We start from the raw sequence: 113,207 nt of genomic DNA, 5'->3' as shown, positions 1-113,207 counted from the left end.
GCCCGACGTGCAGTTCGACCTGAAGACCCTCCAGCCGATCTTCAGCCCGGTCCCGGAGTGCGCCGGGCCGGCGCTCGACCCGGCGTACAACGACCTCCCGGTCGGCAACGGCCCGTTCAAGATGGCCGGCCCCTGGGAGCACGGGGTGGCGATCCGGCTGGAGCGCAATGACCTGTGGGCGGGGCCCGCGCCCGAGGTGCGCGAGGTGCACATCGACATCCTCGACGCGGTGACCGGCCTGGACGACGAGTACGAGCGCTTCCTGGCCGGCGTCTACGACTACGCCAGGATCCCCCCGGCGCGCACCGCCGAGGCGGCCGCCCTGGACGGCTTCATCGAGCAGGAGGGCGCAGGCCTCTTCTACCTGATCCCGTTCTGCCACCAGGCGCCGATGGACTCGCTGGACGCCCGCCGGGCCCTGTCCGCGGCCATCGACCGCCAGGGGCTGATCGACACGTACTTCCAGGGGCGGCGCAGCGCGGCCCACTCCCTGCTGTCCCCCTGGTTCGGCAAGGCCCACACCTCGCCGGCGGCCACCGCGCACATGAACGGGGCCGCGGGCGACCCGGACGACCCGGACAGCGGCTGGACGGCGTACGACCCGGAGCGGGCCCGTGCGGCGGCCCTGCGGGCGGGCCTGGGACCCGGCAGCCGCGTCGAGTTCGCGTACAACACCGGTGCCGGGCACGACGACTGGGTCAAGGCCCTGGCCCATGGCCTCGAGGAGGTCCTGGGCTGGCGCGTCGAGCTGCTGCGCACCGACGCCCGGGGGCTGGTGGACCACCGCACCTCGATCGCGGCGGCCGGGTTCTGCCGGGCCGGCTGGGCCTGCGACTACCCGACCCCCGACAACATGCTCTTCCCGCTGCTGCACTCCTCGTGCACGGCGCCCGACGCCGAGGGCACGGCCCACGGCGACAACGAAGGCCGGTACGTGAACCCGGAGTTCGACGCGCTCGTGGCGCGCGCCCGGGCCTCGACGGACCCGGCCGAGCGCGCCGACGCCTGGCGCCGCGCGGACGGTACGGCGATGGCGGACCTGGCGCTGATCCCGCTCTGGTACCGGACCGACCAGCGGGTCCACGCCTGCGGCCGGATCACCGGCCTGCGCATCGACTTCGACGGAAACCCCACCCTCACCACTGTCAAGGCAAGGAAGACCACCCGATGAGTGCGAGCACGACTCCCGTCTACGACATCCTCGGCATCGGCTTCGGCCCGGCGAACCTGGCCCTTGCCATCGCCCTGGAGGAGCGCGAGTCGCCCCTGACGGCCCGCTTCCTGGAGGCCCGCCCGAGCCCCGAGTGGCAGCCCGGGATGCTGCTGGACGGTTCCGACATCCAGAACCACCCGAGCCGCGACCTGGTGACCCTGCGCAACCCGCGCAGCCGCTACACCTTCCTGAACTACCTGCACGAGCAGGGCCGGCTGCTGCGCCACCTCAACCTCCCCTCGGAGTTCCCGCTCCGCAAGGAGTACGCGGGCTACATCCGCTGGGCCGCCGGCTTCTTCTCGCACCTGGTCGACTGCAACCAGCGGGCCGCCGGCGTCGAGATCGTCGAGGAGTCCGGCGAGCGCGTCTACGAGGTCACCACCATGTCGGGCAGCCGCTACCTGGGCCGCACGCTGGTGATGGGCCCGGGCCGCACCCCGTACGTCCCGGCCCCGTACGACTCGCTGCGCACCCCGCGGATCTTCCACCTGACCCAGTACCTGCCGAAGCTGGCGGAGCTGACCGGCGAGGGCCGCGCCCCGGAGTCGGTGGCCGTCATCGGCGGCAGCCAGAGCGCCGTCGAGCTCGCCCTCGACCTGCACCGCCGCTTCCCCCGCACCAAGGTCACCACGTACACGCGCTCGCACTCGCTGCGGCTGAAGGACACCAGCCCGTTCAGCGAGGAGGGCTACTTCCCCGAGTTCACCGACTACTACTTCCGCGCGTCCCGGGAGGGCAAGAAGGCCCTCGACGCCTACATGCACGGCACGAACTACTCCTCCGCCGACGGCGACGTGCTGCGCGAGCTCTACATGACCATCTACGAGCAGGAACTGGACGGCGACCAGAAGGTGTTCGTCCGCGGAAACCACGAGGCCGTGGGCGTGGCCCCGGAGACCGGGGACCGGATCGCCCTGGACTTCGCCGAGCGCACCACCGGCGAGCGGATCAGCGAGACCGTGGACTTCGCGGTCCTCGCCACCGGCTTCCGCAACATGGGTCCCGGCCCGCACGAGGAGCTGTGCCCGCCGCTGATGGCCCCGCTCGCGAAGCTCTTCGCCACCGAGCCGGACGGGCGCCTGCAGGTGTCCGCCGACTACGCGCTCGAACCCGTCGCCGACGGGACCCCGCCGCTCTTCCTGAACGGCCTGTGCGAGTCCAGCCACGGCATCGGCGACGCGGGCTCCTTCAGCCTCCTGTCGCTGCGCGCCGCGACCCTCACCGACGCCCTGACCGCCCGCCTGACCGCCGCCGCCACCGCCACCGACCGCAGCGCCGTACTCGCCGCCGCCTGACCGGAAAGGTCCACGTTTCCCATGACCGCCACGATCGACACCCCGGTCTCGGCCCCGCGCGTCTACAGCGCCCCCGTGATCACCGGCCCGCTGCCCGGCCCGCGCAGCGCCGAGCTGCTGGACCGCCAGGCCGGCCGGGAGTCCAACTCCCGCTCCTACCCGCGCAAACTGCCGATGGCGATCCGCCGCGGCAAGGGCTCCTACGTGGAGGACCTCGACGGGAACGTCTTCCTCGACTTCCTCAGCGGCGCCGGGGTGCTGTCCCTGGGCCACAACCACCCCGAGCCGCTCGCCGCCGCGCACCGCCAGCTCGACGAGTTCGTGCACGGCCTGGACTTCCCCACCCCGGTCAAGGACGAGTTCACCGACCTGACCATCGGGATGCTGCCGGAGCCGATGCGGGAGCGCACCCGGATCCACTTCTGCGGGCCGACCGGCGCCAACGCCGTCGACGCCGCCCTCAAGCTGTGCAAGACGGCCACCGGCCGCGAGGAGATCATCACCTTCCAGGGCGGGTTCCACGGGGCGACCCTGGCCGCGCTGAGCGTCACCGGCCTCGTCGAGCAGAAGGAGCCGGTCCGCGGCCGGATGCCGGGCGTGCACTTCTTCCCGTACTCCAACTGCCACAACTGCCCGCTCGGCCTCAAGCGGGACAGCTGCCAGGTCAACTGCGCCGCGTTCCTCGAGAAGGCGCTGACCGACGTCAACGGCGGAATCACCCTGCCCGCCGCCGTGATCATGGAGCTGGTGCAGGGCGAGGGCGGGGTCATCCCGGCCGAGGTCGAGTTCGTCCAGCGGATCCGCGAGGTCACCCGGCGCCTGGGCATCCCGCTCATCGTCGACGAGGTGCAGAGCGGCTGCGGCCGCACCGGCACCTGGTTCGCCTTCGAGCAGTACGGCATCGAGCCCGACGTCGTATGCGCCTCCAAGGCCCTGTCCGGCATGGGCCTGCCGGCCTCCGTGATCCTCTACGACGAGAAGCTGGACGTCTGGAAGCCCGGCGCCCACTCCGGCACCTTCCGCGGCAACCAGCCCGCGTTCGCCGCCGGCGTCGCCACCATGAAGGTCGTACAGCGCGAGCGCGTCCTGGAGAACGTCCGGGCCCGCGCCGACCAGCTGATGGTCCACCTCCAGGGGCTGCGCGAGCTCACCCCGTACGTGGCCGACGTGCGCGGCCTCGGCCTGATGACCGGGGTCGAGCTGACCGACCCGCAGAGCGGGCTGCCCGCCGACCGGCTCGCCAAGCGGGTGCAGTGGGAGGCCGTCAGCCGCGGCCTGATCATCGAGCTCGGCGGCCGCGACGACTGCGTCGTGCGCATGCTGCCGCCGCTGAACTGCTCGGCCCGGGAGATCGACCAGGCCGGCCGGATCATCCGCGAGTCCCTGACCGCCGCCCTGGCCGCGCTCGGCCTGCCGACGGGCGGTGCCCGGTGACGACGCCCGACACCTCCGTCCAGGACCTGGTGGTGGCGGGGTTCGGCCCCTCCGGGATCGCACTCGCCGCCGCCGTCGAGGACCACGACGACGCCACCGGCGCGGCCCCGCTGGCCGCCCGCTACCTGGAGAAGGCCGCCGACTCCGCGTGGCAGCCCAACCTGGTGCTGCCCGGCACCGACATCCAGCACCACTTCCTGCGCGACTTCGCCACTCCGCGAGACGCCCGCTCCCGCTTCACCTTCTCCCACTACCTCCAGCAGAGCGGCCGTTTCTACCCGTTCACGCTGATGGGCGGATACGTCAGCCGCCTGGAGTGGTCGGACTACGTGCAGTGGGCCGCCGGCCAGGTCCGCGGCGCCGTCGACTACCACCGCGAGGTGCTGAGCGTCGAGCCCGTCACCGGCGCCGACGGCCGCGTCCGCACCGCCCGAGTCCTGTCGCGCGACACCCGCGACGGCTCCCTGCACAGCGTGGAGGGCCGTAACATCGCGCTGGCCACCGGCCACGAGGCGTACGTACCGCAGCTGCTGCGCCCGCACCTGGGCGAGCGCGTCTTCCACGCCTCGAAGCTGCTGCCGGCCCTGGCCGCCCTCGGCGACCGGCCGCTGCGCAGCATCGCGGTCATCGGAGCCGGGCAGACCGCGGGCGAGATCGTCCTGCACCTGGCCGCACAGCACCCGGACGCCGAGATCCACTCGGTGGTCCGCCACGCGGGCTTCCGGATGTACGAGCTCGGCCACTTCAGCAACGAGGTGTACTTCCCCGACGAGACCGACTACTTCTACGGTCTCGAAGGGGAGCAGCGCGAACGCGCCCTGGAGCAGGCCCGGGCCACCAACTACGCCGCCGTGGACCCCGACGTCTCCACCGCCCTCTACCAGGCGGTCTACCAGGACCGGTTCACCGGCCGGCAGCGCCTGCACATGCACAAGCGCACCGAGGTCACCGCCGTCGACGAGGCCCCGGACGGGCGGGTGCTGCTGCGCACCGCAGAGGTGTTCACCGGCGGGAGCGGGCTGATCGAGGCCGACGCGGTGATCGTCTGCACCGGCTACCGCGAGGCCGCCCTCCCCCGCCAGCTCGCCGCGTTCGTCCCCCACCTGCGCCTCGACGCGCAGGGCCGCCCCGAGGTCACCCGCGCCTACCGGGCCCGTACCACCGACGACTGCGAGGTCGGGATCTACCTCGACGGGCTCACCGAGTGGCGGCACGGCATCGGCAGCGCCACCTCCTTCAGCCAGATGGCCGCCAAGGCCGACACCATCCACCGCGACCTGCGCGCCCGCCTGCGCCAGCCCGTCGCCGCCTGATTGGACCCGTACGCGATGCACATCTTCACCGCCCACGAGGACGACATGGTCTTCGAGGAGCCGTACAACGTCAGCGGCCGGCGGATCTTCCCCTGGCCGGAGGCCGTCGAGGAGCCCAACTGGGGCGGCGCCTGGGTCGACGTGGCGCCCGGCGCCACCTCCACCCCGCACGACCACGACGAGAACGAGATGTTCTTCATCGTCGAGGGCAGTGGAGTGATGCGGATCGGCGCGGAGACCCGCCGGGTCCGCGCCGGCGAGACCGTGTTCATCACCCCGTTCCAGGACCACGACCTGACCAACGACGGCGACGTCCGGCTGCGCTTCGTCACCGTCTGGTGGGGCGGCTCGGACGCCGTGGCCCGGGACCGCGCCAAGTGGGCCGCCGAGTTCGGCATCACGGACCCGGGCGCCGGTACGGGCGCGGGTGCGGCGGACCGGACGGTGGGGGCATGAGTCCCATCGTCCACGCGCACGCCGACGCCATCGTCGTCGGCGGCGGGGTGATCGGCGCGGCCATCGCGCACCAGCTCGCCCTCGCCGGCATCGGCCGGATCGTCCTGTGCGACCAGGGCCGGGTCAACGCCCAGGGCGCCACCTCCCGCTCCGGCGGACTGCTGCGGCTGCACCACACGGCCGTCGCCGACACCCGGCTCGCCGCCCGCAGCCTCCCCGTCTTCGAGCAGTGGTCGGACGTCATCGGCGGCGACTGCGGCTACCGCCGCACCGGATTCGTCATGATCGTCGGAGAGAACCACGCCGACGACCTGCGCTACAACGCCGCCGCCGCGGGCGAGGCCGCCGGATACCGCCGGGTCGAGGTCATCGACGCCGCCGAACTGAAGGAGATCTACCCCGGCCTGCGGACCGACGACGTGGCCCTCGCCGCTTACGAGCCCGAGGGCGGCTACGCCGATCCGATGGCCGCCTCCGCGGCGCTGCTCACCGCCGCGTACCGGCTCGGGGTCTCCCCCTCCGAGGGCATCCGGGCCAGGAAGGTGCTGGAGACCGCGGGCACCGTCACCGGCGTCCTCACCTCCATCGGCCGCATCGACGCCCCGCTCGTCGTCCTCGCCGGCGGCGCCTGGGGCTCCGCCCCCGCCGAGCACCTCGGCATCCACATCCCCGTCACCGCGCGCCGGATCGGGCTGGCCCAGGCCGAGCTGCCGGGTGCCGGCCGGCGCGGGTCGGCGTCCTCCGTACCGACCTGCATCGACGACACCACCGGCAGCTACTTCCGGCCCGACGGCCTCGACCGCTTCTACTTCGGCGTCCCCAGCAAGCCCGACACCGAACTGGGCCGCGACGTCGAGCCGCTGACCGAGGCCGAGCTGGAGGCCGCGATCGCCGCCATCGCGAACCGGGTCCCGGCCGCCGCCACCGCCCCCCTCGCGGGCACCCGCTCCGGCCTCGACGGCTACACCCCCGACAAGCGCCCGGTCGTGGGCGCGGCCGGCCCCGACGGCCTCTACCTGGCCCTCGGCTTCAGCGGCGGCGGCTTCAAGCTGGCGCCCGCCGTGGCCGAGCTCGCCGCCAAGGAGATCGTCGAAGGCGGGGCCGTCCCCGGCAAGGCCGTGCAGGAACTGCTGAAGCCGTACCGTCCGCAGCGCTTCCTCGCGGGCCGCCCGATCCGTCCGGAGGCGCCGTATGACCACATGTGAGACGGGCCTGGAGGAGGAGGTGCGGCGCCCGCTGCGGGAGGTGCTGCGCGAGGACGTGCAGACCGTCCTCGCCAAGGACCCGGCCGCCACGTCCCGCGCCGAGGTGCTGCTCTACCCGCACATCCACGCCCTGTGGACCTACCGGGTCGCGCACTGGCTGTGGGGCCGCGGCCACCGCGTGTCCGCCCGCGCCCTGTCCCTGCTGGCCCGCGCCGTCTCCGGCATCGAGATCCACCCCGGGGCGCGTATCGGCCGCCGGTTCTTCGTCGACCACGGCACCGCCGTCGTCATCGGCGAGACCGTCCGGATCGGCGACGACGTGATGCTCTACCACCAGGTCACGCTCGGCTCGGTGGGCTGGTGGAAGGACCTGCGCCGCCCCTCCGGGTCCCGCCGCCACCCCGTCGTCGGCGACCGCGTCGTCATCGGCACCGGGGCCAGCGTCCTCGGCCCGGTGACCATCGGCGCCGATTCCCGCATCGGCGCGCACTCGGTCGTCCTCGACGACCTGCCGCCGCGCAGCCGGGTCGTCGCCGCCGCCTCCGCCGCGCTGCCGCCGCTCGACACCGCGGCCCCCCTCGACTCCTCCGCCCTGATCGTCCCCGAAGGAACCCACGCATCATGACCTCCTACGTCGTCACCAGTGCCCCGCCGAACCCGAACGGCGACCTCCACCTCGGCCACCTCTCCGGCCCCTTCCTCGGCGCCGACGTCCTGACGCGCCACCTGCGCCAGCGCGGCCACGACGTCCGCTACGTGGGCTACTCCGACGAGCACTCCTGCTACGTACCGCGCCGGGCCGCCGAGATCGGCTCCACGGCGTACCCGACCGCGAAGCTGTTCGGCGACCGCATGGAGGAGACCCTGTCGCTGGGGGCCATGCACCACGACTGGTTCACCCGCCCGCTCACCGACTCCGCCCACACCGAGTTCGTCCAGCGCTTCTTCCTCGAACTGTGGGAGTCCGGCGCCCTCGAGGTACAGGAGCTGCCCGTCTTCCACTGCGCGCCCTGCGACCGGTACCTGTACGAGGCCGAGGTGCGCGGCGAGTGCCAGTTCTGCGCCGAGCCCTCCGACGGCGTGTACTGCGAAGCCTGCGGGCTGCCGCAGGACCCGGCCGGGCTCGCCGCCCCCCGCTGCACCGCCTGCTGGAACGCCCCCGAGACGAAGACCATGCGCCGCATCGTCTTCCCGCTGGAGCACTACCGCGAGCGCCTCCAGGCGTACTACGCCGACGCGCAGGCCAAGGCCGAGTGGCGGCCCCGGCTGATCTCGTACCTGGACGGCCTGTTCGAGCGGGCCCTGCCCGACACCGCGATCAGCCGCGAGGCGGACTACGGCATCCCGGTCCCGCTGCCCGGCTGGGAGGGCCACATCCTCGACACCTGGTTCAGCGGCATCTGGGGCTACGCGGCCGGCACCGCGCGGGTCGCCGAGGCGAACGGAGACCGCTCCGAGTGGGAGCGGCTGTGGACCGACCCCGAGACCCGGATCGTCAACTTCATCGGCTTCGACTGCTCCTTCTCGCACGCCGTCCTGTGGCCGGCGCTGCTGCTCGCCCAGGGTGAACTGACCCTGCCCGCACAGGTGGTCATCAACGAGTTCTACCGGCTGGAGGGCGACAAGTTCTCCACCAGCCGCGGCCACGCCATCTGGGGCGGCGAGTTCCTGCGCCGGGTCAACGCGGACGCCCTGCGCTTCCACCTGTGCCTGACCGGGCCGGAGCGGGCGCAGAACAACTTCTCCATGAAGGAGTTCGCCGACACCCTCAGCACCGTCCTCGCCGGCGGCCTGGAGCGGTGGACCGACACCGTACTGGACCTGCTCGGCCAGGACTTCGACTCCGTCGTACCGGCCGCCGGGCCCGCGGACGGCCCGCTGGCCGCCGAACGCGCCGCGCTGCCGCAGCGGATCGCCGACGCCCTCGGCGCCGAGGCCTTCTCCCCGCAGCGCGCCGCCGACACCCTGGCCACCGTGATCGAGCGGGCCGATGCCGACCTGCGGGAACTCGCCCTGCTGCGGGCCGCCGGGCCCCGCGAGGGGTACGCCGGCCGGCTCGCCGCGCACCTGGAGCTGCTGGCGGCGGTCGCGGTCACCGCGGCGCCGCTGATGCCGGGCTGGTCCGCCTTCCTCGCCGGGCACCTGGGCCTGCCGGTGGACCTCGGCACGCGGATGCCCGTCTGGACCGGCGTGGAGGGACGGCTCCTGGCGGAGGGTACGACGCTGCCGACCGCCACCCCGCTGTTCTTCCACGAGTTGTCGTGACCCCGGGTCAGGCGCCGGCTGCGGCTCCGGGGGCCGGCGGCGGCTGGACCGCCGGCTCGGCGCAGGCGCTGGGTGCGGTCCTCGGGGCCGGAGCCCTGCTGCTCCCGGCGGCCCTCGCCCCGCAGCCCGGCCCCTGGACCGGGGTCGCGGTGGCGGGGGTGCTGGCCGGCTGGTGCCTGCTGGTCGCCGCCGCCGGCGGTACGGCGGACTCCGGGCCCGTGGCCTTCGTACGGGACCGGCTCGGCCCGGGACCGGCCCGGGCGGCCACCGCGCTCTACTTCGGCGGCTTCGCCACCGGGCAGGCGGGAGTGGCGCTGGGGGCCGCCGAGTTCGCGCTCGGCGACTCCGGGTGGCGGGCGTACGCGGTCGCCGCCGGGGTGCTGTGCAGCGCGGCCGCGTACGCGTGGTCCGCCCCGCGGGGGCTGTCCCCGGCGGGGCGGCGGCTGCGGCTGGCCGCGGTGCTGGCGCTGGCCGTCGCCTGGCGGGCGCTCGGCGGGCCGCTGCCCGGACCGGGGACCGGGGACCGGGCGGGCTGGGCCGCGCTCCTGGTGGCCGTGCCCCTGCTGTTCGGCTGGGTCGGCCTCGAAGGGGCGGTCCCCGCCGCGGCGCGGCGGCGGGCGCTGGGCGGAACCCTGCTCGGGATCGCGCTGGCGGCCGCGCTGTACTCCGTACTCCTGGGTCCGCCGCCGGCCGCTTCGGCGCCGCCCCCGGCCGCGGTGGCCGCCCTGGGGCTCGGCTCCGCCGCGCTCTGCTGGACGTACTGCCGTACCAACCTCCTGGCCACCGCCGCCCGTTGGACCGAGCTCACCGGCCGGACCCGGCGCGGCGGCGTGGTGGCCGCGGCTCTGGTCGCCCTCGGCGTCCTCGTCCTCGGCGGGGCCGCCCGCTGGGACCTGCCCGTCCTGCTCATCGGCCCCGGTGCAGCCACCGCGGCCCTCTACACCCTCATCGCCGTGGCGGCCGTACGCCGCCCCCGTCCTCAGGAGCCCATCGATCATGACCACGACCACTCGGCAGCCGGCTCGGACCGTGACCGCGTCCTCGAAGGTGCTGCGCGTCCCGCCGGCTGATCCGGCGACCGCCGCGGCCCACTTCCACCGCCGGTTCACCTTCGAGGCCGACGTCGCCGACGTGCACGCGGACGTGGAGTCCGCCGCCGGGGGCTTCGTCCTCGTCGACAGCCGCAGCGCCGAGGCCTGGGCGCAGGGTCACATCCCCGGCGCCGTGCACCTGCCCACGGACGAGATCCCGGCCCGGGCCGCCGAGCTGGTGCCGCCGGGCAGTGTCGTCGTCACGTACTGCTGGGGCCCCGGCTGCAACGGCGCGACGCGGGCGGCGTACGCCTTCGCCGGAGCCGGGTACCGGGTCAAGGAGATGCTGGGCGGCTTCGAGTACTGGTCGCGGGAGGGCTTCCCGGTCGAGGACTCCGCCGGCATCCGCCAGTCGCCGCCGGACCCGCTGACGGCCCCCGTCGCGGCAGGCGCGGCCTGCGGCTGCTGAGCGGGGAGGGCCCGCTTACAACAGGCCCTCTTCGACGGCCCGCTGCCCGAGCTGGAAACGGCTCTGCGCGTCCAGCTTCTCCATCAGCTCGGAGATGAGCCGCCGCTCGCTGCGCAGGGAGATGCCCAGCCGGCGCGCGGCGGCCTCGTCGGTGTAGCCCTGGGCCAGCAGGCGCAGCAGCTCGCGCGGCTGCGAGCCGGGGTCGTCGAGGCTGCGCCGGGGCGGCTCGCCGAACGGGGTGGCCGTCTCCCACACCGAGTCGAACAGCGCGCAGAAGGCGGCGACCGCGCCCGGCTCCCGCAGCAGCACCGCGCCCAGCGCACTGTCCGCCGGATCGATCGGCATCAGCGCGAACTCCCGGTCGGTGATGACCATCCGCATCGGCAGCGAGGGTACGGTCCGCACCTCGCCGCCCCGCTCGGTCAGCCAGCGCGCGTGCTCGAGGCTGCCGGCGTCGTTGCGGATGGCGTCCTGGTAGATGGTCCGGATCTTCACGCCGCGGGCGATGAGGTCCTCGGTCAGCGGCTCGCTGGCCTTGAACTGCTCGGCGGGCACCGGCCCACCGGGATGGAAGCTGATCGACTCGCGGCGGGTCCGGGCCGACATCTCGCTCAGCTTGGCCCGGACCGCTTCGACGCCGAGGAACCGCTCGGCCTCGTGCGCGGGCTGGGCCGGGTGCAGTTCGGCGTACTGCGACAGCAGCGCACTGGCCGCGGCCTGGCTCTCGGCGAGAGCGCGGTGGCGCTGGGCGATCTCCGCCTGCTGGTGCGCGAGCAGCGAATCGAGCGCGGCCTTCGGGTTCACCGCCCGCAGCCGCCCGTCGGTCCGCCAGGACGGCGCGAGGAGGGAGAGGCGGGTCAGCTCCTCCAGGTCCGCGCGTACGTCGTCCTCGGACCGCGCGAGTTCCGCGGCGACATCGGCGACGGCGATATCCGGCCGTCGGAGGATGAGGCGGTAGAGCGCGTCTGAACGCTCTGTCAGCCCAAGAGAAACCAACAAAGGGAGCCCCCCAGCTCGCGGTTCGGAGCGGCATCACAGCTGTGGACCGACAACGCTGGCGGTACGCGGCCCTCCGAGGGCCGATCTTGCATCCCGGATTGTCCCCACCAGCCAGCGGCCGCACAAACACCGTCCATCACGCGGACACGGCGGGCGGGTGTCCGGAGGCCGCCCGGACCGGAAAACCGGCCGGCTGGCACGGATATGTCAGAGCGCTTTGTGCCAGCGGAAACGCGCGACACGGCCCTGCCCGGCTCGGCACGATGGCGGCACGCCGGAACGAGAGATCCGGCCAACCACCCCTGACCCCACCGGCTCGATAAGAGGCTTCCCCATCATGCGTCGCAAGCTCGTCACCCTCATCACCGTCACCGCCGCCGCCCTGATCGCCGTGATCGGCACGAGCACCGCCGGCCAGGCCCGCGAACTCGCCCCCGCAACCGCGGCAGGCACCCCCGCCCCGGCCCTCCCCCTGGCCGCCCCGCTCGAGCCGGGCTGGTCGTAGAACCCGAACCGCCCCGCCCGGCGCGCGGCTTGCGCCGGGCCTTCCGGTTGTGCTCCGAGTCGCCTGATGTTCTATGTTGCACAGGCAAAACTCGGGGGAGGCGACGGGCGGCGAATGGCACGGGACTACGACAGTCAGCTGTTGGAGTCTGTGGCGGTACGACGCCACAGACTGCGTGACGCCCTGCTGTTCGGCGCACAGAGGGTGCGGCGGACGGCGGACGAGCGGCTCGGGAAGGTGTTCGCGGGCATCGCCATCGCGGCCGTACTGTGCGCGGGTTGCGTCGGGTGGTCCTTCATCCAGGCCACGCTGGCGAAGCAGAAGGCTGAGCAGCAGAAGCAGCAACAGCAGCAACAGGGACTTTTCCAACCGTCCACGGTGCCGTCCAAGTCGCCCGGCACGGGCAAGGAATCCGGCCCGGCCAAGTCACCCGGTCCCTCCACACCGCCCGGCCCGTCCACGTCGGCCGACCCTTCGAAGGGGCCGAAGTCGAAGGCTCCGCAGGCCTCGAAGTCGCCCAAGCCGGCCAAGTCGACGTCGCCGAGCGCGCCGACCACACCGTAGGGACCCGGACTTGAACCGACGAGTCCGGAACGCCGCGATGATAGGTTCCTGCAAGTGGTGAGCACAGCAAAGACTTCCCGGGCGCAACTGAGCCGGGTGACCCTGGTCGGGGAGCGGCGCCGGGCCGACATGGTCCTGCCCTCCGACACGCCGATCGGGCAGCTGCTCCCGGACATCCTGCAGCTGCTCGACGACCGCGCCGCCGCGCGGCCCCTGACGCGTCAGCTGATGACCTCGGACGGCTCCGCGCTTCCCCAGGACAGCACGCTGGCCGCGGCCGGGATAGCCGACGGCGCCGTACTGCGGCTCGTCAGGACCCACTCCGCGCCGCCCGCCCCCGTCGTCCACGACGTCACCGACCTGGTGGCCGACGACCTCGACCTGCAGGCCTGGCGCTGGCGTCCGGCCGCCCGCAGGGGCAGCGCGGGCGTCGCGACCGTCGTCTTCGCGGTGACCGCCGCGCTGCTCGCCCGGCGCGAGTTCGCACTCGGCACCCTGGCCGGCGCCCTGCTGGTGGTGACGCTCGTACTGCTGGCGGCCGGTGCGCTCATGGCCCGGGTCGGGCAGGGCAACCGCGGCCTGGCCACCGCGCTGCTGCTCGCCTCCGGCAGCCTCGGCATCCTCACCGCGTGGACCGCCGCCGACGCTTACCACTGGTCGGGGATCGTGCGGCTCGCGGCCGTTGCCGGCGCGCTGGTCGTGACACTCGTCCTGCTCGGCTACTGCTCCCCGCTCGGCCGCGGCGGTCTCATCGGGGCCGGGGCCGTCGCCGTGATCACCGCCGGCTGGGAAGTCGCCGCCGTGCTCCAGGACGAGCCGACCCGGCTCGGCGCCCTCATGGCCCTCGTCTCGGTGGTCCTTCTCGGCCTGCTGCCACGGCTCGCCCTGATGGCATCCGGGCTCACCGCGCTGGACGACCGCCGCTCCGGCGGAGCCTCGGTCAGCCGGCATGACGTGGGCAACGCGCTCGCCGCCACGCACCGCGGGCTCGCGCTGGCGACGATCACCACCGCGCTGTCCGCGGCGGCCGCGGGCTGGCTGCTGACGACGGCCGCGAACCCGACCGTGTGGACCGTGGCCCTGCCGTCGCTCGTCGCCGTCGTCCTCCTGTCGAGGGCCCGGGCCTTCCCGCTGGTCGCCGAGGTCGTCGCGCTGCTCGCCGCTTCGGCCGTGCTCCTGGTACGCCTCGTCGTGCTGTGGATCGGGCACGACGGCGGCGCCGGGGCGCTGGCCGTGCTGTGCGTGGCCGCGCTGCTGCCGCTGGCCGCGCTCGCGGTGCAGCCCCCCGAGCATGTCCAGGTACGGCTGCGGCGCATGGCCGACCTCGTCGAATCCGTTGGCATGGTGGGACTGTTCCCGCTGGCCATCGGGGTGTTCGGCGTCTACGGGCAGTTGCTCGACAAGTTCTGAGTCAACGCGCAGGCGCTCCGGGCGGGGCAGCAGGTCGTCAGTAGTAGAGGGGCAGGGGCAGAGGGACATGCCGAACGGAGACAACTGGCAGGGCGATGTCCTGCGCGACCTCAGGGGTGGCGCCGAGCCGCCCGCGCGGGACGCAGCCGTACCCGCCGGCCGGGCTCCGGGTCAGGGCTTCCCGCCGCCCGGCGGCGAGGTCCCGGTGCCCGCGCCGCCGCCCGGCGGCGAGGTCCCGGTGCCCGCCGCAGGCCCCGGCGGACCGCCGCAGGGCGCAGCCGTACCCACCGGGCCGGCGGCAGGCTCCGCCCCCGGTCATCCGTACCAGGGCCAGGTACCGCCGCAGCAGTCCGGCGGCGGGCAGCGCGCGCGGCATCCGCAGGCCGCCGTACGGTCGACCCCCGACGCCCGGCCGGCGGTCGACCGGAGCCTGGCCGCTGTGGGTCGTAAGCCCCGCAGCGGTGAGCCGTTCGCCGCCCGCGCCGGCCGCGCACTGTGGCGAATCGTTTCCTCATCCGCGTCCCGCGAGGTCGCCGAGGCCACCCGGACCGCGGAATTGCTCCAGCAGCCCGTGACGACCGGCCGCCAGATCGCCGTCACCTCCATCCGGGGCGGCGCCGGCAAGTCGACCGTCGCGGCCCTGCTCGGCACCACGTACGCGCACTACCGCCAGGACCCCGTCCTCTTCGTCGAGGCCGACCCGGCCCTCGGCTCGCTGCCCGTCCGGCTCGGCGCCGAAGGCCTGCGCTGGACCACCGGTGACGTCGCGGACATCGTCGCACCGCAGATGTCGCTGCTCGACGTAACCGGCTACCTCGTCCAGCTCCACGACAACGCCTGGCTGCTGCCCGGCAGCCGGGGCCAGATCGGCGCCATGCTCGACACCCGCGCGTACGAGCGGGCCATGGTCGCGCTGCGCCGCTACTTCGGTGTGACGGTCGTCGACTGCGAGACGCTGCCCGCCGAGGTCGCCCGGGTCGCGCTTTCCGCCGCCCAGGCCCGTGTGCTGGCCACTCCCGCCACCCTCGCCGGTGTGGCCAGCACCCACGCGGTCCTCCAGTGGATGCAGAGCCTGCCCGCGCACGTGATCGGAGGCACGGTCGTCGTCCTCACCGAGCAGGCACCGAACCCGGGAATCGACCTCGACGAGGCGGTGCGCACGCTCCGGTCCACCGGGACGAGCGTCCACGTCCTGCCGTACGACCGCCATCTGGCGGACGGCGGCACCATCCGGCCCGACCTGCTCGCCCACGCGACGAGGACGGCCGCCACCCGGATCGCCGCGGACGTCTTCCAGCTCTCCCAGAAGCGCCACTGATGAGTACCCGACTGATCCACCGGCCGGCCAGAACCGTCAGGCCCCCCGCCGCCCCCGAGGCACGCCTCATCGAGGCCCCGCCCAACCTCCCCGAGGGCAAGGCGGGCAACATCGCGATGTCCCTGCTGCCGGTGGCCGGCGTGATGTCGTCCGTCGTGATGATGACCGTCGTCCGCAACAGCCAGTTCGCCGCACTGGGCGCGCTGATCCTCGTCGTCACCGTCGTCGGTTCCCTCGGGCTCGTCCTCTCACAGCGCGGCAAGGCCCAGCGCACCCGTCGTGTCCAGCGGGAGGCCTACCTCGCCTACCTGGAGGACCTGCGCGAGGAGCTCGCCGCCGAGGAGCGCGAGCGGGCCCAGCACGCGGACGTGCTCAACCCGCCTCCGTACGCGCTCTACGACATCGTCCGCGACCCGGCCCGGCTGTGGGAGCGGCGCCGCGTCGATGCCGATTTCCTTCGGGTGCGCGTCGGCACCGGCGAAATGCCCGTACGGGACCTCAAGATCGGCCAGCAGGGCTCCTCGGTGCTGACCCCGCCGGACCGCTTCATGCTCAACGAGGCGTCGTCCCTGACCGCCCGCTTCCGTACCGGCACCGAACTCCCGCTCACCGTGCCGCTCGACCGCATCGGCAACATCAGCGTCGTCGGCCCCCGCGAGGACTGCCTGCGGGTCGCCCGCGCCCTGCTCGTGCAGACCGCCGCCATGCACGCGCCCGACGACGTGGCCATCGCTCTCGCCGTGCCGGGCGAGCGGCTCGCCGACTGGGAGTGGGCGAAGTGGATGCCGCACCTGCTCGACACCGAGCAGCTCGACGGCCCCGTCGCCGCCCGGCGCATCGCCCCGTCCCCGGAGCAGCTCGCCCACCGGCTCGGCCCCGAACTGCGCCGCCGCGCCTCCTACGCGGCCGAGGTGCGCCGCGGCCTGTCCGGCAAGGACGCCCTGACCATGACGTCACGCCTGCTCGTCGTCGCCGACGGGCACGGCGAGGACGCCGTCGAACTGCCCCGCCCCGACGATGCGGTCGGCCTGCGCGAGATGGGCGTCACCGTCCTGCACCTCCTCGAGCAGCGGATCCAGGAGCCCGGCCACGTCGGCGTACGGATCACCGTCGACGGCGCGCAGGTCCTCATCGAGGACCTGCGCGAGGCCGAGCCGGTCAGCGCCCACGGCACCGTCGACGAGGCCGGCATCCCCTTCGCCGAGGGCCTGGCCCGGATGCTCGCCCCGCTGCGGCTGTCCGCCGAGTCCCTCATCGACGCCCCGCTCTCCGGACCGGTCGACTTCGCGGACCTGCTCGGCATCGACGACGTGGCCCGGCTCGACCTGCAGAGCCTGTGGGCGCCGCGCGGCGAACGTGCGTACCTGCGCGTCCCGATCGGCATCAGCGACTCCCGCGAGCCGGTCCTGCTCGACCTGAAGGAGTCCTCCGAGCTCGGAATGGGCCCGCACGGCCTGTGCGTCGGCGCCACCGGCTCCGGCAAGTCGGAGCTCCTGCGCACCCTCGTACTCGCCCTGGTGGCGACGCATCCGCCGGAGGACCTGGCCCTCGTCCTCGTCGACTACAAGGGCGGTGCGACCTTCGCCCCGTTCGCGGACCTGCCGCACGTCGCCGGTGTCATCACCAACCTGGAGAACCAGGCCGGTCTCGTCGAACGCGTCCACGCCTCCCTCGCGGGCGAGGTCAAGCGCCGCCAGCAGGTCCTCAAGGACGCGGGCAACGTCGCCGACATCGGTGACTACGCGGCGCTGCGCGCCGACCGGCGGCCCGATCTGGAGCCGCTGCCTCATCTGTTCGTCGTCATCGACGAGTTCGGCGAGCTCCTCACCGCCAAGCCCGACTTCATCGACCTGTTCCTGTCGATCGGGCGGATCGGCCGCTCCATCGGCGTGCACCTGCTGCTGTCCAGCCAGCGCATCGAGGGCGGCAAGCTCAAGGGCCTGGACACCTACCTCTCCTACCGGCTGGGTCTGCGCACCTTCTCCGCCGACGAGTCCCGTACCGTCCTGGACACCTCGGACGCCTTCCACCTGCCGCCGCTTCCCGGCTTCGGCTTCCTCAAGGTCGACACCAGCCACTACGAGCGCTTCAAGGCGAGCTACGTCTCCGGCGCCTACCGCGGCCCGGTCCAGCGCACCGAGGACGAGGACAGCGGACCGCTCGCCCTGGAGTACGAAGCCTTCAACACCCTGTCCACACCGGACGGCCAGACCCCTCAGGAGAGCGCCGCACGCCGCCGCGAGACCGGGCCGACCGAGCTGGGCGTCATCGTCGGGCAGCTGGAGCACGCCGCGCCGCCGGTCCGCCGGATCTGGCTGCCGCCGCTGCCCGATGCGATCCCGCTCGACGCCGTCGCCGGCCCGCTCGACGTCGGACCGCGCGGAATGCAGCTGGCCAAGCGGCGCGGCCGGCTGATGGTGCCGCTGGGCCTGCTCGACGACCCGACGAAGCAATGGCAGGGCGAGTGGTACCTCGACCTCACCGTGGCGGGCGGCCACGCCGCCGTCATCGGCGGACCGCAGTCGGGCAAGACGACCCTGCTGCGCACCCTGGTCCTCTCGCTGGCCCTGACCCACACACCGCAGGAAGTCGGCGTCTACGGTCTCGACCTGGTCGGCGGCGGCCTGCAGGCCCTGGCCGGGCTGCCGCACGTCGGCGGCATCGCGGGCCGTGCGGACCGCGAGCGCGCCGCCCGCACCGTGGAAGAGGTGCGGAACATGCTCGCCGCCCGCGAGGAGCTGTTCCGCGACCACGGCATCGACTCCGTCGAGCAGCTGCGCACCCTGCACGCGGCGGGCAGGCTGCCCCAGCTGGCGTCCGCCGAGATCGTCCTCGTGATCGACGGCTTCGGCGCGCTGCGCGACGACTTCGAGGAACTCGACGACGCCGTCGTCGACATCCTCAAGCGCGGCAGCGGATACGGCATCCACGTCGTCGCGGCCATGCTCCGCTGGAACGACGTCCGCATCGCCACCCAGTCGAACTTCGGCACCCGGGTCGAGCTGCGCCTCAACGACCCCGGCGAATCCAGCATCGAACGAAAGCTCGCCGAGACCCTGTCGGCCGACGAGCCGGGCCGTGTCCTGACCGACGGCAGGCTCTTCGCGCAGGTCGCCCTGCCCCGTACGGACGGGCTGGCCGACACCTCCGAGCTCGGCTCGGTCCTGGAGCGCACCGCCCGAACGGTGCGCGCCACCTGGAGCGGGGAGACCGCCCAGCCGGTCCGGGTACTGCCGCACGTCCTGGAGCCGCACCTGCTGCCCGGGCCGGTCGCCGAGCCCCGGCGGGTGCCGATCGGCCTGGACCAGACGGCTCTGGCCCCCGTCATGCTCGACCTGTTCGCCCACGACCAGCACCTCCTGGTCATGGGCGACAGCGAGTGCGGCAAGACGAACCTGCTGAAGACGATCGCCGGCGGCCTCGTCGAGAGGTACGGCGAGGACGAGCTGGTCTTCGCGATCATGGATCCAAGGCGCAGCCTGCGCGGTGTGGTGCCCGAGGAGTTCAACGGCGGCTACGCCTACAACACCAAGATGTGCGCCGGACTGGCCGCGGGCATCGCCACCGAGCTGGAACGGCGGCTGCCCGACGACAGCACCTCGCTGGAGGACCTGGAGCCCGGAAGCTGGGGAGGCGGCCCGCGGATCGTGGTCCTCGTCGACGACTACGACGTGCTCACCACGGCCGGGCAGTCGCCGCTCGCCGCGTTCGTTCCGTACATCCCGTCGGCGGTCGACATCGGCCTGCACTTCGTCCTGACCCGCCGCGTCGCCGGCGCCTCGCGCGGCATGTACGAGCCCCTGGTGCAGGGCCTGCGCGAGTCGGGGGCCTCGGCGGTGGTGATGGCGGGGGACCGCGGCGAGGGCCAGCTGTTCCCCGGTGTGTACGCCGCCCAGCAGCCGGCCGGGCGTGGCGTGCTGATCCGCAGGGGCCAGTCGAACCGCCTGATCCAGACCGTGCACACCCCCGAATGACGACACCGTGAAGGACCGTACGACCACATGACCAAGGACGTCATAGCCCTCACCCAGCGGATGCCCGAGGCCTGGGCCGTGATCGTGGGCCTGCTCTCCGGGGGGCCCGACAAGCTGGTGAACGCGACGGGCGAAGGGGCGGTCGTACAGCTCTGCGACGAGCAGGGCCGCCCGCTCGTCTCGGTCGAGGCGCCGCTGCTGGTCCAGGTCGCCGGCGAGGCCGAGCGGCTGCTCGGGGCCACCGCGCCACCGGTCCCCTTCTGGTGGACCGAGGCCCGTGCCACCACCGGTGTCCCCGAGGCCGAACGGCTCGCGGGTACCTTCGCGGCCCGTCTCGCATTGCTGTCCGGCGGGACCGCCTGGCCGCCGGAGGCCACGCGCTCGCTGGGTGTGGTGGAGACGGACGGGGTCAGCGTCGCGCCCACCCCCGCCGCGGCGCAGCCCGCCGTCGACGTGCTGACCGACAAGGTCGCCGTCGTCATCATGGACCGCCCGGTCGTCGCCATGACGGCCTGGCTCTCCGACGCCTTCCGGGCCGCCGCCGCGGCCGAGCGCGGGCTGCAGATCGTCACCCCGCCCGGTACGAGGCTCTCCCCGGCGGTGCTCGGCGCCATGCCGGGCTGGCCCTCGCGGTGGATCGTCCAGGACGAGCGGGACGGCTATTACGACGGCCTGTCCGGCGCGGTGCTGCGGTGGCAGGAAGGCATGTTCGCCACGGTGGTGCCCGCGGACGCCACCGAGGAAGACCCGCGCACCCCTGTGGCGGCCTCGTACCGGCAGGCCGTGAACACGGGCGAGCGGCAGCTGGCCATCACCTTCCGTACGGTCCACCCAGCGGACGACCGGCTGGTCCTCGGCGGCGCCCTGGAGACGGTGTGGCGCGAACTGACCGGCGAGCCGCCGGCCGGATGGGGGACCGCAGAACCCGCCAACCTCCCCTGGTCGCCGGGCCGTCTGACCGATGTGGCCTTCGCGCGGGCCCCCGAGCCGACGTGGTTCGTGGTGGTCGGCGGTCCGGAGCGCCCCGGTCTGGCCACCGTGCGGATCAGCCGTACGAAGGCGGGGGTCGAGGAGACCGTGACGCTGGCCTTCGGCTACGGCGCGGACGAGGAGCCGCCGCTGGACCGCATACAGGGGACGGCCGAGGCGCTCGTCACCCGCCACCGCCTCCAGTCGATGCTCGTACAACTCCGCAGGGCGGAACGCGGCCTGACGGTTCCTCCGCGTTTCGAGGGGCCGGGAGTGCCGCTGGCGTTCGTGCTCGGCGCGGAGGAGGTACGGGCCATGCCGGACGACCGCGCGCGGAGGACGCCGCTGTCCGAGCCGCCCGTAGCACTGGGGCCGAAGGCCCGTCCCGCGTACTACTACCCGCTGCCCGGGGACCCGTCGGACCTGTCGGGATGGGCCGACTTCGAGCGACTGATGCGGCACTTGAAGGGCGCGTGAGGGAGCCGGCCGATGTCATGTGTTCGTCACAGCTTGCCGGTTGCGCGTTGCACGAGCGACGCAACTCGATAGAAACAGGCATACTTTTGGTCGTTCTAGTGTGCGGGGGAGCGAGATGAAGTTCGACATGGGGGCGCAGGTTCTGACGAGCCTGATGTCCAAGTCGCGTAATTCGAGTACGGACCTGGGGACGCTGATCCAGCAGCTGATCAACGCAGCGCAGCCGCTCGAAGGCAAGTTCAACGGCCAGGGCAAGGTCGCCTTCGACTCGTTCAAGGAGCGGGCGGACGCCATCACCAAGGAACTGAACGCCTCGCTGTCCGCCATCCTCGGCGGTCAGTCGGGGATGGAGCGGGCCTTCGCGTCGGGCGACCAGGAGCACGGCGAGAACGCGAAGACACAGATGGCATCAGCAAACTTCGACGCCGCGCGCTTCCGAGGCCGCTGACGCGTACTGCAGGGCCAGTTCAGGATTTTCGATCTCACGGGGAGCGTGATGATGATGGCCAGTGGCCAGGACCGCCGTTCGTACGACTTGGGTGCGTCGACCGAGGCGCAGGGCAACATCAAGGTCGTGATCGACCAGCTGGAGCAGGTCATCACCGCGCGTGACGCGCAGGTGGCCGCAGCCATGACGAACTTCGAGGCGGACGGCGTCTCGGACGAGTACCACGGCAAGGAACTGCGCTGGAAGAACGCCTCTGAAGAGGTGAAGAACATCATCCGTCTGCTGCAGTCGACGATGGCGAAGAACGACGGCACGGCGCGGCAGACGCTGTCGCGCGCCAAGACCGCAGTCAACAACATCGGCTGAACAGACGGCGGATCGGGCGGCTGAGCTGAACAGCCGCCGACGTAGGACATCGGGGCGCACGGGGGACGCTGATGACCGGGTGGGACATCAAGCCGCAAGGCGTACAAGGACAGTTGACGACGGTCGGCGGTAACGCCGGTGAGCTGGAGACGGCGTTGAACGCCCTGATCTCCGCCATGGCGCAGGCGGCCCAGGCCGCGGGGACCGCCGTGCCCGGCTCGGCGTCGGGAATGACTCCGCGGGGTCCCCTGGCCCCCGGCGCGGCTCCGGCCCCCGGCCAGGCCTTCATGGCGTCGACCAAGGCCACGGGCCCCGTGGCAGCCGCTCTGGGTCTGTACATGCAGGAGCGCCAGGCGGAACTGACGTCGATGGTGAACCGGATCGAGGCCTGCATGCTGGGCGCGGCCACGGCGACGAACGAGTACCTCGAAGGAGACCTGGAGCACGCCAAGGCGGCCCAGGACGCCGCCAGGGCCGTCAACCTGCAGGCTCTGCGCGAACAGCCGGGAGGCGCGAAGTGAGCGGGCATGCGCCGGTCGACCCGGCGGAGGTGCCCGTCTTCACGGGCGACCTGGGAGAGCTGGACAAGCAGGTGAAAGCGATCTCGTCGGGCGGGGCCACGGTCTCGACCAAGGCGAGCGACGTCCACACCAGCTTCGGCGGACTCCAGGCCTTCTACCAGGCACCTGAGGCGGACCAGCTCTTCGCGACGACCAAGCCCGTCCAGGACCTGGGGCTGAAGCTCAGCTCGGACATGTGCACGATCGCGGGGGCGCTGGGCACCTACGCGCGTGAGGCCGAGCCGTTGGTGAACCGGCTGAAGACGCTGAAGATAGAAGCAGAATCGTTTCGCTCGAAGGTGGCGGACGACGAGAAGTGGTTCGAGGACGGCGATCTGACCGACCAGAACCTCGAACGCCGCAACGCGATCGCCGCGGTATGGGCCCAGTTCCACGAGGTGGAGCGGACCGCCTACGGCAAGATCGCCGCTCTCGTCGGCAAGCCGGGACTGAAGAAGGACGACGGCTCCCACGGCGAGGGCATGTACGGCTACGACGCCGAAGCCCTCAAGCAGTCCAAGTCCCTACCGTGGGGCGACGCGGTGGAGGAGTCCGTTCCGGCCTGGCAGATCTGGGAGCACGTCTGGGACTTCGGCACGGGCTTCGTCGTCGACGGCATAGGCGGCACCCTCGCGGGACTCGGCGGCCTGGTCGGCCTCGACGGCTGGGACACGTTCAAGGCCTCGTGGACGGGACTGGCCAAACTCAGCACCGCTACGGCGATCACCTCGATCCCGGGTGTGGGTCCCCTCTTCTTCGCCGTCCCGGACGACAAGATGCCCTCGTGGCTGCGTGAATCCCGTACGGCGATGAAGGAGACCGGCAAGGCGCTGCTGGCCTGGGACCAGTGGGGCTCGAACCCCTCCCGCGCGGCGGGTGCGGTCACCTTCAACGTGGTCACCACGATCTGCACGGGCGGCAGCGGCGGTGCGGTGTCCGGCGCGGGCAAGGCGGGCGCGGTCGCCAAGGCCCTGTCGTTCGCGAGCAAGGCGGGCAGGGCCGTCGACCCGATGACCTACGTCTTCAAGGGCGCGAGCGCCGGCGTGTCGAAAATCGGCGACGTCATGGCCGGCCTGAGGGGCACGGGCAAGTTCGAAACCCCGAAGATCAACGTGGACGGCGCCACAGCCCTGCCGGAAGGCGCGGTCCACCTCCCGGACGGCTCGATCCACCTCCCGGCCGGCTCCGCCGTCCCCGACGGCGCGATCAAGCTCCCGGACGGCAACATCAAGCTCCCCGAGGGCACCACCGCCCTCCCACCGGGCACGGTCAAGCTCCCGGTCGACGGCCCGCCCCAGTACATGGACCCGAAGTACAACATCTACAACCACAAGGGCGAGATCATCCAGCACGCGGAAGACGCCCCGAAGGGCAAGCCTGCCGCGGGCGCGGACGTCCCGCGCGCCGACGCCCCGAAGGTGGACTCCCCGGCGACCGCCAAGATCCCGGAACGCGAGCTGGCCGGCGCCGTCGCCGGCCGCGGCGGCAACGGCATCCGCCTGGGCAGCGACCCCTCGCACCCCCTGCACATCCCGGACCACGCTCCGACGGGCCACCCGGACCTGACCCCGGGCGACCACATACCCACGAACCACTTGGACAACACCCCGCAGGCAGGCCACGGCGACGGCCCCACCACGGGCGGCGGCCACACCACGGGCGGCGGCCACACGGACGGCCAAGGAGGCACGGGCCACACCGACGGCGCCTCTGGTACAGGCGGTGGCCACCACGAACCCCCGTCCGCGGGTGGCGGCCACGGTGACACCACTTCCGGCGGCCACGGTGACGGCAGCGGACCCGGTCACGGAGACGGCCCGGGTGGGCCCCCGGACAACCCGATCCTCCCCGGAGGATCCGAGCCCAGGCCGGACGGCGCCCGCTACATCGAGGAGCCCAAGGTCGGGCACGTTGCAGCGGCACGGTTCTACGACCAGGTGCGGGCCAACCCGGAATCTCTGGACATCCAGAGCATCTCGGAGCACACCGGCATCAGTACGCAGGTCCTCGATCGGGTCCGGACCCATTTCTTCCTCACCGAACAAGTGGTGACCGAGGCGCCGGGTGTCACGCGGCGCGGCTATTTCACGCCTCGAAGTGACATCGCCAAAATCTGGGAGGCGGCTGCTCAGAACAGCATGACCCCCGCCGAGGCTCTGAAATTTGAGCGCTATATCGGCCATGAATTCACGGAGAGTCATTTCCTCGAGGCTGGCCTGCCGTATCTGCGCGACGCGGAACACCTCTGGGAGTATTACCGCAACGAGGACGAGTCTGGGTACTATCACAGCTGGCCCGAAAGCTACCTCGACGCCGGTGCGCACGAACTCGCTCTGAACGAGAACCGAGGCGGGTTCCCCCAGTGGCGCGGGCTGGGGCTCGACCTTCCTGAGGTCGAGCTGGCGCCCGGCCTGTCCAACATCGACGAGGTGACGGCAGCCCTCCTGCAGGAGTTGCGATCGAAGGGAATTGCGAAGTGACCGACCGGGCATCGTCCGCCATGCTGGAGCGCCTGCGCGCGGTGGAATGGACGGGTGACTGGGACGACGCCGTCGCCCACGTCATGTCTCGTCGTGTGTTGATGCGTGAGTATCTCCGGCGGGCGGGCATGTGGGCGCAGGCGTACTCGGCCGAGAGCGCGTGGCCCTTCTTTGACGCCGCCGACTACGTGGATCCGGACTTCACGCTTTCCCCGGAAATCGCAAAGGAGCTCCAGGAATTCCTGGGGCAGATGACCGGAGACGACTCCATCAAGCGCACCTGCGCGGGCGCGGTCCGCATGGCCGGGCTCAGTGCGCAGAATCCGTCGGCCGGCGGGGACCTGCCCGAACTCTACGAGCCCCTCGTCCTGTTCTACGAGCGGGGCGGCGAATTCCTCCGTGACAACGCCGGTTTCCTCGACCTGACCGGTGTCCTGCTACGTCCCGGAACTCTCCGGGGCCACCTGGGCACCCCGCACCTGAGCTCCCTCGAGGGCGCGATGCTCGACGCGTTGGACGCGGCGGGGCGCATCACGTATTACATGGCTGCCGACCGGCGGGGCCCGCTACTGCGGCAGCGCGTCGTACGTGGTGACCAGAGCAACGAGGCGTTCAGCCGGGACAGCCTGCACTGGGCGCCGACGGGCGCTCTTCCCGCGGCCGCGGAGAAGGCCGCGGATTTCGGCCTGATCTGGCTGGATGAGATGGAGGCTGCGGACTTCATCGCGACGGCCCTGGCCACACCTGGCCTGTAGTGCGCCGCCCATGTGGCTCGAGAAGCGGTTTACGGGATATCCGTCGGTTTCAGGTGTGACCGAGGCAAGCGAGCCAGATCTCCAGGGGTGGATCGAGGAGGGGCGCCGGAACATCGTTGAGGTGGCGGACATGCTCGGGGTGGCGCCCGAGATTTACACCCGTGACCCGCTGAGTCTCGTCCTCGCCCTCCAGGACTATGTCTTCCGGGCCCCGCTGGGTGACTTCGAGCAGTCGGACTGGATCACGCTGCACAGTGAACTGCTGTCCTACGTCGCCGATTACCTGATTCAGAAGCACGGAGCGCAGTGGAATGTTGCGCACGACGCCGGCGCGCCCCGTGGATACCCCGCTACGTGATCGAGGTGACGGGGCGGGACGGTGTCACTCGCTGGATCGACCCCGCCGACGTCGTGAGGAAGGAATTCTCAAGCCTCCCGATCGAGATCACCCGGATGCCTGCCCATGCGGAACTCACTCTGCGTTTGGCGTGGCAGGCCGACTCCGGCGAATAACGCATACGACGCGCGCGAACGAGCGAACCGTGAAGTGCCTGACCAACCGCGAGATGCGCACGCTTCCGATCGAGGCCGAGTGCGGCCATCAGCCGGACGCCCTGCCGGACGATGATCTACGTCTTCAAGGGCGCAGGCACCGGTGTGTCGAAGATCGGCGACGTGATGGCCGGCCTGAGGGGCACCTCTCGAAACTTCCATCGCACAGGTTCTCGGGGCCAGCACAGAGGGAAGGTTCAGCGGCTACTATCGCGACCCTACCGATCCCAATACGTTCAAGTCGGTTGATTTCACTAGCGATACAATCAAGCCGGCATACAAGCTTCATGACGGGAAATGGGAACTGCACACCATGTTCGCCAACCCCGTACCCGGCCGGCACCCCTAGAGAGTATCCAATGGACAAGAAGTCTGTGGGATTCCTCAATACGTACCTCGATACCGAGCAGGCATACGACACGAGCGGCTACCTGCGACCTACCCTGATGGCATTCAACGAGTCGTACGTGCAGGTGATCCGTGACGGTTTCAATAAAATTCTCCAGGATCCTGATTTTGGCCCAGCGGAATACGAACACCTGACGAACATTGAATTCCCGGATAGCGATTCCCTCCGTCAATATCTCAGGGACATGTATTCGTACCTGTTCGAAGATGCTCCCACCCAGCCCGCGCCGCCGGAATAGAAGAGGGTCTTGACGCTCCAGCGGGTGGGCGAGATCCCGACGTTTCTTGATGCGCGTAGCGCATCCAGGCAGCGATCGACGGCATCAGGGCGGTTGTTGAGGGGAACGGCTGGGGGAACGACACCCAATGCCGCCAAGCGATAAGGAAGTTCGAGGCCATGCTGATGCGCGCGCCGAGAGAGTGCGGCTCGTGGTTCTGGGACCTGGACGACGTGGTGGAGCCCGGTCTGGAGTCCGCGCTCAGGACCGCGGGGCGCATGGGTGCGGTGCTCCAGAAGCACGCTCTGCTGGAGCCGGACACGCTTGAGTGGAACTGGTTCCAGGTCGGAAAGGGCGGCCTCGGTATCCATAGCCGCCTGGACCTCGTCAGGCGTTCGCTCGACGATCCGGCACTGCCCGATGACCTCCGCGCCTGTCGGCCGACCGGTCATCCGCAGGCGCAGATGGGCGGAATCCTGATACTGGGATCCGGCGCGTGGTTCGACGCGAGCGGAACGCGCCACAAGGAGTACCGTCTGGTCGAACTCATGGTGTCACCCGACGAGATCGGTCCTTGGGCCGAACTGTCCGTGTACCACGACGTATGGGGTCTGTGTGATTTCCGGGGCGAGCCACACCCGGCCATCCATGCCGGCAACGCGCCGCGGCTCGCGTCAGCCCTGCAGGAGCTCGATCAAGTGCTCGGAGTCGAGGCGGAGCCCGGCGAGCCGACGTACTACGGTCGAGCAGAGGGTCACGGGCTGAAGGCTCCCGACGTCATCGACGGACGGGGACCTGACCTCACCGATGCGGTATTCGGGTAGATACCCCGGCTGCGATCAAGGCCCCGGAAGGCGATCTGACCAGTGTCGGCGACCCCGAGGCGGCCGCGACTTGACCCCGGTCGGCTCGGACATCTCCGGCCCGCTCCGCGCCGCCGACCACACCCCGCTGGGCCGCCCGGACCTGACCCGGGCGGCCGAGCGGGCGACCACACACCCACGAACAACCTGGACAGCACCCCGCACGCAGGCCACGGCGATGGCCCCACCACGGGCGGCGGCCGTGGCACTACCGGTGGCGGGAGCCACCAGCCCGGGCACGCCGGTGACAGCGGCTCCGAGAGCACCACTCCGGCGGCTCCGGGGCGGGTCCTGGTGGCTTTTCGACTCGATCACCGGTGATGCGAAGACGATTTACCCGCTCATGCCGAAGTAGGCAAGAAGGAGAACAGGGCAGTGATCCGCACCAAGTACTACGTCGAGAACACCTTCGGGGTGCCGGGCTTCTCCGGGCCTGACGAGCTGATGTTCCTGGGAGAGTGGGTGACGGCCGACATCCAGCTCTCGCCGCTGTCCGTCCTGGAGGCGATCGACCTGGTGGCCGAGGCCAAGGCCGACCCTGGCTTCGCGCCGGAGGATCTGGACGGGAACGCGCACACCGTCACCATCAGCCCGCAGGGCGTCAGGGTGGAGAACTATTTCGTCGAGCACGTTCAGGGTGAATACACCCTCGACGACGCGTTCCGCGTGCTGGTCGACTTCTGGGACTACTGCTGCCTGGCGAATCCCCAAAAGGCCGACTCGCGCCGCCACGAGTACGCCGACGAGCACGGTCGCGACCCGCTGGCCGGAATCCGCGACTTCCTCGGGGCGTGAACGCCACCGCTGTGCCGCCCGCGCCGGTCGCGACCGCGGGTGGCACAGCGGTGACGCAGGAGCTCCTGGGTGGGCGAGTTCACCACGCTCTGCGTTTGGCCTCGTACGTCGCCCCCGGAGAATGACGCCAACGACGCGCGCCTGCACCTCGGTTCGCGCTGCACCGTCGACTCACCGGCGGCGAAGCCGGAGACCTGGGAAACCGTGGTCGACACCGTCCGGCCGGGTCGGCCGTGTGCGCCACCGTGTGCGCGGACGAGGGAGCCATGGCGTGCCCATCGGCGGGTACGGCAGCCGACTACCCGCCCACCGTCTTCGTCACCCGCAACTGGTGCGGCGAGTTCCCCGCGTACGGCGCACATGACCACCTGGCCGTACAGGTGGGCCCCGTGGCGGCCGGGGCGGGCCGGGGCGGGCCGGACCCGGCAGGCGGGCTGTGGGCGTCCGTGAGTGCGGCCCTCGGACGGGCTGGAGCCTGGCCGGGGTGTGACGGGGCAGCGGGTGCGGTCATGGGCGGGAGGTCAAACGACTGAGCGCCCCGCCCGGCCGAAACCGGAGGGGCGCTCAGTGGCAGGTCAGAGGGTGTTCCCCCTGGCCTCGGAGCGGTAGGCCATGTCGGACTCGAACCGACAACCAACGGATTAAAAGTCCGCTGCTCTGCCAATTGAGCTAATGGCCCTCACGTGCTCACCCCAGAGCATAGCCGCAGACCAACGGTCAGCCGATCGAGTATCGGCTGACCGGGCCCGGCGCGGCTCACAAAACGCAGAACAGGGCCCCCACGACGGTGTCGTGGGGGCCCTGTCAGGCCGTCAGCTCAGAGCCGGGGGCCGATGTCAGCCGTTGCGCTTCCAGCGGGGCTTGTCGTCGCGGCGGCCGCCGAAGGAGCCGGTCGAGCCGGAGCCGGAGGGGCGGTGGTCGTCGCGACGGAAGCCGCCGGACGGACGGTCGCTGCCGCCGGAGCGGAAGCCACCGGAGGGACGGTCGTCGCGGCGGAAGCCGCCACGGTCGCCACCACGGTCGTCACGGTTGAAACCACCGGACGGGCGGTCGTCGCGGCGGAAGCCGCCGGACGGACGGTCGCTGCCGCCGGAGCGGAAGCCACCGGAGGGACGGTCGTCGCGGCGGAAGCCGCCACGGTCACCGCCACGGTCGTCACGGTTGAAACCACCGGACGGGCGGTCGTCGCGGCGGAAGCCGCCACCACGGTTGTCGTCACGACGGTCGCCACCGGAGCGGAAGCCACCGGACGGACGGTCGTCGCGGCGGAAGCCGCCACGGTCGCCACCACGGTCGTCACGGTTGAAACCACCCGACGGACGGTCGTCGCGGCGGAAGCCGCCACCACGGTTGTCGTCACGACGGTCGCCACCGGAGCGGAAGCCACCGGAGGGACGGTCGTCGCGGCGGAAGCCGCCACGGTCACCGCCGCGGTCGCCACCACGGTCGTCACGACGGTTGTCGCGGCGCTCGTAGTTGCCGCGGTCGTCGCGGGCCTGGAAGGCCGGGCGCTCCTCGGCGGCCGGCGTGGCCGCGACGGCGGCCGCGACCTCGGCCTCGGCGGCCTCGGCCACCTCGGCGACAGCGGCCTCCGGGTCCTCGCCGCGCTCACGCGCGGAGCGGGCGACCAGGCGGTCGGCCTCCTCGCGCAGCTCGCCGGCACGGCGCGTCAGGCGCTCGAGCTGCTTGGTGAGGTCGGCGACCTCGCGCTCGGCCTGCTTGGCGGCGTTGTTCGCAGAGTCGGCCTGGACCTCGGTCAGCGAACGCGCACCGGTGATCTCGGCGACCTCCGGGTCGAACGCGCCGGCGCCCTGGACGATGTGGCGCGAGGCGTCGACGCCCGCGTCCTCCATCAGGCGGAAGATCTGGCGGCGCTGGTGCGGAAGCGCCAGCGAGACCACGACACCGGACTTGCCGGCACGGGCGGTACGGCCCGAGCGGTGCAGGTAGTCCTTGTGGTCGCCCGCCGGGTCCACGTTCAGGACCAGGTCGATGCCGTCGACGTGGATACCGCGGGCGGCGACGTCGGTCGCGACGAGCGCGTTGACGTAGCCGTCCTTGAAGTCCGCGAGGACGCGGGTACGGGCACCCTGCGTCATGCCGCCGTGCAGCGCGTCGGCCTTCACACCGGCCTCGACGAGCTGCTCGGCGATGCGGTCGGCGCCCAGCTGGGTGCGGACGAAGATGATGGTGCGGCCCTTGCGGGCGGCGATGGCGGCCGTGACCGGCGCCTTGTCCTTCGGCTTCACGACGAGGACGTGGTGCGTCATGGTCGTGACGTTGCCCTGCGCGCTGTCGACCTCGTGCGTGACGGGGTTGGACAGGTAGCGCTTGACCAGGGTGCCGATCTCGTTCTCCATGGTGGCGGAGAAGAGCATGCGCTGGCCGCCGCCGGGGATCTGGTCGAGCAGCTCGGTGACCTCGGGCAGGAAGCCCAGGTCGGCCATCTGGTCGGCCTCGTCGAGGACGGCCACCTCGACGTTCTCCAGGGAGCAGGCGCCGCGGTTGATGATGTCGCGCAGACGGCCCGGGGTGGCGACCAGGACGTCGACACCGCGCTCGAGGGCGTAGATCTGGTTGCCCATGGAGGTACCGCCGCAGACGACCTTCATCTTCAGGCCGAGCACGTCGCCGTACGGCTGGAGGGCGTCCGCGACCTGCATCGCGAGCTCACGCGTCGGCGTGAGGATGATCGCGCGGGGCTTCTTCTTCTCGGTGTGGCCACCGGCCAGGCGGGCCAGGGTGGGCAGACCGAAGGAGAGGGTCTTGCCGGAGCCGGTGCGGCCGCGGCCGAGGATGTCCTTGCCGGCCAGGGCGTCCGGGATGGTCGCGGCCTGGATCGGGAAGGGAGAGGTGACACCGTTCTGCGCGAGCTTGCGCACGACGCCCTCGGGCAGACCGAGGTCGCCGAAGGTGATCGTGGGCTCGGCGTCGGCGTCGTCCGCCTCGGCGTCGATGGACTGGTCGGTCGTCACGTCGGCCTCGAGGGCCTCGATGATCTCGTCCGCCTCAGCGGCCTCGATCGCCTCGGTGACCACAAGGGCCTCGACGGCGTCGACGATCTCGTTCGAGTCGTTCTCGGGCATGACGGCACGGTCAGAACTGGAAATGGACATGCGAAATGCGAAACCTTCCGGAGTCTCGGCACGCGCCCAAACTCCGTGAATCGCAAATCGACCGCCTCAATGCGGTCAGCCACGGCTAGGGAGAGTACGCGCCACACGGCGCTCTTCGGATTCGGCGCCGGGCAATGGGATCAAACGATCTATAACCATACGCACCCTCCCCCGGGTCTGGCAAATCGTTCCGGCCCGATCCCCCCTGACCTGCGACGATCCCGCCGATCCGGGAAGCCGGCACCCGCCCGCGACCGCCCCCGGGACCGCCCCACGGCTACGCGGAGGGCGAGGCGCTGGGCTCCGGCGCGGGCGGCGTCGGGGCGGGCGGAGTGGGCGAAGTCACGGGCGGCTCCGGGCTCGGCGAGTGGACGGGAGGTGTGACCTGCGTCCCACCGGAACCATTGCTTCCGGATCCGCCCGAGGTGGGCTGCTGCGGACCCTGGCCGCCGGCGCCCCCGCCCGGACCCGCCGACGGCGACGGGGCTCCGGGCCGGCCGGCGGGCGCACCCGGGCTGGGGGAGGCCCCGGTGGCTCCGGACGCCTTGCCGTCCTCGGCCGCCTTGCCCTCCTCGCCCGCCGCGCCGGGTTTCGAGCCGCGGCCGCTGCCGTGGACCCCCGACCCCTTGCCGGAAATGGAACCCCGGGCCGCCTCTGCGGCCGCCTTGCGGTCCGCCGAGGAGGAGGGCCCGGGCTTCGCGCCGTCCTCGCCGACGCTCATGCAGCCCGCCGTGGCCGCGACCGCGAGCGCGGAGACGGCCAGTCGGAGGGAAGCGGACAACTGGCGCACGGGGCACCTCCTGGGGGTCCCCCGGCAGTGGCCGGGGGAGGGCGGTCAGGGTCCGCGGTGAGCGGGTCAATGTGCCCAACTCCCTTTGCCCCGTAAGAGACACGCCCTTGGGGACACCGCCTGTCCGCAATCCGCCGCCCCGCCGGCGCGCACCGGCGGATCCGGCCACGTCCGGCACGTCCGGCACATCCGGCACGTCCGGCACGTCCGGCACGTCCGGCACGTCCGGCACGTCCGGCACATCCGACGCGTCCCGCACGCCCGCCGCGGTCAGGACCGGCCGGCTCAGGCGAACAACTGCCGTGCCACCTGCGACCCCAGCGTCACCGCGCCCAGCCCCGCCAGCACCGAGGCCGCCACGTTCGCCGCCGCCAGGAACCGCCAGCCGCGCTCGTACAGCCTCAGCGTCTCGTACGAGAACGTCGAGTACGTGCTCAGCGCCCCGCACAGCCCGGTCCCCAGCAGCAGGTTCAGCCGCGCCGAGGCCGCACCGGCCAGCGCCGCCCCCGTCAGCAGCCCGAGCACCAGGCAGGCGGCCGTGTTCACCACGAACGTCCCCCACGGGAACACCGAGTCGTGCCGCGCCTGCACCGCACGGTCCGTCAGATAGCGCAGCGGAGCCCCTACGACCGCACCCGCCACCACCAGCAGCCAGTTCACGCCCGCCCCCGCAGCGCGAGGCGGGCCGCGAAACGGGTCGCCGAGGCCGCCGCCCACACCGCGCCCAGCGCCGCGACCACCGTGAGCCCGGCGTACGCCAGTGCGGTCCCGGGCTCCCCCTCCTCCAGCAGCCGCGAGAAGTCCACCGCGTACGTGGAGAAGGTGGTGAACCCGCCGAGCACGCCGACCCCCAAGAACGGCCGGACCAGCGGATGCAGCGCCGACCGGCCGCCCTCGCTGATCAGCACCATCAGCACCCCGATCAGCGCGCAGCCGATCGCGTTGGTCCAGAACGTCGCCCACGGGAAACCCCCCGGCCCGGCCGGCCACAGCAGCGCCGTCCCGTACCGCGCCGAGGACCCGAGCGCGCCGCCCGCGGCGATCGCGGCGAGCACCGGGCCGGGCCGTTCGGCGCGCTGCCCCGGCACATGGAGGTCGACGTCCGGGTCGATCGCCTCGGCGGGGCCGCCGCCGCCCTGCTGCGGGCCGGTCACCCGTAGCCCAGCGCGTGCAGCCGCTCGTCGTCGATCCCGAAGTGATGGGCGATCTCGTGCACCACGGTGACCTCCGTCTCCGCGATCACGCTCTCCCGGTCCTCGCACATCCGCAACGTGGGGTTCCGGTAGATCGTGATCCGGTCCGGGAGCACCCCGGCGTACCACTCGCCGCGGTCCGTCAGCGGGGTCCCCTCGTACAGCCCGAGCAGCTCGGGATCATCCGCCGGCGGTTCGTCCTCGACGAACACCGCCACGTTGTCCATCAGCCGCGTCAGCTCCGGCGGGATGCGGTCCAGCGCCTCTGCGACGAGCTCTTCGAACTCCTCGCGCGTCATCTCCAGCACCGGGCCATTGTCCCTCCCGCGGGGGCGCCTCCCGCCTGCGGGGAGAAACCGTTTTGGCGATAGCTCCCCGGATCCCATATGCTTCTCACGTCCCCGACGCGCTGGAAAGCGCCCAGGCGGGCCTTTAGCCCTCATCGTCTAGTGGCCCAGGACGCCGCCCTTTCAAGGCGGTAGCACGGGTTCGAATCCCGTTGGGGGTACGCATTACCGTGTGCAAGACTTGGTCTCGCACACTGCAAGGTCCTGTGGAGCAGTTGGTTAGCTCGCCACCCTGTCAAGGTGGAGGTCGCGGGTTCAAGTCCCGTCAGGATCGCTGAGGCCGGAAACGGTCTCGTGGCTGGGTAGCTCAGTTGGTACGAGCGATCGCCTGAAAAGCGATAGGTCGCCGGTTCGACCCCGGCCCCAGCCACCACAAGAAGGCCCCGTCCACCGGACGGGGCCTTCTGCGTTACTCCGCCCCGCTCTCGGGGCCGGTACGACGACGCCACTGCGTCACGCCGACCGCCGCCGCGCCCGCCGCCACCAGCCCGAGCAGCGCCCAGTCCGGGACCCCGTCCGCAAGCGAACGGACCCGCTGCTCCACCGCGTACGAGTCGTCCACGTCGAGCAGCCCCGGCAGCGCGCTCGCCCCGTCGTACGCGAGGAACAGCGCGCCGAGGGCGATGAAGAACAGCCCGGACAGCAGCGAGGTGGTGTGCAGTTCGAAGCGGCCCACCCGGACGGCGCGCCCGCGCAGCCAGCGCCGCCGGCCCAGGTCGAAGCGCTCCCAGAGCAGCGCCAGCAGGAACAGCGGTACGGCCATCCCCAACGCGTACACCGCCAGCAGCAGGCCTCCGTAGACCGGGCTGCCGCTGACCGCCGCCACCGTCAGGACGCTGCCCAGGATCGGGCCGGCGCAGAACCCGGCCAGCCCGTAGACCGCACCCAGCGCGTATACCGACAGGGCGGTGGTCGGCCGGATCCGCCCGGACAGCTCCGAGATCCGCTTCGAGGCGAAGCCCAGGCCGAGGATCTGCGCGAGCCCGAGCGCGATGATCAGCCAGCCGCCGGCCAGGACCAGCCCGTCGCGGTTGCTGTGGAAGAACCGCCCGGCGTACGAGCCGGCCGCGCCCAGCGGTACGAGGGTGCTCGCGAGGCCCGCGTAGAAGATCCCGGTCCGCGCCAGCAGCCGCGAGGCGGAGTCGATCGAGTACGCGAAGAAGGCGGGCAGCAGCAGCGCGCTGCACGGGCTGAGCAGCGCGAGCAGCCCGCCCAGCAGCGCGGCCAGGTACCCGATGTCGCCGACGCCGGTCACTGCGCGGCCCGGCCGTCGGCCGGAGCCTCGGCCTGGGGCTCGGCCTGGGGCTCGGCCTGGGGCTCGGCCTGAGCCTTGGCCTGCGCCTTGGCCTTGGCGATCGCCGCGGCGAAGGCGTCGAGCGGCTGGGCGCCCGCGATCGGCTGCCCGTTGACCAGGAAGGACGGGGTGGAGCTGACGCCGATGCGGTAGCCCTCCTCCTGGTCCTTCTGCAGGGCGGCCGCGGCGGCCTCGCCGGTCATGTCCCGCTGGAAGCGCTCCAGGTCCGGGACCCCGGCCTCGCGGGCCAGCTCCAGCAGCCGCGCCTGGCCGAAGCCCTTCGCCTTGGCGCCGTCTGCGTACGCGGCCGCATGGAACTGCGCGAACCGGTCCTGCTGCCCGGCGGCCCACGCGGCCTTGGCGGCGGCCTCGGAGTCGGCGCCGAAGATCGGGAAGTTGCGCCACTCGATGCGCAGGGTGCCGTCCTCGACGTACTTCTTCACCAGTGCGGGTTCGGTGTCGCGGGCGAACTTGCCGCAGTAGCCGCACTTGAAGTCGGAGTACTCGATCAGCACGACGGGGGCGTCGGCCCGGCCGGCGGCGAGCTTGTCCCCCGACTCGCGGCGGGCGAGCTTCGCCAGCTCGGCGTGGGCGTCGGAGCCCTGGGGCGCAGCCGCCGAGGAGGAGGTCCGGGCCGGGGCATCCTCGGGCGCGGTCGCCTGCCAGGACACGAGCCCGAGGGTGACCGCGGCGAGCGCGACCCCGGCGGAGATCAGCAGCGGCTTGCGGGCGGAAGCGGAGGAGGAAGAGGAAGGAGAAGGGGACATGCGGGTGCTCCAGAGCAGCGGATGGTGGATCGGACCGGCGGGAGGGCCGGTCCTCTACACCCGCATCACGGACAGCTCCACCGGACCCGGCGCCGGCTGGTCCGGCCCCCGTACGAGCACCCGCACCGGCGGCGCCCGGTCCGCCCAGGCCTGTTCCACCGCGGGCCGCCCCACCGGCGCGTGCGCATGCTCACCGGCGCCCCGCGGCGGTACACCCGGGGCCTGCCCGTGGTCCCGGGTCCCGGGATCGCATGAGGGCCCCCGGCCGGCGGAGGCCACGGCGTACGCCGCCGCATGCTCCGGCACAGCCGCCGAAGCGGACACCGCGCCCGGAACCGGAGCAGAACCCGGACCCGGGCCCGGAACCGGAACCGGAAGCGCCGCAGCGGGCACCGCACACGCCACCAGCACCGCGATCACGGCAGCGAGCAGCCACCGCACACCACGGACGCGGGACATGGCGGGCCTCTCATTCGGTCGGCAGGTCGGTTCAGGCGATCTCGTCCCGAAATGGTACGGGGAGGGGGCACAAATGCGTTCGCCACCCGGCACCTGCGGGTGAGATCCTCGATCAGGTATGTCTACTTCCTTCGCCGCCCTGCAGACGCTTCTCGGTGAGATCTCCCTCCGTGACGCGCACCGCCTCGGCCGCCGCCTCGAAGGCGCCCGCCGCATCCGCAAGCCCGAGGCCAAGCAGGCCGTGCTCGACGAGATCGCCGCGGAGGCCGAGAAGGCCGCCGCGCGACTGGCCGGCCGTGCCTCGCGGATGCCGGAGGTCACGTATCCCGAGAACCTGCCCGTCAGCCAGAAGAAGGACGAGATCGCCGAGGCGATACGCGACCACCAGGTCGTGATCGTCGCCGGTGAGACCGGTTCCGGCAAGACCACGCAGATCCCCAAGATCTGCATGGAGCTGGGCCGCGGCGTCCGGGGCATGATCGGGCACACCCAGCCCCGCCGGATCGCCGCCCGCACCGTCGCGGAGCGCATCGCCGAGGAGCTGAAGTCCGAGATCGGACAGACGGTCGGCTGGAAGGTCCGCTTCACCGACCAGGTGGACCAGGACGCGACCTTCGTGAAGCTGATGACGGACGGCATCCTGCTCGCCGAGATCCAGACGGACCGCGAGCTGCGCGCCTACGACACGATCATCATCGACGAGGCGCACGAACGGTCCCTCAACATCGACTTCCTGCTGGGCTACCTCTCCCAGCTGCTGCCGAAGCGCCCCGACCTCAAGGTCGTGATCACTTCGGCGACCATCGACCCGGAGCGCTTCTCCCGGCACTTCGGCGAGGCCCCGATCGTCGAGGTCAGCGGCCGTACGTACCCGGTCGAGGTGCGCTACCGGCCGCTCCTCGAAGAGGACAGCGAAGACAGCGACCGCGACCAGATCACCGCGATCTGCGAGGCCGTCGACGAGCTCCAGTCCGAGGGCCCCGGCGACATCCTGGTCTTCCTCTCCGGCGAGCGCGAGATCCGCGACACGGCGGACGCGCTGAACAAGCGGAACCTCCGCTTCACCGAGGTCCTCCCCCTCTACGCCCGCCTCTCGCACGCCGAGCAGCACCGTGTCTTCCAGCAGCACACGGGCCGCAGGATCGTCCTGGCCACCAACGTCGCCGAGACCTCCCTCACCGTCCCCGGCATCAAGTACGTGATCGACCCGGGCAACGCCCGGATCTCCCGCTACAGCCACCGCACCAAGGTCCAGCGCCTGCCCATCGAGCGGATCTCCCAGGCCAGCGCCAACCAGCGCAAGGGCCGCTGCGGCCGTACCAGCGACGGCATCTGCATCCGGCTCTACTCCGAGGGCGACTTCAACGCCCGTCCCGAGTTCACGGACGCCGAGATCCTGCGCACGAACCTGGCCTCCGTCATCCTCCAGATGACCGCGGCCGGCCTCGGCGAGATCGAGAAGTTCCCCTTCATCGACCCGCCGGACCACCGCAACATCCGCGACGGCGTCCAGCTGCTCCAGGAGCTCGGCGCCCTGGACCCGTCCGAGAAGGATCCGTCGAGGCGGCTCACGCAGATGGGCCGCCAGCTCTCCCAGCTGCCCGTGGACCCGCGGCTGGCCCGCATGGTCGTCGAGGCCGACAAGAACAACTGCGTCCGCGAGGTCATGGTCATCGCGGCGGCCCTGTCCATCCAGGACCCGCGCGAGCGGCCCTCGGACAAGCAGACGCAGGCCGACCAGAACCACGCCCGCTTCAAGGACGAGACGAGCGACTTCCTCTCGTTCCTGAACATGTGGCGCTACCTCCGCGAGCAGCAGAAGGAGCGCGGCTCGTCCTCGTTCCGCCGGATGTGCAAGCAGGAGTACCTGAACTTCCTGCGGATCCGCGAGTGGCAGGACATCTACTCGCAGCTGCGTACGGTCGCCAAGGGCATGGGCATCCACGTCAACGAGGCCGACGCCCCCGAGACGAGCGTGCACATCTCGCTGCTGGCCGGCCTGCTCTCGCACATCGGCCTCAAGGACACCGACAAGAACGAGTACCTGGGCGCCCGCTCCGCCAAGTTCGCGATCTTCCCGGGCTCGGCGCTCTTCAAGAAGCAGCCGAAGTTCCTCATGTCGGCCGAGCTGGTGGAGACCTCGCGGCTGTGGGCCCGGGTCAACGCCAAGGTGGAGCCCGAGTGGGTCGAGCCGCTGGCCCAGCACCTGATCAAGCGCACCTACAGCGAGCCGCACTGGGAGAAGGACCAGGCGGCCGTCATGGCGTACGAGAAGGTGACGCTGTACGGCGTGCCGATCGTCGCCCAGCGGAAGATCAACTACGGCCGGATCGACGCGGAGGTCTCGCGCGAGCTGTTCATCCGCAACGCGCTGGTCGAGGGCGACTGGCGGACCCACCACAAGTTCTACGCCGACAACCGCAAGCTCCTCACCGAGGTCGAGGAGCTCGAGAACCGGGCGCGGCGCCGCGACATCGTGGTCGACGACGAGACCCTCTTCGACTTCTACGACCAGCGGATCCCCGAGCACGTGGTCTCCGGGGCGCACTTCGACTCCTGGTGGAAGCACAAGCGGCGCGAGGAGCCCGAATTCCTCGACTTCGAGCGCGAGATGCTGCTCACGGAGAAGGCGGCCGGGGTCACCAAGGCCGACTATCCGGACTCCTGGCGGCAGGGGCAGCTCAAGTTCCGGGTGACCTACCAGTTCGAGCCCGGCGCGGACGCGGACGGCGTCACCGTCCACATCCCGCTCCAGGTGCTGAACCAGGTCACCGGCGAGGGCTTCGACTGGCAGATCCCGGGCCTGCGGGCCGAGGTCGTCACCGAGCTGATCCGGTCCCTCCCGAAGCCGATCCGCCGGCACTACGTGCCCGCGCCGAACTTCGCGACCCGCTTCCTGGACACGGCCGTACCCCTGCAGGAGCCGCTGCCGGTCACCCTGGCGCGCGAGCTCCAGCGGATGGTCGGGGTCCCGGTCTCCGCCGAGGACTTCGACCTCTCCCGGATCCCGGACCACCTGAAGATCACCTTCCGGATCGTCGACGAGCGCCGCAAGAACCTCGCCGAGGACAAGGACCTGGAGGCCCTGCGGCTGAAGCTCAAGCCGAAGGCCCGCCAGGCCCTCTCCAAGGCCGCCGCGGCCACCGCCGAGCGGGCGGGCGGGGAGTCGGTGGAGCGCACCGGTCTGACCGACTGGACGATCGGCACGCTGACCAAGGTCTTCGAGACCCGGCGGGCCGGCCAGCCGGTGAAGGCGTACCCGGCGCTCGTGGACGAGGGCACGAGCGTGTCCGTACGGCTCTTCGACACGGAGGCCGAGCAGCAGCAGGCGATGTGGCTGGGCACCCGGCGCCTCATCCTGCTGAACATCCCGGTGAACCCGGCGAAGTTCGCCTCGGACCACCTGACCAACCAGCAGAAGCTGGCCCTGTCCCGCAATCCGCACGGTTCCATCCAGGCGCTGTTCGACGACTGTGCGACCGCCGCGACCGACAAGCTGATCGCCGACCACGGCGGTCCGGCCTGGGACGAGGCGGGCTTCCGCGCACTCTACGAGGCCGTACGCGCCGACCTGGTGGACACGACCGTGCGGACGGTGGGCCAGGTGCAGCAGGTGCTGGCCGCCTGGCAGGCCTGTGAGCGCCGTCTGAAGGCAGTGAACAGCCTGGCCCTGGTGGCGAACGTGCAGGACGTCAAGACGCAGCTGGCGGCCCTCGTGCCGGCGGGCTTCGTGACGCTCACCGGCCTGCGGCGGCTTGCGGACCTGATGCGCTACCTGGTGGCGGTGGACCGGCGGCTCCAGCAGATGCCGACGGGCGCCCAGCGCGACACCACGCGCATGGAGAAGGTCCACGAGATGCAGGACGAGTATGCGTGGCTGCTGGAGCAGCTGCCGAAGGGCCGGCCGGTGCCCTCCGCGGTCACCGACATCCGCTGGATGATCGAGGAACTCCGGGTCAGCTACTTCGCGCACGCGCTCGGGACGGCGTACCCGGTCTCCGACAAGCGGATCGTGAAGGCGGTGGACGCGGCCGCCCCGGGCCCCGCCCGCTGACCGGGTTCGACTGCACCCCCTGAGCTGGGGTACAGTCTGATTCGCAGCCGCCCAGCGGCCGCAAATCAAGGACCTGTGGAGCAGTTGGTTAGCTCGCCACCCTGTCAAGGTGGAGGTCGCGGGTTCAAGTCCCGTCAGGTTCGCAACAACAGCAGGGCCCGTATCCCCAGGGATACGGGCCCTGCTGCGTTGTCCGCATCCTCCGGCCCGAACCTCCGGCCCCACCCGCCGCCCCTCCGCGCTCCCTTGAGGGCCCCCAGCGGCCGTCCAGGGGCCTGTCGGAGGCTCCTGGGGAGTTCACCCCGGACCCGCCGGGGCATCCGCCGCGAAAATCCCCCATTCGCATGAGGCGCTCTGCGGCGCACGTCCCCTTACGGGTGCATTGCGGGTTGTACAAGAGTTACAGCCTGTGACGGGAGTCACCACATGAGTTTTTGGGACTTGTACATTTATCGCACCCATACGCGTGCTCGATTTAATATGTGCAATGGCACCTACTCCGCCGGCGCCCCGCACCAGTCCGATCCCACCTGTCCCCGGGCATAAAAAAGATCGCGCTGGACCCGGCGGAGTCCAGCGCGATCGAACGCCTGGAACCTGTTGGGGCAGGTCCGAGCGTTTGAAGCCATGTGGGTTTCATCGGATTGGGGGACCCGATTCAAGCCCGGTAAAGCAGGGGTGCTTGCGCGACCTCAGGCCTCGCTGCGCTGCTGCGGAATTCCCGCGAGCAGTGCGCGAACCTCGGCCTCGCGGTATCGGCGGTGTCCACCCAGGGTGCGGATGGACGTGAGCTTGCCAGCCTTGGCCCAGCGGGTGACCGTCTTCGGGTCCACGCGGAACATCGTGGCAACCTCAGCCGGGGTCAGCAGCGGCTCGGCATCAGGGGTGCGAGCGGTCATGAGCGGCCTCCTCGGGAGAACCGAACCATCTCGGTTCTTTCCTCTAAATTCTGCACCTTGGCCCGCGTTGCCCGAAATGGACATACGCGGGCCGAGTCGGTTATAGGACGAACGGCTTGTCCTCGGCACTACAACTACACCATCCGTCCAGCCTCGACGGCCAAACCGATGGAATTGCCCTCCGAGGTGTTCATCAGCGGCGGAAGCCGATGGACCGTCCCATAACGGACAGTCACCCCACTGTGACGATCAGTCACAGAGCGATCAGGAGTCGTCAGGACCCCCCGTAGAGTGCAATGCCGAGCATTCCGCCCTTAGTTGGGCGGAAGGAACCCTCCCCGGACTCCTTGTCCTATTTTGGCACGAGGGTAGGGGAAGGGCGCAAGGGTGTAGTTAGTGCGGTCCGTCACGCTTGGGCCAATGGCCCGTATCGGGACGTAGGTCCTGGCACTAAGACCTGAATGTGGTGATCAAGCCTCCGATCAGCCACTTGTGGCTGATCGACCGATACGCACGGTACGCGAAGTCCTCGCCGCAGCCGTCCACCCCGCCTCCGGTCAGTTCGCGAACAGTCTCTCCCGGACCTCCCGCCAGCGCTCCGCGAGCTCCTCGTACGCCTCCGCCGCCCCGGCCTCGTCCCCGGCCCGCAGCGCCGCGATGCCCACCGCCACGTCCCGGGCCGAGCGGTCGGTGCGCAGCCGGTCCGCCGGCAGCGCGTGCACCAGGCCCCCGTAGTCCAGCTCGACCATCGAGCGCGGGTGGAACTCCTCCAGCCAGCTGCCGACCTCCACCAGCCCGTCCGCGAGCCCCCCGTACCCGTCGGCCTCCCGCAGCGTCCGCAGCCCCCGCGCGAGCCGCCGCCGGGCCTGCACCATCGGCGTCCGGTAGCGCATCCGCTCGCCCGGCAGGTACTCCCGCTCGTCGTCGGCCACCAGCACGAACCAGCGCAGTGGCACGTGCCACACCGCGGTGCGGATCCACGGGCGCGCATCCGGATTCCGCTCGCGCCAGCGCTCGTACTCCTCGGCCGCCCGCCGCCTCGCCACCGGCGGGAGCGCCGCGTCCAGCACGGGGAGCGGGAACTGCTCGACCAGCTCCTGGAGCGCCAGCCAGCCGCGCAGTCTGGTCCGCCACGGGCAGACCAGCAGCACCCCGTCCACCTCCGCCGTGAACGCGTCCGCGCTCTCGTGCGCCGGCACCCCGACCACCGGGACCCGGACCAAGTCGGAGAGGGAGCGGCGCAGTTCGTCCTGGGCGGTCGGGACCACCCCGCGCCGGGCGTACGAGGCCCAGTGCGTGCGCTCCGGCTCCGCGAAAGCCGCCAGGGGCTCGTAGACGCGCAGGTAGGAGGCGTACGGGACGGTCGGCGCCGAGCGCGCCGAGGGCAGCCTGGGGTCGGGGGTTTCGCTCACGCTCTCGTACTCCCCCGCACCGGCGGGCGATACTCCGCCGGGCGTCCGCCGGACCTCCAGGGGCCGCCGCCCATACTCCGGGAGTGTCCCGATCTCCGGACAGGTCGACTGCACACGCCCTGCAGGTCTTACGCTGCTCCCAGCGCGCCCTCCCCCACCCGCAGGGCGGGCGTCATTCCGCCGCATCTCTTCCATGGGAGTCACCACCGTGACCGAAATGACCGACGGCGTCCTGCACACCCTGTTCCGTTCGGAACAGGGCGGCCACGAGCAAGTCGTGCTGTGCCAGGACCGAGCCTCCGGCCTGAAGGCCGTCATCGCGATCCACTCCACCGCTCTGGGCCCCGCCCTCGGCGGTACTCGCTTCCACGCGTACGCCTCCGACGAGGAGGCCGTCATGGACGCGCTGAACCTCTCGCGCGGCATGTCCTACAAGAACGCCATGGCCGGTCTCGACCTCGGCGGCGGCAAGGCCGTGATCATCGGGGACCCGGACGTGCTGAAGTCCGAGGAACTGCTGCTGGCCTACGGCCGGTTCGTGGAGTCCCTCGGCGGCCGCTACGTGACGGCCTGCGACGTCGGCACGTACGTGGCGGACATGGACATCGTCGCCCGCGAGACCCGCTGGGCGACCGGCCGCTCCCCCGAGAACGGCGGCGCCGGAGACTCCTCGGTCCTCACCGCTTTCGGTGTCTTCCAGGGCATGCGGGCCAGCGCCCAGCACCTGTGGGGCGACCCGACGCTGCGCGGCCGCAAGGTCGCCGTGGCCGGCGTCGGCAAGGTCGGCCACTACCTGGTCGAGCACCTCCTGGAGGACGGCGCCGAGGTCGTGATCACGGACGTCCGCGAGGAGTCGGTGCGCCGGATCCTCGACAAGCACCCGCAGGTCACCGCCGTGGCGGACACCAACGCCCTGATCCGCACCGAGGGCCTGGACATCTACGCCCCCTGCGCACTCGGCGGGGCGCTGAACGACGAGTCGGTACCGGCCCTGACCGCCAAGGTCGTGTGCGGCGCCGCGAACAACCAGCTCGCCCACCCGGGCGTGGAGAAGGACCTCGCGGACCGCGGGATCCTCTACGCGCCCGACTACGTGGTGAACGCGGGCGGGGTCATCCAGGTCGCCGACGAGCTGCACGGCTTCGACTTCGACCGCTGCAAGGCCAAGGCCTCGAAGATCTTCGACACCACCCTGGCCATATTTGCTCGCGCGAAGGCGGACGGGATCCCGCCGGCCGCGGCGGCCGACCGGATCGCCGAGCAGCGGATGGCGGACGCCCGCGCCGCGAAGGGCTCGGCCCCGGCCCTGTAGGAACCCTGCGTGCGCCCGCCGGGGTTGCGGCGAGACGGAACTCACTGCACTTCGGCGGGTCGCCCGCCAAGAAAGGGTTAAAATCGCAGCTGACCAGCGAGGACGGGGCGCCTCATTGGTCCTGCACCGGGGCACGTCATGCGGGCGGCGTACCGTATGGCCGCGGAAGCAGGTACCGTTAAACCCCTACGGACGGTCTCTCCACGGAGAGCCCGCTCCGAACCATGAACGCGTGTCAGACTCTGGGGCCGTCGAGCCCCGTCACCGAGGGGGTCGAGCCATGGGGCGCGGCCGGGCCAAGGCCAAGCAGACAAAGGTCGCCCGCCAGCTGAAGTACAACAGCGGCGGGACTGACCTCTCGCGTCTGGCCAATGAGCTGGGCGCATCGCCGACGGAACCGCTGCTGCCTGTCAGCGAGCCGGTCGAAGTCGATGACGATCTGGACGACGACGACCCGTACGCCAAGTACGCGGATCTGTACAACAGCGATGATGACGACGACGAGGACGAAGAGTCCGGTCCGTCGGCACAGCGCCGCGGCGCTTGACGCTCTCCCGCGTCTCTTTTGCGTCTGCACCACGCAGGTGGCGGCCAGTCAGTGACTGACCCCGGCTGAGCAACACAAGAACCCGGTCCAGGGCCTCGCCCCGGACCGGGTTTCGGTGTTGTCCCTGCTCTAGCTCGCGTAAGCGCCGGTCAGGGTCGCACCCTCGGTGTGCGCACCGCGCTCCAGGATCTCTCCCGCGACCCAGGCGCCCACGCCCCGGTCGGCCAGCGCGGTCAGCGCCACGTCCACCGACTCCTGCGGGACCACAGCCATCATGCCGACGCCCATGTTCAGGGTCTTCTCCAGCTCCAGCTGCTCGACCTGACCGGCCTTGCCGACCAGGTCGAAGATCGCGCCCGGGGCCCAGGTCGAACGGTCGACCGTGGCGTGCAGGTGGTCCGGGATGACCCGGGCCAGGTTCGCCGCGAGGCCGCCGCCGGTGATGTGCGAGTACGCGTGGACCTCGGCCGTACGGGTGAGGGCCATGCAGTCCAGCGAGTAGATCTTGGTCGGCTCCAGGAGCTCCTCGCCGAGGGTCCGGCCGAGCTCCTCGACGTGCTGCTCGAGGGACATCTTGGCGCGGTCGAAGAGGACGTGCCGGACCAGCGAGTACCCGTTCGAGTGAAGGCCGGAGGACTCCATCGCGATGACGGCGTCACCCGTACGGATGCGATCCGCGCCGAGCAGGCGGTCGTACTCGACGACACCGGTGCCGGCGCCCGCCACGTCGAAGTCGTCCGGGCCCAGCAGACCCGGGTGCTCGGCGGTCTCGCCGCCCACCAGGGCGCAGCCGGCGAGGACGCAGCCCTCGGCGATGCCCTTGACGATCGCCGCGACACGCTCCGGGTGGACCTTGCCCACGCAGATGTAGTCGGTCATGAAGAGCGGCTCGGCACCGCAGACGACGATGTCGTCCATGACCATCGCGACGAGGTCGTGGCCGATGGTGTCGTACACGCCCAGCTGGCGGGCGATGTCCACCTTCGTGCCGACCCCGTCGGTCGCGGAGGCCAGCAGCGGGCGCTCGTAGCGCTTGAGGGCGGAGGCGTCGAAGAGGCCGGCGAACCCGCCGAGGCCGCCGAGGACCTCGGGGCGCTGCGTCTTCTTCACCCACTCCTTCATCAGCTCGACGGCGCGGTCTCCCGCTTCGATGTCCACGCCTGCGGCTGCGTAGCTGGCACCGGTGGTCTTCTCTGTCATGACAGGGAGAGCTTTCGTGTCGTTACTGCTTGTGGTGCCGGGCCCTGGGAGAAGCTTCAAAGGCAGGGCCCGGCGCAGGTGGAGCAGGGGTTGCGGGTCGCGGCGCTACGGGCGCCGGAGCGCGTCGGCGGCGTCGGTGCCGCCCGCGAGCTCGGACTCCAGGAGCTGCTTGCCCAGGAGCTGCGGGTCGGGCAGCTCCATGGGGTACTCGCCGTCGAAGCAGGCCCGGCAGAGGTTGGGCTTCTGGATGGTCGTCGCCTCGATCATCGCGTCGAGCGAGATGTACGAGAGCGAGTCCGCGCCCAGCGACGTGGCGATCTCGTCGACCGTCATGCCGTTGGCGATCAGCTCGGCCCGGGTGGCGAAGTCGATGCCGAAGAAGCACGGCCACTTCACCGGCGGCGAGGAGATCCGGATGTGGACCTCGGCCGCGCCGGCCTCGCGGAGCATCTTGACCAGGGCGCGCTGCGTGTTGCCGCGGACGATCGAGTCGTCCACGACCACCAGGCGCTTGCCCCGGATGACTTCCTTGAGGGGGTTGAGCTTGAGGCGGATGCCCAGCTGGCGGATCGTCTGCGAGGGCTGGATGAAGGTCCGGCCCACGTAGGCGTTCTTGACCAGGCCGGAGCCGTACGGGATCCCGCTGGCCTCGGCGTATCCGACGGCGGCGGGCGTGCCGGATTCCGGCGTCGCTATGACCAGGTCGGCATCCACCGGGGCTTCCTTGGCCAGGCGCCGGCCCATCTCGACACGCGAGAGGTAGACGTTCCGGCCGGCGATGTCGGTGTCCGGGCGCGCCAGGTAGACGTACTCGAAGACACAGCCCTTGGGCTTTGCTTCCGCGAAGCGGGAGGTGCGCAGGCCGTTCTCGTCGATCGCGATGAGCTCGCCCGGCTCGACCTCGCGGACGAAGCTGGCGCCGCAGATGTCGAGGGCGGCGGTCTCACTGGCGACCACCCAGCCGCGCTCCAGGCGGCCGAGGACCAGCGGGCGGATGCCCTGCGGGTCACGGGCGGTGTAGAGGGTTCCCTCGTCCATGAACACCAGCGAGAACGCACCCTTGACCTTCGGGAGGACCTTGGTGGCCGACTCCTCGATCGTCAGGGGCTTGCCGTCGTCGTCCGTCTGGCCTGCCAGCAGGGCGGTGACCAGGTCGGTGTCATTGGTGGCCGCCACCTGGGTGGCACGGCCGTCCTGACGGGGGAGGTCGGCGACCATCTCGGCGAGCTCGGCGGTGTTCACCAGGTTGCCGTTGTGACCCAGGGCAATGGAGCCGTGGGCGGTCGCGCGGAAAGTGGGCTGCGCGTTCTCCCAGACGGAGGCTCCGGTGGTCGAGTAGCGGGCGTGACCGACCGCGATATGACCCTGGAGCGAGCCGAGAGAGGTTTCGTCGAAGACCTGGGAAACGAGGCCCATGTCCTTGAAGACGAGGATCTGGGAACCGTTGCTCACAGCGATTCCCGCGGACTCTTGTCCACGGTGCTGCAACGCATACAGTCCGAAGTAGGTGAGCTTGGCGACCTCTTCACCCGGAGCCCAGACACCGAAGACGCCGCAAGCGTCCTGGGGGCCCTTTTCGCCGGGGAGCAGGTCGTGGTTGAGTCGTCCATCACCACGAGGCACGCTTCCGAGTGTAGGCGAGATCGACCACTGGTCCGAATTGGGGACGCCCGGGAAATCTCACAGCACAGAGGGTGACCGGACGGCTCCGTCTCGGCATTCGGATCACCTTGTTGACATCTACGAGCGCATTCGTACAGGCTCTCGGCCCATGCAGCCTCCCGGTGACCGTTCCGTCACCCTCGTCGAGCGCCGCCACGTAGACCTGGTCCGTGTCGCGAGCGCCATCTGTCGCTGTTCCGCGTAGCCGCAACTCTCCTTTCCCTTTTTCTTTTTCCGCTCCGGCCGGCCCTGCCCCGCCGTGCTGCGCGCCGTCCCGCGCGCCCGCCGGGCCGGGTGGCCGAGCCATGCCTTGGAGTACTTGTGCCTTCGTACGACAACAACCTGTCCCGGCGTGCCTTCGGCAGCGCCGTCGGCGTGACCGCGGCCGCGGCGGCCGTGGGGCTGGGCGCCGCCCCGGCCCAGGCGGCCCAGGAGACCCCCGGGCCGCAGGAGCGGGAGTTCCGCGCCGCCCGCGGCCGGCACTCCCGGCGGCCCAACATCCTGTTCGTCCTGGGCGACGACCTCGGCTGGGCCGACCTGTCCTCGTACGGCTCCCCGCACATCAAGACCCCGAACCTGGACCGGCTGGCACGCCAGGGCGTCCGCTTCACCGATGCCTACTCCGGCTCCGCCACCTGCTCACCGACGCGGTTCAGCCTGTACACGGGCCGCTACCCGGGCCGGGTGGAGGGCGGACTCGCCGAGCCCATCGCCGACAAGAGCGCCGGCCTGGAGCCCACCCACCCGACGCTGGCCTCGCTGCTGCGCGACGCGGGTTACGCGACCGCGCTGATCGGCAAATGGCACTGCGGCTACCTGCCCGACCACAGTCCGACCAAGTCGGGCTGGGACGAGTTCTTCGGCAACTTCGGCGGGGCCCTGGAGTACTACTCCAAGCTGGGCCTCGGCGGCGAGTACGACCTCTACGAAGGCGACGCCACCTACAAGGACCTGCGCTACTACACGCGGATCATCACCGAGCGGGCCGCCGAGTACGTCTCCCGCGACCACGGCGGCAAGCCGTGGCTGCTCAACCTCAACTTCACCACCCCGCACTGGCCGTGGATCGCCGACGGGGACACCGAGGCGAGCGCCGAGGTCGAGCGCCGGATCAAGGCGGGCGACGCCCGGGCGCTGTGGCACCAGGACGGCGGCTCCGTCGAGAAGCACCGGCAGATGGTCGAGGACCTCGACCGCTCGATCGGCGAGGTGCTGAAGGCGCTCGAGCGCCTTCAGGGCAGGCGAACGACACCCTGATCGTCTTCTCCAGCGACAACGGCGGCGAGCGGTTCTCGTACAACTGGCCGCTCTCCGGCAACAAGGCCTCCCTCCAGGAGGGCGGGATCCGGGTGCCGAACATCGTGCGCTGGCCGGCCCGGATCGACGGCGGCCAGGTCAGCCGGGTCCCGGTCTTCACCCCCGACTGGACGGCGACCCTGCTCGAGCTGGCCGGGACCCGGCCGAACCCGGCCTACCCGCTGGACGGGGCCAGCCTGGCCGGGTACCTGCTGCGCGGCGAGAAGATCGCCGAGCGGAACCTGTTCTGGCGGGTGCGCGGCGAGCGGGCCCTGCGCCGGGGGGACTGGAAGTACTACCGCGGCAAGGCGGGCCGGGACCAGCTGTTCCACCTGGCCGGTGATGCCCGGGAGCAGGCCGACAAGGCGGCCCTGGAGCCGGCCAGGCTCGCGGAGCTGCGCGCGGCCTGGGAGAAGACGGACGCGGGTCTGCTGCCCTACCCGGCGTGACCCCCGAGCCCGTCGGCCGCCGGGCGGACCCCGTCGGCCGCCGGTCTCATTCGGCGGCCGAGCCCGCCTCGGCGTCCAGGCCGTGGCCGTCGGCAGCGGTGAGGGTCAGGGCGTCGCCCTGGATCCTCCAGGTGAGCGGGCCGCTGCCGAACAGCGCGGTCAGCGTCCGTTCGAGCTCGCCCTGCGGGCCCTCGCAGGCCATCCGGGTGGTGGTCAGCGGGCCGAAGGTGACCTCGGGCCCGTCGACCGCGGCCTTGGCGCTGAAGCGGTTGCAGCCGAGGCTGCCGCTCGCGGTGCCGTCGGCGCCGATGGTGAAGACGGCCTTGCCGGCCGCCTCGGCCGGTACGGAGGACACAGTGTCGCCGCTGCGCAGCGAGGTCACGGTCCACGTGGTCGCGGTGAGCGGGGCGTCCGGCGTACGGGGCTCCGAACTCATCACGATCGTGCTCCCGTCGGGCGTCTTCAGGGTGAGCCGGCCCGGCTGGCGCTCGAAGGTCAGCCGGCCGGTGAACAGTTTGGCGAAGGCCGTCTCGAACTCCATGTTCTCGCAGGCCATGGCGGTGGTGGAGCCCGGTTTCACGGTGATGCCGGTCGCTCCGTCGTGGGCGATCCCGGCGGTGAATCCGTTGCAGCCGTAGTTGCCGGTGGCCTGGTCGGGCTCGCCCACCGGGAAGGTCACCTGGGCGACGGCGGGCGCCGTGAGGGTCTTCCCGTCCACGGTCAGGCTCTGCACGGACCAGGTCCCGGACGTGCCGTGGCCCGGACGGGCGGCGGGGGTACCGCCGCCGTCACCGCAGGCGGTGGCGGCGGCCAGGGTCAGGAGGGCGACGAGGGCAGCGGGGAGGTGCCGGAGCGTTCGCATGCCCCTGGGACGGATACGACGCCGCGCCGGTTCCCCTCGGCCCGGCCGCACTCGGCCCGGCCGCACTCGGCCCGGCCGCACTCGGCCGGGCCCGTCTCAGCGCATCACCGGCAGCAGCGCGGCCAGGTCGGCCCGCTCCCCGCTGGCCCTGACCTGCGCGCCCTCGACGGCCGCGGCCCAGTCCGTACGCCCGGTGGCCAGCCGGATCCAGGTCAGCGGGTCCGTCTCGACCACGTTCGGCGGGGTGCCGCGGGTGTGGCGGGGCCCCTCGATGCACTGGACCACCGCGAAGGGCGGGATCCGTACCTCCACCGAGGCGCCCGGGGCCTTGAGCGCGAGGGCGTCGGCGAGCAGCCGGGTGCAGGCGGCCAGGGCCTGCCTCTCGACCGGGATGTCCACCCCGGCGGCCCGGGCCAGGTCATCGGTGTGGACCACCAGTTCCACGGTCCGGGTGACGAGGAAGTCGGCCAGGGTCATGTCCCCGATCCACAGGTCGAGCACCCGGCTGCCGGGGTTCGCGGCCAGCGCCTCGGCCATGCGGGCGCCGGCCCGCTCGTACAGCTCGGGCAGCGGGGCGCCCTCGAGGGTCTCCTTGGCCGCTTCGGCGATCTTCCCGGCGAGGGAGGCCGTGGCGAAGGGCCATTCGACGGCCGTCAGTTCCGGCACGGCGGCCGGGGGCCGGGCCAGTCCGCTCGCGAGCGAGTCCGCGATCCACGCGATGTGCGCGGCGAGATCGGCGACGGTCCAGTCGCCGAGGCCGCTGGGCCGCGCGAGCTGCTCGTCGTCCAACCCCCGTACGGCCTCGGCCACATGCCCGAACTGCGCGGTGACGGCCGTACGGACCCTGGCGGCGTCGTACCTGCGGATCTTGGGTGCCATGGGGGGAGTCTGCCCGATCAGTCCCCGCCGCCGCAGCCTCCTCCGCAGCTGCTGTCACTGCCGCAGCTGCCGTAGGAGCCGCAGCCCGAGCTGCCGGAGCGGGAGCCACGGGCGGCGCGGCGGCGCTCCTCGTCCGCCCGCCACCGGAGGGAGTACGAGGTGCCGGCCGGCTGCCACGGCTTCAGACGGTGGAGGCGGACCGGCAGCAGCGGGGCGGCGGTGAGCCCGGAGACGATCACGCTGCTGCCGGAGAGGACGGCGTGGACGGCGTACTCGAGGAGCACCTCGGCTCCGTCGCAGGGCACGCCGTACAGGATCGCCTCGTAGGGCTCACGGGTGTCGTCGATGTCGTGGTGTTCGGCGCGCAGCCGGCTCTCCGGCCCGCCCAGCAGGATCCGGCCGCCCCCGGACCGGAACCGGTTGGTGTCCTCGAACCGGCTGCGGAAGCCGATCAGCGGCGGGGCCGTGGTCGTCCCTGCGTCCGCGACCAGCCAGGTGTACCCGGAGGCTCGGCGGCGGACACCGACGCGCAGCACCGGCTGCGGTCCGTCGTGCAGCCGCCGGGCGGAGCGCCGTGCGGCGAGGCCGCGCCCGAGCAGTGGGAGCCCGGGGATGAGCAGCAGCAGGGACAGCATCTGCTGGTTGACGGCGTCGTACGGGGCCTGTGCGCTCGCCCCGAGGTCCGCCACGAGGGCCCAGGCCAGGGAGGCGGCGCCGACGAGGGTGAACAGCCCGCCGACGAGGACCGGCCACCGGCCCCGGTGGCGGTGGCCGTCCGGGAGGTGCTCCGGAATCGGGCTGCGGGCGTCCCCGGCCGCTTCGAGGAACAGGGCGCGCTGTCGGCGCCGGGAGCGCAGGCGCAGCACTGCCCCGGTGAACGTCCAGGCGCAGAGGGCGATGACCAGCCAGCATCCGGCCCGGCCCTCGTCGGTGACGGGGGGCGGTCCGTACAGCCGGCCTGCCATGTCCAGGGCGATCACGGGAGCGGACACCGCGGTGGCGGCCGGCAGGTAGCGGTACCAGGCGGGGAGCGCGAGGAACAGGATCGCGGAGTGGTAGCCGACCCAGTCGGTGCCCGACGACGCAGCCGTCTCGGGATCGTCGGAGCCGACCAGGGAGAACCCGTAGACGACCAGCGGAACCAGGAGCCAGCACACGACGGTGGGTGCGAAGACCAGGGGGACGCGTGCGTCACGCCAGCGCCGTGCGGCCGCGGCCGTCCAGGGCCGGGCGCCGCCCTCGGGCAGGGCCGCGTCGGGCAGCTTCTTGACCATGTCGTTCACGGCGTCAGTATGCGGACGTGCCCTCGCAGGCCAGAAGGCCTGCGAGGGCACGGAATCACTACAACCGCCGGGCGGTGCGGGCGGGATCAGGCCAGCAGGGCCGGGATCGTCGCCTCGTGGGCGGTACGCAGTTCCGCGAGCGGGATCGTGAACTCGCCCTGGATCTCGATCTCCTCGCCGTCCACCACGCCGATGCGGGTGGCGGGCAGGCCCCGCGCACCGCACATGTCGGTGAAGCGGAGCTCCTCGCTGCGCGGGACGGCCACGATGGCCCGGCCCGCCGACTCGGAGAACAGGAAGGTGAACGCGTCCAGCCCCTCCGGCACCACGACCCGCGCACCGTTGCCGCCGCGCAGGCAGGACTCGGTGAGCGCCTGGATCACGCCGCCGTCGGACAGGTCGTGCGCCGCGTCGACCATGCCGTCGCGGGACGCCGAGATCAGGATCTCGCCGAGCAGCTTCTCGCGGCCCAGGTCCACCTTGGGCGGCATGCCGCCGAGGTGGTCGTGGACGACCTGCGACCAGGCCGAGCCGCCGAACTCCTCGGCCGTGTCGCCCAGCAGGTACAGCAGCTGGCCGGCCTCCGCGAACGCCATCGGCGTACGGCGGTTGACGTCGTCGATCACGCCGAGGACCGCCACGACCGGGGTCGGGTGGATCGCGACGTCACCGGTCTGGTTGTACAGCGAGACGTTGCCGCCGGTCACCGGGGTGCCCAGCTCCAGGCAGCCGTCCGCGAGACCGCGGGTGGCCTCGGCGAACTGCCACATGACGCCCGGGTCCTCGGGGGAGCCGAAGTTCAGGCAGTCGGAGATGGCCAGCGGCTTGGCGCCGGTCGCGGCGACGTTGCGGTACGCCTCCGCCAGCGCGAGCTGCGCACCCGTGTACGGGTCGAGCTTCGCGAAGCGGCCGTTGCCGTCCGTCGCCATGGCCACGCCGAGGTTGGACTCCTCGTCGATGCGGACCATGCCGGCGTCCTCGGGCTGCGAGAGCACCGTGTTGCCCTGGACGAAGCGGTCGTACTGGTCCGTGACCCAGGACTTCGAGGCCTGGTTCGGGGAGGAGACCAGCGCCAGGACCTGCGCGCGGAGCTCTTGCGAGGTCTGCGGGCGGGGCAGCTTGCCCGCGTCGTCGGCCTGGAGGGCGTCCTGCCACTCGGGGCGCGCGTAGGGCCGGTTGTAGACGGGGCCCTCGTGGGCGACGGTGCCCGGGGGCACGTCCACGATCTGCTCGCCGTGCCAGAAGATCTCCAGGCGCTCGCCGTCGGTCACCTCACCGATGACGGTGGCGATGACGTCCCACTTCTCGCAGATCTCCATGAAGCGGTCGACGTACTGCGGCTCGACGATCGCGCACATGCGTTCCTGCGACTCGCTCATGAGGATTTCCTCGGGCGAGAGCGTCGCGTCGCGCAGCGGGACGGTGTCCAGCTCCACGCGCATGCCGCCGGAACCGGCGGAGGCCAGCTCGGACGTGGCGCAGGAGAGCCCGGCGCCGCCGAGGTCCTGGATGCCCGCGACCAGCTTCTCCTTGAAGATCTCCAGGGTGCACTCGATGAGGAGCTTCTCCTGGAAGGGGTCGCCGACCTGGACCGCCGGGCGCTTCGTCGGCTTGGTGTCGTCGAAGGTCTCCGAGGCCAGCACGGACACGCCGCCGATGCCGTCGCCGCCGGTGCGGGCGCCGTAGAGGATGACCTTGTTGCCGGGGCCGGAGGCCTTGGCGAGGTGGATGTCCTCGTGCTTCATCACGCCGATGCAGCCGGCGTTGACCAGCGGGTTGCCCTGGTAGCAGGCGTCGAAGACGACCTCGCCGCCGATGTTGGGCAGGCCGAGGCAGTTGCCGTAGCCGCCGATGCCCGCGACCACGCCCGGCAGGACGCGCTTGGTGTCGGGGTGGTCGGCCGCACCGAAGCGCAGCGGGTCGACGACCGCGACCGGGCGGGCGCCCATGGCGAGGATGTCGCGGACGATGCCGCCGATGCCGGTGGCCGCGCCCTGGTAGGGCTCGATGTACGACGGGTGGTTGTGCGACTCGACCTTGAAGGTGACCGCGTAGCCCTGGCCGACGTCGACGACGCCGGCGTTCTCGCCGATGCCGACGAGCATGGCGTCGTTCTGGGGGACCTTCTCGCCGAACTGCTTCAGGTGGACCTTGCTGCTCTTGTACGAGCAGTGCTCGGACCACATCACGGAGTACATGGCGAGCTCGGCGCCCGTGGGGCGGCGGCCGAGGATCTCCCGGATGCGCGCGTACTCGTCCTCCTTGAGGCCGAGTTCCTTCCAGGGCTGGGAGGCGTCCGGGGTTTCGGTGGCGTTCTTGACCGTGTCGAGGCTCATGCGGAGACCAGCTTCTTCAGGACCGACGTGAAGAACGGGAGGCCGTCGGTGCGGCCCGTCCCGATCAGCGGCTCCACCGCGTGCTCGGGGTGCGGCATGAGGCCGACGACGTTGCCCGCGGCGTTGGTGATGCCGGCGATGTCGCGGAGCGACCCGTTCGGGTTCATGTCGACGTAGCGGAAGGCCACTCGGCCTTCGGCCTCCAGTTCGTCGAGCACACGCTCGTCGGCGACGTACCGGCCGTCCATGTTCTTGAGCGGTACGGAGATCTCCTGGCCGGCGGTGTAGTCGCCGGTCCACGCGGTCTCCGCGTTCTCCACCCGCAGCTTCTGGTCGCGGCAGATGAAGTGCAGGTGGTTGTTCCGGAGCATCGCCCCCGGCAGCAGGTGGGCCTCGGTGAGGATCTGGAAGCCGTTGCAGATGCCCAGGACGGGCATGCCGCCCTTGGCCTGCTCGATGATGGTCTCCATCACCGGCGAGAACCGGGAGATGGCTCCGGCGCGCAGGTAGTCCCCGTAGGAGAAGCCGCCCGCGAGGACGACCGCGTCGACCTGGTGCAGGTCCTTGTCGCGGTGCCACAGCGAGACGGGCTCGGCCCCCGCGAGGCGGACGGCGCGCAGCGAGTCACGGTCGTCGAGCGTTCCGGGGAACGTGACGACTCCGATGCGAGTGGTCACCGTCAGGCCTCGACCTTCACGGTGAAGTCTTCGATGACGGTGTTGGCGAGGAACGTTTCGGCCATCTTGTGGATGCGGTCGAGGGCGGCCTGGTCGACCGGTCCCTCCACCTCGAGCTCGAAGCGCTTCCCCTGGCGGACGTCGGCGATCCCCTCGAAGCCAAGGCGCGGCAGTGCACGCTGCACCGCCTGGCCCTGAGGGTCGAGGATCTCCGGCTTGAGCATGACGTCGACTACGACGCGTGCCACTGGCACTCCCGATGGGTGGTTGGTGCGAAGGCGGTTCCCTCAGCGTACCCGTCCGAAATTTCTACGCGGGTAGATATCCGTGGAGCGTGATCGTCCGCCCGTTTCGGCTTCACCAACGCTTCGCAAAATCCACCGGAAAACCACGTGCCCGGGATTGCGGCAGGACACGCGGAGACAATTAACTGGGCTTCGCAATGCAATGGGAATCGCGGTACAAAGGATTCCACCGGGTCGGTGACATTTGTCGCCTCTCGACCCGGGGCGGAAAGTTGCATTGCTCCGAAACATCCACACAGGCGACATCACCGCACGTCCGACGTGTGGATGGTGTCGCGCGAAGGGACCGATATCCGTGGCGCAGCGCGTAGTAGTCACGATCTCCGACGACATCGACGGCGGAGAAGCGGCGGAAACGGTCACGTTCGGCCTGGACGGTAAGTCGTACGAGATCGACCTCAATCTGGCCAACGCAAAGAAACTGCGGAAGAGCCTCGAGCCCTTCGTGGCCGCCGGCCGCCGCCAGGCCCGCTCAGGGAAGGCGTACAAGCACACCTCGCTGGCCCCGGATCCGGCGGTCGTACGCGCCTGGGCCCGGTCCAACGACCTCGACGTGCCGCCGCGCGGCCGCATCCCGAAGCGGGTCTACGCGGCGTACAACGAGGCCCACTGAGGCCCGGCGAGGACCGCCGACGAGACCCGGAGGGGGCCGATTTGCCATCCACCCCCTCCGGTCCGCTAGTGTGTGGATCACGCCGAGGGGCGAGGCCGAAGGTCGAAACCCCGAAGGTCGTGCGGGTGTAGTTCAGTAGCAGAACATCCTCCTTCCAGGGGGAAGGCGCAGTGTGCGATCCCTGTCACCCGCTCTGCATGCTTTACCGACCACGGTTGTGGATCAGGTAGAGTGATGCACGCATCGCAGCGACATTCGTGTTGCCGCAAGCATGCGGACGTAGCTCAGTTGGTAGAGCACCACCTTGCCAAGGTGGATGTCGCGCGTTCGAGTCGCGTCGTCCGCTCAGCGTACAAAGGCCCTGATCATTGATCAGGGCCTTTGTCGTATGTCGTGTCGAATGTCGTGCCGTGCCATATGCCTTGTCGTGTGGATCGGCTTGTGGGCCAGCTTGTGGGTCGGCTTGTGGGTCGGCTTGCGCTGACAAATGTCATCGGGGGTGATGACGGCGCGCACTGGTACCGGCCGCGGGCTGCCGCGAGTCTGGAGTCGTGCACGGCGGCGACCGCCGGAGGGTGATCGGGGGACTGGGGCTGTGTCGAAGCTGACCGGATGGTGGAAGAACCGCAGCAGTGCGGCGAAGGTCGAGCTGTACACACGCTGCTCGTTCCACTTCTTCGTACTGATCGAGATCTTGTCGTTCGGATTGCCCCTGGTCGGCTCTGCAGCGGTGCGGTCGTCCTCGCGTCCCGTGGCCGTCGCGCTCTTCCTGGCACTGTGCGCGCACTCCGTGCTGGTCGCATTCCTCTCCTCCATGGCGCTGGACTGGCTGGTCGGGCGCCGGGCGCGGCCGGTGCGGCTCGCGGTGGCCACGGCGGTCCTGACGGCCGTCGCGTGCCTCGCCGCCCTCGTCCTGCGCAAGACCGGGCACATCGACGCGTCGGCGGCCCCGTCCCTGGTGATCGGCATGAGCTGCTTCGCCACGGGATCGTTGGTGCTGTGCCTGAGGCGGGTCCGGCGCATGTGGTGCGTCGCCCCGGCCGCTTCGGCCGGCACGGCCGTCGCGATGGTCGCCCTCGGCCTGCCCCTGGGCGAGGTCGTCGGCTACACGGTCGGAGTCCTGCTGAGCGGCCTGTTCATGAGCATGGCCTACGGGTTCTCCGGGTGGCTGCTGAACACCGTCTACGAGCTCGACCGGGCCCGGGAGCTCCAGGCGCAGCTGGCCGTCGCCGAGGAGCGGCTGCGCTTCGGGCGGGACCTGCACGACGTGATGGGCCGCAATCTGGCGGTGATCGCACTCAAGAGCGAGCTGGCGGTCCAGCTGGCCCGCCGCGAACGCCCGGAGGCCGTGGACCAGATGATCGAGGTCCAGCGGATCGCACGGGAGTCGCAGCGCGAGGTACGGGACGTCGTGCGCGGCTACCGCGAGGCGGATCTCACGGCGGAGCTGGAAGGCGCCCGCGGGGTGCTCAGCGCGGCGGGGATGGACTGCCGCGTCGAGATCGAGACCGGCCGCGCACTGCGCCCCGAGGTGCAGTCGGCGCTGGGCTGGGTGGTCCGGGAGGCGACCACGAACGTCCTGCGGCACGGAGACGCCCGCAGCTGTGTGATCCGGCTGACGGCGCCCGACGAGGGCGCGCTGACGCTGGTGGTGGAGAACGACGGGGCCCCCGAGGCGCCGGCCGGACCGCCGGGCTCCGGGCTCGCGGGGCTGCGGGAGCGGCTCGCGGTGCTGGACGGCACCTTGGAGGCGGGCCCGGTCGACGGCGGCCGGTTCCGGCTGCGGGCGCGGATCCCGGGCGGACAACTGCGAGGACTGGAGGTGCGGGCGTGAGCCCCGTACGCATACTGCTGGCCGACGACGAGCACCTGATCCGCGGCGCGCTGGCCGCGCTGCTGGCCCTGGAGGACGATCTGCTGGTCGTCGCGGAGGCGGCCTCGGGGCCTGAGGCCCTCGCGATGGCGCGCGCCCACCGGCCGGACGTGGCGGTGCTCGACCTGCAGATGCCGGGGGCGGACGGTGTGAGCGTGGCCACATCCCTGCGGGCCGAACTCCCCGACTGCAAGACCATGATCGTGACGAGTCACGGGCGTCCCGGGCACCTGAAGCGGGCCCTCGCAGCAGGGGTGCGGGCCTTCGCACCGAAGACCGTGTCGGCGCAGCGGCTGGCCGAGCTGATCCGCACCGTGCACGCCGGAGGGCGTTATGTGGACCCGGAGTTGGCGGCCGACGCGATCAGCGCGGGGGACTCCCCGCTGACCGCGCGCGAGGCCGAGGTACTGGAACTCGCGGGGGACGGGGCGCCGGTCGCGGAGATCGCGGAGCGGGCCTCCCTGTCGCAGGGGACCGTGCGGAACTACCTGTCGTCGGCGGCCTCGAAGCTCGGTGCGGAGAACCGGCACACCGCAGTGCGTCTCGCACGCGAGCGAGGTTGGGTATAGTGGTTCTCGCGCTACGGCGCACCTGCGGACATAGCTCAGTTGGTAGAGCACCACCTTGCCAAGGTGGATGTCGCGCGTTCGAGTCGCGTTGTCCGCTCCATCGAAGAAGCCCCCGGTCATCTGACCGGGGGCTTCTTCGTGTTCGGACCCGGACCCGGCCCGGCGTCCAGGCCCGGCGTCCCGGGCCTGGAAACCCTGGCCTCAGGCCCAGGCGAGCCCGGTGAGCCGCTCGTACGCCTCGACGTACTTGGCGCTGGTCTGCAGGGCGACCTCCTGCGGGAGGGCCGGCGGCGGGAGTTCGCCCTTCCGGTCCCAGCCGGAGGCCGGGGAGGACAGCCAGTTGCGGACGAACTGCTTGTCGAAGGAGGCCTGCGTGCGGCCCGGCTCCCACTGGTCGGCGGGCCAGAAGCGGGAGGAGTCCGGGGTCAGCACCTCGTCGCCGGCGACGAGCGTGCCGTCCGCGTCGAAGCCGAACTCGAACTTGGTGTCGGCCAGGATGATCCCGCGCTCGCGGGCGATGTCCCGGGCCCGGCCGTACACGGCGAGGGTGGTCTGGCGCAGCAGCGCCGCCGTCTCGGCGCCGGTGGTGCGCGCGACCTCCTCGTACGAGACGTTCTCGTCGTGCTCGCCGACCTCGGCCTTGGCGGCCGGGGTGAAGATCGGGGCGGGCAGCTCGGAGCCGTCCACGAGCCCCTCGGGGAGGGCCAGTCCGCAGACCGTACGGGTCTGCTCGTACTCGGCGAGGCCGGAGCCGGTGAGGTAGCCGCGGGCCACGCACTCGACCGGGACCATCCGGAGGCTCTTGCAGATCAGGGTGCGGCCGGCCCACTCGGCGGGGGCGCCCTCGGGCAGCTCGGTGCCGATCACGTGGTTCGGGACGAGGTCCGCGAGCTGGTCGAACCACCAGAGGGAGAGCTGGGTCAGGACACGGCCCTTGTCCGGGATCTCGGTGGGAAGCACCCAGTCGTACGCGGACATCCGGTCGCTGGCGACCATGACGAGGTTGCCGTCGCCGTCGCGGTAGAGATCGCGCACCTTGCCGGTGTGGAGGTGGACGAGGCCGGGCACCTGAACCGGCTCGGGCTTTTCGACGAATCCGGACACGGGGTCTCCCTGTGGTTCTGTACGAGCGCAGCCCCATTCTCCCGTACCCGGCCGCGAACGGGCACAACGGGTCCGGGTCGGTCAGTCCCGCTTGCAGATCCGGTCGAGGAGGTTGGCGGTGGCCCGCTGGATCCGTTCGTCGACGTGGCCGGGGCGGTCGAGGGCCGGGGACCAGGCGAACGTGCCGGAGGCGAAGACCAGCGCGCCGCTCGGGGCCCGGTACAGGGAGGTCTCCTGGTGGCGCTTCGCGCCCTCGCTGTCGAGGTACGGGGAGTGCGCGAGCAGGATCCGGTCCTGGTGCCCGGGGAGCTGGGTGCGCGGGAAGTACCGGTCGGCCTCGCCGGCGACCAGGCCGGGGAGCTCGTCGTTCTCGGCGGCGCCGGTGGAGTCCCAGAGCCAGTGCGTGGCATTGCGCACGATCAGGGGCGCGGGCTCGGGGACCCGCCCTGCGTACTGGATGCCGAGCAGCTGCTGCTCCGGGCGGTCGATCTCGCGCCAGAGGCTGGGGCGGCCGGGGCCGCGGCGTTTTCGGCAGGTGAGCAGCCGGTCCTCGACCCCGGAGGGGGAAGGGCCCAGCTCGACCTGCCAGTACATGGTGTTGGCGGAGAGGAAGACGAGCGAGGTGCCGTGGTCGCGGGCGCGCTCGACGGTACGGCGCATGGGGGCCGACCAGTACTCGTCGTGGCCGGGGAAGACCAGGCCGCGGTAGCGGGTGGGGTCGACGCGGCCGGCGTGCAGATCGCGGGTGTCGGCGTAGGCGATGTCGTAGCCGTAGCGCTCGGCCCAGCGGATGAAGTCGTAGGCGTGGCCCACGTGCAGGGGCAGGCCGGCGCCGGCGTAGGGCCGGTCGAAGGAGACGGTGACGGCCGCGTCCCGCTCGCCGAGCAGCCGGCCCTCGTCGTCCCAGGCGTGGTAGAGGCTGGCGCCGGTCCGCCCGTCCTCGGGGTAGAGGTTGTAGGCCTGCCAGGTGATGTCGGGCAGCAGCAGGAGCAGATCGGCGGGGTGGTCGTCGCGGACGGTGAAGGGGATGTGGGACCGGTACCCGTCGGCGGTGGTGAGCACGGCGACGTACGCGCCGACGCTCCAGTAGGCGGGGACCTGGAGCCGCCAGGAGAGCCACCAGTGGTGGCAGGAGACGGTGCGGTCGGCGGTGAGCGGGGCCGGCTGGACGATGCCGGAGAGCCGGGGGCTGGTGGTGATCTTGGAGGCGCCGTCGCCGCCGTAGTGGCCGATGCGGTAGACGTCGACCGAGAACTGCTGGGGCGGGTCCACGGTGATGTGGAAGTCGATGGCCTCGCCGGGCGCCACGGCCCCGGTGGAGGCGAACCCCTTGATCTGCCGGTGCACGTCGTCGGCGGTGCGCGGTCCGCCGTTGCTGCGGGCGCGGGGGTTCTGGCCGGGGGCCAGGGCCGGGTCCACGTACCAGGGCACGACCTGCCCGGTGTCGTCGAAGTACAGCTCGCTGCCCCGGAACCACGGCAACGGCCCCTGGCCGAAGGGATCGGTCACCGCGTGCGCGAGCGCCCCTGATTCCCATCGCCGGATCTGGTCCGCACCCATACCCGCTCCCCTCCCTCGCTCCCCCGAACGGTCTCTGCTCCACGTCGATGCGGCGCAGTTTCAGGACATCGAACCGCGACCGGTCCCAGCACATCACATAACGCACTCATTCCGTCACCGTTCGCCACATCCGGAGCCACGGAGTGCCGGGCGACCGGTCCCGGACCGGTCGGAAAGCCGCGCCGCGGCGACCGGCTCGAGCGTGGGCCCGGTCGCCGACGCGCTCCCGCTCACACCAGGCGGACCGGCTTTTCCGGGCGGACGCCCAGGGTGGCGAGCCAGTCGCGCAGGGGCTCCGCGTCGCCGTCCTCCACCAGGGTCAGCACCCGGGGGGCCAGGTCCGCGCGGCGTTCGCCGTCGACCAGGAGGACGGGGCCGTCCAGCCAGTCCAGCCCCGGCGCGGCATCGGCCGAGTCCACGGCCGCGGCACACACCATCGCCGTCACGTGGTCGGCGAGCAGGTCCCGCCCGCTGCGCGGCGGCTGGAGCGGGAACAGCGGCACGGCATCCGCCCCGCGCGCCGCCCCGGCCCCGGCAGCGGCCCCGGCAGCGGCACCTGCGGAACGTTCCTCCCTGGCCAGGTCACCGCTGAGCAGCCCGGCCAGCGCCTCCCCGGCGGCGCCCTCGCCGGCCCCGTCCGCGAGATAGCCCAGCACCCGGTCCAGCGTCGGCCCCGGTCCGGCCGGCACGGCGAGGGCGTCCAGCGCCGCATGCAGCCGGGCGGCCTCGGCCCGCCATTTGCGGTCCACGACCTCCTCCGGATACGCCGCCCAGTCCACCGGCGACCAGTCCGGACCGGCCTCGGCCGGACCGCCGTGGAAGAGCCGCGCGGCCAGCAGCGAAGCCGCCTCGTCGACCACCCCCGGCCGCTCCAGCAGGTCGCACGCGGGCCGCTCGCCCAGCCGCGAGGCGAACCCCTCGGCCAGCCGGTCCCGCCGGGACAGCTCGGTCAGTGCGGAGACGACACCTGCGTCGAGGTGCACCGGCCAGCGGCCCATCCGCCACGCGGGCAGCGCGACCCGGGTCAGCAGCCGGTCCCAGCCCGCGTAGGCGAGGCCGACCTGCTCCTGCGCGACGATGCGCAGCCCGTAATCCACACCCTGTGCACGGTCCGAGGCGGCAGCGGCCACCCCGCGCTCCATCTCGGCGGCATCCGCCTGGCACAGCCTCAGCAGCAGCCGGGCCGGCCTGCCGATCCAGCCGAGGCCGGGCCGGCTGCCCACGTCCACGGCGGCGTCGAGTCCGCGGACGAACCCGCGGGCGTCGGCTATGTCCGGATGCGCGGAAGGACCCGTACCGGCGACGACCGGCGCCAGGACCGCCCGCAGCTCGGCGACCCGCATCCACCACAGGAACGGCGAGCCGATCACCAGCACGGGAGCCGCGCCCGGCTCCGACTCGCGGCCGCCGGATATGCCGCCGCGGCGGTGCGCCGCATGGGTGCGGTCCTCCAGCCAGCTGTCGCAGTCCGGCGTCAGGGCTATCGCGGAGGGCACGGGCACGTCCATCCGGTCGGCCAGATCCCGCACCAGCCGGTAGAGGTCGGGCGCGGCGGTCTCCGGCAGCGGCACCGTCGGCGTCACGGCCGGACTCGCCCGCAGCACCACCGCGGCGAACACCCCGCCGACCAGCAGCACCAACGCCGCGACCACGCACACGACGAGGGTCACCACGGGCCAGGGATCCCCTGCCAGCCGGCCCGTCATCCGGGCGCTCAGCAGCACCACCGCGAGGGCGGCGGGCAGCACCCCGAGGGCCAGTGCCCTGCTGCGCACGCGCAGCACGGCCAGGGCCCGGGAGCGCGCGGACGGCGCGCCCACTTCCACGATCGAACCGGTTCCGGACACGGCCGGACCTCACCCCCTCTGCCCTGCGGCGGTTTTGCTCACTCCCCCACTGTGACACCCGCCACTGACATCGCAATGCCGGTGGGCCAAGTGCCGGAATGCTTGCGCCGCACCCTAGTTGGGGACCGTTCGGCAGTCAGCCGGACCGGGCGACCATCACCCGATGGAATGGCTTTGGGCAAAGGTGGGTGCGTTCGAACGCGGCCGGATGCACTCGCACGCGAACACGCGCGCGGGCCCGGGCGCACAGAGGTGCGCACCGGGCCCGCGTCGCGACTGCCCCGCTGCTCAGCGGCCTTCGGCCGCCTTGGCGGCAATGTCCGTACGGTGCTGGGAGCCGTCCAGCCGGATCCGCGCGACGGCCTTATACGCCTTCTCGCGGGCCTGTGCCAGATCGGAACCGGTCGCCGTCACGGACAGCACGCGGCCGCCCGCGCTGACGACGGCTTCGCCCTCGCGCCGGGTCCCGGCGTGCAGGACGTACGCGTCGGGACCGTCCTCGGCGGCCACCTCGGCCAGGCCCTCGATCGGGTCCCCGGTGCGCGGGGTCTCCGGGTAGTTGTGGGAGGCGATGACCACGGTGACGGCCGCGTCCGCGCGCCAGCGCAGCGACGGCTCGGCGTCCAGCGTGCCGTTCGCGGCGTTCAGCAGCACGCTCGCGAGCGGGGTGCGCAGCCGGGCCAGGACCACCTGGGTCTCGGGGTCGCCGAAGCGGGCGTTGAACTCGATGACGCGGACGCCGCGCGAGGTGATCGCGAGGCCGGCGTACAGGAGCCCGGAGAACGGGGTTCCGCGGTGGCGCAGCTCGTCCACGGTCGGCTGGAGGACGGTCTCCATGACCTCGTCGACCAGCTTCGGGTCGGCCCAGGGCAGCGGCGAGTACGCGCCCATGCCGCCGGTGTTGGGGCCCTCGTCGCCGTCGAGCGCGCGCTTGAAGTCCTGCGCGGGCTGGAGCGGCAGCACGGTGACGCCGTCGGTGATGGCGAAGAGGGAGACCTCGGGGCCGTCGAGGTACTCCTCGATGACGACGCGGTCGCAGCCGAGCGCGTGCGCGCGGGCGGCGGCCAGGTCGTCGGTGACCACGACGCCCTTGCCGGCGGCGAGGCCGTCGTCCTTGACGACGTACGGGGCGCCGAAGGCGTCGAGGGCCGCGTCCACCTCTTCGGGGGTGGTGCACACGTAGCTGCGCGCGGTCGGGACGCCGGCCGCGGCCATCACGTCCTTGGCGAACGCCTTGGAGCCCTCCAGCTGCGCCGCTTCCGCGGACGGGCCGAATACGGGGATGCCCGCGGCGCGGACGGCGTCGGAGACGCCGGCGACCAGGGGCGCCTCCGGGCCGACGACGACCAGGTCGGCGTCGAGCTCGGTGGCGAGGCGGGCCACGGCCTCGCCGTCGAGGGCGTCGACCGGGCGCAGCTCCGCCACCTCGGCGATGCCGGCATTGCCGGGGGCGCAGTACAGCGCGTTGACGTCGGGGTCGAGGGACAGAGAGCGGCACAGGGCATGTTCGCGGGCGCCGCCGCCGATGACGAGGACCTTCACGCCATGCAGCCTAGCCCGCGTGGCGGGATGCCTTTCGTGCGGCCACCCAATGAGACGCCCCTACTCGTTCGTATATTCCTCTATGACGGTGGCTCCGAGCTCGCGCACGATGAGGTCGTGTCCGGTCAGGGCGCTCTCGACGAGGTCGGGGTCGTCCTCCTCCGGTACGTCGTCCTCGGGCGCCACCGGCGGGGGCGCCTGCTGCACGGGAGGCTGCGGCGCGGAAGCACCCTGCTGGGGCTGCTGCGGCGGCTGGTACGGCTGCTGCCCTGCGGGAGCCTGCTGCGTCGGGGCCGGGGCGGCAGGCGGCGGGCTGTAGGCGGGCGCGGCCGGGGCGGAGTACGAGGACGGGGCCGAGGCCGGCTGGCCACCTCCCCCTCCCACCACGGCGTCGATCTTCCAGTTGACCTGGAACTGCTCGGCCAGGACTGCCTTGAGCACGTCCTCGCTGCCGCTGCTCGCGAAGTTGTCGCGGGCTCCGACGTTGGGGAAGCCGAGCTGCAGCGTCGTCCCGTCGAAGCCGGTGACCTGGGCGTTCTGGCTGAGCAGGATCCAGGTGAAACGGCGGCGGTTCTTGACGGCCTCGAGGACGCCGGGCCACATCGCCTGGACCTGCCCGGCGCCGGCGGCCATGCCGGGCGACGGGGCGGCGGCCGGGGCGGGCGTGGGCGCGGGGGCGGCCGCAGCCGGGGCAGGGGCCGCGGGCTGGCCCGAGCCGGGCGCGGCGGCACTGGGCCAGGCACCGGCGGCGGGGGCGGAGGCGGCCGGAGCCGGGGCGGAAGCGGCGGCTCCGGGCCAGGCGCCGGGGGCACCACCACCGGGCTGCGCGGCCCCGGGCCAGGCACCGGGCGCGGGGGCGGGCGCGGCGGGGGCGTGCGCAGCAGCGGGAGCGGGAGCCGGAGCCGGGGGCTGCACCGCAGCAGGGGCCGGCGCCTGGACCGGGGCCGGAGCCGAGGCCGGCGCGGCCGGGGCCTCCGGCTCGGGAGCCCGTACGGCGGCAGCGGCGGCACGCGCGGCGGCGACGCCCCCGCCGGGCCCCGCCGGGGCCATGGCATGCGCCTCGGGCCCGGGCACGTAGCCCATGGCGGGCCCGCCGGCCGGGGCGGCGGCCATACCGGGCACACCCGCGGCGCCGGGGGTGAACCCGCTCCGCTCGAGCCGGTCGAGCCTGGCCTGGAACGACCGCTCGTCGTCGAAGGCGGCGGGCAGCAGTACCCGGGCGCAGATCAGCTCGAGCTGGAGCCGCGGCGAGGTCGCGCCGCGCATCTCGGTGAGCCCGGTGTTGACCAGATCGGCGGCGCGGCTCAGCTCGGCGGCCCCGAACACGGACGCCTGGGCCTGCATCCGCTCGACGACATCGGCGGGGGCGTCGATGAGCCCCTTCTCCCCGGCGTCGGGCACGGCGGCCAGGATCACCAGGTCCCGCAGCCGCTCCAGCAGGTCGGCGACGAAGCGGCGCGGGTCGTTGCCGCCCTCGACCACCCGGTCGACGACCTCGAAGGCGGCCGCCCCGTCTCCCGCGGCGAAGGCGTCGACGACGGAGTCGAGCAGCGACCCGTCGGTGTACCCGAGCAGGGAGGTGGCCATGGCATACGTCACACCGTCATCGGCTGCGCCGGCGAGCAGCTGGTCCATGACGGACATCGAGTCACGCACGGACCCGGCACCGGCGCGCACGACGAGCGGCAGCACGCCGTCCTCGACCTTGGCCCCCTCGCGCCCGCAGACCTCGCCGAGGTAGTCCCGCAGCGTGCCGGGCGGCACGAGCCGGAACGGATAGTGGTGCGTCCGGGAGCGGATCGTCCCGATCACCTTCTCCGGCTCGGTGGTGGCAAAAATGAACTTGAGGTGCTCCGGCGGCTCCTCGACCACCTTCAGCAGGGCGTTGAAGCCCGCCGAGGTGACCATGTGGGCCTCGTCGATGATGTAGATCTTGTAGCGGCTGGAGGCGGGCCCGAAGAAGGCCTTCTCCCGCAGGTCACGGGCGTCGTCCACACCACCGTGCGAGGCGGCGTCGATCTCGATGACGTCGATCGACCCCGGCCCGTTGCGCGCCAGGTCCCGGCAGGACTGGCACTCGCCGCAGGGCTCGGGAGTGGGACCCTGCTCACAGTTCAGGCACCGTGCCAGGATCCGGGCGCTGGTGGTCTTGCCACAGCCTCGGGGCCCGCTGAACAGGTACGCGTGATTGACCCGGTTGTTCCGCAGGGCCTGCATCAGGGGGACAGTGACATGCTCCTGCCCGATGACCTCGGCGAACGACTCGGGGCGGTAGCGGCGGTACAGCGCAAGGGACGACACGTCTACGAGGTTATCCGGGCCCACCGACAAAGACGTCCCGCCGACTCCTGCCAACCGTCCCGGAACGCAAAGCGCCCCCCACGCACCCGCCAGAGCCCACTTACCCTTGCTGCCTTCCGGCCCTGGGGGAGTTGGGTGAGATAGCGCCACGTGAGGGGCTGGGCCCCACCCTAGCCGATGAAAGCCCTCGGAATCGACCCGCTCCCACCCCGGACCCCGACCGGATCCCCTGCAGACGATCACGTTCGCGAGCACCCCTCAACGTCTTGTATTGTTTGCGGCGGAGGATTCGCCTAGTGGCCTAGGGCGCACGCTTGGAAAGCGTGTTGGGGGCAACCCCTCACGAGTTCGAATCTCGTATCCTCCGCCAGTGCCTCACCGGGCACTTGAAGGCCCCGACCGGGAAACCGGCCGGGGCCTTCTGCGTGCCGCTAGGGGGATCCGGGCAGCGATAGGGTGCGGGCGTGCCGTCGTACTCGATCGGGCAGGCTGCGGGCCTGCTGGGCGTGAGCGCCGAAACCGTGCGCCGCTGGGCCGACGGCGGGCGTCTGCCCGCCCGCCGTGCGCACGACGGGGCGCGCTCCGTCGACGGCGTGACGCTGGCCGCCTTCGCCAAGGAGCGAGCCGGTGTGCCGCGGCCTCAGCCGCCGGCGGGCACCGGCACCGCCACGTCCGTGCGCAACTCCTTCGTCGGGATCGTCACCGCGGTGCGGGTCGACGACGTGGCGGCCCAGGTGGAGATCCAGTCGGGCCCGCACCGGGTGGTGTCCGTGGTGACGCGGGAGTCGGTCGAGGCGCTCGGGATCGCGGTCGGGGTGAGCGTCACCGCGCGGGTGAAGTCCACCGAGGTGCACGTCGACCTGCCGTAGCCGCTCATCCGCAGCGCAGCGCGGCGTAGAGGTCCAGCTTGTGGTCCAGGCGGGACAGGTCGCGGCCCGTCAGGGACTCCACCCGTTCGATCCGGTAGTGCACCGTGTTCACGTGCAGGTGCAGTGCCTCCGCCGTGCGGGTCCAGGAGCAGTTGTTGGCCAGGAAGACCTCCAGGGTCTCGCGCAGCATCCCGTCCCCGAGCGCCCCGAGCGTCCGCGCCGCGTAGACCGCCCGGACCTCTTCCGGGACCCCGGACAACAGGGTGGCCAGGGTGTCCAGTTGCTCCACCGCGCGGACCGGAGTGGCTTCGTCCGTCGCCGTCAGCGCGAAGCGGGCCTGGTGCATCGACGCGCGTAGTCCCTCGGCTTCCGAAGCCCGCCCACCCGCGCCGAGCCGGAGGTCCGCGTCCGGGCCGCCGCATGCCTGGAGCAGCGGCCAGACCGAGCGGAGCCGGCCCGGGACGTCGGCCACCGCGTCCTGGTCCTCGTACAGGACCGCGACCGAGCGCCCCACCGCGTACGGGACGTCCTCCAGGTGGGCCAGCGCCTCGGCCAGGGCGTCGCCGTCCGTCGCCGCGAGGACCCGGTACGCGCCCCCCGTCGGGAGGCCCGTCGGGAGGCCCGTCGGGAGGCCCGTCGGGAGGCCCGTCGGGAGGCCTGCCGCGGCCAGCGCCTCCTCCAGCGCGCCCGGCTCCGCGGCCGGCCCCTCCGCGTCGAGGAGCGCGGCCAGCTCCCGGCCCGCCGCGCGCACCGCGCCGGTGCGGCGCGCCCGGCCGTCGCGGTACTGGGCGAAGATCTCGGCGATCTCGTGGAGCACGCGCGGGGGCGCCGCGTCCGCGTCCGGCACGTGCAGCTGCCAGGCGTCGTACGGGGAGCCCTCGGACTCGATGCGCAGCGAGAGCCCCTCCCGCATCGCGACGGCGCGCTGGGCCGGGATCGCGCGTGCGGAGGGGGTGCGGGCCACGGTGCGGCCGCTGGCGGTCATCAGGTAGCAGGTGACCTTGCCCAGGTGGGCGCAGGCCCGGTCCAGCAGCTCGGCCGGTCCGGCCCCGCCTTCGAGGAGGCGGCTGAGCTCGCTGCGCACGTTCTCGGGAAGCGCGAAGAGCCGGGTCGGGCGGCGGCTCAAGTCGCCCCACTGGCGCAGGTAGACCGCCTCGGTGATCGCCCGGAAGCTGGTCTGCGCGGGCACGGCCACGAGCGGTACGCGGTGGGCGCGGCAGGCGGCCACCAGTTCGTCGGGGACCCGGCCGTGGGTCTCCTCGCCGGCGAGGAGGGCGGTGGCCCCGGCCTCGGCGAGCGCGGAGACGAATCGATCCGCCTTGGCCGGGTCGCCCTCGGCCCACCACACCAGACCGCTGAGCACGAGTTCTCCGGGGCCCAGGAAACGGCGCGGGTCCTCCAGGTCGGTGGCGGTGACCCCGCTGACCTCCTGGCCGAGAAGGGCGTCCTCGCCCCAGAGCAGGGTGAGGCCGAGGTTGTCGGACTGAAGCAGGTCGAGGACGTGCACGGCGGGGACTCCTTGCGGTGGGTGGCAGCCCACATCGGCCACATTCGCCAGGTGAATACGAGAAACACCATCGTAAATGCAAGGGCAAGTGTCTGGTTAGCCTCTTGGTCGATCATCCAGGGCGAACCGCTCGGAGTCCACCCGTTTCCGTGTCCGGCAACAGTCGTCCCGGCCCCGCCCCCGTTGCTTCACTGACTGGAAACGCACGGTCCACCAGGGCGGTGCACGCCCCGCGTCCCCACGTCAGGCCAGAGAGGCTGGTGGCTCACCTTGGACCTCAACACGGTGCTCGACGTGCGCGACGCACGCCGCCGCGAACCCTGGCGCCCCGGCGACGCCTGGCTCGGCGGCGGCACCTACCTCTTCTCCGAGCCCCAGCCCCACATCCGCCGCCTGGTCGACCTTTCCCGGATGGGCTGGCCACCCCTGTCCTGGCAGCCCGACGGCTCCCTCGACATCGCCGCCACCTGCACCATCACCGAGCTGTCCCGGTTCGGCCGGACCCTGCCGACCGCCGCCGCCCCGCTCATCGAGCAGTGCTGCCGCGCCTTCCTCGCCTCGTTCAAGATCTGGAACATGGCCACCGTCGGCGGCAACCTCTGCAACGGCCTCCCCGCCGGCCCGATGATCTCCCTCGCCGCCGGACTCGACGGCACCGTCTTCCTCCAGGGCCAGGACGGCAGTACCCGCCGCATGCCGGTCGCCGACTTCATCCGCGGCGCCGGCGTCAAGGACCTGCGCGACGGCGAGCTGCTCCGCTCGGTCCGGCTGCCCGCCCGCTCGCTGGAGTGCCGTACGGCCTTCCGGCAGGCCTCGCTCTACGGGCTCGGGCGCTCCGGCGCCCTCGTCATCGGCACCCGCGACCCCCAGGACGGCTCCTTCGCCCTCACGGTCACCGCCGCCACCACCCGCCCGTTCCGCTTCTGGTTCGCGCTGCCGCCGGCCGCCGCCGAGCTGCGCGAGGCGATCGACGGCGCCGTCCGGCCCGACGAGTGGTTCGACGACATCCACGGCCTGCCCGACTGGCGGCGTCACATGGGCCTGCGCCTGGCCGAAGAGATCCGCCGCGAACTCACGCTGGAGGAGGTTTCCCGATGAGCTACGAGATCGAGATCAACGAGCAGCGTTTCGAGGACGAGCCGCGCGCCGGCCAGTGCCTGCGCACCTACCTGCGCGAGCGCGGCTGGTTCGGCGTGAAGAAGGGCTGCGACCAGGGCGACTGCGGGGCCTGCACCGTCCACGTGGACGGCCGGCCGGTGCACAGCTGCCTCTACCCGGCGGTCCGCGCCGAGGGCCGCTCCGTCACCACCGTCGAGGGCCTGGCCAAGCCCGGCGGGGAGCTCCACCCGGCGCAGCAGCAGTTCCTCGACGCCCAGGGCTTCCAGTGCGGTTTCTGCACGGCCGGGTTCCTGATGACCACCTCCGCCCTCCAGGCGGAGCAGGGCACCGCCCACGACGACGGCAAGCTCGACGACCTCCCGCGCGCCTTCAAGGGCAACATCTGCCGCTGTACGGGCTACCGCGCCATCGAGGACGCGGTGCGCGGGGTCAAGCACACCGAGTCCCCCGGGGCCGGGCAGGCCGTCGGCAAGTCCCTGGGCGCCCCCGCCGGCCCCCTCGTCGTCACCGGCACCGCCCGCTACACCTTCGACGTCGAGGTGCCCGGGCTGCTCTACATGAAGCTGCTGCGCTCCCCTCACCCGCACGCCCGCATCGTCGGCATCGACACCCGGGACGCCCTCCGGGTCCCGGGCGTGCACGCCGTCTTCACCCACCACGACGCCCCCGGCCGGCTGTACTCGTCCGCCCGCCACGAGCATCCCACCGAGGACCCGATGGACACCCGGGTCCTGGACGACGTGGTCCGCTTCGTCGGCCAGCGCGTGGCGGCCGTCGTAGCCGACAGCGAGCAGGCCGCCGAAGAGGGCTGCCGCCGCGTGGTCGTCACGTACGAGGAGCTCCCGTACGTGATCGACCCGGAGGAGGCCATGCTGCCGGGCGCCCCCGTCATCCACCCCAAGGGCCCCGAATCGGGGATCTTCCGCGCCGAGAACAACGTGTGCGGCGAGGTGCACGGCACCCTCGGCGACATGGCGAAGGGGTACGCGGAGGCGGACGTCGTCTACGAGGAGACTTATCTGACCCAGCGCGTGCAGCACGCCAGCCTCGAGACCCACGGCAGCGTCGCGTACTTCGAACCCAAGGAGGAGGGCGACGGCGAGCGCATCACCGTCCGCTCCTCCACCCAGGCCCCGTTCCTGACCCGGCGGGCGCTGTGCGCCCTCTACGACCTGGGCGAGGACGAGGTCCGCGTCGTCGCGGGCCGGGTGGGCGGCGGGTTCGGTGGCAAGCAGGAGATGCTCACCGAGGACATCGTCGTCCTCGCCGCCCTGAAGCTGCGGCGCCCGGTGAAGCTCGAATTCACCCGGGCCGAGCAGTTCTACGGGGCCACCACCCGCCACCCCTTCAAGATCACCATCAAGATCGGCGCCAAGGCCGACGGCACCCTCACCGCGCTGCGCATCCGCGTGCTCTCCAACACGGGCGCCTACGGCAACCACGGCCCGGCGGTCATGTTCCACAGCGTCGGCGAGTCGTTCGCCGTCTACAAGGCGCCGAACAAGGAGGTGGAGGCGTACTCGGTCTACACCAACGGCGTGCCGGCCGGCGCCTTCCGCGGCTACGGCCTCGGCCAGGTCCTCTTCGCCCTCGAATCGGCGATGGACGAGCTCGCCGTCCGGCTCGGCATGGACCCGCTCGTCCTGCGCGAGAAGAACGTCATCGGCGCCGGCGACCACATGGTGACCCCGATCGGCCACGAGGAGGACCTGTTCATCGCCTCGTACGGGATGAAGCAGTGCATGGACGTCGTACGCAAGGCCATCGCCGAGGACCGCAGCCACGAGGACGTCCCCGAGGGCTGGCTCACCGGCACGGGATCGGCCGTCGCCATGATCGCGACCGGCCCGCCGGGCGGCCACTTCGCCGACGCCCGGGTCAGCCTGCTGCGCGACGGTACGTACGACATCGCGGTCGGCACGGCGGAGTTCGGCAACGGCACGACCACCGTCCACAAGCAGATCACCGCGGGCGCGCTGAACACCACCGTCGACCGGATCGCGGTCCGGCAGTCGGACACGGACGTCGTCCGCCACGACACCGGTGCGTTCGGCTCGGCCGGCACGGTGGTGGCGGGCAAGGCGGTGATGCTGGCGGCGGGCTCCCTCGCGGAGCGCCTCCAGACCTTCGCGGCCCGGCACACGGGCGTGGCCCGGCACCTGTGCAAGCTCGGGGCCGAGGCCTTCGACTGCGCGGGCCGGATCGTCACGCTCAAGGAGCTGTACGAGGCCGCGTACGAGAAGGGCGAGCTCGACGAGCTCGCGGCGGACGGCCACTGGGGCGGCTCCCCCCGCTCGGTGGCCTTCAACGCCCAGTGGTTCCGCCTCGCGGTCGACCCGGACACGGGCGAGATGAAGATCCTGCGCAGCGTGCACGCGGCGGACGCGGGCAAGGTCATGAACCCGATGCAGTGCCGCGGCCAGGTGGAGGGCGGCGTGGCCCAGGCGCTCGGCGCGACGCTGTTCGAGACCGTACGGGTGGACGAGCGCGGGGAGGTGACCACGGCGGCGTTCCGCCGCTACCGGCTCCCGCAGTACGCGGACGTCCCGCGTACGGAGGTCCACTTCATGGAGACCTCGGACGCGATCGGCCCGCTGGGCGCGAAGTCCATGTCCGAGAGCCCGTTCAACCCGGTGGCCCCGGCCTTCGCGAACGCCCTGCGGGACGCGACCGGGGTGCGGTTCACGGAGATGCCGGTGACACGCGACATCGTCTGGCGGAAGGTGAACCAGAGACTGCAGGACCTGCAAGGGCAGAACGCACGATGAAGCCACATTTGCGGGTTGTGACAAGCCATCAACCTTGCAGATGAGGTTCCGGAATGACGGACCCCGGGCATCATTCGCACATGGCCAAACTCATGCTGCACGGAGATCTGGACCACCCGGCGACCCTGAGCGTCGCGGACCTGCGGGACTGGGTACAGCACCGGGCCGCGGTCACGTTCGACTGTGCGACGAACGGTCCGCAGCACCATGTGTTCGAGGGCGCGCTGCTGCGCGACGTGGTCGCGGACGCCGGGCCGTCGTTCGACGTGCGCCGGCGCAAGGACCGGAGCCGCTTCCTGCTGGCGGTCAGCGGCGGGGACGGGCACCACAGCGTCCTGTCCTGGGCCGAGCTCGACGCGGACTTCGGCGACAGTCCGGTGCTGCTGGCGACCCGCCTCGACGGGGAGGACCTCGACGGGGCGGGCGCGCAGCTGGTGGTCCCGTCGGACCGGTGCGGGGCGCGCTACGTCAGCGCGGTCACGCACGTGTGGTTCGGCGCGCTGTCGCCACCGAACCTCGGGCTGTGAGGGCGGGCTCAGGCGGTCGCGAGCGAGATCTCGGTGGACTTGATCAGCGCGACGACGGACGACCCGGCGGCCAGGCCGAGCGCCTCGACGGCGTCCTTGGTGATGGCGGCGGTCAGCCCGCCCCCGTTCACGTCCACCTTGACGGAGGCCATGGCGCCCCCGGTGGCGACGTCGGAGACGGTGCCGGCCAGCTGGTTGCGGATGCTGATGCCGTCGACGGCGGCGGTGGCCAGCGCCACCTCGGTGGCCTTGACGAGCGCCTTGACCGCGGAGCCCTCGGCGATGCCGAGGTCCTTGACGGCGTCGGTGGTGATGGCGGCGGTGATGTCCTGACCGCCCTCCAGACGGACCTTGACCGTGGCCATGGCCTCGCCGGTGGTGACGGCGGTGACGGTACCGGCGATCTGGTTGCGGATGCTCAGGCTCATGGGGTGCTCGACCTCTTCGGTAGTGACCTCGCACGGTCCGTGGGAACCGCACAAGATCGACCGTAAGCACCCCTGCCCCGGCGTGCATCCGACCCATCGCATCCGCCAGCCGGAACCACCCGGGCGGCTCGCCTCTGCGGCCGCCGGGTGCCTGTTGTCGGCTGTCGGCTGTCGGCTTCGGCTGTCAGGCGTGCTGGGGCACCTCGGGCTTCAGCATGCCCTTCAGTGCGTCGCGGAACTCCGGGGTGTCCTCTTCGCCGTGCACGGCGACGCCGTGCTGGACGGCCGCCCCCATGACTTCGTCTTCCTCACCCGTGATGGTCAGGGTGCACCCGATCTCGCTGGGGTACTCCCTGCAGTCCATGACCTTGCGCATGACGCGCCTCCCTTCCACTCCCCACGATCCTCCGCTTCCCCACGCTGCGAAAGCCGGGCCCTGGGGGGAGGGGGAGCGCCCAAGCCGCCAGGTACGGTCAGGGCCAGGGACCACCAGGGGGACGGGCCGGATGCGACAAATTGCGGAAATGGAACACTCGACACGGGCATGTCGTACGGGGCGCGTCGTCACGGCCGTCTGCGCCTCGCTGCTGGCGCTGTCCGTGGGGTGTTCGAACATCATGGAGCTCCCCTACACGCCGGAGCGGATGGATCCCGACCCGGCGCGCGCGAAGACGAGGGAGGTCTCCGGCCGCCTGCTGGAGATGGCCGGGGTCAAGGGCAAGGTCACCGAGCCCCGCACAGGCATGAGCGTCGTGGTCTGCGACGAGTACGGCCAAGACCTGTACGCCCTACACCACCGCTGGTCGGTGGGCGGCATGACCAGTGACCAGTACGACGCCGGCATGCGGAACCTGCGGAAGGCGCTGGGCGAGAACGGCTGGAAGATCAGTAAGGACAGCCTCGACGAGATCCAGGCCACGAACGAGACCGGACACTTCTTCGTGGAGGTCATCTCCCACACCGCGACGTTGGAGCCTACGCTCGACTTCTCCGTCAGCTCCCGCTGCTACCGCGCGGCCTCCCACGCCGCCGTCAACAAGGCCTGACGTCGCGCGCGTACGAGACGAAGCCGGCCCAGGCTTGTGGGGTGAGGGCGAGCTGGGGCCCGTCGAGCACCTTGGAGTCCCGGACGCGGACGGCCTCGGGGCAGGCCGCCACCTCGACGCAGGAGTCACCCTCGGACCCATCGCTGTAGCTGCTCTTGACCCACGCCACTTCGACGCAGTCGTTGATGTCGCTGCTGCTGCTGTAGCTGCTCTTGAACCAGTCCAGCTCGGCCTTGTGGATCATGTCTCTCCCAGCAGTTGCTCGATAAAGGCGCGCGACTCCCAGGGCGTCAGCGCCTGCGCCCGGAGCATGCCATAGCGCAGGTCAAGGGTCCGGAGCCGCTTCGGATCGGACACAGGGCGTCCGTTGAATGCTCCTTCGGAGCGTCCCAACGCCGTACCGTCAGCGAACTTCAGCAGCTCGATCCGACCTTCCATTCCCGCGTGGGCCTCACGATCCATCGGCATCACCTGAAGAGTCACGTTCCGCAACTCGGTCAGTTCCAATAGGCGTTCGAGCTGTCCATGCATGACCATCGTGCCTCCGATCGGGCGTCGAAGGCTTGCCTCTTCCTGGACGAATCCGAGCGTCGGCGCAGGTACCCGCTCGAAGATCGACATGCGGGCCATGCGTCCAGCGACTCCGCGCTCGACCTCGTCGCGCGAGTAGGCGGGCTGCCTCATCTCGAACAGCGCACGCGCATAGTCCTCGGTCTGCAGAAGACCATGCAGGCCCTGAATGGTGAAGGCGCCGACCTCGACGGCCAGGGCCTCCATCTTGGCCAGCTCCCGGACCTTCTTCGGGTATCGAACCCGCCCCAAATCCTCCCGCACGGCCCGGATCAGGCCCCCGGCCTTCAACGCCTCGTCGACCTTGTCCAAGTACTCCGGCTTGGCGATCCGCTCGCCGCCCTCGACCTTGTAGATCAGGGCCTCGCCGTACTGGATCGCCGCCGCCAGGTCGCCGACCCGCATCCCCAGCGCTTCCCTCCGCGCCCGCATCTGACGGCCGAGCGCCGCGACCACCGCCGCGCCCTGTTCGTCCTCGGGGTCCACGGACCAGCTGTGCTCTTCCGTACCGTCACCGTCCACGTCCACGTCCACGCCCATGCGCACCCACCTCCTCAACGCGCCTTACCCGTCACTCGCGTTGAGACAGTCTCGACAGCTTTGGACAAAGTCGTGGACGTTCGTGCGGGCCGCCCCCGCAGGCGGGTCGTGCCCGGGCGCGACCCGGTGCGGCACGACGCTTTTCTTTGGAAGTACCGAGAGAAAGAACTCTTGCCCTGCCCCTCCAGCCTCCCCGGAGCGGCGCTCACTCACACGGGTGAATCGACCCAACTCGACTGGATTTCACGGCAGTTGCCTGGCATATGCTCGCCCCGACAACTCCAGACACAGGACGGCCCCCGCCGGGACTCGCAATCCCGACGAGGGCCTGACCATGAGAAGGATCCAACTTCCCGATGGCTTTCCAGCACTCTAACGCGCCCTCGCGCGCCGCGTACGGCGTTCAACACGCCAACGTCCGGCAGACCCGCAATTTCACCGTGGTCAGCAACGACCTGATCCGGCATCCCCACTTGTCGATGAACGCGCGGGCCCTCGCCTCGTACATCCAGTCCGTGCCCCGCGGCACCCCGGTCGGCATCAAAGCCCTGGCCGGGCAGCTGCCCCTCGGGGAGAAGGCGATCGGCAGGGCGCTGGGCGAGCTGGAGGCGTACGGGTACCTGCGGCGGCTCCAGGAGAAGCTCCCGGACGGGCGGATCGTCACCCGTACGGTGTTCTGCAACGCCCCCAAGGCCGTCACCCCCGAGCCCGCCCCGGCCCCCGCAGCCCCGAAGCCCGAGCCGCAGCCTGAACCAGCGCCCCCACCCGCACCGGAGCCGGGGCCTGGACCGGAGCCCGGCCCCGCACCGGATCCGGAGCCCGGCCCGGCGCCCCAGCAGCCGTCCCCGCCCGCGAAGCCCCGGGCGGCGGCCCTCCCGGCGCCCCGCAACGCGGACAACCCGGCCCGCCGACAGCTGGCCGAGGAACTCCTGGCGGAACTGCGCCGGGCCGACCCCCGCCTGCTCCTCGGCTCCCGGGACGTCCAACGCCTCGCGGGCGGCGTCGAGGCATGGCTGGAATGCGGGGCCGGCCATCACGCGGTGACCACCGCCCTCACCGCGAACCTCCCGGACCACCTCCGCAACCCGGCGGGCCTGATCGCCCACCGCCTGACGACCCAGCTCCCGCCCCTCCTGGCACCACTGCCCCGCAGAGCCCCCTTCGCCCCGCCGGACCCCTTCCAGACCTGCGACACCTGCGACCGCGCCTTCCGCGCCCCGGCCCCCGGCACCTGCAACGGCTGCACTCCCACATGACCGCCCTCCGCTACCGGGCGATACGGGGTGCCGTTCAGCCGCTGGACGACACCATCGGCGACTGGACCGTCTCCACGGACGGCCTGCCGCTCTACTCGTAGCACGGCAGGCCGCGGGTGCCCCCGCCCCGGAGGGGGCGGCTACGCGTCCGACATCTTCGGCATCTCGCCCGTCGTCTTCGACATGTCGATGACGGCGAACGCCGCGCCCTGCTGGTCCGTCAGCGCAGCGAAGCGGCCGAAGGGGCTGTCCATCGGGCCGAAGTGGAGCTTGCCGCCGTGCTTCTTGGCCTTGGCCACGGCCTCGTCGCAGTCCGGGACCCCGAAGTAGACCTGGATGTACGGGGGCATGTGCGCCGGGAAGTCGTCGCCCATCTTCATCCGGCCGAGGACCGGGTTCTCCTTGCCGCCGACGCTGAAGATCTTGAAGTCCATCCCCGCCATCTCGGGGTCGTCGCCGGGCTCCATCTTCTGGGCGCCGAGCGGGAAGACCTTCGGGAGGAACGCGTCCGCCTTCGCCGGCTCGCGGGTGAAGACCTCCGCCCAGGCGTACGCGCCCGGCTCCCCTACCTTCTCGAAGCCCTTGTGCTCGCCCGGCTGCCAGACGCCGAAGACCGCACCGCTCGGCTCCTTCGCGATCACCATCGTGCCGAACGTGCCGACCTGCATCGGCTCCATCATCAGCTCGCCGCCGGCCGACTTGATCTTCTCGGCGGTGGCCGCCGCGTCGGGCGAGGCGAAGTACAGACACCACTGCGACGGCGCCTCGCCGCCCGGCATCGGCGGGACGACGGCCGCTACGGCCTTGCCGTCGGAGTAGGCCTGCGTGTAGTTGCCGTACTCGCTGGAGGCTTCACCGAAGGTCCATCCGAGCACGTCGGAGTAGAAGGTCTTGGCGCCCTCCACGTCCTTGAACATCGCGTCCACCCAGCACGGAGCGCCTTCCGGGAACTCAGCCATGATCGATCGACTCCTGTGTCGTGTCGTCTGTCTGTGGTCTGTCGTCGTGTTTGTGTCGTGGGTCGCGTTTTGCGCGGTTCTCACGCTAGGGCCCCGGTGCGGCGACCGCGCGGGGAACGCGGCCACGCGGGACGCTGGAGCCATGGACATCACGATGCGGCTGGCCCAGCAGCCGGAGGCCGACGAGCTCCTCGGCCGCAGCCCGCTCGCCGCGCTCGTCGGCATGCTGCTGGACCAGCAGGTGCCGATGGAGTGGGCGTTCTCGGGTCCGTACACGATCGCCACGCGGATGGGGGCGGACGATCTGGACGCCCACGCCATCGCCGCCACCGACCCCGAGGCCTTCGCCGCGCTGCTCTCCGAGAAGCCGGCCGTGCACCGCTACCCCGGATCGATGGCGAAGCGGGTTCAGCAGCTGTGCGCGTACCTGGTGGAGCACTACGACGGGGACGCGGAGGCCATCTGGCGTGACGTACCGACCGGGGACGAGCTGCTGAAGCGGCTCAAGGAGCTGCCCGGGTTCGGCGAGCAGAAGGCCCAGATCTTCCTGGCCCTGCTCGGCAAACAGCTGGGCGTGCGCCCCAAGGGCTGGCGCGAGGCGGCCGGCGGCTACGGCCGGGCGAACGTCTACCGCTCGGCGGCCGACATCACCGGGCCGGAGTCCCTGGCGAAGGTGCGGGCGCACAAGCAGGAGATGAAGGCCGCCGCCAAGGCCGCCAAGGCCGGAACGGCGACCGATTGACCGGGAATCTTCGGCGCAAATTGACCCCTGTCACCGGTCAAACGGCCGGGTAGATTCATGATCATGACGAACGAGAAGAACGAGATCCTGACCCGCGCCGCCACCGCCGAGACCATCACCGACGGCCCCGGCAGCGTGATCACCCTGCTCACCGACACCGCCGAGCTCACCTGCAACACCGCCACCTTCGACGAGGGCGCGGCCGGCGCCCCCGTCCACTTCCACACCAAGGCGACCGAGTTCTTCCACGTCACCGCCGGCCGCCTCGACGTACTCGTCGGCGACGAGGTCAGGACCCTCACCGCCGGGGACTTCCTGTCCGTCCCGGCGGGCGTGAAGCACGCCTTCGCGCCCTCCCCGGGGCACACGGCGAGCGTCTTCGTCGGCTTCACGCCCGGCATGGGCCGCTTCGACTACTACCGGCTCCTCGGCCGGGTCCGCGCGGGCGAGGCCACCGTCCAGGACATCATCGACAGCCAGCCCACGTACGACAACCACTACGCGGAGAGCGACGCCTGGGCCGGCCGCCTGCGCAACGCCGACGCGTAGGTCTCGTCCGCGTCGAGGCGCCGCAGCTCCTCCGCGATCAGCTCGGCCTTGCTGCGGATCTTCAGGGCCACCTTGCGGTCGGGGCTGCCCGGCAGGACCAGCGTGGCCAGCGCCCCGTCGGGGCGGTCCACCGTGATCGTGCCCGCCGGGCCCTCCAGCCGGACCCGCGTGATCACCGGCCCGTCCGTGGTGACCCGCTCCACCGGCACCCCCAGCCGGTCCTCGAGCCAGCGGGCCAGCAGCTCGGCGCTCGCGTTGTCGGCCTCGCTCTCCACCGCCCCGCCCGTCACCGGCAGCGGCTTCTGGTCCATCGCGGCGGCCAGCAGTGCCCGCCACGGTGTCAGCCGGGTCCACGCGAGATCGGTGTCCCCCGGGGCGTACGCGGCACCCCGCTCGTCCAGTACCGCCACCGGGTCGGCGGCGGCCTCGGCGTCCGTGATCCGGCGCTGCGCGAGCGCGCCCAGCGGGTCCCGCGCCGGGTCGGCGGGGGCGTCGCCCGGCCACCACGCCACCACCGGCGCGTCCGGCACCAGCAGCGGGAGGACCACCGAGCCCGCCTGCTCGGTGAGCGCCCCGTGCAGGCGCAGCAGCACGATCTCCCCGGTCCCGGCGTCCGAGCCGACCCGCAGCTCGGCGTCCAGGCGGGTCTGACGGAGCTTGTGCGGGCCGCGCGAGGTGCGCTTGATCACCGCGATGATGCGACAGGGGTGTTCGCGCGAGGCCTCCGAGGCCGCGCGGACGGCGTCGTACGCGTTCTCCTCGTCGGTCGCTATGACGAGCGTCAGGACGAGGCCCATGGTGGGGCTGCCGATGGCCCGGCGGGCGGCGAGCAGCGCCCGGTCGATCTTGCTGGACGTGGTGTCGGTGAGTTCGGTCCGCATGGGGCGAAGTCTGTCAGCGCCGAAGGCTCCGGCGGCACCCCGGCCGCGGATCCGCCCCCCGAATGCGTCACCTGCGCCGCTTCGCCGTGCCCTGCGGCCCCGCCGCGGTCACCTGCGCAGCTCCGCCGCGGTTACCTGCGCAGCTCCGCCGCCATCCGCGGAACTCCGCGGCCACCCGTGCAGGCCCCGGTCACGCGGGAACCCCCCGGCCGCCTCCGGCGCAGCTCGCCCGTAACCCGAGCGGGTCTCCGGTCCCCGGCGGAGCCAGGATCACCTGCGCCGCTTCGCCGTCCCGAAGATCGAGCGCGAGATCTCCCGCCCCAGCTGGGTCCCGACCGAGCGGGCCAGTGAGCGGAACAGCCCGCTCCCCACCACCTGCTGGGCCAGCGAGGGCTCCGGCTCCGGTGCGCTGCGCGCCGTCTTCGCGGCCTCCTTGGCCTGCTTCGCGGCCTCCGCCTCGGCCGCGGCCGTCTCCGCCGCCGCCTCGGCCGCAGCCTGCTCGGCGCTGATCTTCTCGTACGCCGACTCGCGGTCGACCGGCTCCGCGTACCGCGAGTGGAGGAGCGAGGACTTCACCGCCGCGTCCAGGGCCGCCGCGTCGATCGGGCCCATCAGCGACTGCGGGGCGCGCAACCGGGTCGCCGCCACCGGGGTCGGGGCGCCCTTCTCGCTGAGTACGGTGATCACCGCCTCGCCCGTCCCGAGCTGGGTGAGCAGCTCCTCCAGGTCGTACGCGGAGTTGGGGAAGGTCTTCACGGTGGCCTTCAGCGCCTTCGCGTCGTCCGGGGTGAAGGCCCGCAGCGCGTGCTGCACGCGGTTGCCGAGCTGCGCGAGCACGTCCGCCGGCACGTCCTTGGGGGTCTGCGTCACGAAGAAGACGCCGATGCCCTTCGAGCGGATCAGCCGGACGGTCTGGGTGATGGACTCCAGGAAGGCCTTGGAGGCGCCGTTGAACAGCAGGTGCGCCTCGTCGAAGAAGAAGACGAGCTTGGGCCGTTCCAGGTCGCCGACTTCCGGCAGGTCGGTGTAGAGGTCGGCCAGCAGCCACATCAGGAAGGTGGAGAAGAGCTGCGGCTTGTCCTGGACCGCCGGGAGTTCCAGTACGGAGACCAGCCCGCGCCCGTCGGCGGCCGTCCGCAGGAATTCACCGGTGTCGAATTCCGGCTCGCCGAAGAACTCCGCGGCACCCTGCTGCTCGAACGCGGTCAGGGCGCGCAGGATCACCCCGGCCGTCACCGTGGACAGCCCGCCGATGCCCTTGAGCTCGGCTTTCCCCTGGTCGGAGACGAGGAAGGCGACGACGGCCCGCAGGTCCTTGAGGTCGATCAGCTCCAGTCCCTTGGCATCGGCGTAGTGGAAGATCAGGCCGAGCGACTGCTCCTGGGTCTGGTTGAGCTGGAGCACCTTCGACATCAGCACCGGGCCGAAACTCGTCACGGTGGCCCGGAGCGGAATGCCGGGCCCGATCCCGCCCAGCGAATAGAACTCGCTGGGGAATCCGGTGGCCTCCCACTCCTGGGCGACTTCCTTCGCACGTTCCGCGATCTTGTCGTTGGCCGTGCCCGGGGCCGAAATCCCGGAGATGTCCCCCTTGATGTCGGCGAGGAACACCGGAACGCCGCCCGCCGACAGCTGCTCGGCGATGAGCTGCAGGGTCTTCGTCTTGCCGGTGCCCGTGGCGCCCGCGACCAGGCCGTGGCGGTTGAGCATCGACAGCGGGATGCGGATCTGCCGGTCCGGCAGGCAGGTGCCGTCCCAGAGCAGGGCACCCAGTTCGAGCGCGGGTCCGGTGAAGGCGTACCCGGCGACGATCTGGTCGGCCGGGGACGCGGGGTCGGTGCTCTCGCTCATACATCACTCCCGAAATAGCCCTGTCTGCCACTTTTGCACCGGCATAGCGAGGCTGCGCCCGCAGGCACCGGCCCGGTAGGCTTTCCGTGTGATCTTCAAGCGCATCGGAAACGGGCGGCCGTACCCCGACCACGGCAGGGAAACCACCCGGCAGTGGGCGGATGTCGCCCCGCGCCCGGTCCGGCTCGACCAGTTGGTGACGACCAAGGGACAGCTGGACCTCGAGACGCTGCTGGCCGAGGACTCGACGTTCTACGGGGACCTCTTCGCCCACGTCGTGAAGTGGCAGGGCGACCTGTACCTGGAGGACGGCCTGCACCGCGCCGTGCGCGCGGCCCTGCAGCAGCGCCAGGTGCTGCACGCCCGCGTCCTCGAAATGGACTACTGAGGCCGGGAGCGCCCGGGACTCGCCGCCGGGGCGAGGCCTGAGGACAGCGCGTCCCACTTCGCGCAAATTGCGCCTTTCGGGTCGGTCTTGCCCTATCAACAGATCATTTGGTGGGCATCGGCAGCGGGCGGTATTACGCTGCGCCCATGAGCATGCTCACTCCCCCCGGCATGGGCGGAAAGTACCGAGTCACGGGAGCGGCCTACCCCCGCATGAGCCGACCCCGGCGGCGCCGGCGGATCGTCCTCACCATGCTCGGAGCAGTCCTCGGTCTCGCCCTGCTGGGCTACGGAACCCTGCAGCTCATGAACGTGTTCCGCGGCGGGAGCGGCAAGCCCGTCGCGGCCGGCAAGGACTGCGCGACCCCGAAGCCCAGGGCGGGCGCCGCGGCGGCCGCCACCCCCGCCGCCAAGCCGGCCGTGGCGCTGCCCCAGCCCGGCGAGATCACGGTCAACGTCTACAACGCGACCCCGCGCGCGGGCCTCGCCAAGGCGGTCGCCGACGAGCTGAAGAAACGCGGCTTCACCGTCGCCAACGTCGGCAACGCCCCCGCCGACTTCGACAAGAAGGTACCCGGGACGGGGATACTGCTCGGCTCGCCCAAGACCGACAAGGCGGCCTTCTCCGTACTGGGCACCCAGCTCGAGGGCGATACGCAGCAGACCGATGCCCGCGAGGGCGCCGACATCGACCTGATCCTCGGCGACGCCTTCAAGGAGCTCAGCCCGAAGGAGGCGGCGGACAAGGAACTGGCCCTGCTGGCCAACCCCCAGCCCGCGCCCGCCAAGACCTGCTGACCCCCTGACGCGAACAGCCGGCCGCCGAGGAGGCGGCCGGCTGTCGGCCGTACGGGTACGAGGCCTTCGGCTCTCGGCTCTCTGCTCTCGGAGCGCCGTAGGACCGGAGGGGGTCGGTCCGGGTCCTACTCGGCCGAGCCGTACATGCGGTCGCCCGCGTCGCCCAGGCCCGGCACGATGTAGCCGTGCTCGTTGAGCCGCTCGTCCACCGCGGCCGTCACGACCGTCACCGGGGTACCCGCGAGGTCGCGCTCCATGACCTCGACGCCCTCGGGCGCGGCCAGCAGCACCACGGCGGTGACGTCGTCGGCACCGCGCTTGATCAGTTCCTGGATCGCCGCGACGAGCGTGCCGCCGGTGGCGAGCATCGGGTCGACGACGTAGACCTGCCGCCCGGAGAGGTCCTCCGGCATGCGCGTCGCGTACGTGGAGGCCTCCAGGGTCTCCTCGTTGCGGACCATGCCCATGAAGCCCACCTCGGCGGTCGGCAGCAGCCGCATCATGCCGTCCAGCATGCCCAGACCGGCGCGCAGGATCGGCACGACCAGCGGGCGCGGGTGCGAGAGCTTCACGCCGGTGGTCGGGCCGACCGGCGTGACGATGTCGGCCTGCTCGGTGCGCACGTCGCGGGTGGCCTCGTACGCGAGGAGGGTCACCAGCTCGTCGGCGAGCCGACGGAAGGTGGGGGAGTCGGTGCGCTTGTCGCGCAGGGTGGTCAGTTTGTGCGCCACCAAGGGGTGATCGACGACCTGCAAACGCACAACATCCTCCAAGGCTCAGCTGCCGGGTTTCGACCTGCGACCTGCAAAAACGGCCGCACTTTTTCGCGACCCACGGTCAAAAGGCTACGCGGTGTGCGCACCCCTGTGCGTCCGAACCGGCACAGGCGCCTGCGGGCGGGCCTGCGGATGCGACCCGCCCGGACGCCCAGCACGCTGGACTGATGAGCAACGCACCGGTGGTCGCGGCGGTCGACGGATCCGATCACAGCCTCCGGGCACTGGAATGGGCCCGGACCGCGGCGCTCCGCCACCGCACCGGCCTCGTCGTCGCGCACGTGCTGCCCGACACCGCCCAGCTGTACGCGGCGCGCCGCTCCTCCCTCGCCGACGCCTCGCAGCCGGAGAAGTTCGCCGACCCCGTCGGCGAGCGGGTACGGGGCATCCTGGCCGCGGCCCCCGAACTGCCGGAGGAGGTGCGGTACGACGCGCTGGAGGGCTCCGTGCCCGAGGCCCTGCGGGTGAGCGGGGAGAGCGCCCGGATGCTGGTGATGGGCTCCCGGGGCCGCGGGGGCTTCGCTGCCCTGCTGCTCGGCTCGAACAGCCGCGCCCTGGCCTCGTCGGCGGCGTGCCCGGTGGTCGTGGTCCCGCACGCGGCGCGGAGCGCGCCGGCCGAGCAGGATGAGCCGTCCGCCGGGTCTGCCGGTTCCGCCGGTTCCGCCGGTTCCGCCGGGCGGGTGGTGCTCGGCCTGCACGCCGCGGAGACCGCGGACGACGTACTGGCCTTCGCCTTCGCGGAGGCGGCCGCCCGGGGGACCACCGTCCAGGTGGTCTCGGCGTACGCGATCCCGCCGGCGCCGACGCTGGTGATGGACAGCCCCTTCCAGGTCATCCCGCCGGAGGGGCTGGCCGACGACGGGAACGCCGTACCGGCGGAGCGGGAGATGCTGCGCTCCCAGACGGAGCGGCTGGTGCCGTTCCGGGCCCGGTGGCCGCAGGTGCCGGTGGAGCAGGCGGCGGTCCCGGGCGACCCGGCGGAGCGCCTGGTGACGACATCCCGGTCGGCGGCCCTGGTGGTGGTGGGCCGCCACCACCCGCGGCGCAGCGTCGGGCACCTGATGATCGGCTCGGTGGCCCACGCGGTACTGCACCACGCGCACGGCCCGGTGGCGGTGGTCCCCACGCTGTCGGACGACGCGTAACCCTTCTGAGCTGCGACGGGGTGGCATCAATCGGCCCGTCCGGGGGAAGGTGGGATGCGAGGGGTCTGCTTCGCGCCGGCGGAGGAGGACGACCGGATCAGCCTGGGGTGGTGTCCGATGCCCGACACGCAGCCGAGCCGGGAGAACGACGCGCCGCAGCCGCCGGAGACGGCGGCGCAGCGCAGAGCGCGCCGCGCGCAGTTCCTGCGCGACCTGATGGAGGCGCGGGCCCTGCGCGACCGCGTGCAGCCCCGCCGCGCCCGCGCGGCCCGCATGCGCCAGCAGATGCGCATGCGCACCTTCCGCTGGTGACCGCCCCAGCCCCGCCGGCTCCAGCCCCGCCGGCACATGCCGACCCCGCCGGCGTTTGAGGCGCGGGGGTGCGGGGGCGGAGCCCCCGGCAACGGCGCCGCGCCGAGCGGCCGGGCGGGATCCCGTGCGTGCCGCGAGGCCTCCGCACCGCGCCCCGGCAGCCCCCGTACAACCCGCGGAGCGCACGGCGCGGCACGACGCAAGCGCGGAAGACCTCTCGCAATGCCGCCGTTTCTGCCACGATGCCGATTGGGCGGGGCACGAAACGGCGAGCAGGACAGCCGTTCCAACCCTTCCCACCTCCGGCCGGGGGGACCTCCAACCGGCACGCCTATGACCAGTGGGAGAGTCACGGTGTATTTCGCCGCACTGCTCGCGCGCACCGAAGACGGGTGGGAAGCGAGCGACATGGAACTCGACGACGTCGAGTCCCTCAGTGATCTGATCGATCTCGCCCGTGCCGCCGCTGTCGACGACGACACGGTGGTCGCCCTCATCGAGCAGGAGGACGCCTGGTTCGGCGTCGTCCGCGTGGACGGCGAGGAGGACCCGCGGTACTTCGTGTCGAACGCCTCCGCGGCCTCCCGCAGCTCCTACGGCTCGATGCTGACCGACGAGCTGCTGGGCAGCGACGAGGAGGACGACGAACTCGACGAACTGGACCTGGACGGCACCGAGGACGGCGAGGAGGACACGATCGCCGCGTTCAACGGCGCCGATGACGACGAGGACGAGGAGGACTCGCCCGGCGCGGAACCGGTACCGGCCGGCCCGCTCGGCGACCCCCGGCTGCTGGACGACCTCGGCGTCAGCCACAAACAACTGATGACCCTCGACGGGGACGCCCTCTCGGAGATCGCCGATTCCCTCGGCGCCACCGAGGTGCTGGAGGCCGTCCGCTAGTGATCACCACGCACCATCCCCAGCACGGCCCCGATCCCGTACGGGACCCGTGGCGGGACTCCATGCGCCTGGCGCTCCAGGAGGCCGCCCGGGCGGTGCCGGCCGGCGACGTGCCGGTCGGCGCCGTCGTGCTGGGCCCGGACGGGGAGCTCCTCGCCACCGGGTACAACGAGCGCGAGGCCACCGGCGACCCCACGGCGCACGCCGAAGTGCTGGCACTGCGCCGGGCGGCCGCCCGGCTCGGGGAATGGCGGCTTCCGGGATGCACCCTCGTGGTGACCCTGGAGCCGTGCGTGATGTGCGCGGGCGCGCTCGTGCAGTCGCGGGTGGCCCGGGTCGTCTTCGGCGCGGACGACGAGAAGGCGGGAGCCGCGGGGTCGCTCTGGGACCTCGTACGGGACCGCAGGCTCAACCACCGTCCGGAAGTGGTCCGCGGCGTGCTCGCCGAGGAATGCGCGCGGCAGCTCACGGACTTCTTCCGCGACCTCTGAGGCGGCTCGGGGACACCGATTTCATTTGATGCGGATCCGTAGGCTAGGATCCATCTCGGTAGTGTGTCCGAGTGGCCGAAGGAGCTCGCCTCGAAAGCGAGTATGGGGCAACCCATCGGGGGTTCAAATCCCTCCACTACCGCTTCGATCGAAAGCCCCGCCCCGCAAGGGACGGGGCTTTCGGCGTGTCCGGGCACTCTCGGCACGCCATGGCGCGTCCCGGTGTGTCTCGGCGTGCCTCGGCGTGCCTCGATGTGTCGCGGTGTGTCCGGCGCCCTCGGCGCGCCCCGACGCGTCTTTACGGATGACGACCGCGTGACCGGGCGCCCGCTCGGCCGTTGTCACGGCATGACCAAGACCCAGCGCATGCTCGCCGCCTTCGCCCTCGCGGGGGCCGCCGCGGGCCTCGCCGCACCGGCCGCCTCCGCCGCCCCCACGGCCCCGATCACCCTCCCGGACCTGCCGCAGGCCGCCCCGGGCATGCCGGAAGGGGCGATGCCGGGTTCCGTCCAGGAGATCGGCGACAAGGTCATCCCGGGGGTCAACCAGCTCAGCCAGCTGACGGACCTGCCGAACCAGCTGTGGCCCGTGGTCGCCCCCGCGGAGCCCGTCCTGGGCCTGCTCGGCGCCATCCAATAGCCGCAGCGGCAGCCGGTACGGGACGGTCCGCACCCCCGTACGTCGAAGGCCCCGACCGGGGTCGGGGCCTTCGACGTACGGGCGGGGGAAGTGACATCGGGGGGACAAGCCACTTCCCCCGACGAGGACGGAACCTGCCAGTCCGGGCCACAGTCAGGGGGAAGCTTGCGGCTCGGACCCCGCAGTGAGGTCCTGTCCCTCACCCACCGGTTTCCTGCCAGAACCGGTGGGCTCGTCTCCAATACTGCGCCACCACCGGCCGCCCGCCCGGCGGCAAAGGACCCGGACCACCGGGTCATTGGTCCATAAAGGCCTGGTGAGTGTCCGAACACGTCCGGATAGACTCACCCGACTGCGCAGGACCGGTTGGGGAGGCCGACACCGCTCATGGACACCAAGAAGATGATCACGGGTGGGCTCGTCATATTCGCGCTCTTCGTGATCATCACCCAGCCGGTGAAGGCGGCCGACATCGTGAAAATAGGCTTCCAAGGCATTTCGGACGCGGCCCACGGCATCGGCGCGTTCATGACGGAATTGGTGCGCTGAACCCGTACGCTGACGCGGCTTCCGGACTGACCGGCCCCCCACTCCGACGGGTGGGGGGCTTTTGCATTCCCGCACCCCCTGCGATGACCCCGTCCAAAACACCCCATTATGCCCAACTTGCCCTCAACACGGCGATATACGGTGCTTGCACACAGTGCACATGTCTTGTGATGCTATGACCGCTTTTGACGGATGAGTTGATACATGAAGGGGTGGCGTGACCGTGCCGGCCAGTACTGCGCCTCAGGTGCCACCCCAGCAGGACCCCCAGCACGGCCCGGAGCACGGCCCGGAGTACGAACCGACGCACGGCCCGCAGCAGGCCCCGCAGCAGGCTCCTCGGCACGACACCGCGCGCGACGCCCAGCCGGACTCCCAGGTTCCGACCCAGCAGGACCCCCCGGAGGAGCCTCCAGCGGCCCCGAGACCGCAGAGCCGGGGCGCGGACACCCGGGCCCTCACCCAGGTCCTGTTCGGGCAGCTGAAGGGCCTTCAGCCGGGCACGAGCGAGCACCACCGGGTGCGCGGGGCCCTCATCGAAGCGAACCTTCCGCTCGTCCGGTACGCGGCCGCTCGCTTCCGCAGCCGCAACGAGCCGATGGAGGACGTGGTCCAGGTCGGCACGATCGGCCTCATCAACGCGATCGACCGGTTCGACCCCGACCGCGGGGTGCAGTTCCCGACCTTCGCGATGCCGACCGTCGTGGGCGAGATCAAGCGGTACTTCCGCGACAACGTCCGCACCGTCCACGTGCCGCGCCGGCTCCACGAGCTGTGGGTCCAGGTGAACGCCGCCACCGAGGACCTCACCACCCTGCACGGGCGCACGCCGACCACGCCCGAGATCGCCGAGCGGCTGCGGATCACCGAGGACGAGGTGCTGTCCTGCATCGAGGCCGGGCGCAGCTACCACGCCACCTCGCTCGAGGCCGCCCAGGAGGGCGACGGGCTGCCGGGCCTGCTGGACCGCCTCGGCTACGAGGACCCCGAGCTGGCCGGCGTCGAACACCGCGACCTCGTACGGCACCTGCTCGTACAGCTGCCCGAACGTGAACAAAGGATCCTGCTGCTGCGGTACTACAACAATCTGACGCAGTCACAGATCAGCGCCGAGCTCGGGGTGTCGCAGATGCACGTGTCCCGGCTGCTCGCCCGCAGCTTCGCCCGGCTCCGGTCCGCAAACAGGATCGAGGCGTAGCTGGAACGGGTGGAGATCGTTCCACCGTTTCCCATGGAATGGGCTCATTCCGCTCTGTCGCTGGAGATATATGTCGACTTGGCGCTACAGCGCGTTGCCGACATGTGACATTCTGCTGGAACCGCGTTTGCCGCAGCCCCGCCTCCGGTATTCAGGTGGAGGCTGCGTTCCTCCGACGGGCGCGCCGTACGCGACCGTCCGCGACCTCAAGGGGGTGGCATGTCCGTAGACCAGGGCAGCTCCAAGGTGCTCACGCTCGTCAAGAGCCCGGCTCCGGCAGCACCTGCAGCGCCTGTCCGCTCGGAAGCCATCGACACCCGCACCCTCTCCCGCTCCCTCTTCCAGCGACTTGCCGCCCTGGACGCGGACAGCCCCGAACGGGCGTACGTACGCGACACCCTGATCGAGCTGAACCTGCCCCTGGTGCGGTACGCCGCCGCTCGCTTCCGCAGCCGGAACGAGCCGATGGAGGACATCGTCCAGGTCGGCACGATCGGCCTGATCAAGGCGATCGACCGGTTCGACTGCGAACGCGGCGTGGAGTTCCCGACGTTCGCGATGCCGACCGTCGTGGGCGAGATCAAACGATTCTTTAGGGACACCTCCTGGTCCGTGCGCGTCCCGCGCCGGCTCCAGGAGCTGCGCCTCGCCCTCACCAAGGCCAGCGACGAGCTCGCCCAGAAGCTCGACCGCTCGCCGACCGTGCCGGAACTGGCCGCGGTGCTCGGGGTGTCGGAGGAGGACGTCGTCGACGGCCTCGCCGTCGGCAACGCGTACACCGCCTCCTCGCTCGACTCGCCCTCTCCCGAGGACGAGGGCGGCGAGGGCTCGCTCGCGGACCGCCTCGGCTACGAGGACACCGCGCTCGAGGGCGTCGAGTACCGCGAGTCGCTGAAGCCGCTGCTCGCCAAACTGCCGCCCCGGGAGCGGCAGATCATCATGCTGCGGTTCTTCGCGAACATGACGCAGTCGCAGATCGGCGAGGAGGTCGGCATCTCCCAGATGCACGTCTCCCGGCTGCTCACGCGCACGCTGGCACAGCTCCGGGTGGGCCTGATCGGCGAATAGCCGCCGCACCGGGGTTCCCATCTGACGCGCGGTCAGCCAAACTGCCGCGATGCTGCGAAGGGAACGCCAAGCCCTCACCCTGCTCACGGTGCCCGTACTGGCCGCCGCATGCCTGACCGGGTGCGGCGGCCCGGCACGTGACGGCTACGCCGCCGCGGGCGCCGTCGCCCCGGGCCCGGAGCGCCGCGCGGGCGACAACGTCGCGCCCCAGGCGCCGGTGGAGTTCCAGCAGCTGGCCGGATCCCCTTCCTCCACCACGAGTACGCCGGCCGGCACCCCGGGTTCGCAGAGTCCTGCCGCCTCCGCCCGGAGCGGAGCCACGACCGGCCCGCCCGGGACCACCCGGCCCGGCACCACCCCGTCGCCCCAGCCCCCGCCCGAGGCGGCCCCGTCCACCCCCGCCCCGGGAACCCCGGCACCCGGGCCGGGGACGACACCCCCGGGAACCCCGGCGAGGCTGACCCTGAGCCCGCCGGCCCGCGCCCCGGCGGCGGACCGCTGGTGCGAGCAGGTCACGGTGGGGTTCACCAACACCGGGACGACGCCCGCCCGTTCGGGCGCGGTGTCCTTCGCGACGCACATCATCGGCGCCCTCGGCATCGACTGGGCCACGATCACCACGACCCAGCCCCTCCCGACGCCCATCCCCGGCGGCACGACGAAGACGCAGACCTACACGGTCTGCGTCGAATCCTGGCGAGTCCCCTTGGGCATGCACGTAGAAACCCGGACGACGACAGCCACCTGGACCTGACACGGGCAATCCGGCCCCGCCGGCGTTTCAGGCGCCGGGGGTCCCGCCGGCGCAGCACCCGGCAGGGTTACCCCAGGGCCAGCCAGGCCACCGCCCCGATCACCACGAGCAGCCCCACTCCGAGCCCCAGCCAGAGCCCGGTCTTCGACCCCGGGCCCGACCCGGCAGCCTGCCGCCGCCGGGACCCCTGCACCGCAGGCCCCGGACCGGCCGGCGCGGCCTCCTCGACGAACGCCCGGAACATCTGAGTGCTGCCCGCGGGGTCGTAGTTGCCCTCGGGGCCCTGTGAGTTGTGGTTCGCAGCCATGCCTCAGGACCCTAGCGGGTTTTCCGATTCCTTTACCGCCCCACCCCCTCGATTCATTTGCCTGTAGCAACCAATCGATCCTATGGTTGCCCTAAGCAACGACATGAGGAGAGGAGGGGCCGATGACGACCCAGGCGCCGCAGGCACCACCCGCAGCACAAGCACCACCCGCACCACGCCCACCGCAGCCACCCCACCCCACCCGCTACGAGGAACTGGCCCGCCAGCTCACCGGCATCGGCGCGGTCAAGCGCGACCTCGCCCGCACGCTCCCCCCGGACTGCCCGCCGGGCTCCGCCGCCGTCCTCACCCTGCTCGACCGCCACGGCGAAATGCGGCTCAGCCGCCTCGCCGACCTCATGGCCATCGACATCTCGGTGACCAGCCGCCACGTCACCCACGTCGCCGACCGCGGGTGGATCACCCGCGACATCGACCCCGGCGACGGCCGCTGCCGCATCCTGCGGCTCACCCCGGCCGGCCAGGCGCTCCTCGCAGAGCTGGGCGCCCGCTACACCGGCGCGCTGGAAAAAGCCCTCGCCGACTGGTCCGCCCACGACATCGACGTACTGAACACCCTGCTGACCCGGCTCCGATCGAGCTTCTAGACAAAGGAACCACATGGCGACGACCGCACCCACCGGCGTGCAGGAAGGCAGCCGGTCGCAGACCACGCCCGACCACCCCGCACCCGCCCCGATGACCCACCCGCAGATCATGAAGGCGCTGTCCGGGCTGATGCTCGGCATGTTCGTGGCGATCCTGTCGTCCACGATCGTCTCCAACGCCCTGCCGCAGATCATCAGCGACCTCGGCGGCACCCAGTCCTCCTACACCTGGGTCGTCACCGCCGCCCTCCTGTCGATGACGGCGGCGACCCCGCTCTGGGGCAAGCTGTCCGACCTCTTCAGCAAGAAGCTGCTGGTCCAGATATCCCTGGTGATCTACGTCCTCGGCTCCGTGGTCGCGGGCATGTCCCAGAACACCGGCATGCTCATCGCCTGCCGCGTGGTCCAGGGCATCGGCGTCGGCGGCCTGTCGGCCCTCGCCCAGATCGTGATGGCCGCGATGATCTCCCCGCGCGAGCGCGGCCGGTACAGCGGCTACCTCGGCGCGGTCTTCGCCGTCGCCACCGTCGGCGGCCCGCTGCTCGGCGGCGTCATCACCGACACCTCGTGGCTCGGCTGGCGCTGGTGCTTCTACGTCGGCGTGCCGTTCGCGGTCATCGCCCTGATCGTCCTCCAGCGGACCCTGCACCTCCCGGTCGTCCGCCGCGACGTCAAGGTCGACTGGCTCGGCGCGTTCCTGATCAGCGGGGCCGTGTCCCTGCTGCTGATCTGGGTCACGCAGGCCGGCGACTCGTACGACTGGATCTCCTGGACGACCCTGGCGATGACCGGCGGCGCCGTCGTGCTCGGCCTGCTCTTCCTCCTCGTCGAGTCCAAGGCGAGCGACCCGATCATCCCGCTGCGCCTGTTCCGCAACAAGACCATCTCCCTCGCCTCCGCCGCCTCGCTGTTCGTCGGCATCGCGATGTTCTCGGGCACGGTCTTTTTCAGCCAGTTCTTCCAGTTGGCCCGCAACGAGTCCCCCACGATGTCCGGAATCCTCACGATTCCGATGATCGGCGGGCTCTTCGTCTCCTCCACGGTTTCCGGTCAGGTGATCACCAAGACCGGCAAGTGGAAGGCCTGGCTCGTCTCCGGCGGCGTCCTGCTGACGGCCGGCCTCGGACTGCTGGGCACCCTGCGGTACGACACCCCGTACTGGCACATCGCGATCTACATGGCGCTGACCGGCCTCGGCCTCGGCATGATGATGCAGAACCTCGTCCTCGCCACCCAGAACCAAGTGGCCCCCGAGGACCTGGGCGCGGCCAGCTCGGTCGTCACCTTCTTCCGGTCGCTCGGCGGCGCCATGGGCGTCTCGGCGCTCGGCGCGGTCATGGCCAACCGGGTCACCCACTACGTCAAGGACGGGCTGGCCGAACTCGGCCCGAAGGCGGCGGCGATGGGCCACGGCGGCACCGCCGGCGGCGGGATCCCCGACCTCGACAAGCTGCCCGCGCCGTTCCGCACGGTCATCGAGTCCGCGTACGGGCACGGCGTCGGCGACGTCTTCCTCTACGCCGCGCCCACCGCGCTGCTCGCTCTCGTCCTGGTGCTGTTCATCAAGGAGGTCGCGCTGAAGTCCAAGCCGGCGGCCCACGCCCCGGCGGCGTCCGCAGCCACCTCGCCGGCGGAGTAGCGACACCCGGCGATACCCGGCGACACCCGGGGATACCCAGCGGCCCCCGTCGGACTGCCCCTGCCCCGCACAACAGGGCGGGGCGGCCACCCGGCGGGGGTTCTCTACGTGCCCGGCCGGGCCGCGGCCTTCGCCTCGATACCCGCGATCAGCACGTCGAGCGCGAGGACGAAGTCCCCGTCGGGCACCCGCCGGGCGGCGCCCCCGCAGCCGTGCAGGAACTGCGAGACGGCCAGGTGCGCGCCGGTCCGGCAGGCGCCCGCCAGGCCGGTGGCATCGAGCAGCCGCTGCAGGGCGGAGTCGAAGGCCCGGGCGTGCGGGCCGATGTTCGGGTACGCGGCGGTCAGCGGAGCCACCCAGGGGTGCTGCGCCAGCAGCCGCCGGTAGCCGCAGGCCAGCGACCGCAGCCGGCCGGGCCAGCCCTCCTGGACCGGCTCGGCCGGTGCGGTCCGGGGCAGCGGGAGCTCGCCCAGGGCGCGGTCCAGGGCGAGTTCGAGCAGATCGTGCTTGGTGTCGACGTACCAGTAGAGGGACATCGCGGTGACCCCGAGCCCGGCCGCGAGCCGCCGCATCGAGAACCGTGCCAGCCCCTCGGCGTCGAGCAGCCGTACGGTGGCGCCGGTGATCCGCTCCCGGTCGAGGCCGGAGGGTGCCTCGGTGCGGCGTCTGGCGGGTGCGGTGTGCCCGCCGGCCAGCCACACGCTGGTCCGGGCCTTGCCGGGATCGGCCGCGGTCACCATGGAGGCACCCTCCTCACGACAGCTGGATCAGCCCGGAATGCCCGGTCCGCCCACTTGATGCTAGAGGGTGCCCCTCGCGTTTCGGCAGGATCAGGACGGGGCGGACGTGCCGTTCAAGGGGGCGGTCAGGTCGTAGAAGGTCGCTCCGCCGACTGTCGTGGACCTGAAGTTGGCCTTGACCCAGCTCGAAATCGCGCTGCTGGTGCCGCCGCCCGGGCCGCCGCCGCGCATGGCCTGCCCCTCACCGCCGGCCCTGTCGTCGCCGCCGATGAAGTAGTGGATCTTCCCGGTGCGCACGTACTCCTGGAACTTGGCGAGCGTCGGGGAGGGGTCACTGCCGTTGAACCCGCCGACCGGCATCACCGGCTCGCCCGAGGCCAGCTGGTAGCTCGCCGCGTTCTGCGCGCCGATGGCGGCTGCCGCCCAGGTGTACTTGTCCGCATCCTTGCGCAAGGCCGCCGTGGCCTCCTTGCCGGCCTTGGTGCCGTTCAGCAGGCCGCCGGGGCCGCCGCCACCGGGGCCGCCCGCGAAGTTCTCCGTCCCGCGTGCACCGCGCCCCCCGGTCGCCCCCTGGCCGCCCGGGAAGCTCTGACCGCCCTGACCGCCGGGGAAGCCCTGGCCGCCGGGGACCTGCCGGGCCCCGCCCTGCGGACCGCCGCCCTGCTGGCCCTGCTGCGGGCCGCCCCGGAACGCCCCCTGCGGGGCCATGCCGGGCGGGAGTTCACCGCCGCCGAAGCGCATGCCCATGCCGCCCCGGCCGCCCGAGACCGCGGGCCCGGCCGTCACGATCGACCCGCCGCGCGTGGAGTCCACCGTCGTCAGGCAGTACGCGAGCGGGCCGGCCAGCGCGGCCGCCAGCCCCAGCGCCGCCGCACCCAGCGCGAACCGGCGGCCGAGCCGGGCGCCGAACAACAGCCCGGCGGCGGCGAGGAGGCCTGCCACGAGGACGGTCCAGCGCAGCCACGGCAGGTATCCGGTCGAGCGGCCGAGGAGGACGTACGACCACCACGCGGTCAGGGCGAGGGTGCCGGACAGGGTGAGCGCGGCGGCCTTGCTGCCCCGCTCCTCCCACAGCATGGCCACGCCCATGCCCACCAGCGCGGCCACGAACGGCGCCAGCGCCACGGTGTAGTACTCGTGGAAGATGCCCTGCATGTAGCTGAAGACGAGCATCGTGATCAGCAGGGCGCCGCCCCACACCAGGAAGGCCGCGCGGGCCATGCCCTCCAGGGAGTCGGTGGCCCGCCGGGCCCGCCAGGTGATCACCAGTCCGCTGACGAGCATGACGAGGGCCGCCGGGAGCAGCCAGGAGATCTGTCCGCCGATGTTGACCGAGAAGAGCCGGTCGATGCCGGTCTCTCCCCAGCCACCGCCGCCACCGCCACCACCAGCACCACCAGCACCGGCGCGAGCGCCGCCGCCCACGCTGCCGGTCTCGTTGCCGTTGATCCGGCCGAGGCCGTTGTAGCCGAGGGTCAGCTCCAGGAAGGAGTTGGTCTGCGAGCCGCCGATGTACGGGCGGGACGACGCGGGCCAGAGCTCCACGATCGCGACCCACCAGCCGCCGGCCACCACCATGGCGGCTCCGGCGAGCAGCAGCTGGCCCAGTCGGCGGCGCAGCCGGGTCGGCGCGCAGACGGCGTACACGAGGGCGAGCGGCGGCAGGATGACGAAGGCCTGCAGGGTCTTGGTCAGGAAGGCGAAGCCGACCGCCACGCCGGCCCAGACCAGCCACTTGGTGTGGGCGCCTTCGAGGGCGCGCATGACGCAGTAGACGGTGACGGTCAGCAGCAGGGTCAGCAGCGCGTCCGGGTTGTTGAAGCGGAACATCAGCGCGGCGACCGGGGTGAGTGCGAAGACCGCGCCGCTGAGCAGTGCGGCCGCGGGCCCGAAGTGGCGGCGTACGGCGGCGTAGAGCACGGCGGTGGTTCCGACGCCCATCAGGGCCTGCGGAACGAGGATCTGCCAGCCGCCGAGCCCGAAGAGCCGGACGGACAGGGCCATCGGCCACAGGGCGGCCGGGGGCTTGTCGACGGTGATGGAGTTCCCGGCGTCGGAGGAGCCGAAGAAGAAGGCCTTCCAGCTCTCGCTGCCCGCCTGGACGGCCGCGGAGTAGAAGGAGTTGGCGTAGCCGGAGGCTCCCAGGTTCCACAGTAGCAGGACGGCGGTGGCCAGCAGGAGCACCGCGTACGCGGGGCGCTCCCAGCGGGGGCGCCCCGCAGCCGCGGCACCGGCCGTGGCGCTCGGCGCGGCCGGGGAGGCCGGGGAGGTCGGGGCGGTCGGGGCCCGTTCGGGGAACGGGGAGTCCATCGGTGGTACGGCCGTGGTCATCGGGTGTCGTCCTTCGCGGGAGTGGCGCGCCGCTCGGGGAAGACCCAGGCGCGGAAGAGCAGGAACCTCAGCACGGTCGCGGCGAGGTTGGCCGTGATCAGCACGGCCAGTTCGGTGCTGTGGGAGGGATCGGCGGTGGCGGCGCCGAGGGCGGCGAGCGACCCGCTGGTCAGGGCCAGCCCGACGCCGAACACGACGAGGCCCTGGGCCTGGTGCCGGACGGCCCGGTCGCGGCCCCGGACGCCGAAGGTGAGCCGGCGGTTGGCGGCGGTGTTGGCGACGGCGGAGACCAGCAGGGCGCCGGCGTTGGCGAGCTGAGGTCCGGCGCCGAGCCGGAAGAGGGAGTACAGGGCGAGGTAGGCGAGCGTGGACAGCACCCCGATGACGCAGAAGCCGAGGAGCTGGCGGGCCAGCCCGCGCGGCACCCCGGGCAGGGCGCTGCGGTCGCGCGGGTCGTCGCCGAAGGGGCGGGCGAGCCGGTCGAGCGGCAGCGCGCCGACAGCCAGGGCCCGGCCGACCCGCCACATCCCCTTGAGGTCTTCGGTCGCGGTGCTCACGATGTGCACGGTGGAGTCCGGGTCGTCCACCCAGTCCACCGGCACCTCGTGGATCCGCAGCCCGGCCCGCTCGGCGAGCACCAGCATCTCGGTGTCGAAGAACCAGCCCGAGTCCTCCACCAGCGGCAGCAGCCGCTCCGCGACCTCCCGCCGGATGGCCTTGAACCCGCACTGGGCGTCACTGAAGCGGGCGGCGAGGGAGGAGCGCAGGAGCAGGTTGTAGGCGCGGGAGACGAACTCCCGCTTCGCGCCGCGCACCACGCGCGAGGAGCGGGCGAGGCGGGTGCCGATGGCCAGGTCGGAGTGCCCGGAGATGAGCGGGGCGACCAGCGGCAGCAGCGCGTTGAGGTCGGTGGACAGGTCCACGTCCATGTACGCGAGGACGGGCGCCTCGGAGCGGGACCAGACGGTGCGCAGGGCGCGGCCGCGGCCCTTCTCCTCCAGCCGGGTGCTGCGTACGCCATCGACGGCGGCGGCGAGGCCGGCCGCGACCTCGGGGGTGCGGTCGGTGCTCGCGTTGTCGGCGATCGTGATGCGGAAGGGGTACGGGAACGTGCGGGTGAGGTGGTCGTGGAGCCGGCGCACACACGGGCCGAGGTCCTGCTCCTCGTTGAAGACCGGGATCACCACGTCGAGTACGGGCTCGCCGGGCACGGGCGCGAGGTGCACCCGTGCCGGAAGGGCGCCGGAGGAGGTGTCGGTTGGCATGCACCGACCCTCGCCGGTCGGGCTGTCACCGCTGTGTGGTGAGCCTGTGCCCCGTCTGTGAGTCCGTCTTCGTGTGCATGATCGTCTGGTCCGGGGCGAGCGGGAGCAATACCTCGAAGCGGGTACGCCCCGGCTCGCTCCGTACGTCGACCTGTCCGCCGTGCGCCGTCACGACGGCCTGGACTATGGCGAGCCCGAGGCCGGTGGAGCCCGCGGCCCGGGAGCGCGAGGCGTCGCCGCGGGCGAACCGCTCGAAGACGTGGGGGAGCAGGGCGGGCGGGATACCGGGCCCGTTGTCCTCGATCCGCAGCCGGACGGCGGATGTTTCACGTGAAACATGGGCGGTGACGGTGGTGCCGGGCGGGGTGTGCGTACGGGCATTGGCGAGCAGGTTGACCAGGACCTGCTGGATCCGGGCAGGGTCGGCGAGGATCGGCGCGGGCTCGTCGGGGAGCTCGAGGCGCCAGTGGTGCTCGGGGCCGGCGGCCCGGGCGTCGCTGACGGCGTCGACGACGAGCGGGGCGAGGTCGGTGTCGGCCGAGGAGAGCGGTCGGCCGGCGTCGAGCCGGGCGAGGAGCAGCAGGTCCTCGACGAGGCCGGTCATCCGGGTGGCCTCGGATTCGATGCGGCCCAGGGCGTGCCGGGTGTCGGGACCGGGCTCTTCCCGTCCCCGGCGGGTGAGTTCGGCGTACCCGCGGATGGAGGCCAGCGGCGTACGCAGTTCGTGGCTGGCGTCCGCGACGAACTGCCGGACCCGGGTTTCACTCTGCTGGCGGGCCGTGAGCGCGGAGGAGACGTGCCCCAGCATCCGGTTGAGGGCGGCGCCGACCTGGCCCACCTCGGTACGGGGGTCGGCCTCGGCATCCGGGACCCGCTCGTGGAGGGCGGGTTCGCCGCTGTGCAGGGGGAGTTCGGAGACCCGGGTGGCGGTGGCGGCCACCCGGCGCAGCGGGCGCAGGGCGACCCCGACCAGGGCCTGCCCGGCGAGGGAGGCCGCGATCAGCCCGGCCACGGTGACGAAGACCTCCACGGCGATGAGCGTGCTCACGGTGGAGTCGACCTCGGCGAGCGGGTAGGCCAGGGCCAGGTTCCCTTCGGGGGAGGCCTGTACCCGGTAGCTGCCGAGGCCGGGCAGGTCGAGGTCCACGGGGGCGGGCCGGCCGCGGTCGGCGGCGGCCTTGGCGGCGACCTGCTCCAGCAGGCGGGACTGGGCCGGGGTGAGCGGCTGGCGGGTCTCCAGGCCGGGCCCGCCGATGGCGGCGAGCCGGGCGCCCTCGGTCGTGCCGCCCGGCTCGGACCGGATCCCCACGGAGCCCAGCGGGGTGCCCGGGGCGCTGACGAACCAGAGGCCCTCGCGCCCGGCCTTCGCCGGCGAGGGGTTCCGTGGCGTCGCCATGTCCACGGCGATATGGAGCTGCTGGTCGAGCTTGTCGACCAGGTACGAGCGCAGCGCGAGGGTGGTGACGGTCCCGATGGCCGCGCCCACCACGGCGATCAGCGCCACCGCCGAAACGACGAGCCGGGCCCGCAGGGACCAGGCACGGACCGGGCGGGGCCGGAGCCGCGTGCGCCCGGGCCGGCGGACGGCGCGGGGACGGACGGGCCGGGAGCGGAGGGCGCGAGGGAGCCGCGGCAGGCGGAGTGCCACTACTCCGCCGGCTTGATCAGGTAGCCGGCGCCGCGCCGGGTGTGGATCATCGGCGGGTAGCCCGGGCCGCTCTCGAGCTTCCGCCGCAAGTAGGAGATGTACAGCTCGACCACGTTGGCCTGGCCGCCGAAGTCGTACGACCACACCCGGTCCAGGATCTGCGCCTTGCTCAGCACCCGCCGGGGGTTGCGCATCAGGTAGCGCAGCAGCTCGAACTCGGTGGCGGTCAAGTGGATCTCCCGGCCGCCGCGGGACACCTCGTGGCTGTCCTCGTCGAGCTGCAGATCGCCGACGGCCAGGACGGAGCCCCCGCGCGCGGCCTGCGCCGCGCCCGAGCGGCGGACCAGGCCGCGGAGCCGGGCCACGACCTCCTCCAGGCTGAAGGGCTTGGTGACGTAGTCGTCGCCGCCCGCCGTCAGGCCCGCGATCCGGTCCTCGACGGAGTCCTTGGCGGTCAGGAACAGCACCGGGAGCTGCGGGATCTCCCGGCGCAGCTGTCCGAGGACGGCGAGTCCGTCCATGTCGGGCAGCATGATGTCGAGGACCACGACGTCCGGCCGGAACTCCCGCGCGGCCCGCACCGCGCCGGCCCCGTCGCCCGCGCTGCGGACCTCGCAGCCCTCGTAGCGCAGGGCCATGGAGAGCAGCTCGGAGAGCGAGGCCTCGTCGTCGACGACGAGCACCCGGCAGGGGCCGCCGTCGGGCCGGACGAGGGCCGTGGGGTTGCTGGTGGACGTGGACGCATGGGAGGTGGTCGTCGCAGTCATGCGACCACGCTGACCGCGGCCTCTGAGAGCGTTCTTGTCCCTACCTGTGAATTTCCTGAGAAACGCACTGCCCGAGAACTGCACTGCCCGAGTGGCTCCCGGGGCGGGCCGCTCAGACCAGGTGGAACAGCCGGGCGCCGTTGTCGTGGCAGACCGCGCGCAGCCAGTCGTCGCCGAGGCCGAGCCGCTCCAGGGCCTCGATCTGGTGCTCGTACGGGTAGGGGATGTTCGGGAAGTCGGTGCCGAGCAGGATCCGGTCGCCGAGGTCCGCGAGCCGCCCGAGCTCTCCCTGCGGAAACCCGCGCAGCCGCTCGGAGAAGTCGGTGAAGGCCATCGTGGTGTCCAGGCGCACCGCGGCGTACCGGTCGGCGAGGTCCAGGAAGTCGGCGTACTCGGGCATGCCCATGTGCGCGATGATCAGCGGCAGCCGGGGATGCCGGGCCAGCAGCCGGGCGATCGGCTCGGGTCCGGTGTACTTGGCCGGGACGGGCCCCGACCCGCAGTGGATCACGGTCGGGATGTCCGCCTCGGCGAGCAGCCCCCAGACCGGGTCGAGCCGGTCGTCGTTCGGGTCGTACCCGCCGACCTGGAGGTGTGCCTTGAAGACCCGGGCCCCGGCCTCGACGGCCTGCCGGACGTACGCCTCGGCCCCCTTCTCCGGGAAGAAGGTCGCGGTGTGCAGGCAGTCGGGGGTCCGGGCGGCGAAGTCCGCGGACCAGGAGTTGAGCCATGCGGCCATCGCCGGCTTGTGCGGGTAGAGCATGGACGTGAACGCCCGGACCCCGAACTCCCGCAGAAGCGCGACCCGCTGCTCCTCCTCGTGCCGGTAGGTGATGGGCCATTCGACGCCGGTGAGCGGTCCGACCGCGTCGAAGTAGTCCCACACCTTGTCCAGGACCCGCTCGGGCATGAAGTGCGTGTGGACGTCGACCAGTCCGGGCAGTCCGAGCCGCTCCCGGAAGGCGCGGACCGCCTCAGCCGTTGCGGGCAAAGCCGTGGCTCCGCTCGACGGTCGCGACGTGCAGGGTGTAGCTCTCGTACCAGTCGGCGCGGCCCTTCTTCATGGCCGCCTGGTGCTCCAGGTCCTGCCGCCACTCGGTGAGGGACTCGTGGTCGCGGAAGTAGGCGACGGTGATGCCGAGGCCGCCGGGGGTGCGGGCGGACTCGTAGCCGAGGAAGCCGGGGTTCGTCGACACGATCTCGTTCATCCGCTGGTTGGTTTCCGGGTAGCCGGTCTCGTCAGGGGTGCGGATATTGCTGAAAACCGCCATCACGTACGGCGGTTCGAAGGCGGGTACGGGCTGGATGCTCATGCCCACCACCCTCTGCGGCGGCCCCGGGCATGTCCACCGGAAAGGAGCCCGGCAGCCCAAAGGGATCCAAGTTTTGACCTTGGACGCCGGCGCACGGGACGGGCCCGCCCCCTCAGAACAGCCCGTCCTGCCCGCCGGGGGTGGCGAGCGGCGGCAGCCCGGTGACCGGTACCGCAGTCGCGTCGCCCTCGGCCGGGGCGACGAGCTCCCAGCCTGCGAGCAGCCGGGTGTCCACCACGAGTCCGTCCGCGAGGTGCAGATCGGGACCAGCCGCGCCGACGAGCCGGCCCACGACGGCACCGCCGGGGACCATCCCGGTGATCACCCGCGCGGGGGCGGGCAGCCCGTCCAGCCCGAACGGCCCGGCGTGATCGACGGTTTCGCACACCAGCTGCTCGAGCGACTCCGGCCGGCCCGGCAGGGCCGCGGCCCGGGCGTGCAGCTCGGCGACCTCCCGGGCCCGGTCGGCCGCCGCCGGCAGGTTGCCCCGTACGGCGCGCTTGCGTGCGTACGCGATCCGGTCCGGCACCCCGAGAGCGGCCCGCAGCAGCTCCTCGATACGGCGGGTGGCCATCAGCGGCCCCCGCCCCAGCCAGGTCCAGGTCACCGCCCCCTGCTCCAGCAGCCGGGCCGGGCCGCGCTCCTCGGCGGTGATGCCGACCTTGAGCAGGCCGGGCCCGAACCAGGCCAGGTAGACGCGATAGGTGCGTGGATCGGCGGCGTTGGTGTCGGCGGCCACCGAGAACGACCGGTCCAGGCGGGCGCATTCGGGGCACTGGGCGTTCCCGGACCGGCCGGGCACCGCAGCAGCCGTGGGGCACGGGGTCCGCTTCCCGGCCCGCCGTACGCCGAGGCAGCGCCGCTCCCCGCGGGCCGCGAAGGCCAGGCGCTGCCCGTAGGCGAGCGGGCTGCTGCGCTCGCCGCGTCCCTCGGCGCACCACCCGATGGCGGGGCGGCCGTCGTTCCACCGGATCCCGGTGCACCGCCAGGTCACAGCGGGAGGGGCCGCTCGAAGAAGGTCTCGAGCACGACGGTCGCGTGCGTACCGCTGACTCCGTCGATGGCGTAGAGGCGGCGCAGGACGTCCTGCAGCTGCCCGGTCGTGGCCGTGCGCACCTTCACCAGGACCGAGGCGCTCCCCGCGATGATGTGCGCCTCCTGGATCTCGGCGATCGCCTCGAAGGCCGCCTTCGAGTCCCCCATCCAGGCGTTGGAGTCGACCATCACGTAGGCGAGCACCCCGCTCCCGACGGCAGCGGGGTCCACCTCGACCGTCGTGCGCCGGATGACCCCGCGCTCGCGCAGTTTGCGTACGCGCTCGTGGGTGGCCCCTGCCGAGAGCCCGACGGCGGCGCCGAGGGCGGCGTACGACTGGCTCGCGTCCTGCTGCAAGCGCAGGACGAGCGCCCGGTCGATGTCGTCCACGCGATCTTCCTCCCAACCCCTGGAATCCCTTGCTCCGACGGTACAGGATCCTGCAATCGCAACACGAGACCGAACTTAATTCGGCGGCAGACCCGTCTGATGGAGGAGCGTCATCCATAGCCGACCTCGATCTGTACGAGATCCTGGACGAACGATTCCGCGCCCGGCCCGGCCCGGCGGGGCGGGGCGGGGCGGGGCGGGGCGGGGCTACCGTGCGACGAACTGCGTCAGGATCGCCTGCACCTCGTAGATGTCCACACCCTTGGTGAACGTCTTCTCGATCGGCGCCGCACTGCCGGAGAGCCAGATCTTGAGCTCGGCGTCGAGGTCGAAGTGGCCGGCGGTCTCCACGGAGAAGTGCGTGATGCTCCGGTACGGGATGGAGTGGTACTCCACCTTCTTTCCGGTGAGCCCCTGCTTGTCGACGAGCACGAGCCGCCGGTCGGTGAACAGGATCGTGTCCCGGATCAACAGGTACGCGGCGTGCACCTGCTCCCCCTGACCGAGCAGCCGCGCGTAGTCCCGCTGCGCCGACGTCGGATCGACCGTGTGCGCGTTCCCGAACAGCCCCATGGGAGTCCCCCTCTTCCGGTTCCGAACCCTTCCGAACCCTCTCCGAGGACCGTATCCAGGCCCGGCCCGCCGGTCGTCCCCCACGGGACCGATCCCCGACCCGGAGAACCCCCGGGTCCCCCTCCCCACCAAGGAGGACCCCCGCGCCCGCACCGGACGCCGCCAACGGACCCCGGACAACGCAAGAGGCCCCCCGGCGAACCGGGGGGCCTCTTCGGCTGTGCACTCGGCAGGATTCGAACCTGCAACCTTCTGATCCGTAGTCAGATGCTCTATCCGTTAAGCTACGAGTGCTTGGGCTTCTCGGGGTTTTGCGCCCCGTTGGCCTTGCGAGAACAACAATACATGGACCTCGGCGGGACGCGAAATCCATTCACCAAACCAGCCCTGACCTGCGAAAACGCTCCTGATGGAGATCATCCGGAAGGGTTCGCACGGATGTCGGGGCGGGGTTGGGAACGCCGGCGGTCCCGGCCGGAAGCCGCCGACGCAAGCCCCCGGACGCACCCGACCCGAACGCACCGAAGCCCCGGTCCATCAGGACCGGGGCTTCGGCAGGTGCGGAGGCGGAGGGATTTGAACCCTCGATGGGCTTTAAGACCCAAACCGCATTAGCAGTGCGGCGCCATAGACCGGACTAGGCGACGCCTCCAGCACACCCTCGCGTACGAGGGTGCGTGCAGATGATGACACAGCCACAGGGCCGCTCACCAATCCGCTCCCACGGTACAAGGACAGCCGCCACCAGAGCAAAGCCTTAAGCACCCGGAGCGCGCCGCCCGCACGCATGCACGCACCACCACCCGGACGCAACGTCGGCGGGCGCACGTCGTTGGTCAGGCGTACGACGTACGGACGACCTGGAGTGCCCCATGCTGCGTCTCGCCGCCTTCGCCGTCACCTCCGCCCTGGCCGCCACGGCGGTCACGGCCGCCGGGCCGCTGCCCCCGCTGCCACCGCTGGGCCGGCTGCTCGCGGCGCCCGACCGCCTCACCATCGCCGTGTCCGCCACCGGTAACCCCCGGGCGGACGGCGAGTACCTGCTCGAGTGCAACCCCGTCGGCGGTGACCATCCCGAGGCAGAGCGGGCCTGCGCCCGCCTCGACGACCTCGCGAAGCAGGGCAATGACCCCTTCGAGCCTCAGGCCAAGCGCCAGATCTGCACCATGCAGGACGGCGGTCCGGCCACCGCGCACGTCACCGGAACATGGCAGGGCCACAAGGTGGACGCCACGTTCCGGCGGACCAACGGATGCGAGATCGCCCGGTGGAACCACCTGGAACCTGTGCTTCCGGGTGGGCGCTCCTGACCTGGGAGGATGCGAAGGATGCACGGTTTCCGCCGAACATCCGCCACCTCAGGCCGGGGCCGTGCCCTTAGACTCCTCCCGTGACATGCCGGTAGTTGTGGTCAGGGAGGAAGCTCGTCGTGAGCAGCAGGCCATCCCGAGGCGCTGCTCGCCTCGCAGCAATACTCGACGCTCTTCCGGACGCGCTGTTGCTCGTCAACGCCAACGGCACGGTCGTCAACGCGAATTCGATCGCCCTCGAGGTCATGGAGAGTCCCGGCACCGGGCTCGTCGGCCGCGGCGTGCTCGACCTCCTCCCCGAGTTCGACTCCAAGCTGATCCCCGGCTCCATGCGCCGGCCCGGCGAGGACGAGGGCGGCCGGGCCAAGCCCAAGCGGATGGTCGCGCGCCGTACCGACGGCACCGAGTTCCCCGTCGAGGTCACCGCAGCCCACCTCGACGGCCGCGACGCCTACCGCGAGCCGCAGCCCTACACGGGTGACGAGCTGCTGATGCTCGTCGTACGCGACCTCTCCGAGACCGTGGACACCGAGGCCGAGCTGGCCCGCTCGCAGCGGCAGACCGAGATGATCCTGCGGGCCGCCGCCGAGGGCGTCGTCGGCACGGACACCGACGGGCGCGTCGTCCTCGTCAACCCGGCCGCCGCACAGATCCTCGGGTACCGCGCCACCGATCTCGGCAACCGCGAGCTGCACGGGCTGATCCAGCACTCGCGCGCCGACGGCTCGCCGTTCCCCTTCGAGGAGTCCCCGCTCGCCGACACCCTGCGCAGCGGGCGCAAGCACCGGGTCCGCGGCCAGGTGCTGTGGAACAAGGCCGGGCAGCCGGTCTCCGTCGACCTGACGACCTCGCCCGTACGGGACGGGGAGCTGCTCGTCGGCGCCGTCATGACGTTCACGGACCGGCGGCCCTACGACGCCCTGGCCGCGCGGCACGCACAGCTGCTGGCGGTCCTCGGCGAGTCCCTGCGCGGGCCGCTGGAGGAGCTGCGCGGGGAGCTGGCCACGCTGGCCGCCGACGACGCGGGACAGCTGTGGCCGGAGGCCAACCAGCTGCTGCACCACCTGGCCGCCGGGTACTCGCGCATGACCGCGCTGGTCGACAACGTGCTCGGCTTCCAGCGCCTCGACGCGGGCACCGAGAAGCTCAAGAAGAAGAAGGTCCTGATCGACGGCGTCGTCGCGGCCGGCATCGACGGCGCGGTCGAGCTGATCGGCCCGGGCCGCGTGCAGTTCGCCGTGCACGCCCCGACCATCGAGGCCGAGGTGGACGCCGAGCGGATCGCCGGCGCCCTCGCGCACCTGGTCGCGGACGTCGCCGGGGTCGACGCCACCGGCAAGACCCGCCAGGGCAGCGGGTACAGCGACTCCACGATCGTGGTGGCCGCCGCTCAGCGGGGCGAGGTCGTACGGATCGAGGTGCGCGGGCCGTACGAGGGCGGGAACCCGGTGCACGAGCCGATCGTGCGGGGCATCGTGACCGCACACGGGGGCGTGCTGCAGACGGTGGAGGTGCCGGGCGCGCCCGGCGGCGCGTACGTGCTGGAGCTGCCGCTGGGCGCGGGGGCCGGCATGGTGACTCTGCCGGATCCGGAACCGGAGCCCGCGAAGGAGCCCTCGGCCGAGGCTGCGGGCAAGGGTCCCGCCGGGCGGCGGGCCCGGCGCGGGGTGGACGCGTTCCTCGAGGACGCGGCCGACGAGGCGAAGGCGAACGGCGCCGCCGGGGGCGGGAGTGCGCTGGCACTGCCGTCCGGGCGACGGCGGGCGGGCGAGGCCGGAGCTCCGGACGCTCCGACCGCGGGCCCCGAGCTCGCGCAGTCCCCGGTGAACCCGGCGGGTCTGGGCACCGGGCGCCGCCGCGGCCGGGACGGCGACGGAAGCGGAACCGGCGGCGAGGGCGTTCAGGACGGCCCCGGCCGGCCCGTTCCCCCGCAGGGCACCGCCATGCCCGCGCTCCCGCCGGTGCCTCAGGTGTCTCCCGGTCCCGGTGTGGCCCCGATGCCGTTGGGCGCGCCGGTACCGCAGGGCCTGGCCTCGCCGGTGGCCCCGGGTTCGGGCTCGCCGGTGGCGCCCGTGCCGCCCGTGCCTGCCGTGCCGCCGGTTCCGGTGACCGAGCATCCCGCCGGGCGCCGGCGGGCGCTGGGTCCCGCGGCCGCGCCGCAGCCCGGTGGTCCCGTGCCCGCGACGGGGCTCGGGCCGGCGCAGGCCGCCCCACAGGCCCCCGCACGGCCCATCGCCCCGGAGGGCGGCTTCGCGCTGCCCGCCGGACCGACCCCGGCACCGGCTCCCGCGCCGGCTCAGGGCACGGTGCCGGCTCCGGCCCCCGCACAGACCCCCGCCATGGCCGGTCCGGCCCCTGCTCCCGGCGAGGCCGAGGGCGACGCCCCGGCCGGGCGGCGCGGACGCCGGGTACTGGGCGCGCCCGGTGCCGAGCCCGCGGCCTCCGCCGCCCAGCCGGCCGCTGCCGCGGAGGAACCCGTACCCCCGACCGGGCGGCGCCGTGCGCTGCCCGCCACTCCGGCCTGGCCGGTTCCGGCGGCCCGGACCGCTCCCGAGGACGATGAAGCCGCAGGCCAGGCTGCCGTGCCCGGGGCCCGGCAGCCACAGGACTCCCCGGCGGAGGCCGCACAGCCGATCAGCGTGCGCGCCCTCGGCACCCTCGGCCAGGGCATCTCGGTCGACTCCGGAAGCACCAACGGCGCGGGCGGTACGAGCGGCTCCGGCCGTCGGCGCCGGCTCGCCGAGCCCGCGCCCCAGGGGCGGGCGTTCGCGATAGGAGCCCCCGAGGCGGGTGCCGTCGAGGGCCCCGAGCCGCTGGACGGGCCCGGCGGCGCCGTCGAGGTGGTCAACCGGCCCGTACCGCTGCCGGTGGACGACGAGCTGCCTCCGGAGCCCCTGGACAACCCGCGCCGCCTCCTGGTGTGGCCGGCGCCCGATGTGCAGACCCAGCAGGCGCTCAGCGACCGCGGCTACCGCCCGGTGATCGTGCACTCGCGCGAGGAGGTGGACGCGCAGATCGCCGCGTTCCCCGCCGCGCTGTTCGTGGACCCCCTGACCGGGCCGATCACCCGGACGGCCCTGCAGTCCCTGCGCCAGGCCGCGGTGGCCGCGGAGGTGCCCGTCCTGGTCACGGCCGGGCTGGGACACGCCACGCGCGAGGCGGCGTACGGGGCCGACCCGGCCGTCCTCCTCAAGGCGCTCGCGCCGCGCGACAGCGAGCAGCACCCCTCCCGGGTGCTGCTGATCGAGGAGCAGGACGAGATCGCGACCGCGCTCACGGCCGCCCTGGAGCGGCGCGGCCTGCAGGTCGCACGGGCGGGAGCGGACACCGACGCGGTGGAGCTGGCGACGCGGATGCGGCCCAACCTGGTGGTCATGGACCTGATGCAGGTCCGGCGTCGGCGGGCCGGGATCGTGGACTGGCTGCGTGCCAACGGGCAGCTCAACCGGACGCCGCTGGTCGTCTACACGGCCATGGGCATCGACCCGGCCGAACTGCCGCGGCTGGCCTCCGGGGAGAGCGTGCTCTTCCTCGCCGAGCGGTCCACCACGGCGGACGTCCAGGGCCGCATCGTGGATCTGCTGGCCAAGATCGGCACGAACTAGTCATCCTGGCCCGATGGCCATCATCGACACGAGCGAGCACACCGTCCCCGCCGACAACGGGGAGGTGAACCTCCTCATCGCCCGGCAGGTGGAGCCGGGCCACGAGGAGACGTTCGAGGCCTGGGCCCACGGCATCCTGGAAACTGCTGCGACCTTCCCGGGGCACCTGGGGTACGGACTGTTCCGTCCGGCGACGGACGGCGGGCCGTGGTTCCTGGTCCACCGCTTCCGGGACCAGGCGGCCTTCCAGCGGTGGCAGGACTCCGCCGAGCGGGCCCAGTGGTTCTCCAACTGCCTGGGCCACCACCACACCGAGATAGCCCGGCGCGAACTGCACGGCATGGAGACCTGGTTCGCGAAGCCGGGTACGACCCGGCCCGCGCCGCCGCGGTGGAAGATGGCGGTCAGCTCCGGGCTGGCCATCTTCCCGATCTCGCTCGTCGGCAACGCGGTGCTCGGGCCGTACCTGGTGAACCTGCACTTCGTCCTGCGGACGGCCGCCTTCGCCGTCGTCTTCAGCACGCTGATGACCTACCTGGCGATGCCCGCCGTCAGCAGGGTGCTGCGGCCCTGGCTGACGAAGGGCGGCCAGGGCTGAGCAGGTACCGCGCGTCGTTTCAGTCGAGCTTGGTGACGACCAGCTCGCCGTCCGCGTACTGCTTGCGTATGACCTTCTTGTCGAACTTGCCGACGCTGGTCTTCGGCACGGCCTCGACGATCGTCCAGCGCTCGGGCAGCTGCCACTTGGCGATGGACTGGCCGAGGAAGACGCGCAGCCCCGCGTAGTCCACGCTCGCGCCCTCCTTGAGGACGACGGTGGCCAGCGGGCGCTCGCCCCACTTGTCGTCCGGAACGGCGACGACCGCCGCCTCGGCGACCTCGGGGTGCGCCATCAGCGCGTTCTCGAGCTCGACGCTGGAGATCCACTCGCCGCCGGACTTGATGACGTCCTTGGCGCGGTCGGTCAGCGTGAGGTACCCGTCGGGACTGATCACGCCGACGTCGCCGGTCTTGAGCCAGCCGTCCGCGCTGAACTTGTCCTCGGGGCGCAGCGGTTCGCCGGAGGCGCCGCCGTAGTAGGCGCCCGCGATCCAGGTGCCGCGCACCTCCAGCTCGCCCGCCGACTCGCCGTCCCAGGGCAGGATGTCGCCCCCGGGGCCCACCAGGCGCGGCTCGACGCCCGCCGGGAAGCGGCCCTGGGTGACCCGGTACGGCCACTCCTCCTCGGCGCTCAGGCCGGCCGGCGGGTGCGCCATGGTGCCGAGCGGGGAGGTCTCGGTCATGCCCCAGGCGTGGCAGAGGCGGACGCCGAGCTTGTCGTAGGCCTCCATCAGGGAGGGCGGACAGGCCGCGCCGCCGATCGTGACCTGCTTCATGGAGGTGAGGTCGCGCGGGTTGGCGGTGACCTCGGCGAGGAGGCCCTGCCAGATGGTGGGGACGGCCGCGGCGTGCGAGGGCTTCTCCCGCTCGATCATCTCGGCGAGCGGGGCGGGCTGCAGGAACCGGTCCGGCATCAGCATGTTGATGCCGGTCATGAACGTGGCGTGGGGCAGGCCCCAGGCGTTCACGTGGAACTGCGGGACGACGACGAGGCTGGTGTCCTTGTCGGTCAGGCCCATCGACTCGGCCATGTTGACCTGCATGGAGTGCAGGTAGATCGAGCGGTGGGAGTAGATGACGCCCTTGGGGTCGCCGGTGGTGCCGGAGGTGTAGCACATGGCGGCGGCCTGGCGCTCGTCCAGCTCCGGCCAGTCGTAGCGGTCGGGGCGACCCGCGAGGAGCTCCTCGTACTCGTGGACGCGTACGTCCAGCCCGTTGAGCGCGGAGCGGTCGCCGATGCCGCAGACCACCACGTGCTCGATGGTGGGCAGGTGCGGCAGCAGCGGCGCGAGCAGCGGCAGCAGGGTCCCGTTGACCAGTACGACCCGGTCGGCCGCGTGGTTGACGATGAAGACCAGCTGCTCGGGAGGCAGTCGCAGGTTGAGGGTGTGAAGGACGGCGCCCATGGAGGGGATCGCGAAGTACGCCTCGACGTGCTCTGCGTTGTTCCACATCAGGGTGGCCACCCGGTCGTCCTGCTGGACGCCCAGCTCGTCACGCAGGGCGTTGGCGAGGCGGGTGGCGCGGGTACCGATCTCGGCGAAGCTGCGGCGGTGCGGCTCGGCCTCCCCGGTCCAGGTCGTGACCTGGGATTTACCGTGGATCGTCATCCCGTGCTGGAGTATGCGGGTGACGAGGAGCGGTACGTCCTGCATGGTGCTCAGCAAAGCGTCCTCCCGGTGGGCGCTGCGGCGCTGCGGCGGCTACGGATGCCGTCGATTCTGCGCACGTACCGGTCGGCATGTCACTACCCGGGGGTACAAACGCGGCAAGTAATCGCTGTTCGGGTCCTTGCGTTGGCATCGTGCACAGGCTGGGGGCGGGCTCGCGGTGCATCGCGCACAGGGCCGGGCGCCATGGGTGTTTCACGTGAAACGTGCCGTAGGTGTTTCACGTGAAACATCCATGGCTGTTTCGCTGGGGGAACCTCCCAGCGGTAGCCGGGGGAGAGACGTCGGCCGGTTCAGCGGACCGGGGTGAGCTCCGGGTCGTCGCGGAGCTTGACCAACGCGCGCGAGACGGCGCTCTTGACCGTGCCGATCGACACCCCGAGCAGCTCGGCGGTCTGTGCCTCGCTCAGATCCTCGTAGTAGCGCAGGACGACCATCGCGCGCTGCCGGTCGGGCAGCCGGGTCACCGCCCGCCACATCGCGTCGCGCAGCGCCTGCGCCTCGGCGGGATCGGATGCAGGCGTGTCCTCGGTCTCCGGGAGCTCGCCGCAGGCGAACTCGTCGACCTTGCGTTTGCGCCACTGGGAGGTACGGGTGTTGACGAGGGCCCGCCGGACGTATCCGTCGAGGGCGCGGTGGTCCTCGATGCGGTCCCAGGCGACGTACGTCTTGGCCAGGGCCGTCTGCAGCAGGTCCTCGGCATCGCACGGGTTGGCGGTGAGCGAGCGCGCGGTGCGCATCAGGACCGTGCCGCGGGTCCGGACGTACGCCGAGAACGACGGGTACGGCGTCGGATTCGAGGCGAGCGTGCACACAGGCGTGGTCATGGCTCCACGCTAGAAGCGCGGCCCCGCCCTGGGATCGGCCGCAAGTGCCGAAGCTGGATCCATCTCAGGTTGTAGGGGTGGGGCTCACCCCACCTCCTGAAGGTGGAGGAGGCGGGGTGCGCCGCGGGCGGCCCGGGGCCCGCCCAAGGGCCGCGCAGGGACGGGCCGAGGGATGGGCCGAGTGCCGGGCCTCAGCCGTCGGCGCCGAGGATCAGTCCGGATGTCGGGACCCCGGTACCGGCGGTGACCAGGGCACGGGCGGCTCCCGCCACCTGGTTGACGGAGGTGCCGCGTAGCTGGCGGACGGCCTCGGCGATGCCGTTCATGCCGTGCAGGTACGCCTCCCCGAGCTGTCCCCCGTGGGTGTTGAGCGGCAGCGCGTCCGCGGCCACGAAGTCGGCGGCCTCGCCGGGCTTGCAGAAGCCGAACTCTTCCAGCTGCATCAGGACGAAGGGGGTGAAGTGGTCGTAGAGGATGCCGACGTCGATGTCCGAGGGCCTCAGTCCGCTGGTCCGCCACAGCTGCCGGGCGACCACGTCCATCTCCGGCAGCCCGGTGAGGTCGTCGCGGTAGAAGGAGGTCATGGCCTCCTGGCGGCGGCCGGCGCCCTGCGCGGCCGCGGTGATCACGGCAGGAGCATGACGCAGGTCCCGGGCCCGCTCCGTGCTGGTGACGATCACCGCCTGGCCGCCGTCCGTCTCCTGGCAGCAGTCCAGCAGCCGCAGCGGTTCGACGATCCAGCGCGAGGCGGCGTGGTCGGCGAGGGTGATGGGCTTGCCGTGGAAGTACGCGGCGGGGTTGTTCGCGGCGTGCCGTCGGTCGGTGACCGCGACATGGCCGAAGGCCTCGGGGGTCAGGTTGTAGGCGTGCAGATAGCGCTGGGCGGTCATGGCCACCCAGGAGGCCGGGGTGAGGAGCCCCCAGGGCAGCGACCAGCCGAGCGCCGCGCCCTCCGCCGAGGGCTCGCGCTGCTGCACGCCGGAGCCGAAGCGGCGGCCGGAGCGCTCGTTGAAGGCGCGGTAGCAGACCACGACCTCCGCGACCCCGGTGGCGACGG

The 113,207-nt window shown here is 71.8% G+C and carries 101 protein-coding genes, 12 tRNA genes, 1 other RNA gene and 3 pseudogenes (2 of these 117 only partly in view); 66 read left to right on the top strand and 51 right to left on the bottom strand.

Annotation, left to right across the window (positions count from 1 at the left end; genetic code table 11):
- The 10 genes in view from ACZ5WG_RS11135 to ACZ5WG_RS11090 are tightly spaced (at most 21 nt apart) and all read left to right on the top strand, a layout consistent with a single transcriptional unit that may run on beyond the window.
- Positions 1–1,171 carry the 3' portion of an ABC transporter substrate-binding protein gene (locus ACZ5WG_RS11135; RefSeq protein WP_468722228.1) on the top strand. The gene continues 377 nt to the left of window position 1, outside the view, so 1,171 of the gene's 1,548 nt are visible here — the last part of the coding sequence; the start codon falls outside the window, past its left edge; it ends in the stop codon at positions 1,169–1,171.
- Complete coding sequence (locus ACZ5WG_RS11130) at positions 1,168–2,508, top strand: lysine N(6)-hydroxylase/L-ornithine N(5)-oxygenase family protein (RefSeq protein WP_468722227.1); 1,341 nt, start codon at positions 1,168–1,170, stop codon at positions 2,506–2,508. Before ACZ5WG_RS11135 ends, ACZ5WG_RS11130 begins: the two co-directional genes overlap by 4 nt.
- A 21-nt stretch (positions 2,509–2,529) precedes the next feature.
- A complete protein-coding gene (locus ACZ5WG_RS11125) occupies positions 2,530–3,942 on the top strand; it encodes a diaminobutyrate--2-oxoglutarate transaminase family protein (protein WP_468722226.1) in 1,413 nt (470 codons plus the stop codon).
- Complete coding sequence (locus ACZ5WG_RS11120) at positions 3,939–5,255, top strand: SidA/IucD/PvdA family monooxygenase (protein WP_468722225.1); 1,317 nt, start codon at positions 3,939–3,941, stop codon at positions 5,253–5,255. Before ACZ5WG_RS11125 ends, ACZ5WG_RS11120 begins: the two co-directional genes overlap by 4 nt.
- Before the next feature lie 15 nt (positions 5,256–5,270).
- Positions 5,271–5,711, top strand: coding sequence for a cupin domain-containing protein (locus ACZ5WG_RS11115; RefSeq protein ID WP_468722223.1), 441 nt, complete (start codon positions 5,271–5,273; stop codon positions 5,709–5,711).
- Positions 5,708–6,916, top strand: coding sequence for an NAD(P)/FAD-dependent oxidoreductase (locus ACZ5WG_RS11110; RefSeq protein ID WP_468722222.1), 1,209 nt, complete (start codon positions 5,708–5,710; stop codon positions 6,914–6,916). The genes ACZ5WG_RS11115 and ACZ5WG_RS11110 overlap by 4 nt, the downstream gene beginning before the upstream one ends.
- Positions 6,903–7,541 carry a serine O-acetyltransferase EpsC gene (epsC, locus tag ACZ5WG_RS11105; RefSeq protein ID WP_468722220.1) on the top strand — a complete coding sequence of 213 codons (639 nt, stop codon included), beginning with the start codon at positions 6,903–6,905 and terminating at the stop codon, positions 7,539–7,541. The genes ACZ5WG_RS11110 and epsC overlap by 14 nt, the downstream gene beginning before the upstream one ends.
- The gene (locus ACZ5WG_RS11100) at positions 7,538–9,181 is read left to right on the top strand and encodes a methionine--tRNA ligase (protein WP_468722219.1); all 1,644 of its coding nucleotides are present in this window, start codon (positions 7,538–7,540) and stop codon (positions 9,179–9,181) included. Before epsC ends, ACZ5WG_RS11100 begins: the two co-directional genes overlap by 4 nt.
- Entirely contained in the window at positions 9,178–10,251 is a 1,074-nt protein-coding gene (locus tag ACZ5WG_RS11095; protein ID WP_468722217.1) for a hypothetical protein, read from the top strand. Before ACZ5WG_RS11100 ends, ACZ5WG_RS11095 begins: the two co-directional genes overlap by 4 nt.
- Positions 10,178–10,681 (top strand): rhodanese-like domain-containing protein, encoded by a 504-nt coding sequence (locus ACZ5WG_RS11090; RefSeq protein WP_468722215.1) that lies wholly within the window; start codon positions 10,178–10,180, stop codon positions 10,679–10,681. The genes ACZ5WG_RS11095 and ACZ5WG_RS11090 overlap by 74 nt, the downstream gene beginning before the upstream one ends.
- A gap of 15 nt (positions 10,682–10,696) precedes the next feature.
- Here ACZ5WG_RS11090 and ACZ5WG_RS11085 read toward each other — a convergent pair whose 3' ends face one another.
- Positions 10,697–11,680, bottom strand: coding sequence for a helix-turn-helix transcriptional regulator (locus ACZ5WG_RS11085; RefSeq protein WP_468722213.1), 984 nt, complete (start codon positions 11,678–11,680; stop codon positions 10,697–10,699).
- 337 nt (positions 11,681–12,017) lie between these two features.
- Between ACZ5WG_RS11085 and ACZ5WG_RS11080 the strand changes: the two genes are divergently transcribed.
- The 15 genes and pseudogenes from ACZ5WG_RS11080 (at position 12,018) to ACZ5WG_RS11010 (ending at position 28,342) form a co-directional block, all read left to right on the top strand.
- Positions 12,018–12,185: a hypothetical protein gene (locus tag ACZ5WG_RS11080; protein ID WP_468722211.1), complete on the top strand. Its 168-nt coding sequence runs from the start codon at positions 12,018–12,020 to the stop codon at positions 12,183–12,185.
- A 114-nt stretch (positions 12,186–12,299) separates the two neighbouring features.
- Positions 12,300–12,605: pseudogene (locus tag ACZ5WG_RS11075) on the top strand (hypothetical protein); the annotation flags it as partial.
- 198 nt (positions 12,606–12,803) lie between these two features.
- Complete coding sequence (gene eccD, locus ACZ5WG_RS11070) at positions 12,804–14,159, top strand: type VII secretion integral membrane protein EccD (RefSeq protein WP_468722210.1); 1,356 nt, start codon at positions 12,804–12,806, stop codon at positions 14,157–14,159.
- A gap of 67 nt (positions 14,160–14,226) precedes the next feature.
- The gene (locus tag ACZ5WG_RS11065) at positions 14,227–15,477 is read left to right on the top strand and encodes a MinD/ParA family ATP-binding protein (RefSeq protein ID WP_468722209.1); all 1,251 of its coding nucleotides are present in this window, start codon (positions 14,227–14,229) and stop codon (positions 15,475–15,477) included.
- On the top strand, positions 15,477–19,451 hold the full coding sequence (gene eccCa / locus ACZ5WG_RS11060) for a type VII secretion protein EccCa (protein WP_468722208.1): 3,975 nt from the start codon (positions 15,477–15,479) through the stop codon (positions 19,449–19,451). The genes ACZ5WG_RS11065 and eccCa overlap by 1 nt, the downstream gene beginning before the upstream one ends.
- 27 nt (positions 19,452–19,478) lie before the next feature.
- Positions 19,479–20,897: a DUF6177 family protein gene (locus ACZ5WG_RS11055; protein ID WP_468722207.1), complete on the top strand. Its 1,419-nt coding sequence runs from the start codon at positions 19,479–19,481 to the stop codon at positions 20,895–20,897.
- Between the two features lie 115 nt (positions 20,898–21,012).
- Positions 21,013–21,345 carry a hypothetical protein gene (locus tag ACZ5WG_RS11050; RefSeq protein ID WP_468722206.1) on the top strand — a complete coding sequence of 111 codons (333 nt, stop codon included), beginning with the start codon at positions 21,013–21,015 and terminating at the stop codon, positions 21,343–21,345.
- A 54-nt stretch (positions 21,346–21,399) separates the two neighbouring features.
- On the top strand, positions 21,400–21,711 hold the full coding sequence (locus ACZ5WG_RS11045) for a pore-forming ESAT-6 family protein (protein WP_468722297.1): 312 nt from the start codon (positions 21,400–21,402) through the stop codon (positions 21,709–21,711).
- Between the two features lie 71 nt (positions 21,712–21,782).
- Complete coding sequence (locus tag ACZ5WG_RS11040) at positions 21,783–22,232, top strand: DUF6507 family protein (RefSeq protein WP_468722205.1); 450 nt, start codon at positions 21,783–21,785, stop codon at positions 22,230–22,232.
- Positions 22,229–24,751 carry a hypothetical protein gene (locus tag ACZ5WG_RS11035; RefSeq protein WP_468722204.1) on the top strand — a complete coding sequence of 841 codons (2,523 nt, stop codon included), beginning with the start codon at positions 22,229–22,231 and terminating at the stop codon, positions 24,749–24,751. The genes ACZ5WG_RS11040 and ACZ5WG_RS11035 overlap by 4 nt, the downstream gene beginning before the upstream one ends.
- Entirely contained in the window at positions 24,748–25,506 is a 759-nt protein-coding gene (locus ACZ5WG_RS11030; RefSeq protein WP_468722203.1) for a hypothetical protein, read from the top strand. The genes ACZ5WG_RS11035 and ACZ5WG_RS11030 overlap by 4 nt, the downstream gene beginning before the upstream one ends.
- 10 nt (positions 25,507–25,516) lie before the next feature.
- Entirely contained in the window at positions 25,517–25,864 is a 348-nt protein-coding gene (locus ACZ5WG_RS11025) for a hypothetical protein (protein WP_468722201.1), read from the top strand.
- 553 nt (positions 25,865–26,417) lie between these two features.
- On the top strand, positions 26,418–26,705 hold the full coding sequence (locus ACZ5WG_RS11020) for a hypothetical protein (protein ID WP_468722200.1): 288 nt from the start codon (positions 26,418–26,420) through the stop codon (positions 26,703–26,705).
- Between the two features lie 158 nt (positions 26,706–26,863).
- On the top strand, positions 26,864–27,508 hold the full coding sequence (locus ACZ5WG_RS11015) for a hypothetical protein (protein ID WP_468722198.1): 645 nt from the start codon (positions 26,864–26,866) through the stop codon (positions 27,506–27,508).
- A gap of 414 nt (positions 27,509–27,922) precedes the next feature.
- Complete coding sequence (locus tag ACZ5WG_RS11010; protein WP_468722196.1) at positions 27,923–28,342, top strand: hypothetical protein; 420 nt, start codon at positions 27,923–27,925, stop codon at positions 28,340–28,342.
- 606 nt (positions 28,343–28,948) lie between these two features.
- Here the strand turns inward: ACZ5WG_RS11010 and ACZ5WG_RS11005 are convergent.
- The 6 genes from ACZ5WG_RS11005 to ACZ5WG_RS10980 all read right to left on the bottom strand — a co-directional run bounded on the left by ACZ5WG_RS11005 (position 28,949) and on the right by ACZ5WG_RS10980 (position 33,749).
- Positions 28,949–29,021 (bottom strand) — tRNA-Lys (locus tag ACZ5WG_RS11005).
- A 157-nt stretch (positions 29,022–29,178) separates the two neighbouring features.
- Positions 29,179–31,428, bottom strand: a complete 2,250-nt coding sequence (locus tag ACZ5WG_RS11000; RefSeq protein ID WP_468722194.1) for a DEAD/DEAH box helicase — start codon at positions 31,426–31,428, stop codon at positions 29,179–29,181.
- A 307-nt stretch (positions 31,429–31,735) separates the two neighbouring features.
- Positions 31,736–32,248, bottom strand: a complete 513-nt coding sequence (locus ACZ5WG_RS10995) for a hypothetical protein (RefSeq protein WP_468722192.1) — start codon at positions 32,246–32,248, stop codon at positions 31,736–31,738.
- A gap of 285 nt (positions 32,249–32,533) precedes the next feature.
- Positions 32,534–32,908, bottom strand: coding sequence for a fluoride efflux transporter CrcB (crcB, locus tag ACZ5WG_RS10990; protein ID WP_468722190.1), 375 nt, complete (start codon positions 32,906–32,908; stop codon positions 32,534–32,536).
- Entirely contained in the window at positions 32,905–33,402 is a 498-nt protein-coding gene (locus tag ACZ5WG_RS10985) for a FluC/FEX family fluoride channel (RefSeq protein WP_468722189.1), read from the bottom strand. The genes crcB and ACZ5WG_RS10985 overlap by 4 nt, the downstream gene beginning before the upstream one ends.
- Positions 33,399–33,749, bottom strand: coding sequence for a metallopeptidase family protein (locus ACZ5WG_RS10980; RefSeq protein ID WP_030160118.1), 351 nt, complete (start codon positions 33,747–33,749; stop codon positions 33,399–33,401). Before ACZ5WG_RS10980 ends, ACZ5WG_RS10985 begins: the two co-directional genes overlap by 4 nt.
- A gap of 127 nt (positions 33,750–33,876) precedes the next feature.
- Between ACZ5WG_RS10980 and ACZ5WG_RS10975 the strand changes: the two genes are divergently transcribed.
- From ACZ5WG_RS10975 to ACZ5WG_RS10965, 3 genes are all read left to right on the top strand, one after another.
- Positions 33,877–33,949: transfer RNA gene (locus ACZ5WG_RS10975), tRNA-Glu, on the top strand.
- Between the two features lie 39 nt (positions 33,950–33,988).
- Positions 33,989–34,062 (top strand) — tRNA-Asp (locus tag ACZ5WG_RS10970).
- A 22-nt stretch (positions 34,063–34,084) separates the two neighbouring features.
- A tRNA-Phe gene (locus tag ACZ5WG_RS10965) sits at positions 34,085–34,161 on the top strand.
- A 36-nt stretch (positions 34,162–34,197) separates the two neighbouring features.
- On the opposite strand, the gene ACZ5WG_RS10960 is transcribed toward ACZ5WG_RS10965, so the two are convergent.
- From ACZ5WG_RS10960 to ACZ5WG_RS10950, 3 genes are read right to left on the bottom strand one after another with little or no spacing between them, the layout of a single operon-like run.
- Positions 34,198–35,043, bottom strand: coding sequence for a cytochrome c biogenesis CcdA family protein (locus tag ACZ5WG_RS10960; protein ID WP_468722187.1), 846 nt, complete (start codon positions 35,041–35,043; stop codon positions 34,198–34,200).
- Entirely contained in the window at positions 35,040–35,849 is an 810-nt protein-coding gene (locus tag ACZ5WG_RS10955) for a DsbA family protein (protein ID WP_468722186.1), read from the bottom strand. The genes ACZ5WG_RS10960 and ACZ5WG_RS10955 overlap by 4 nt, the downstream gene beginning before the upstream one ends.
- Before the next feature lie 54 nt (positions 35,850–35,903).
- Positions 35,904–36,308 (bottom strand): hypothetical protein, encoded by a 405-nt coding sequence (locus tag ACZ5WG_RS10950; protein WP_468722185.1) that lies wholly within the window; start codon positions 36,306–36,308, stop codon positions 35,904–35,906.
- Positions 36,309–36,426: 118 nt separating this feature from the next.
- Between ACZ5WG_RS10950 and hrpA the strand changes: the two genes are divergently transcribed.
- Both hrpA and ACZ5WG_RS10940 read left to right on the top strand, forming a co-directional pair.
- A complete protein-coding gene (hrpA, locus tag ACZ5WG_RS10945; RefSeq protein WP_468722183.1) occupies positions 36,427–40,362 on the top strand; it encodes an ATP-dependent RNA helicase HrpA in 3,936 nt (1,311 codons plus the stop codon).
- Between the two features lie 69 nt (positions 40,363–40,431).
- Positions 40,432–40,505: transfer RNA gene (locus ACZ5WG_RS10940), tRNA-Asp, on the top strand.
- 549 nt (positions 40,506–41,054) lie between these two features.
- Here the strand turns inward: ACZ5WG_RS10940 and bldC are convergent.
- Positions 41,055–41,261 (bottom strand): developmental transcriptional regulator BldC, encoded by a 207-nt coding sequence (gene bldC, locus ACZ5WG_RS10935; protein ID WP_003949541.1) that lies wholly within the window; start codon positions 41,259–41,261, stop codon positions 41,055–41,057.
- 557 nt (positions 41,262–41,818) lie between these two features.
- Positions 41,819–42,673 (bottom strand): DUF8083 family protein, encoded by an 855-nt coding sequence (locus ACZ5WG_RS10930; protein ID WP_468722182.1) that lies wholly within the window; start codon positions 42,671–42,673, stop codon positions 41,819–41,821.
- Between the two features lie 193 nt (positions 42,674–42,866).
- Between ACZ5WG_RS10930 and ACZ5WG_RS10925 the strand changes: the two genes are divergently transcribed.
- Together ACZ5WG_RS10925 and ACZ5WG_RS10920 are read left to right on the top strand one after the other, a co-directional pair.
- Complete coding sequence (locus tag ACZ5WG_RS10925) at positions 42,867–43,985, top strand: Leu/Phe/Val dehydrogenase (RefSeq protein ID WP_468722181.1); 1,119 nt, start codon at positions 42,867–42,869, stop codon at positions 43,983–43,985.
- A gap of 280 nt (positions 43,986–44,265) precedes the next feature.
- Complete coding sequence (locus tag ACZ5WG_RS10920) at positions 44,266–44,532, top strand: DUF3073 domain-containing protein (RefSeq protein WP_030292353.1); 267 nt, start codon at positions 44,266–44,268, stop codon at positions 44,530–44,532.
- A 129-nt stretch (positions 44,533–44,661) separates the two neighbouring features.
- Here ACZ5WG_RS10920 and purM read toward each other — a convergent pair whose 3' ends face one another.
- Together purM and purF are read right to left on the bottom strand one after the other, a co-directional pair.
- Positions 44,662–45,732, bottom strand: a complete 1,071-nt coding sequence (gene purM / locus ACZ5WG_RS10915) for a phosphoribosylformylglycinamidine cyclo-ligase (RefSeq protein WP_468722180.1) — start codon at positions 45,730–45,732, stop codon at positions 44,662–44,664.
- Positions 45,733–45,837: 105 nt separating this feature from the next.
- On the bottom strand, positions 45,838–47,355 hold the full coding sequence (gene purF, locus ACZ5WG_RS10910; RefSeq protein ID WP_030292355.1) for an amidophosphoribosyltransferase: 1,518 nt from the start codon (positions 47,353–47,355) through the stop codon (positions 45,838–45,840).
- Positions 47,356–47,503: 148 nt separating this feature from the next.
- On the opposite strand from purF, the gene ACZ5WG_RS10905 reads away from it, so the two are divergent.
- A complete protein-coding gene (locus ACZ5WG_RS10905) occupies positions 47,504–47,599 on the top strand; it encodes a putative leader peptide (RefSeq protein WP_443067733.1) in 96 nt (31 codons plus the stop codon).
- Between the two features lie 89 nt (positions 47,600–47,688).
- Positions 47,689–49,139, top strand: a pseudogene (locus ACZ5WG_RS10900) (sulfatase-like hydrolase/transferase).
- Positions 49,140–49,185: 46 nt separating this feature from the next.
- Here the strand turns inward: ACZ5WG_RS10900 and ACZ5WG_RS10895 are convergent.
- The 6 genes from ACZ5WG_RS10895 to purS form a co-directional block, all read right to left on the bottom strand.
- Entirely contained in the window at positions 49,186–50,001 is an 816-nt protein-coding gene (locus ACZ5WG_RS10895) for an META domain-containing protein (protein ID WP_468722178.1), read from the bottom strand.
- A gap of 96 nt (positions 50,002–50,097) precedes the next feature.
- Complete coding sequence (locus ACZ5WG_RS10890) at positions 50,098–50,880, bottom strand: maleylpyruvate isomerase family mycothiol-dependent enzyme (RefSeq protein WP_468722176.1); 783 nt, start codon at positions 50,878–50,880, stop codon at positions 50,098–50,100.
- A gap of 17 nt (positions 50,881–50,897) precedes the next feature.
- Positions 50,898–52,163: a hypothetical protein gene (locus ACZ5WG_RS10885; RefSeq protein WP_468722175.1), complete on the bottom strand. Its 1,266-nt coding sequence runs from the start codon at positions 52,161–52,163 to the stop codon at positions 50,898–50,900.
- Between the two features lie 86 nt (positions 52,164–52,249).
- Positions 52,250–54,499, bottom strand: a complete 2,250-nt coding sequence (purL, locus tag ACZ5WG_RS10880; RefSeq protein WP_468722174.1) for a phosphoribosylformylglycinamidine synthase subunit PurL — start codon at positions 54,497–54,499, stop codon at positions 52,250–52,252.
- Entirely contained in the window at positions 54,496–55,176 is a 681-nt protein-coding gene (gene purQ / locus ACZ5WG_RS10875; RefSeq protein ID WP_266665872.1) for a phosphoribosylformylglycinamidine synthase subunit PurQ, read from the bottom strand. Before purQ ends, purL begins: the two co-directional genes overlap by 4 nt.
- 2 nt (positions 55,177–55,178) lie before the next feature.
- The gene (gene purS / locus ACZ5WG_RS10870) at positions 55,179–55,430 is read right to left on the bottom strand and encodes a phosphoribosylformylglycinamidine synthase subunit PurS (RefSeq protein ID WP_008740952.1); all 252 of its coding nucleotides are present in this window, start codon (positions 55,428–55,430) and stop codon (positions 55,179–55,181) included.
- 346 nt (positions 55,431–55,776) lie between these two features.
- Here purS and ACZ5WG_RS10865 point away from each other — a divergent pair, with 346 nt between their 5' ends.
- From ACZ5WG_RS10865 to ACZ5WG_RS10840, 6 genes are all read left to right on the top strand, one after another.
- Positions 55,777–56,094, top strand: a complete 318-nt coding sequence (locus tag ACZ5WG_RS10865; RefSeq protein ID WP_266665870.1) for a histone-like nucleoid-structuring protein Lsr2 — start codon at positions 55,777–55,779, stop codon at positions 56,092–56,094.
- 121 nt (positions 56,095–56,215) lie between these two features.
- A tRNA-Gly gene (locus ACZ5WG_RS10860) sits at positions 56,216–56,287 on the top strand.
- A gap of 80 nt (positions 56,288–56,367) precedes the next feature.
- Positions 56,368–56,440 (top strand) — tRNA-Gly (locus ACZ5WG_RS10855).
- 249 nt (positions 56,441–56,689) lie between these two features.
- Positions 56,690–57,928, top strand: a complete 1,239-nt coding sequence (locus tag ACZ5WG_RS10850) for a sensor histidine kinase (RefSeq protein ID WP_468722172.1) — start codon at positions 56,690–56,692, stop codon at positions 57,926–57,928.
- Positions 57,925–58,536, top strand: coding sequence for a response regulator (locus ACZ5WG_RS10845; RefSeq protein WP_468722170.1), 612 nt, complete (start codon positions 57,925–57,927; stop codon positions 58,534–58,536). Before ACZ5WG_RS10850 ends, ACZ5WG_RS10845 begins: the two co-directional genes overlap by 4 nt.
- 24 nt (positions 58,537–58,560) lie before the next feature.
- Positions 58,561–58,636: transfer RNA gene (locus tag ACZ5WG_RS10840), tRNA-Gly, on the top strand.
- A 101-nt stretch (positions 58,637–58,737) separates the two neighbouring features.
- Here the strand turns inward: ACZ5WG_RS10840 and ACZ5WG_RS10835 are convergent.
- The 6 genes from ACZ5WG_RS10835 to ffs form a co-directional block, all read right to left on the bottom strand.
- Entirely contained in the window at positions 58,738–59,640 is a 903-nt protein-coding gene (locus ACZ5WG_RS10835; RefSeq protein ID WP_468722168.1) for a phosphoribosylaminoimidazolesuccinocarboxamide synthase, read from the bottom strand.
- A gap of 81 nt (positions 59,641–59,721) precedes the next feature.
- Positions 59,722–61,200, bottom strand: a complete 1,479-nt coding sequence (locus ACZ5WG_RS10830) for a N,N-dimethylformamidase beta subunit family domain-containing protein (protein ID WP_468722166.1) — start codon at positions 61,198–61,200, stop codon at positions 59,722–59,724.
- Positions 61,201–61,430: 230 nt separating this feature from the next.
- Entirely contained in the window at positions 61,431–63,047 is a 1,617-nt protein-coding gene (locus ACZ5WG_RS10825) for a hypothetical protein (protein WP_468722164.1), read from the bottom strand.
- Between the two features lie 288 nt (positions 63,048–63,335).
- Entirely contained in the window at positions 63,336–64,589 is a 1,254-nt protein-coding gene (purD, locus tag ACZ5WG_RS10820) for a phosphoribosylamine--glycine ligase (protein WP_468722163.1), read from the bottom strand.
- Positions 64,590–64,649: 60 nt separating this feature from the next.
- Positions 64,650–66,890: a DNA polymerase III subunit gamma and tau gene (locus ACZ5WG_RS10815; protein ID WP_468722161.1), complete on the bottom strand. Its 2,241-nt coding sequence runs from the start codon at positions 66,888–66,890 to the stop codon at positions 64,650–64,652.
- 64 nt (positions 66,891–66,954) lie between these two features.
- Positions 66,955–67,053: signal recognition particle sRNA small type (gene ffs, locus ACZ5WG_RS10810), an RNA gene on the bottom strand.
- A 119-nt stretch (positions 67,054–67,172) separates the two neighbouring features.
- On the opposite strand from ffs, the gene ACZ5WG_RS10805 reads away from it, so the two are divergent.
- Positions 67,173–67,260: transfer RNA gene (locus tag ACZ5WG_RS10805), tRNA-Ser, on the top strand.
- Positions 67,261–67,354: 94 nt separating this feature from the next.
- A complete protein-coding gene (locus tag ACZ5WG_RS10800; RefSeq protein ID WP_468722159.1) occupies positions 67,355–67,759 on the top strand; it encodes a TOBE domain-containing protein in 405 nt (134 codons plus the stop codon).
- A gap of 4 nt (positions 67,760–67,763) precedes the next feature.
- On the opposite strand, the gene ACZ5WG_RS10795 is transcribed toward ACZ5WG_RS10800, so the two are convergent.
- Positions 67,764–69,266: a PucR family transcriptional regulator gene (locus ACZ5WG_RS10795; protein ID WP_468722157.1), complete on the bottom strand. Its 1,503-nt coding sequence runs from the start codon at positions 69,264–69,266 to the stop codon at positions 67,764–67,766.
- A 270-nt stretch (positions 69,267–69,536) separates the two neighbouring features.
- Here ACZ5WG_RS10795 and ACZ5WG_RS10790 point away from each other — a divergent pair, with 270 nt between their 5' ends.
- The 3 genes from ACZ5WG_RS10790 to ACZ5WG_RS10780 all read left to right on the top strand — a co-directional run bounded on the left by ACZ5WG_RS10790 (position 69,537) and on the right by ACZ5WG_RS10780 (position 73,680).
- Entirely contained in the window at positions 69,537–70,364 is an 828-nt protein-coding gene (locus ACZ5WG_RS10790; protein ID WP_468722155.1) for an FAD binding domain-containing protein, read from the top strand.
- Positions 70,361–73,153: a molybdopterin-dependent oxidoreductase gene (locus tag ACZ5WG_RS10785; RefSeq protein WP_468722153.1), complete on the top strand. Its 2,793-nt coding sequence runs from the start codon at positions 70,361–70,363 to the stop codon at positions 73,151–73,153. The genes ACZ5WG_RS10790 and ACZ5WG_RS10785 overlap by 4 nt, the downstream gene beginning before the upstream one ends.
- 80 nt (positions 73,154–73,233) lie before the next feature.
- The gene (locus tag ACZ5WG_RS10780) at positions 73,234–73,680 is read left to right on the top strand and encodes a molybdopterin-dependent oxidoreductase (RefSeq protein ID WP_468722151.1); all 447 of its coding nucleotides are present in this window, start codon (positions 73,234–73,236) and stop codon (positions 73,678–73,680) included.
- Between the two features lie 8 nt (positions 73,681–73,688).
- Here ACZ5WG_RS10780 and ACZ5WG_RS10775 read toward each other — a convergent pair whose 3' ends face one another.
- On the bottom strand, positions 73,689–74,108 hold the full coding sequence (locus ACZ5WG_RS10775) for a TOBE domain-containing protein (protein WP_362631364.1): 420 nt from the start codon (positions 74,106–74,108) through the stop codon (positions 73,689–73,691).
- 184 nt (positions 74,109–74,292) lie between these two features.
- A complete protein-coding gene (locus ACZ5WG_RS10770) occupies positions 74,293–74,484 on the bottom strand; it encodes a DUF1059 domain-containing protein (protein WP_468722149.1) in 192 nt (63 codons plus the stop codon).
- A 148-nt stretch (positions 74,485–74,632) separates the two neighbouring features.
- Between ACZ5WG_RS10770 and ACZ5WG_RS10765 the strand changes: the two genes are divergently transcribed.
- A complete protein-coding gene (locus ACZ5WG_RS10765) occupies positions 74,633–75,154 on the top strand; it encodes a hypothetical protein (RefSeq protein WP_468722147.1) in 522 nt (173 codons plus the stop codon).
- Here the strand turns inward: ACZ5WG_RS10765 and ACZ5WG_RS10760 are convergent.
- Together ACZ5WG_RS10760 and ACZ5WG_RS10755 are read right to left on the bottom strand one after the other, a co-directional pair.
- Entirely contained in the window at positions 75,141–75,398 is a 258-nt protein-coding gene (locus ACZ5WG_RS10760; RefSeq protein ID WP_468722146.1) for a DUF397 domain-containing protein, read from the bottom strand. The two genes, ACZ5WG_RS10765 and ACZ5WG_RS10760, sit on opposite strands and share 14 nt — an antisense overlap.
- Positions 75,395–76,264: a helix-turn-helix domain-containing protein gene (locus ACZ5WG_RS10755; protein ID WP_468722144.1), complete on the bottom strand. Its 870-nt coding sequence runs from the start codon at positions 76,262–76,264 to the stop codon at positions 75,395–75,397. The genes ACZ5WG_RS10760 and ACZ5WG_RS10755 overlap by 4 nt, the downstream gene beginning before the upstream one ends.
- Before the next feature lie 356 nt (positions 76,265–76,620).
- Between ACZ5WG_RS10755 and ACZ5WG_RS10750 the strand changes: the two genes are divergently transcribed.
- On the top strand, positions 76,621–77,520 hold the full coding sequence (locus ACZ5WG_RS10750) for a helix-turn-helix domain-containing protein (protein ID WP_468722143.1): 900 nt from the start codon (positions 76,621–76,623) through the stop codon (positions 77,518–77,520).
- A gap of 140 nt (positions 77,521–77,660) precedes the next feature.
- On the opposite strand, the gene ACZ5WG_RS10745 is transcribed toward ACZ5WG_RS10750, so the two are convergent.
- Complete coding sequence (locus ACZ5WG_RS10745) at positions 77,661–78,479, bottom strand: VOC family protein (RefSeq protein ID WP_468722142.1); 819 nt, start codon at positions 78,477–78,479, stop codon at positions 77,661–77,663.
- Positions 78,480–78,621: 142 nt separating this feature from the next.
- Between ACZ5WG_RS10745 and ACZ5WG_RS10740 the strand changes: the two genes are divergently transcribed.
- Together ACZ5WG_RS10740 and ACZ5WG_RS10735 are read left to right on the top strand one after the other, a co-directional pair.
- Entirely contained in the window at positions 78,622–79,221 is a 600-nt protein-coding gene (locus tag ACZ5WG_RS10740) for an HhH-GPD-type base excision DNA repair protein (protein ID WP_468722141.1), read from the top strand.
- A 63-nt stretch (positions 79,222–79,284) separates the two neighbouring features.
- Positions 79,285–79,770, top strand: coding sequence for a cupin domain-containing protein (locus ACZ5WG_RS10735; protein WP_468722140.1), 486 nt, complete (start codon positions 79,285–79,287; stop codon positions 79,768–79,770).
- Here the strand turns inward: ACZ5WG_RS10735 and opcA are convergent.
- Positions 79,719–80,651 carry a glucose-6-phosphate dehydrogenase assembly protein OpcA gene (opcA, locus tag ACZ5WG_RS10730; protein ID WP_468722139.1) on the bottom strand — a complete coding sequence of 311 codons (933 nt, stop codon included), beginning with the start codon at positions 80,649–80,651 and terminating at the stop codon, positions 79,719–79,721. The two genes, ACZ5WG_RS10735 and opcA, sit on opposite strands and share 52 nt — an antisense overlap.
- Positions 80,652–80,921: 270 nt before the next feature.
- Positions 80,922–82,502 (bottom strand): helicase HerA-like domain-containing protein, encoded by a 1,581-nt coding sequence (locus ACZ5WG_RS10725; RefSeq protein WP_468722137.1) that lies wholly within the window; start codon positions 82,500–82,502, stop codon positions 80,922–80,924.
- A gap of 88 nt (positions 82,503–82,590) precedes the next feature.
- On the opposite strand from ACZ5WG_RS10725, the gene ACZ5WG_RS10720 reads away from it, so the two are divergent.
- Both ACZ5WG_RS10720 and ACZ5WG_RS10715 read left to right on the top strand, forming a co-directional pair.
- Positions 82,591–82,890: a type II toxin-antitoxin system VapB family antitoxin gene (locus tag ACZ5WG_RS10720; RefSeq protein WP_030160221.1), complete on the top strand. Its 300-nt coding sequence runs from the start codon at positions 82,591–82,593 to the stop codon at positions 82,888–82,890.
- A 146-nt stretch (positions 82,891–83,036) separates the two neighbouring features.
- A complete protein-coding gene (locus tag ACZ5WG_RS10715; protein ID WP_468722135.1) occupies positions 83,037–83,687 on the top strand; it encodes a LytR C-terminal domain-containing protein in 651 nt (216 codons plus the stop codon).
- Positions 83,688–83,812: 125 nt separating this feature from the next.
- On the opposite strand, the gene upp is transcribed toward ACZ5WG_RS10715, so the two are convergent.
- Positions 83,813–84,448 (bottom strand): uracil phosphoribosyltransferase, encoded by a 636-nt coding sequence (gene upp / locus ACZ5WG_RS10710; RefSeq protein WP_030160225.1) that lies wholly within the window; start codon positions 84,446–84,448, stop codon positions 83,813–83,815.
- A gap of 182 nt (positions 84,449–84,630) precedes the next feature.
- On the opposite strand from upp, the gene ACZ5WG_RS10705 reads away from it, so the two are divergent.
- The 10 genes from ACZ5WG_RS10705 to ACZ5WG_RS10660 all read left to right on the top strand — a co-directional run bounded on the left by ACZ5WG_RS10705 (position 84,631) and on the right by ACZ5WG_RS10660 (position 91,522).
- Positions 84,631–85,608 carry a universal stress protein gene (locus ACZ5WG_RS10705; protein WP_468722133.1) on the top strand — a complete coding sequence of 326 codons (978 nt, stop codon included), beginning with the start codon at positions 84,631–84,633 and terminating at the stop codon, positions 85,606–85,608.
- Positions 85,609–85,725: 117 nt separating this feature from the next.
- The gene (locus tag ACZ5WG_RS10700; RefSeq protein ID WP_266665843.1) at positions 85,726–85,920 is read left to right on the top strand and encodes a hypothetical protein; all 195 of its coding nucleotides are present in this window, start codon (positions 85,726–85,728) and stop codon (positions 85,918–85,920) included.
- A gap of 354 nt (positions 85,921–86,274) precedes the next feature.
- Positions 86,275–86,823: a tRNA adenosine deaminase-associated protein gene (locus ACZ5WG_RS10695; protein WP_468722131.1), complete on the top strand. Its 549-nt coding sequence runs from the start codon at positions 86,275–86,277 to the stop codon at positions 86,821–86,823.
- A gap of 62 nt (positions 86,824–86,885) precedes the next feature.
- Positions 86,886–87,314, top strand: coding sequence for a tRNA adenosine(34) deaminase TadA (tadA, locus tag ACZ5WG_RS10690; RefSeq protein ID WP_468722296.1), 429 nt, complete (start codon positions 86,886–86,888; stop codon positions 87,312–87,314).
- 57 nt (positions 87,315–87,371) lie between these two features.
- Positions 87,372–87,456, top strand: a tRNA-Ser gene (locus ACZ5WG_RS10685).
- Positions 87,457–87,662: 206 nt separating this feature from the next.
- A complete protein-coding gene (locus tag ACZ5WG_RS10680; protein ID WP_468722130.1) occupies positions 87,663–87,953 on the top strand; it encodes a hypothetical protein in 291 nt (96 codons plus the stop codon).
- Positions 87,954–88,340: 387 nt separating this feature from the next.
- Positions 88,341–88,502: a hypothetical protein gene (locus ACZ5WG_RS10675; RefSeq protein ID WP_266665839.1), complete on the top strand. Its 162-nt coding sequence runs from the start codon at positions 88,341–88,343 to the stop codon at positions 88,500–88,502.
- A gap of 217 nt (positions 88,503–88,719) precedes the next feature.
- Positions 88,720–89,700 (top strand): RNA polymerase sigma factor SigF, encoded by a 981-nt coding sequence (locus ACZ5WG_RS10670; RefSeq protein WP_468722128.1) that lies wholly within the window; start codon positions 88,720–88,722, stop codon positions 89,698–89,700.
- A 219-nt stretch (positions 89,701–89,919) separates the two neighbouring features.
- On the top strand, positions 89,920–90,768 hold the full coding sequence (locus ACZ5WG_RS10665; RefSeq protein WP_031141513.1) for an RNA polymerase sigma factor SigF: 849 nt from the start codon (positions 89,920–89,922) through the stop codon (positions 90,766–90,768).
- Positions 90,769–90,817: 49 nt separating this feature from the next.
- Complete coding sequence (locus tag ACZ5WG_RS10660) at positions 90,818–91,522, top strand: hypothetical protein (RefSeq protein WP_468722126.1); 705 nt, start codon at positions 90,818–90,820, stop codon at positions 91,520–91,522.
- A 67-nt stretch (positions 91,523–91,589) separates the two neighbouring features.
- Here the strand turns inward: ACZ5WG_RS10660 and ACZ5WG_RS10655 are convergent, their stop codons facing one another.
- Complete coding sequence (locus ACZ5WG_RS10655; protein ID WP_468722124.1) at positions 91,590–91,829, bottom strand: hypothetical protein; 240 nt, start codon at positions 91,827–91,829, stop codon at positions 91,590–91,592.
- Positions 91,830–92,044: 215 nt separating this feature from the next.
- On the opposite strand from ACZ5WG_RS10655, the gene ACZ5WG_RS10650 reads away from it, so the two are divergent.
- Together ACZ5WG_RS10650 and ACZ5WG_RS10645 are read left to right on the top strand one after the other, a co-directional pair.
- Complete coding sequence (locus ACZ5WG_RS10650; protein WP_468722294.1) at positions 92,045–92,437, top strand: MarR family winged helix-turn-helix transcriptional regulator; 393 nt, start codon at positions 92,045–92,047, stop codon at positions 92,435–92,437.
- Positions 92,438–92,528: 91 nt separating this feature from the next.
- Positions 92,529–94,070 (top strand): annotated as a pseudogene (locus ACZ5WG_RS10645) (MDR family MFS transporter); the annotation flags it as partial.
- Between the two features lie 110 nt (positions 94,071–94,180).
- Here the strand turns inward: ACZ5WG_RS10645 and ACZ5WG_RS10640 are convergent.
- The 12 genes from ACZ5WG_RS10640 to ACZ5WG_RS10585 all read right to left on the bottom strand — a co-directional run bounded on the left by ACZ5WG_RS10640 (position 94,181) and on the right by ACZ5WG_RS10585 (position 104,790).
- Positions 94,181–94,816 (bottom strand): TetR/AcrR family transcriptional regulator, encoded by a 636-nt coding sequence (locus ACZ5WG_RS10640; protein ID WP_468722123.1) that lies wholly within the window; start codon positions 94,814–94,816, stop codon positions 94,181–94,183.
- Between the two features lie 90 nt (positions 94,817–94,906).
- Complete coding sequence (locus ACZ5WG_RS10635) at positions 94,907–97,147, bottom strand: ArnT family glycosyltransferase (protein ID WP_468722121.1); 2,241 nt, start codon at positions 97,145–97,147, stop codon at positions 94,907–94,909.
- Positions 97,144–98,412, bottom strand: coding sequence for a bifunctional glycosyltransferase family 2/GtrA family protein (locus ACZ5WG_RS10630; RefSeq protein WP_468722119.1), 1,269 nt, complete (start codon positions 98,410–98,412; stop codon positions 97,144–97,146). Before ACZ5WG_RS10630 ends, ACZ5WG_RS10635 begins: the two co-directional genes overlap by 4 nt.
- A 25-nt stretch (positions 98,413–98,437) precedes the next feature.
- Entirely contained in the window at positions 98,438–99,916 is a 1,479-nt protein-coding gene (locus ACZ5WG_RS10625) for a sensor histidine kinase (RefSeq protein WP_468722117.1), read from the bottom strand.
- Between the two features lie 143 nt (positions 99,917–100,059).
- On the bottom strand, positions 100,060–100,827 hold the full coding sequence (locus ACZ5WG_RS10620) for a response regulator transcription factor (RefSeq protein ID WP_053785396.1): 768 nt from the start codon (positions 100,825–100,827) through the stop codon (positions 100,060–100,062).
- Positions 100,828–100,939: 112 nt separating this feature from the next.
- A complete protein-coding gene (locus ACZ5WG_RS10615) occupies positions 100,940–101,818 on the bottom strand; it encodes an amidohydrolase family protein (RefSeq protein WP_468722115.1) in 879 nt (292 codons plus the stop codon).
- On the bottom strand, positions 101,802–102,140 hold the full coding sequence (locus ACZ5WG_RS10610) for an antibiotic biosynthesis monooxygenase family protein (RefSeq protein ID WP_468722113.1): 339 nt from the start codon (positions 102,138–102,140) through the stop codon (positions 101,802–101,804). The genes ACZ5WG_RS10615 and ACZ5WG_RS10610 overlap by 17 nt, the downstream gene beginning before the upstream one ends.
- Positions 102,141–102,252: 112 nt before the next feature.
- A complete protein-coding gene (locus ACZ5WG_RS10605) occupies positions 102,253–103,134 on the bottom strand; it encodes a DUF2797 domain-containing protein (RefSeq protein ID WP_468722111.1) in 882 nt (293 codons plus the stop codon).
- Positions 103,131–103,565: an Lrp/AsnC family transcriptional regulator gene (locus tag ACZ5WG_RS10600; RefSeq protein WP_468722109.1), complete on the bottom strand. Its 435-nt coding sequence runs from the start codon at positions 103,563–103,565 to the stop codon at positions 103,131–103,133. Before ACZ5WG_RS10600 ends, ACZ5WG_RS10605 begins: the two co-directional genes overlap by 4 nt.
- 207 nt (positions 103,566–103,772) lie before the next feature.
- On the bottom strand, positions 103,773–104,138 hold the full coding sequence (locus ACZ5WG_RS10595; RefSeq protein ID WP_266665825.1) for a PH domain-containing protein: 366 nt from the start codon (positions 104,136–104,138) through the stop codon (positions 103,773–103,775).
- A gap of 221 nt (positions 104,139–104,359) precedes the next feature.
- Positions 104,360–104,432: transfer RNA gene (locus tag ACZ5WG_RS10590), tRNA-Arg, on the bottom strand.
- 267 nt (positions 104,433–104,699) lie between these two features.
- Positions 104,700–104,790, bottom strand: a tRNA-Ser gene (locus tag ACZ5WG_RS10585).
- A gap of 220 nt (positions 104,791–105,010) precedes the next feature.
- On the opposite strand from ACZ5WG_RS10585, the gene ACZ5WG_RS10580 reads away from it, so the two are divergent.
- The 3 genes from ACZ5WG_RS10580 to ACZ5WG_RS10570 all read left to right on the top strand — a co-directional run bounded on the left by ACZ5WG_RS10580 (position 105,011) and on the right by ACZ5WG_RS10570 (position 109,651).
- A complete protein-coding gene (locus ACZ5WG_RS10580; RefSeq protein ID WP_468722107.1) occupies positions 105,011–105,448 on the top strand; it encodes an SSI family serine proteinase inhibitor in 438 nt (145 codons plus the stop codon).
- Between the two features lie 119 nt (positions 105,449–105,567).
- Positions 105,568–109,053 (top strand): response regulator, encoded by a 3,486-nt coding sequence (locus ACZ5WG_RS10575; RefSeq protein WP_468722105.1) that lies wholly within the window; start codon positions 105,568–105,570, stop codon positions 109,051–109,053.
- Between the two features lie 13 nt (positions 109,054–109,066).
- A complete protein-coding gene (locus ACZ5WG_RS10570; protein ID WP_468722103.1) occupies positions 109,067–109,651 on the top strand; it encodes an antibiotic biosynthesis monooxygenase in 585 nt (194 codons plus the stop codon).
- A gap of 19 nt (positions 109,652–109,670) precedes the next feature.
- Here ACZ5WG_RS10570 and ACZ5WG_RS10565 read toward each other — a convergent pair whose 3' ends face one another.
- From ACZ5WG_RS10565 to ACZ5WG_RS10555, 3 genes are all read right to left on the bottom strand, one after another.
- On the bottom strand, positions 109,671–111,320 hold the full coding sequence (locus ACZ5WG_RS10565) for a long-chain fatty acid--CoA ligase (protein ID WP_468722101.1): 1,650 nt from the start codon (positions 111,318–111,320) through the stop codon (positions 109,671–109,673).
- A 296-nt stretch (positions 111,321–111,616) separates the two neighbouring features.
- The gene (locus ACZ5WG_RS10560; protein WP_468722099.1) at positions 111,617–112,150 is read right to left on the bottom strand and encodes a SigE family RNA polymerase sigma factor; all 534 of its coding nucleotides are present in this window, start codon (positions 112,148–112,150) and stop codon (positions 111,617–111,619) included.
- A 191-nt stretch (positions 112,151–112,341) separates the two neighbouring features.
- On the bottom strand, positions 112,342–113,207 hold the 3' portion of the coding sequence (locus ACZ5WG_RS10555) for a lipid-transfer protein (protein WP_468722097.1). Its footprint extends 301 nt past the window's final position; the window shows 866 of its 1,167 coding nt (coding positions 302–1,167); its start codon lies off the right edge, out of view — the gene reads right to left on this strand; the stop codon is at positions 112,342–112,344.

Source organism: Streptomyces sp. NPDC032745, assembly GCF_055579465.1.
This window is presented reverse-complemented; position numbering and strand designations above follow the sequence as displayed.

What these genes read in the sequence shown, in the direction of transcription:
- ACZ5WG_RS11020 (WP_468722200.1), top strand. Translation starts at nt 26,418, where the DNA reads ATGGACAAGAAGTCTGTGGGATTCCTCAATACGTACCTCGATACCGAG.
- ACZ5WG_RS11015 (WP_468722198.1), top strand. Translation starts at nt 26,864, where the DNA reads ATGCTGATGCGCGCGCCGAGAGAGTGCGGCTCGTGGTTCTGGGACCTG.
- ACZ5WG_RS11125 (WP_468722226.1), top strand. Translation starts at nt 2,530, where the DNA reads ATGACCGCCACGATCGACACCCCGGTCTCGGCCCCGCGCGTCTACAGC.
- ACZ5WG_RS10595 (WP_266665825.1), bottom strand. Translation starts at nt 104,138, where the DNA reads ATGGGGCTGTTCGGGAACGCGCACACGGTCGATCCGACGTCGGCGCAG.
- ACZ5WG_RS10660 (WP_468722126.1), top strand. Translation starts at nt 90,818, where the DNA reads ATGCTGCGAAGGGAACGCCAAGCCCTCACCCTGCTCACGGTGCCCGTA.
- ACZ5WG_RS10750 (WP_468722143.1), top strand. Translation starts at nt 76,621, where the DNA reads ATGGCTTTCCAGCACTCTAACGCGCCCTCGCGCGCCGCGTACGGCGTT.
- ACZ5WG_RS10740 (WP_468722141.1), top strand. Translation starts at nt 78,622, where the DNA reads ATGGACATCACGATGCGGCTGGCCCAGCAGCCGGAGGCCGACGAGCTC.
- ACZ5WG_RS10745 (WP_468722142.1), bottom strand. Translation starts at nt 78,479, where the DNA reads ATGGCTGAGTTCCCGGAAGGCGCTCCGTGCTGGGTGGACGCGATGTTC.
- ACZ5WG_RS11130 (WP_468722227.1), top strand. Translation starts at nt 1,168, where the DNA reads ATGAGTGCGAGCACGACTCCCGTCTACGACATCCTCGGCATCGGCTTC.
- ACZ5WG_RS11025 (WP_468722201.1), top strand. Translation starts at nt 25,517, where the DNA reads ATGTGGCTCGAGAAGCGGTTTACGGGATATCCGTCGGTTTCAGGTGTG.
- ACZ5WG_RS11100 (WP_468722219.1), top strand. Translation starts at nt 7,538, where the DNA reads ATGACCTCCTACGTCGTCACCAGTGCCCCGCCGAACCCGAACGGCGAC.
- bldC (WP_003949541.1), bottom strand. Translation starts at nt 41,261, where the DNA reads ATGACCGCTCGCACCCCTGATGCCGAGCCGCTGCTGACCCCGGCTGAG.
- ACZ5WG_RS10665 (WP_031141513.1), top strand. Translation starts at nt 89,920, where the DNA reads ATGTCCGTAGACCAGGGCAGCTCCAAGGTGCTCACGCTCGTCAAGAGC.
- ACZ5WG_RS10785 (WP_468722153.1), top strand. Translation starts at nt 70,361, where the DNA reads ATGAGCTACGAGATCGAGATCAACGAGCAGCGTTTCGAGGACGAGCCG.
- ACZ5WG_RS10755 (WP_468722144.1), bottom strand. Translation starts at nt 76,264, where the DNA reads ATGGGCGTGGACGTGGACGTGGACGGTGACGGTACGGAAGAGCACAGC.
- ACZ5WG_RS10735 (WP_468722140.1), top strand. Translation starts at nt 79,285, where the DNA reads ATGACGAACGAGAAGAACGAGATCCTGACCCGCGCCGCCACCGCCGAG.
- tadA (WP_468722296.1), top strand. Translation starts at nt 86,886, where the DNA reads ATGCGCCTGGCGCTCCAGGAGGCCGCCCGGGCGGTGCCGGCCGGCGAC.
- ACZ5WG_RS10725 (WP_468722137.1), bottom strand. Translation starts at nt 82,502, where the DNA reads ATGAGCGAGAGCACCGACCCCGCGTCCCCGGCCGACCAGATCGTCGCC.
- ACZ5WG_RS11110 (WP_468722222.1), top strand. Translation starts at nt 5,708, where the DNA reads ATGAGTCCCATCGTCCACGCGCACGCCGACGCCATCGTCGTCGGCGGC.
- ACZ5WG_RS10955 (WP_468722186.1), bottom strand. Translation starts at nt 35,849, where the DNA reads ATGTCCCCTTCTCCTTCCTCTTCCTCCTCCGCTTCCGCCCGCAAGCCG.
- ACZ5WG_RS10775 (WP_362631364.1), bottom strand. Translation starts at nt 74,108, where the DNA reads ATGAGCCTGAGCATCCGCAACCAGATCGCCGGTACCGTCACCGCCGTC.
- ACZ5WG_RS10700 (WP_266665843.1), top strand. Translation starts at nt 85,726, where the DNA reads ATGCCCGACACGCAGCCGAGCCGGGAGAACGACGCGCCGCAGCCGCCG.
- ACZ5WG_RS10925 (WP_468722181.1), top strand. Translation starts at nt 42,867, where the DNA reads ATGGGAGTCACCACCGTGACCGAAATGACCGACGGCGTCCTGCACACC.
- ACZ5WG_RS11000 (WP_468722194.1), bottom strand. Translation starts at nt 31,428, where the DNA reads ATGCCCGAGAACGACTCGAACGAGATCGTCGACGCCGTCGAGGCCCTT.
- ACZ5WG_RS10640 (WP_468722123.1), bottom strand. Translation starts at nt 94,816, where the DNA reads ATGGTGACCGCGGCCGATCCCGGCAAGGCCCGGACCAGCGTGTGGCTG.
- ACZ5WG_RS10560 (WP_468722099.1), bottom strand. Translation starts at nt 112,150, where the DNA reads ATGACCACGCCTGTGTGCACGCTCGCCTCGAATCCGACGCCGTACCCG.
- epsC (WP_468722220.1), top strand. Translation starts at nt 6,903, where the DNA reads ATGACCACATGTGAGACGGGCCTGGAGGAGGAGGTGCGGCGCCCGCTG.
- ACZ5WG_RS10920 (WP_030292353.1), top strand. Translation starts at nt 44,266, where the DNA reads ATGGGGCGCGGCCGGGCCAAGGCCAAGCAGACAAAGGTCGCCCGCCAG.
- ACZ5WG_RS10715 (WP_468722135.1), top strand. Translation starts at nt 83,037, where the DNA reads ATGAGCATGCTCACTCCCCCCGGCATGGGCGGAAAGTACCGAGTCACG.
- ACZ5WG_RS10630 (WP_468722119.1), bottom strand. Translation starts at nt 98,412, where the DNA reads ATGCCAACCGACACCTCCTCCGGCGCCCTTCCGGCACGGGTGCACCTC.
- ACZ5WG_RS10620 (WP_053785396.1), bottom strand. Translation starts at nt 100,827, where the DNA reads ATGACTGCGACGACCACCTCCCATGCGTCCACGTCCACCAGCAACCCC.
- ACZ5WG_RS10570 (WP_468722103.1), top strand. Translation starts at nt 109,067, where the DNA reads ATGGCCATCATCGACACGAGCGAGCACACCGTCCCCGCCGACAACGGG.
- ACZ5WG_RS11080 (WP_468722211.1), top strand. Translation starts at nt 12,018, where the DNA reads ATGCGTCGCAAGCTCGTCACCCTCATCACCGTCACCGCCGCCGCCCTG.
- opcA (WP_468722139.1), bottom strand. Translation starts at nt 80,651, where the DNA reads ATGCGGACCGAACTCACCGACACCACGTCCAGCAAGATCGACCGGGCG.
- ACZ5WG_RS10950 (WP_468722185.1), bottom strand. Translation starts at nt 36,308, where the DNA reads ATGTCCCGCGTCCGTGGTGTGCGGTGGCTGCTCGCTGCCGTGATCGCG.
- ACZ5WG_RS10895 (WP_468722178.1), bottom strand. Translation starts at nt 50,001, where the DNA reads ATGCGAACGCTCCGGCACCTCCCCGCTGCCCTCGTCGCCCTCCTGACC.
- ACZ5WG_RS10905 (WP_443067733.1), top strand. Translation starts at nt 47,504, where the DNA reads ATGCAGCCTCCCGGTGACCGTTCCGTCACCCTCGTCGAGCGCCGCCAC.
- ACZ5WG_RS11115 (WP_468722223.1), top strand. Translation starts at nt 5,271, where the DNA reads ATGCACATCTTCACCGCCCACGAGGACGACATGGTCTTCGAGGAGCCG.
- ACZ5WG_RS10830 (WP_468722166.1), bottom strand. Translation starts at nt 61,200, where the DNA reads ATGGGTGCGGACCAGATCCGGCGATGGGAATCAGGGGCGCTCGCGCAC.
- ACZ5WG_RS11065 (WP_468722209.1), top strand. Translation starts at nt 14,227, where the DNA reads ATGCCGAACGGAGACAACTGGCAGGGCGATGTCCTGCGCGACCTCAGG.
- ACZ5WG_RS11040 (WP_468722205.1), top strand. Translation starts at nt 21,783, where the DNA reads ATGACCGGGTGGGACATCAAGCCGCAAGGCGTACAAGGACAGTTGACG.
- hrpA (WP_468722183.1), top strand. Translation starts at nt 36,427, where the DNA reads ATGTCTACTTCCTTCGCCGCCCTGCAGACGCTTCTCGGTGAGATCTCC.
- ACZ5WG_RS10610 (WP_468722113.1), bottom strand. Translation starts at nt 102,140, where the DNA reads ATGAGCATCCAGCCCGTACCCGCCTTCGAACCGCCGTACGTGATGGCG.
- ACZ5WG_RS10635 (WP_468722121.1), bottom strand. Translation starts at nt 97,147, where the DNA reads ATGACCACGGCCGTACCACCGATGGACTCCCCGTTCCCCGAACGGGCC.
- ACZ5WG_RS10680 (WP_468722130.1), top strand. Translation starts at nt 87,663, where the DNA reads ATGACCAAGACCCAGCGCATGCTCGCCGCCTTCGCCCTCGCGGGGGCC.
- ACZ5WG_RS10760 (WP_468722146.1), bottom strand. Translation starts at nt 75,398, where the DNA reads ATGATCCACAAGGCCGAGCTGGACTGGTTCAAGAGCAGCTACAGCAGC.
- ACZ5WG_RS10675 (WP_266665839.1), top strand. Translation starts at nt 88,341, where the DNA reads ATGGACACCAAGAAGATGATCACGGGTGGGCTCGTCATATTCGCGCTC.
- ACZ5WG_RS10765 (WP_468722147.1), top strand. Translation starts at nt 74,633, where the DNA reads ATGGAACACTCGACACGGGCATGTCGTACGGGGCGCGTCGTCACGGCC.
- ACZ5WG_RS11050 (WP_468722206.1), top strand. Translation starts at nt 21,013, where the DNA reads ATGAAGTTCGACATGGGGGCGCAGGTTCTGACGAGCCTGATGTCCAAG.
- ACZ5WG_RS11055 (WP_468722207.1), top strand. Translation starts at nt 19,479, where the DNA reads ATGACCAAGGACGTCATAGCCCTCACCCAGCGGATGCCCGAGGCCTGG.
- eccCa (WP_468722208.1), top strand. Translation starts at nt 15,477, where the DNA reads ATGAGTACCCGACTGATCCACCGGCCGGCCAGAACCGTCAGGCCCCCC.
- ACZ5WG_RS10780 (WP_468722151.1), top strand. Translation starts at nt 73,234, where the DNA reads ATGGCCAAACTCATGCTGCACGGAGATCTGGACCACCCGGCGACCCTG.
- ACZ5WG_RS10705 (WP_468722133.1), top strand. Translation starts at nt 84,631, where the DNA reads ATGAGCAACGCACCGGTGGTCGCGGCGGTCGACGGATCCGATCACAGC.
- ACZ5WG_RS11045 (WP_468722297.1), top strand. Translation starts at nt 21,400, where the DNA reads ATGGCCAGTGGCCAGGACCGCCGTTCGTACGACTTGGGTGCGTCGACC.
- purM (WP_468722180.1), bottom strand. Translation starts at nt 45,732, where the DNA reads ATGACAGAGAAGACCACCGGTGCCAGCTACGCAGCCGCAGGCGTGGAC.
- ACZ5WG_RS10770 (WP_468722149.1), bottom strand. Translation starts at nt 74,484, where the DNA reads ATGCGCAAGGTCATGGACTGCAGGGAGTACCCCAGCGAGATCGGGTGC.
- purL (WP_468722174.1), bottom strand. Translation starts at nt 54,499, where the DNA reads ATGAGCCTCGACACGGTCAAGAACGCCACCGAAACCCCGGACGCCTCC.
- ACZ5WG_RS10580 (WP_468722107.1), top strand. Translation starts at nt 105,011, where the DNA reads ATGCTGCGTCTCGCCGCCTTCGCCGTCACCTCCGCCCTGGCCGCCACG.
- ACZ5WG_RS10890 (WP_468722176.1), bottom strand. Translation starts at nt 50,880, where the DNA reads ATGGCACCCAAGATCCGCAGGTACGACGCCGCCAGGGTCCGTACGGCC.
- ACZ5WG_RS10655 (WP_468722124.1), bottom strand. Translation starts at nt 91,829, where the DNA reads ATGGCTGCGAACCACAACTCACAGGGCCCCGAGGGCAACTACGACCCC.
- ACZ5WG_RS11090 (WP_468722215.1), top strand. Translation starts at nt 10,178, where the DNA reads ATGACCACGACCACTCGGCAGCCGGCTCGGACCGTGACCGCGTCCTCG.